The sequence below is a fragment of the Jannaschia sp. L-14R genome (assembly GCF_056857695.1).
This window is the reverse complement of record NZ_JBSXNP010000010.1, coordinates 398701-511900: the sequence shown is the minus strand read 5'-3', so window position 1 is coordinate 511900 and position 113200 is coordinate 398701. Positions and strand designations below refer to the sequence as shown.

Genomic DNA, 113200 nt, shown 5'->3' with positions numbered 1-113200 from the left:
CGGCACGAAGGCCGACGATGCAGAACGCGTTGCGCTTGCCGGGGATCGGCCCGACCAGCGGCGCGCCGTCGATCGTGTAGGTGATCGGGCCGTTGACCACCTCGCGGATCCCCGTCTCCATTAGCGCGGGCATCCGCGCGAAGGCACCTTCCAACACGTCGGTCACACGGTCGAGGTCGTCGGGGCAGAGCGCGTTCGAGAAATGCGGGTCGATCCCGTCCATGCCCCAGGTCCGGCACTCCTGCTCGTAGAAGCCGATGAGCAGGCCGCTCTTCTCTTGGCGGCAATAATAGTCGCTGATCGGGCAGCGCAGCAGCGGCATCCGATGGCGGGCGTCGGTGATGGCCGGGATGTCCTCGGTCAGGAAGTACTGGTGCTCCATCGAGGCGACCGGGTGGCTCACGCCCATCATCGCGCCAATCTCGTTGCAGCGATAGCCGCCGGCGTTCACCACGATTTCCGCCCGGACATCGCCCTTGGCGGTATGGACTGTCCAGCTGTGGTCGGGATGCTGCGTCAGGCCGGTGACGGGCGTATGGCGGTTGACCTCGGCACCGGCCAGACGCGCGCGACGGGCCAGTGCCTGGCAGAGTTGCGCCGGGTCGATATGGCCGTCGGTCGGATCCCAGAGGCCGCCCAGCAGGTTGTCGGTCGAGATCAGCGGGTGGCGGCGACCGCACTCGATGGCGTCGATGACCTCGAGTTCCACACCCATCCCGGCGGCCATCGACGCGAAATGCCGATAACCGTCCATCTGCGCCTGCGTGTTTGCAAGCCGGATACCGCCATCGCCGTGATTATAGCCGACGGGGTAATCCGGATCGTCGCGCAACTCCTTGTAGAGTGCGATGGAATGACTCTTCAGCCCCACCATCGTCTGCGTCATGCCAAAGTTCGTGACCTGCGCCGCCGAGTGCCAGGTTGTCCCGGAGGTCAGCTCGTCGCGCTCGATCAGCATGACGTCCGTCCAGCCTTCCTGAGTGAGGTGGTAGAGCGTCGAACACCCCGCGATCCCGCCGCCGATGACCACAACCCTAGCTTGATCCCGCATCCGTACCTTGCTCCTCGATTGGCCGCGACCCCGTCTCTGAACCATCAAGGACCGGAATCCAATCGAGGCAAGTCCCAAAGGACAGTTTCGAAATGATGCGAACTCTGTTCCGAGACCGACTGCCTGCCTGAGCGGTGCTGTCTCAGTCCGACGGGTCGAGTGTTGCGAACACGCCAGCGAGCCAGGGATACGCGGCGATGATGGGGCCGACCTCGCTCTGGGCGACGATGCTGCGTAGAAGTGCGGCGATCGCATGTGCGACGGGCCGATCGGAATCGCTCCGCGACATCAGCGAGATCCGCCGCGCGAAGACGGGGAGCGGAAGCGGATGCAGGGCAACGCGCTCGGCGAAGCGCTGCGCGCGCGCGAATCCGAGGGGTGTGATGATGGACCAACCGTTCCCGTCCGCGACGATCGCCAGGATCGACTGCACGCTGTCGAAGGCATAGCGGTCGGGCAACGTGATCCGGTTGCGGGCGAGATGGGCCTCGACCTGCATCCCGATCAGGTGTTCGCGATTGAACCGCAGGAACGGTAGCGCATCGCTGCCATCGAGCAGGGCGACCGGATCGAAACCGGCGTTCTTTTGCATAACCAGAACGAACGGATCGCGCAGCAGCGGATCGCAGATAAGACTCTCGGCCCGGCTCTCCGGTTCGGATGCGATGGCAACGTCCAGTTCGTCTTGGTTCAGAAGGCCAGGCACCTCATGGCTCAGGATGCTGCGGATCGAGAGCTTCGCGTTCGGCATTTGGCCCGCGAGCGCCGTGGCCAGTCCGGGGGTCACGCGGGCCTCGAAATCCTCGATAATGCCGATGCGAAGGGCGCGCGCGCCCAGCAATCCACCGATGGCCGTGGCACTCGTCGCCCGCCGAAGATGGTCCAGGCCCTGGGACAGGTGATGGAGGACTTCCCGGCCTTCGCGGGTTAGGACGAGCGGCCGCGAAGAGCGATCGAGCAGAGCCGTGCCGAGCTGCTCCTCCAGCCGCGCGACGTGATGCGATACCGAGGATATCGACAGCTTCATTTCAAGCGCCGCCTGTCGCATCGACCCTGACAGGGCGACTTTCTCGAAGGCCTCCAGCGCTTGCAGGGGAGTTCGGGGGAGCGGCATGGCGACGATCCATGGTTCCATCAATATCGGAACCATCGCGGCGCAATCGGGAGCTGTCAATCGATGCCGTCGGCGATAGAGGAAACCTCGAGCCCGAACCGCCACACTCTATCTGATCGCGTCATGTGGAAGAGGCCGGTTCAAATCTCGGGCACCTGCGAGCGCATCCACGACAAGATCGTCGCATCTCGCAAGAAGGGGATCTGGACCTGTCGCGGTTTGATGCCGCTCCTTGCCGTGTGACTTCGGAAAGAAGGTCTCAAGCCGCTCCATCTGCGCGTCGGTAAGCCAATAGAGATCACTCATGTCACCACTCCTTTTTCGGAGCAGTGAGTCAGAAGTTCGAACCAGTATCAATGGGTTCTGACCCTAGACTCAAAATCCGAAATGGATGGGCCTGAAGGTCAGGCTGACCCGCTCAGACGCGTCGATCGCCTGCGCAGGGCCTCAAGCGTGAAAAGCAATGTAGCGGACAGGACGACAAGCAGGGTCGCCACGGCAAGAATTGTCGGATTGATCTGTTCGCGCAGTCCCGAAAACATCTGCCTTGGAATTGTGCGCTGTTCTGGTCCTGCCAGAAACAGCACCAGTACGACCTCATCGAATGACGTCACAAAGGCAAACAGTCCGCCCGCGATGACGCCGGGCCGGATCAACGGGATGACGATGTCCCAGAATACCTTGACCGGTTGTGCACCAAGGCTCAGGCCCGCACTGAACAGGGACCTGTCAAACCCGCTCAGCGTGGCCGTGACAGTGATGATGACAAAAGGGACCCCCAGGGCGGCATGGGCGATGATCAAGCCCGTAAAGGTGCCGACCAGATTGAACCTGGTATAGAAAAAGAACATGCCCGCTGCGATGATGATCAGAGGCACGATCATAGGGGACAGCAAAAGCGCTGTGATCAAGCGCTTGTATGGCATCCAGGGCGAGGACAAGCCGACTGCGGCCAGTGTTCCAAGGGTCGTGGCGATCAACGCCGCCGCGATCCCGACCGCAAAGCTGTTCCGGATCGCCAACTGCCATTTCTGATCGTCCAGGATCTCCTGATACCAGCGCAGCGAATAGGCATCGGGGTCCAGCGACAACATGCCTTCGGTGAAGGTGAAGAATGGCTCGGAGTTGAAAGACAGTGGCATGATCACGAGGATCGGCAGCATCAGGAAGACCAGCACCAGAAACGCGACCACCCGCAACGCGTAGTGGCCTGAATAATGCCAGAAAGAGTAATATTCGGGAAACCGTTTCATTATCTATCCCAGTTTGATGTTATCGGCACCGACAAGGCGATCAAACAACCAGTAGAGCAACAAGATGAGCACCAGCAGGAGCGACCCCAGTGCGGCGGCCAGCTCCCAATTGTTGGATTGCTGCATATGGAATGCAATAATGTTGGAAATCATCTGCCCGTCGGTCCCGCCAACCAAAGCAGGCGTGATGTAGTAGCCCACCGATATGATGAACACCAAAAGCGCCCCTGCCGATAAGCCTGGCAGGCTCATGGGCAGAAAGATCCGATACCAGGCTCCAAGCGGTCGGCTTCCCATCGAAATGGCAGCCCGCATGAAACTCTGATCAATCCCGCGCATGACCGCATAAAGCGGGAGGACCATGAACGGCAGAAGGATATGCGTCATTGCAATGATGGTCGAAAATTCGGTGTAAAGTAATTCGAGCGGTTGATCGATGACCCCTATAGCCATCAATGTGGAGTTCACGACGCCGTTTGTTTGCAGCAGTGCGATCCATGCCGTGGTCCGTACCAATAGCGAGGTCCAGAATGGAAGAAGTACAAAGACCATCAGGAAATTAGCCAGCCCGTCCGACGCCTGCGCCATGAAGAAGGCAAGCGGATAGCCCAGCACAATTGTCAGGACCGTGATGATGAGGGCCATACGCAAAGTCTTGATATAGAGTTTCACGTAAATCTGCGTATCGCGTTGGGCGATGCTGCCGTCAGCCTTTCGTTCAAGGTCGACAGATGTCAGGTAATAGCTTGAGGAATAGACCTGCCCTGCGGATCTCAAGGCATGCCATGTGGCCGGATCTGCCCAGCGGTCGTTGGCCTCCAGCAGAAGGGATGCACCGTTTGCGGCGATCTCGGTATCCTCCACCCGGCGCAGACTTCGCGCTGTGGATTTGACGACGCTCGACATACCAGGCAGCGCCCGGTTGATTTCATCTGCAAGCTGACCGGACGTGCGATCGTTCGCCATCCGTTTCATGTCTGACGCGAACTGGATCAGAACAGTCTCGTCCGGTGTGGTTTCGCCAGACCAGTCGTCAAGTGCGGCCAATGTGTCGGGCACGAGATTTGCGACGGTCGGATTGTGCACACTGCGGAACAGCATCGTCGTGATCGGGGCTACAAAGGCAAAGACGATAAAAATCAGCAAAGGCACCACGAACAGGAACGCCTGTAGCCTGCGCTTGCGCACTTCGCGCGCCGCATTGCGGGCGTCGGCGGGATCCAATCGGTGTGGTGCTGTGGTCATGATATAATTTCTGACGCCCCCCGCACCTCAGGACGGCGCAGGGGGCAGCGGCTCATTGCAGCAGCCATTCGTTGAACTTCTCGCCAAGGCTTTCGCCGAAGTCGGCCCAGAAGATACCGTCGGCTTTCAGACCTTCCTCAAGGTGGGCCGTCGGCAAATCCTGCTTTACGCTTTCGGGCAGGAGCGCCTGGGCCGAGCGACGTGTGGGGCCATAGGCAACATCCTGCATCCCCGACAGCGGCACAGTCCGGGTGGCGAACTGGATGAACTCCATCGCCTTGTCCTTGTTGGGTGTGCCCTTCATGATCGCCCAGACGTCAAGGTCGTAGACGTGGCTGTCCCAGACGATGCTGAACGGCGCGCCGTCGTCCTGAATGGCCGCGAAGATGCGACCGTTGGCGGATTGCACCATCTGCGCACCGCCATCGTTCAGCAGAACGGGAGCCTGCGACCAGCTATCGTACCAGACGATGTCTTCCTTGATCGTATCCAGCTTTTCGAAGGCCCGAGCCTGCCCTTCTTCGGTCGACAGCAGATCATAGACATCTTCGCGAGCGACGCCATCGGCGATCAGGGCCCATTCCATGTTGACCTGCGGACGCTTGCGCAGGCCTCGCTTGCCGGGGAAGGCTTCGGTGTCAAAGAACTCTGCAATGGTTTGCGGACCGGGACCGTTTTCGGTGTTCACCGCAAAGACGACCGACCAGACGATATTACCGACGCCGCATTCATTGGCCAAAGCGTCTTCAATGAAATCGTCCGCCGCAGGGGTGCCGTCGTCACCGTCGGGCAGGGTGCTTTGATCGATGACCTCGAGATATCCCTCGGCGCACGCACGTTCGAGGTCGATCACCTCGATATCAACGACGTCCCATTGGATATTGCCGGCTTCGACCTGCGCCTTCATCTCGGCGATGCCGCCGCCATAATCTTCAAACAGGATATTCGTGCCGGTCTCGGCCACGAAAGGATCGATCATATGCTCCTTCTGTGCGGCGCCATAGGCCCCGCCGAAGGAGGTCACTGTCAGATCCTGTGCCACGACGGGGCTGGCAGTCAGCGCCAAGGTGGCAAGTAACGTCAGATGTTTTTTCATCGGTTTCTCCTTGTCAGTCCGGGCGTTTTGCAGGACCCCGGTTTGTCCTGTGTCACCTACCCGGCAGGGAAGGCGATGCAATCGGATGCCAGCCAAAGCAGCTGGGCCTCTGCGCCATTGTCGAAATCTGGCGCGGATAAGTCATTCAAAACCTTGACGATAATATCTGTGCCGTCAGTCAGCTTGAAGTAATAACGTATGAAATCGCCGACGTAGATGCGGGTATTGAACCGTACAGTCAGGGCGTTGTCATAGTCGTGGTTTGTGGGCGGGATGAACAGCTTTTCAGGCCGGATCGACACCCGGCATGCGCTGCCCTCGGTCAAGCCTTCCGCTGCCTGCGCGACAATCGTGCCGCCGTCAGTCTGGACCTTCGCGCTCGTTGCATCGCGCGTAATGACCGTGCCGGGGATAAAATTGTTCTCACCGATAAATTCCGCAACAAAAGCGTTCGCCGGATGCTCGTAAAGCTCGGCCGGTGGGGCGCATTGTTGTACAATCCCATCGTTGAAGACAGCGATCCGACTGGACATCGACAGAGCCTCGGTCTGATCGTGGGTCACGTAGATTACAGTGAATCCCATTTGTTTGTGCAGACGGGTAATCTCGAACTGCATCTGTTCACGCAGGTTCTTGTCCAGCGCGCCAAGCGGTTCGTCCATCAGGATCAAAGTCGGCTCGAATATCATCGCCCGCGCCAGGGCCACGCGCTGCCGTTGCCCCCCCGACAGTTGCCCCGGACGCCGGTCTCCGAACTCCGACAACTCAACCAGATCGAGGTATTCCGCCACCCTGTCCCTAACCTGGGCCTTGGGCAATTTGCGCACCTTCAGCGGATAGGCCAGGTTTTCGGCCACTGTCATATGTGGAAACAAGGCATAGTTCTGAAAGACCATGCCGATGTTGCGCTTGTTCGGCGCTGTCTTGTTGATCGACTTGCCGGCAATGGCGATATCGCCCGAAGTGACGCTTTCGAACCCGGCAAGCATCATCAATACGGTGGTTTTGCCTGACCCCGACGGCCCGAGAAGCGTGATAAACTCACCATCTCGTACGTCCATGTCAAAGCCCTTAACCACGAGGTTTTTCTGGTCATAGCTTTTCTTGACGTTGTCGAAACGCAGGAAGGTTTCCGGTCCAGTGTCTTTCATATCTTTGCGAGCACCCCCCAGTGACTGCATCGACTTAAACAGGTGTCGTGCGACCTGACAACAACAAGCCACCGCAGTCACGACCTGATATCAAAGAGATTTTTTAAATAATTTTTTATTTCAATTGCTTGTATGAGGCGGGCTCGGCAAGGAGACATCATCACGCCAACCTGTTCTGTGGTGCAGCCTTCCAGTCGAAGCGATCTGCCACAAGAAAGTACAGGATAGCACTTTGAGCGATAGGCGGACCTGAAGGGACAGTATCCGAGAGGACTGGCGGAGGTCGGGCGGCCTTCATGCGGTGCGTGCCACGTCCTTCCATTGTCCAACCAGATGAGCCGTACGCCGCGTTAACGCGACGCGACGCGACGCTGCGCTATGGCTGGGCCGGGACGGTCCGCGCTTTCTGCGGACGAGGCTCTGGTCATAATTGTTCATGCACGCGCATGAATTCACGACATGAAGCGTCCACAGTCAAGGTTGGGAAAAAACGCCGATCCGAAGTAAAATCAATTACCTGTAAGAATAAGTGGCAGCCCGTAGGGGAATCGAACCCCTCTTTCCAGGTTGAAAACCTGGCGTCCTAACCGATAGACGAACGGGCCATTCTCTGGCGTGAGGGGTTCTTAGGCGAGGGGTCCTGAGCCTGCAAGCGGTTTTTGGCAGTCTGGTCGACGGAATTTCCCGTCGTGATCCGGTTGTCTTCAGCGCTCTGTTTCCGCGACCAGCACTACATCCTCCAGCTTCAGCTGCACATCTTCGCGGCCCTGCCAACGGTTCATTTCCAATCGACCGGCGACATGAAGCGGCGCACCGGCGGCGCGGTCGATTGCGGCGGCGATTCCACTGGCACTGGCACGGAAGGCGATGGCGTCCAGACGGCCCGGTCCGCCACCTGTGAAGGTAACCTTCAGATGCCCGTCACCCACAGGTCGGGCGTGGGCCACGCGCAGATCCGGGAAGGCGAAACGTGGCGCCGATGCGCCCTGGCCGAATGGCCCGGCCTGTTCCAGTTTCGCGATCAGATCGCGGGTCGCCGCAGCGGGCATCAGGGTCGCGTCGATAATCAGGTCACGGGGGCCGGTGCGGTCGGCCCCCTGACGCGCCAGCAGGTCCGACAGGCGGGCCATCGCTGCGTCGATCTTGTCGCCAGCCACCGTCAACCCGGCCGCCATCCGGTGGCCCCCGCCTTTCACCAGCAGGCCCTCGGCGGCCAGTCGCTGCACGGCCGCACCAATGTCGACGCCCGCGATGGACCGGGCCGAACCTTGACCGAAGCCGTCCTCGCGGATGCCGATCACGACAGAGGGACGGTTGCTTGCCTCCTTCAGACGAGACGCCACAATACCCACAACGCCAGGGTGCCAGCCGTCGCCAGAGGCCCAGGCCAGCGCGCCGCCGTCGGCCAGTCTGTCCATTGCCTGTTCCAGCGCGATCTCGGTTACACGCGCTTCGATCGCGCGGCGTTCGCCATTCAATGCGTCCAGCCGTTCGGCCAGAGCTGCCGCTTCGGCGTCGTCGTCGGTCGACAGAAGGCGCGCGCCCAGATCCGACGCGCCGACACGCCCGCCCGCGTTGATACGCGGCCCCAGCAGATAGCCAAGGTGGTAGGACGTCGGCGGGCCGTCCATGCGGGCGACGTCGGCCAAGGCGCGCAGGCCGGGTCGACGGCGGTCGCGCAGCACCTTCAGTCCCTGCTGCACCAAGGCGCGATTCACCCCGACCAGAGGCGCGACATCGGCCACGGTGGCAAGGCCCACGAGATCGAGCATAGCCATCAGGTCCGGCCCGGTCGTGCCGTCGGCTTTCAGGCGTCGGTTCGCCTCGACCAGACACAGAAAAACGACGGCGGCAGCACAGAGATGGGCAAGCGTGCCATCCTCGTCCTGCCGGTTCGGGTTCACCACGGCCACTGCGGGGGGCAGGGTCTCGCCGCCCAGATGGTGGTCCAGGACGATGACGTCGGCCAGGCCGTCGGCGGCGGCCAGCGCCTCGTGGGACAGGGTGCCGCAATCGACGCATATGATCAGATCGTGGTTGCGGGCCAAGGCGGCGATAGCGGGTGCGTTGGGGCCATATCCTTCGTCGATGCGGTCTGGGACATAGGTTGTGGCCACCCGCCCCAGACCGCGTAACCACCAGACCAGAAGGGCCGCAGATGTCCCACCGTCTACATCGTAGTCGGCGAAAATCGCGATCCGCTGACGATTTTCAACTGCAACCAGTATGCGATCGGCAGCGGTTCCCATATCGCGGAGTGTCAAAGGATCGGGCAGCAGGTTGCGCAGCCGTGGTTCAAGAAAGCTGGCGACCTCATCGGGCGGTACACTGCGCCGCGCAAGATGGCGTGACAGGGCGAGGGGCTGGCCGGTCTGGGCTATAGCTTCGGCAAAACGCTCCTGTTCGGGCGTCAGGCCGACCCAGCGACGGCCTGTGGCAGAGGAGGTGACGCCAAGCCAGCCCACGTCAGAACTGGCCGGTCAGACCGGGTTCCGATAGATCATGCGCCGGACCGAGCCGGTTTTGGACCGCATCAGGATCGTCTCGGCGGTAAGATACCCAACCTCCCGCTTGATGCCTGCGACGATCGACCCGTCGGTGACCCCGGTCGCGGCGAAGATGACGTCCTTGGTCACCAGGTCGTCGCGTGTATAGACCCGGTCGAGGTTGGTGATGCCAGCCTTCGCCGCGCGCGCCCGTTCGTCGTCGTTGCGGAAGGTTAGGCGGCCGAACATCTGTCCGCCCATGCATTTCAGGGCGGCTGCCGCCAGCACGCCCTCGGGTGCTCCCCCTGATCCCATGTACATGTCGATGCCGGTCTTGTCGGCTTCGGCGCAGTGGATGATGCCAGCAACGTCGCCATCGGTGATCAGACTGATGGCGCAACCGGTCGAACGCAGTTCCGCGATCATATCTTCATGCCGGGGGCGTTCCAGAACGCAGACGGTGATATCCTCGGTCGAACAGCCCTTGGCGGCGGCCAGCGCATTGACGCGTTCGGCAGGTGACATATCCATCGTGACGACACCGGTGCGGTAACCTGGACCGATCGCCAGCTTGTCCATATAAACGTCGGGTGCATGCAGCATCGAACCACGTGGGCCCATCGCAATGACTGTCAGGGCGTTGGGCATGTCCTTGGCGGTCAGCGTGGTGCCTTCCAACGGATCCAGGGCGATATCCACTTCGGGCCCTTTGCCGGTACCAACCTCTTCCCCGATATAGAGCATGGGTGCTTCATCCCGCTCACCTTCGCCGATGACGACGGTGCCAGCGATATCAAGCAGGTTCAGCTGATCGCGCATGGCATTGACGGCGGCCTGATCGGCGGCCTTTTCATCGCCGCGCCCGATCAGGCGCGCCGAAGCAAGAGCTGCCGCCTCGGACACACGGGCAAGCCCGAGGGAGAGCATCCGGTCGTTGAAATCGGGCTGGGCCATGGGAAATATCCTGAATTTGATGTCGCGACCGGCTTAGGTCGCCTTGTTCACCGGGGCAAGGCAGGCGGACCGGACTGTGGGCGCTAACATGCGGAAACGCGCGTCAGACACCCTCGGAAGACGCGGCCCAGAGGTTCAGCCCCTTTTCGCCTGACAGCTCATCGATGCGCGAGAGTTCGTCGTCGGTGAACGCCAGATTGTCCACGGCACCTGCGCAGTCGACCACCTGCTCCGGCTTTGACGCGCCAATCAGGGCCGTCGTCACGCCACCGCGCAGCACCCAGGCGATGGCCATTTGCGCCAGGGTCTGACCGCGTGATTGCGCGATGTCGTTCAGACCGTTCAGCGCCTTCACCATTTCGGGTGTAACGGCATCGGGGTTCAGCGATTTGCCTTGTGTCGCACGGCTGCCTTCGGGGACGCCGGACAGGTACTTGCGCGTCAGCAGGCCCTGCGCCAGCGGCGTGAAGGCAATAGAACCGATGCCTTCCTCGTCCAGCGTCTCAAGCAACCCGTCGCGTTCGACCCAGCGGTTCAACATGTTATAGCTGGGCTGGTGAATCAGGCAGGGTGTGCCGAGGTCGCGCAGGATCGCTGCCGCCTCGCGCGTGCGCTCTGAGTTATAACTGCTGATCCCGGCATAAAGCGCACGGCCCGAGCGGACGATGTGATCCAGTGCGCCCATGGTTTCTTCCAGCGGAGTGTCGGGATCGAAACGATGCGAATAGAAAATATCGACGTAATCCAAGCCCAGCCGCTTCAGCGATTGGTCGCAGGAGGCAATCAGGTACTTGCGGCTACCCCACTGTCCATAGGGGCCAGGCCACATCAGGTATCCGGCCTTGGAGGAAATAATCAACTCGTCCCGATAGCCCGTGAAATCTTCCCGTAGGATCTGACCGAAGGCCAGTTCCGCGCTGCCGGGCATCGGGCCGTAGTTATTTGCAAGATCGAAGTGCGTGATGCCCTGGTCGAAGGCCGTACGGCAGATGTCGCGCTTGACCTGATGCGGTGTGTCGTCGCCGAAGTTGTGCCACAGGCCCAGCGATACGGCAGGCAGCTTCAGCCCGGACTTGCCGCAGCGGCGATAGGACATCGTATCGTAACGTGTGTCGGAGGGTGTATAAGTCATGTCGGATACCTCAGGGGGTCTGGATTTGCAGGGCGATGGGGTCGCCATTCACGACGCCCGTGGCCACGACGCCTTGCAACGCCGCACTCAGGTCCGACGGCGCGCAGGGATGCGTGACGATCAGGACAGGGGCGTCGTCGCCGGGATGATCGTATTGGCGCATCCGGTCGATGGAAATGCCGGATTGGCCCAACACTGTCGCAACACGGGCGAGTGCTCCGGGCTCGTCCCGCAGCGACATGCGCAGGTAATGCGCACATTCGGTTGCGGCATTGGCACGGACGGGCTTGGTCAGCGTGGCGGCGGGCTGCCCGAAAGGGGGCAGGGTGAATCCACGCGCAATGTCGCAGACGTCGCCCATCACCGCGCTTGCCGTTGGGCCCTCGCCCGCGCCCGCGCCACGCAGGACAATCTGCCCCACGGCGTCGCCTTCGATGACGACCATGTTTGTACCGCCCTCCAACTGACCTAATGGACTATCGGCGGGCACCAGTGTCGGTCGCATCGACTGTTCGACCCCGGCGGCGGTGATCCTCGCCTCGCCCAGCAGCTTGATGCGATAACCCATGTCGCGGGCACGGTGGATGTCGTCGATGCTGACCCGTTCGATCCCCTGCAACTGCACGCCGTCGAAATCGACCTGTGTGCCGAAGGCAATGGCCGACAGGATCGCCAGCTTGTGCCCGGCGTCGATACCGCCGACATCGAGGTTCGGGTCGGCTTCCAGATAGCCCAGGGCGTCCGCTTCCTTGAACACGTCGGCATAGGGAAGGCCGGACGATTCCATGCGCGTCAGGATATAATTGCAGGTGCCGTTCATCACGCCCGACACGCGGGTGATTGCATTGCCCGCCAGTCCTTCGACAAGCGTCTTTACGACCGGAATGCCGCCTGCGACCGCGGCTTCGAACCGCAGGGCGGCGTCATTCGCCTCGGCCAGTTCAGCCAGCGCCTGACCGTGCAGTGCCAGCATCGCCTTGTTGGCCGTGACGACCGGTTTACCTGCCGCCAGCGCCGCCTCGGTCGCGGCTTTCGCCGGACCATCCGATCCGCCCATCAATTCGACAAACAGGTCCACATCTTCGCGCCGAGCCAACGTCACGGGGTCGTCTTCCCAGCCATATCCCGACAGATCGACGCCACGATCCCTGTTGCGTGACCGGGCCGATACCGCGGTGATCGAAACAGCGCGTCCTGTGCGTGCGGTCAGCAAAGCTGCATGTTCCTGTACGATCCGTACGACGCCCACGCCTACGGTGCCGAGCCCTGCTATGCCGAGGCGAAGGGGTTGGATCGTCATGCGCATTGCTCCGGGAAAATGTGTAGAATTCGCTTTGGGTAGCGGCTGAGGGCAGGGGGTGCAACGGTCCGGCGACCGGAGGAGGTCTGACCGGATCGGCTCCGAGGTCAGAGGGGAATTGCGCGCAACCTCTCGGCCCGTTCCCGCAGGCGCCTGCCGCGGGCGGCCAGATCTCCGGTGCCGGGCGATGCAATCGTGGTACGCGACAGAGCGGCAGCGCGGCCCTGCAATTCAGACTGTGCCGCGGCGGCTCGCGAAGCGCGGCTGCCCTCGGCCAGAATCGCGTCCAGCGGCACGAGAACCGGAAAGGTCTGCGCCCGCGCCTTGGCCGAGATGGAGGCGTCAACGGGCGGCAGGTTCGGGTCGCAGGCCGCCAGCAGCAGCATCAGGGGCAGGGCGCGTATCATCGCCGCGACCCTAGGACGGTCGAGTGGAAGCGACAAGATGGCTTGGAATTGAACACCCGTTCGGTTTATTCCTTGGCATGGCCAGACCCAGCGGATCAGATGCAGGCGTGACCGGACCCCGCGTGCGCGCGGCGGCGGAACGATTGTTCGCAAAGTTCGGATATGCCGCCGTGTCTATGCGCCAGATCGCCGCCGACGTCGGGATCGGGGCTGGCGCGCTGTATCACTATACGCCCGACAAGCAGAGCTTGCTGAGCCGCCTGATGCGCGATCACCTGGAGGAGCTTTTAGATGCATGGGACGCGGTGGACCCCGGCGGTGATACGGTCGCGCGGTTGGAGGCCTTCGCGCGGTTTCATATCCGATTTCACCTGGACCGCCCGGATGCCGTTTTCATCGCCTATATGGAGTTGCGGTCGCTGGAGCCCGGATCTTTCGCCGCAGTGGAAACTCTGCGTCGCAGGTATGAAGCCGTTCCCGAAGGGATCCTGCGCGACGGTGTTGCGGCAGGCAGGATGAAGGTCGGTGACGTCAAGCTGGGCGCAATGGCGTTGATCGCGATGCTGACCGGCGTGAACACATGGTATCGCGACGGCGGGCGTTTGGACCGCACCGCCGTCGAGGAAATCTATGCCAATATGGCGCGCGGCATGGTCGGCGTTGGCTGATCGCCTCAGGCGCGTTCCGAATATTCCATCGTCTCTGTGTTCACGATGATGTCCTCGTCCTGGCCGACGAAGGGCGGGACCATGACGCGAACGCCATTGTCCAGAAGCGCGGGCTTGAAGCTATTGGCGGCGGTCTGACCTTTGACCACAGGCTCGGTCTCGACGATCTTGCATGTCACTTTTTGCGGCACTTCGGCGGACAGCGGCTCATCGTCGTAGTATTCGACCTTCACCATCATGCCATCCTGCAGGAACGGGCGGCGTTCGCCCAGAATATCGGCATCGATTTCGACCTGATCGTAGGTCGTGGTATCCATGAAGACGAGGCGACCATCGGTCTCGTACAGAAACTGCTGGTCCTTCTGCTCCAGCCGCACCCGCTCCACCTTGTCGGCGCTGCGAAACCGTTCATTCAGCTTGGACCCGTTGCGCAAATTGCGCATCTCGACCTGCGCGAAGGCGCCGCCCTTGCCGGGCTTTACATGATCGACCTTGACCGCCGACCACAGGTGTCCGTCATGTTCGAGAATGTTGCCGGGACGGATTTCGTTGCCGTTGATCTTGGGCATGGGACGCGCTTTCGGTTGGACCTTGTGTCACCGGCGTCCTTATCCGCCGGAGCGGGTGCAGACAAGCGACGGCGTGGGCCTGCAGTGCCGGTCACACGGTAGTTTCGAAATGTCGAGAGGGGCGAATCCCGATGCCTCAGTCGAATGCGTCAGAAAAGTGACAAAACCTTGATTGATTAACGGCAAGGGCCATATATTGTTCGAATACACCCTGTGCAGGACCAAAACTTGGTATCGGGCCGCGATTGCCATGAGTATTTCGCATGCGAGGTATTCTGATATCGCATAGCTCGAATCAAGTTGCTGTGCTAGGACGACGCACCGGGGAAGATGCAAGAACAATATGGAGAGAGCGGGATGACTGACTTTGTCGACGCGACAGCGTTCAATTTCGAACAGGGACAACGGGCACGCAAGTTGTTTGCCGCAGTGGTGCTGGCCGCGCTGGATGACGCCATCTCCGACGACAAGAAATTCGGCAACGGCCCGGAGCAGATTGCTCGCTGGGCCCGCTCCCGCGATGGTCGCGAAGTGCTGTCCTGCGCTGGCATAGACCCGAACGAGCGTGTGGTGTCGGGTCTGATGGAATTTGTCAGCCGGGGTGTTCGTACTTCCGTCGCCCTCTCGCGCGAAGAAAGCGAACGTCGTCAGGCCGCCGAACTGGCCGAAGCCGCCGAAGCCGCCTGAGAATCATTGTCTGGAATTGGAAAGGGCGTCGGATATATCCGACGTCTTTTTGTTGTTTGCCAGCTAGTTACGAGACGACATTCAGTCGAATTCTTCGGACGCCAGCAACTGTCGTATTTCGCGACGGACCAGCTTGCGAACGTTGCGGGTGATGCGCTCGCCCAGTTCGCCGGATAATTCCTGCCGGACGATCTCGGAAATCAGGTCACGCAGGGCATCGTCCCCGTTCAACGCCGATGACAGATCGGCCAGCGCGTCCCGATCAGGGGCGGTATTCGCCTCCGTCTCGGGGGATGCGATGTCCATGTCCCGCTCGACCGGGATCGCATCGGTCGGCATTTCGGCCTCGTAATCCGTGTCTTCGGCATAGTCATCAGACAGATCCACTGTTGCGGAACCATCCTCGACCTGCGCTTCGACGGCGGATTTGGTGTGAACAAATGCAATGGGGTCCACCGCTTCCGGCGGGGTTTCGTCGTCGGCCCAGATCACGGTCCGACCCGCGTCGGGCGTCTGGACATCGTCGTCGGACAAATTCACCAGATCGCCGGTGATCGCCGCCACATCATCCGGCAGCGCGTCCGTCAGATGTTCCGCGTCTCGCCCGTCCCGTTCTTCCTGTGCGAGTGTGCGGATCATCTGAAACGGGTCTTCGGGTTCCGTTACACGTTGCGAGGCGTCCAGGACGAGGGTCGGGCCATCGGGCGGCGGTGTTCGCGCAGTGCCCGGTTCATTCGCGACCAGTCGCCGAATGGACGACAACACGTCTTCGATATCATGTGTCTGTGCCATTGCCCTCGTCCCGTTCTGCTGGTCCGGCAATCGTAGCACGCGCCGCAGGGGGGCCGTCCACGAACAACTGCCTTAAAGTGTTAATTGCGCCGTCAGTTGCGACCGAAACGCCGCAACACCGAATCCAGTCGATTGCCTTGTGTCGATGGGCGCGCGCCCGGGACCGCGCGCGGCGCGTTGGACACTGTGTTGTAATAATCCGTCGGGTCATAGCGTTCGACAGACAGGCCCAGATGCTCGGTCGTCAAAAGACCGATCGCGGCCAGCACGTTGTAGACGGCGAATTGCGCATCCGTCTCTGCCGTGATCAGCGAGGTGCGGGCGTCGAGGAGTTCCTGCTCGGAGTTCAGAACATCCAGCGTCGTTCGCGCACCCAGTTGAGCCTCCTCGCGGAAGCCGTCGAAGGCCAGTTGCGCCGATCGTACGCCTTGCCGGCTTGCCGTGATCTGCGCCCGTGCGACCTCTAGTCCGGCCCATGCCTGACCCACCCCGTCGACGATCGTGCGGCTGATCTGACCCAGATTGGATCGCGAGGCTTGCGCCTGTGCTATAGCCTGCCGTTGCAGCGCGGGCAGGCGACCACCGGTATAGATCGGGATACTGCCTGTCACACCTATGCTTACACTGTCAGTGTTCAGACGTGTCCGCCCGGCGCTGGCCTGAAGGCCGACGGACGGACGACGGTCCGCTGCCCGTGCGTCCGCCAGGAGAGTCAGGGCCGTGATGTCATACTGAGCGGCGGCGATCAGAGGATGGACCTGCAGCGCCAGAGCCTGCGCACGCTCGACCGAGGGGGGCAGGGTCGGGGGCGTCGGCGGGGATTGCAGGGCACCGACAGGCAGGCGCCCGACCGTCAGGCGATATTGTTCCCGCGCAACGTCGACCTGACCCCGGGATGCAGCCAGCTGAGATTGCGATGCCGCGAGGCGCGATTGCGCGATGGCCACGTCAGTCCGTGTCACTTCACCGACCTCGAACCGGTCCTGTGCTGCGCGCAACTGCTGCGTGATCAAGCCGACGTTGCTTTCACGAACGTCGACGATCCGCGCAGCCAGTCGAAGGTTCAGATAGGCATTGATGGCATCCAGCAAAACGCCCTGTTCTGTCTGGATCAGACCATAGCGCGCACTCAGAACAGCTTCCTTGGCCGCCCCGATCCGCAGGTTCCGCTGCCCGCCATCGGCGAGCGTATATTCAAGGACCAGCGACAACGATCCGCTCGTCGACGTCAGTTGACCACCGAAATCAGAAAATGTCGCAGTTTTCCCGTAACTTGCCTGAAAATTCACAACCGGGCGAAGGGCCGAAACGGCAATTGCAACATCCTCGTCGGTGGCGCGCAACAGGTAGCGCTGCTGCTCCAGCAGGGGCGAGTTGCGATAGGCTTCAATCAGGGCATCGCTCAACGTATCGGCAGCGGCAGGAAGCGTCAGAAGAATCGCCAGCGCCGTGGCTACCGCCCCGCGAAACGCCCGATCCGGGCGTCGCAGCATCACAGAACGAACTCCGCGGCTTCTGCGAAGCCAGGCAGGATCGGGCCCCCCGCATTAAAGGCGAACCGCCACCCCAGATGACCGTCCACCAAGCGTCCGACGCGGACTTCGCCATTGGCCCCGTCCATGAAGATGGCAGCAATCCGTCCGCCTTCGCCCAATTGCCCCAGTATGGCGTCGGGGATTTTCTGAACTGCGCCTTCGATCAGAATGACGTCGAAAGGACCGGGTTTTGCGGCCCCTTCGGACAGCGCGCCCTGGAGCACGACAGCGTTGTCGACTTCGGCCTGGGCCAATGCGGCTTCGGCATCCGTCGCAAGCTGGACATCCTCTTCGACCATGACAACCGACTCGGCCATCCGGGCCAGAACGGCGGCGGAATAACCCAGGCCTCCGCCAATGATCAGAACCTGATCGGACGCCTGAATGTCCAGCGCATCCAGCATCTTGGCAAAGACGCGGGCTTCCGGCATCTCGCGCCCGTCGGCCAGCTGCACGGGGCCGTCCATATAGGCGACGGGCTGCGCAGCTTGTGGAACGAAGGCCTCGCGTTCGACGTCGAGCATGGCGGAGATGATCGGAAACTTGGTCACATCCGACGGGCGAACCTGCGTATCAACCATGATCGTTCGGAGTGTCTGCGTTGCGGCAATCATAATCTAAGCCCACGGGTATGATTTCGTCTCACGCCCAAAAAGCATGTCTTCCAGTTCGCTGCAACGTGAAAGCCCCTTTGGGTTCGCCACAGGCGCTTGCAGGCCGGGATCAGGAGCGCTAATGCAGGCGCACCCTGCGGCGAGTTGGCGGAGTGGTTACGCAGCGGATTGCAAATCCGTGTACACCGGTTCGATTCCGGTACTCGCCTCCAAGATCTAGCGCAGGCTCAGCAAGGCCAGACCGACGACCAGCAGCATGGATGCTGCCATCGCAATGTTGATGGCGCGTTGGGCCGGGCCGCTCAGATCCAGACGTCGCAGCCAGACCCCCAGACCCAGCCAGGCGAAATGCAGCGGCAGCCAGATGGCGTTCATTATCAGCAGTTTTGCCGTGACCTCGACCAGCGGCGAGTCAGGCAGGAAAGCGAAACCTGAAAACAGCGCCGTGTTGACCGCGTATGCCTTGGGATTGATGGCTTGCAGGGCGAGGCCGTCGCGGATGCCCGGTTGGCGTATTGCAGGGATGATGGCGATTTTCGAGCCGGCGGTGGCGATGCGGAACGCCAGATACAGAAGATATCCTGTTGACGCCAGAAACAGCATGACACGCAACGGCGGCCACGCCAGCAGCGTCGCCGCAACGCCCGAAATCACTGCGAACGACACGAGGTTGGTTCCGATAAAAAGGCCCGTCACGTAGCGCAGGCCCGCGCGCGCGCCGAAAGCCGATCCGACACCGGCCGTCGACAGAACGCCAGGTCCAGGCGTTACGATCAGGAAGAAGACGGCCAGGGCGAAGGTCAGCAAGTCATTCACCCCGCGCCACGCGTTCGCGCCACCAGATGACCAATCCGGCAACGGCGATGACCGCTGCCCCCGACATGGTCATCACGTCGGGCACCGTGCCGAAGACGATATATCCGCTGATCGCGAGGTAGATCAGAAAGGAATAGCTGAACGGCATCAATACGCTGGCTGGGGCGTAACCGTGCGCCTGACTGAAAAAATGGTGCCCGGTCCAGGCAAAACCGCCAATGGCGAACAGCAGTATCCAGTCAAGCGGGGTTGTCGGGCTGCTCCAGACCCAGATCGCGACCGGCAGCAGGACGACCGTGCCGACCAGTCCGGCATACAGCTGCATCGTTCGGGGCGCTGCAACGCCCGCCAGCCTGCGGGTCAGGATCGAGAACAACGCCAGCGACGTCGCCGAGATCAGGCTGAATATGACGGCCCAGTGAAACTCCGCAGACCAGGGGCGCACCACGATCAGCACGCCCACAAACCCCAGCAGGATCGCAGCCCACCGCCATGGCCCGACCCTTTCACCCAGAAGCGGTACCGACAATGCCGATACCAGTATAGGGGAGGAGAACATGATTGCCGCCGACACCGTCAGATCCAGATAACGGAGTGCAACGAAGTTCGTTGTCGTCGATATCAGCAACAGCCCGCCACGCGCCAGCATGGCCAGGGCCTGTGCGCGCGGCGCGGTCCAGCCGGAATGATCCGCCCCCAGCATCGGACCAGTCGACAAGGCCAGATGCACCCCGAACCGCATGAATGCCAATTGCATCGCCGGGATACTCGCCAGCGACAGCCATTTGACCGAAGTGTCGGTGAAGGCGAACAAAACATACGCCAGCAACATCAATGCGATGCCACGACCCGGATCGTCTTGCCGGGCGCGGGCCAGATGCGAGACCGGGGCGGGCGAAGCCACGCAGGTCTAGCCCCTGAACCGGTCAACGTAGAAATCGACCATCTGCGGCACCAGGTCTTCGCCGCGCCCCTGCTCGACCGCCATGGTCAGCGCTTCGCGGGCGCAGTTCGACATCACTGTGGCCGCACCCAGATCGTCCGCCATCTGCTTGTAGTATCCGACGTCCTTGGCCGCATTGCGCACCGAAAAGGCCAGCATTTCAGCATTGTCGTCCACTGCGTAAGCCTTGATGAAATCCATCATTCCCGACCGTAACGGGCCTGCCGCCATGACGTCGTAGACATCCTTGCGCGCTACCCCGGCGCGATCGGCCATGGCAAAGGCTTCGGCCATTGCGTTGGCGGTGGTCATGGCGAAGAAGTTGTTGATCAGCTTGATCGTATGTCCGTTGCCCAGATCGCCCAGGTGAAAGACATTCTCGCCCAGATCGTCCAGCACCGGGCGCACTTTGTCGAAGGCTGCCTTGTCGCCCGAACACATCAGGTTCAGTTTGCCGTCGCGGCCGTGGCTGGGGGTCCGCCCGATGGGGGCATCCAGATAGGTTCCGCCCGCCGCCGCGACCTCCGCGCCCAGCGTCTTGGTTGAGCCGGGCAGCGATGTGCCGAAATCGATAACCACCGCGCCCTTGGTCAACCCGGCGATCACACCGTCGTCGCCGCGCATCCGGCCTTCGACGTGATCCGACGTGCCCATGCAGAGCATCACGATATCGGATTCTTCGGCCACATCGCGGGCCGTTCTGGCCTCCTGAGCGCCGCGAGAAGTCGCCGCATCAAGGCCTGTGCGGTCTCGGTTTCCCAGCACAATCAGGTCGTGACCCTGGTCCAAAAGCCGCTGCACCATTGCGGAGCCCATGAGGCCAAGCCCGATAAATCCGATTTTTGCCATGTCAGTCAGTCCCTTGCTGTCTCGAAGGATCGCGTCTGCAATCCCTTTTGAATCTCGTAGATCGTTTTGCCGATAGGCGGAGCGGGCAGGGGGATGCGGACGGGTGTGTCGGCCAATCTGGGCTGCCGCGATGTGCCACACAGCATCCGAGCGTCATAATCCGCGAGGTCCGAGAACTTCGTCATCGACCCCATGATCGGCCAGGCGTCCGCCGCCATCATTTCGTAGAACAGAATGCGCCGCGATCTGGTCGATGTGTTCAGCGCCGATCCATGCACGATCCGCCCGTGATGCAGCGATATCGAACCGGCCGGTCCCATCAACGGCACCGCATCGGCCATGTCGAATCCGTCGCGTTCCAGATCCATTGCACCGACGAAATATCCGCCCGCATGGTGGTCGTTGATCGGGCCCCTGTGGCTGCCGGGAAAGACCATCAGCGGCCCGTTTTCCGGCCCCATGTCGTCCAGAATGACGCCAACGGCCAGCACGGCATCGTTGGTATGCGGGTAGAAGGCGAAGTCCTGATGCCATTCGACGGCAGCGCCGTATCCGGCCTCCTTCATGTTCAGCTTGGTTGTGTGCAACCGCAGGTCCGGGCCGATCAGGTCGCGGGCCGGGGCCAGAATCGTGTCCGATAACATCAGGTCGCGGAATACGTCGGAATGCCTGTGCGGCAGCTTGATCCGCCGCAGGCGGGGCGCGTCCGGCGTATGGCTGTCCTCCAGGTCCAGTTCCTCTGTGCCTTCGGTCAGGCCCCGCGCCTTGGCGGTGTAGCGGTCGATCTCGGCATGCAGAATGGACAGCTGATCCGTGGTCAGCCGACGTTCCAGCACAAGGTATCCGTCCCGGTCATAGGCGGCTTTCTGGTCTTGGGTCAGGACTTCCATCGCATCACTCCCGTGGTCTCAGCGCGGCCAGTTTCGGCAGGGTCATGACCGGGTCGGGCGTGATCCCGGTATAGGCTTCGAAGCTCTGCATGGCCATGAAGCGGAACAGGTCGAACCCGGTCAGAACATCCAGCCCGGCCGATTTCGCCGCCAATGCGAACGGTGTGTCGGTCGGGGTATAGACTGCGTCAAATGCCCATTTCTGGTGGCCCAGAAGTAACGGATCGAAGGCCGTGCCGCCATAGGGGGCCATGCCCAAGGGCGTGCAATTCGCCAGTCCGTCTGCATCGCGAATGGCATCCGTAGAGTCCGCGATGTCGACAGCAATGGCCCCGGTGCGCGCCGCCAGTTCGTGGGCCATGTCGGCGTCCAGGTCCCAGATATGCACCGGCCCCGCGCCCAAAGCGATCAGCGCCGGAACCACGGCCCGCGCGACGCCGCCCGCCCCGGCGACTGCAACGCTTCCGGGGGAACGGTTCAGGACATTGGGAAAGGCTGACAGAAAGCCGGTATAATCGGTATTGTGCCCTGTCACCGGGTCGAAAATCAGCGTGTTTGCCGCGCCGAGGTGCGCAGTGCCGGGCACCATCGCGCCGTCCGCCCACGTCGCGGCATGGGTTTTCCACGGGTGGGTCACGGTTACGCCGGTCCAGCCATCCGAACGCAACAGATCGATCTGGTCATCGAAATCGAAACCCTCGATCTCCAGGGTGTCTATCGAGGTGAAGGCGACCTCGATCCCGACGTCCGCAGCCATGATGTCCAGGGCTTTAGACAGACGCGAGTTGCCGATATTCTCACCGATCAGGCCACAGAGCAGGGTCATGTCACGCTCGCTGTCCGTTCGATCCGCAAGATGACATCCAGGGTGGCACGGGCCGAGGCGGCATCGACCAAAGGTTTGACCCGACCGGCGATCACCTTTGCGAAATGCTCCAACTGACGGATCAGGGGAACGCCTTCGTCCACCGGGGTTTCGGACGGGCGCGGCTTCTCATTCCAATGCGTGGACCCGGACCAGACGCGTAGGGAGGGGAACTCCACTCCACCGCCGGTGCAGGCGATCCGCAAACTGTCTTGAGCGGTACAGGGAATGTGGGGGTTTTCGCCGGTTCCGGCCTCGAAGCCCCAGGGCGTCGGCGTAGTGTCGGAATAGGTCAATGTCGCGATCACGCCGCTGTTGAACCGCAAGACCGCGCCACCGGATTCGGGCCGCTTGGCACCCCGGATCGCATTTGATGCAAGTCCCAAGACATCCGTGACCTCACCGAAGAGCCACCGCAAGATGTCGACGTCGTGGATCAGGTTCTGCTTGATCGGCGCACCGTCGATTCCTGCGCGCCAGTCTGCGTCGAAGTATTCGTCCGGCTTGCGCATCAGCCACATCATGTTCGCCGCGACCGGATGGCCCAGCCTGCCTGACGTGATGATCTCGTGCAGCTTGGCAACGCGAGGATGGTGCCGCCGGTGATGCCCGACCAGTATCTTGACACCTGCGGCATCGGCCGCCGCGATCATGGCGTCGGCGTTTCCAAGCGTGTCCGCCACCGGCTTTTCGACCAGTACGTGCCAGCCTCGTTTGACGGCAGCGATCGTCAGTGGCGCATGGCTGCAGGTCGGGGTCGCAATGACGATGCCGTCGGCGGCGACATCTACGGCGTCGATGTTTGCGAAACCGGGGGCAGTGGCATGCGCCCGCCGTGCCACGTCAGGGTCGATGATGCCTGCTAATATCAGATCGGGATGCGCTTCGATATGCGCCAGATGCCGTGCGCCTATCAGCCCCGTTCCGGCCAGCAGAAGTCGGGTCACATCACCGCCCCGATCTGCCATGGCACGAATTCATAATCGCCCAAACCCTGCGTCTCGGATTTGCTGGCCTCTCCGCTGGCCACGCGCAGGAACATCTCATAGATCTCGCGCCCCTTGGCTTCGACCGACGACCGCCCGTCCAGAATGTCGCCCGCGTTGATGTCCATGTCCTCGGGCATCCGGTCGAACAGCGACTGGTTCGTCGCCACCTTGATCGTCGGCGCTGGTTTCGACCCGAAGGCCGATCCGCGTCCGGTGGTAAAGCATACCAACTGGCATCCACCCGCGATCTGGCCGGTGACCGACGCAGGGTCGTATCCAGGGCTGTCCATGAAGGTGAACCCCTTGGCCGTTACCTGCTCCGCATATTTGTAGACACCCGTCAGCGGCGTCGTCCCGCCCTTGGCCGCCGCGCCCAGTGATTTTTCGAGAATTGTCGTCAAGCCGCCCTTCTTGTTGCCGGGGCTGGGGTTGTTGTCCATCGAACCCTTGTTGCGGGCGGTATAATCTTCCCACCAGTCGATCAGGCCGACCAGCCGGTCACCCACCGCCCGTGTCACGGCCCGGCGGGTCAGAAGGTGTTCGGCACCATAGATTTCCGGCGTCTCGGCCAGCACGCCAGTGCCGCCCTGCGCCACCAGCAAGTCACAGGCATGTCCCAAGGCGGGGTTCGCCGTGATCCCCGACCATGCGTCCGATCCGCCGCATTGCAGTGCCACCTTCAATTCGGACGCAGGGCAGGGCGTGCGCCGCGCCTGGTTCGCGATGGGCAGCATCGCACGCACCTTTGCGACCCCAAGTTCGACCGTCCGACGCAGGCCCGCGACATTCTGAATGTTCATCGTCTGGAATGTCGGTGTGTGCTTCAGCCCCCAGGCTTCCAACAGCCAGTCGATCTGGTTCATCTCGCACCCCAGGCCCACCATTACGACGCCCGCATGGTTCGGATGCTTGGCGTATCCCCACATTACGCGCTGCAACGCTTCGAACCCGTCGCCGTCTGACGCCATGCCGCAGCCTGTGCCGTGGACGAAGGCGCAGACACCGTCGACGTTCGGATAGTCGGCCAGTTCCTCCGGCCCGAAAGAATCGGCGATCCGCCGTGCCGCCGTGGCCGAGCAATTCACCGAGGTGACGATGGCAATGTAATTCCGGGTGCCAATGCCACCATTTTCGCGTCGATAGCCCATGAATGTATCGCCGGTGGCAGGCGCGACCGGTTGCAGGTCAGTCCCGAATTCATAGGCGTGATCGGTCGCGGCGAAGGCGCAGTTATGGGTATGGACGTGATCGCCCGGTGCGATGGCTTGGCTGGCATAACCGATAATCTGGCCATATTTGCGAATCGGCTCGCCGACGTCCATCGCGGCGGTGGCAATCTTGTGACCCGACGGGATCAGGTCTGCGGTCACTGTCTCCTCGACCGGGGCGCCGACCTCCAGCGCGCGGGTTGCGGTGACGACGGTGTCGCTGGTGTGCAGGCGGATGGTAGTATGCATGGGACTCACGAAAAGGCTGGGCCGCGCCATGCGACCAGATGGAAGACCTGTCGACCCTGATAGGGTCGAAGTCGGGCGATCACTCCAACAGGATCTCGACGATCGGAGGATAGATCAAAAGGACCGACAGCGCCGCAAGCTGAATGCAGATGAACGGCAGGAAGCCCTTGAAGATGTCGGTCAGGCTGATGTGCGGAGGCGCGACCGATTTCAGATAGAACGCGGCGGGACCGAACGGTGGCGACAGGAAACTGACCTGCATGTTCATGGTAAACAATACACCGAACCAGACCGACAGATATTTCGGCTGCAGCGTGCCGAACAGGCCGATCTCTTCGATCGGCAGACGCTGAACGATGGGCAGGAACACCGGAATGATCAGCAGGACGATGCCGACCCAATCCATGAAAGCGCCCATGAACAAAAGGATCAGCATCATTACCAGCAAGATGCCCATTGTCGGCAGGTCTGCGGACACGATCAGGTTAGCCACATAGGTCGGGCCGCCCGCGATGGTGTATGCACCGGCCAGCGTTGCCGCGCCGATGGTGACCCAGATGATCGTGCCCGTCGATTTCAGGGTGCGCATCAGGCTGTCCCAGACCAGCTCGACCGAGGCCTCACCCCGGAACAGCGAGATCAGGAACACCGCGATGACGCCCATTGCCGCCGCCTCGGTAATGCCCGAAATGCCACCGTAGATCGACCCCAGCACCACGCCGATGACCACGATGGGCGCGACCAGTCCCTTGCCCATCGCCCAGCCTCGCTTGGCCCGGTGGGTCTTGAAAACGAAGAAGATCAGCGCCAGCGATATGGCGACCGCGATGGCCGTGATCCAGACGTGTTGCGGCTGTCCCATGGTGATCGGATCGACGTTTGCGATGACCGCATTCTGGCCGGTAACGGTGAAGAACAGCGCCCGCAAGAACAACGCGGTCGAGAACCCGGCCGCCAGAATGGCAAGGAATGCGCCGAAGAGCTTGGCTTTTTCGGCGCCTCTCGGATCGTTCGGGTCATCGGCGGGCAGGGGGGCCAGCGCCGGGTTCATCTGCGTGCGGATGATGATGTAGATGATAATGAACGACGCCAGCATGAAACCGGGCAGGAAGGCCGCGGTGAACAGCGCCTTGATGGACGTTTCCGTGATCAGGCCGAAAATGATCAGCACGATCGACGGCGGGATCATCGTGCCCAGGCTGCCGGACGCGCAGATCGTACCGATGGCAAGGTTCTGGTCATAGCCCAGCCGCAACATCTGCGGCAGCGCGATCAGGCCCAGCAACACGACTTCTCCGCCGATGATGCCCGACATCGCCGCCATGATAACCGCCATGATCGACGTGACGATGGCAATGCCGCCGCGTGTGCGCGACAGCCAGACATTGAGCGAGGAATACATCGACTTGGCGATGCCGGAGCGTTCCAGCAGCGAGGCCATGAAAATGAACAGCGGGATCGAGATAAGCACGTAATCCGTCAGCAATCCGAAGATCTTCTGACTGAGAATGTTCAACGGCCCCGATCCGAACCGGCCCGTCAGCAGGCCTTCGCCGAAGTCCCACGGCGCGGTCAGCAGCGCAGGCTCGAACTTCATGACAAGCACCAAAACCGCAAGCACCGCCGACGCGAGGCCCAGTGGCATCCCTATAGCCAGCAACAGCATCAGGCCGATCAACAGAACCAGAGAAATCGTTCCGACGTCCATGTCTTCCCCCTTGTGGCCCCGTTTTCGGGTGCCGTATTTACCAGCCCCCTGTGGGCGTCAGTCGTCGGAAACCGCGCGGCGCAACCGCTCCAGCTCGTCTTCGTCGATGTCATCGGCGGCGGTATGGATCACCGGCACCATGTTCCAGTCCCGGAACAGATTGGCGATGGCCTGAGCCGCGACCAGAATGACCACCACGATGATCATCGGCTTGATCGTCGCCGGGATCGGTGGATTGAAGGCCGTGCCATAGAGCTCCCACCGCAGGAATTTCTGCGTGGCTTCGCCGTATGCGCCGTAGAACAGAAAGAATGCGAAGGTTACGATCAGCACAGTCGAGATAACGTCACAGACCCGCTGCAACCAGCGCGGGAACAGGTCATACAGGATGTAGATGCGGATATGGCTGCGCTGCTGCATCGCGTAGAGGCCCGACAGCAGGAACGTGAATCCCGCCAGCCAGAGCGACACTTCGTTGGCCCAGAGCGTCGGTTTCTCGAACACGTATCGCGCCAGAACCTCGAATAGCATCACACAGACCAGGATCGCGATCAGCGCCATCGTTGCGCGGCCCAGGAAACAGGAAATTCGGTCGAACAGGCCCCAGTCCTGCCATTCCATCGGAGCGCGGCGCACCGTCATGACGCCGATGACGAACAACACGATCACGGCCAGTGCCATGCCCCAGTCTATCGGCCCAAGCACGGACCACTCGCGTGCCAAACGGTCCACTTCAGGACCGGGTTCACGCAGGAGTATAATGAAGCCGGGGAAATTCCAGATCGTCCAGGCCATGCTGCCTACAAACAACAGCGGCACGAACACCTCGATGGCGCGGGGCTTGTAGATCACGCTTCCGGCGTCCGCGCTGGTTTCGATCGGTGTGATGTTGCGTGGTGTGGCCATGAGAGTCGGTCCTCGGGCACGGCGCGCCGGGCGCGGGCCTTGGGCTGTCGAAAAGGGATTGCACCGTTCTTTCGGGAATGGTGCATGGTCAAGGGTGGGATGCGGCCCTGCAAGCGGGCCGCATCCGGGTCGGGTCAGGTGCGGATCACTCCTGCACGAGGCCCAGCTGCTTCAGATACGCCAGGTGCGATTCCACCAGCGCCTCGGCTTCCGGCGTCGTTGCGAACTCGGGCCAGGTGGACTGCGCGGCGTTGCGGAATTCCTGCAGGTCCGCCGCAGACCATTCCGACAGGGTGACACCTTCTTCGCGCAGTTGCGCTGCGGCCTCGGCGTTTTTCTTCTCGAACGTCAGGGCCGTCCGAAGCGCAAGGCTTTCCATCGACACGGACATGATCCGCTGATGGGCTTCGGGCATGCCGTCCCAGACCGACTTGTTGCACGCCAGGTGATCCGACGGCATCGAGTGGAAGCCGGGGTAGTTTGCGAATTTGGCGATATCATACAGACCCAGACCGACATTGTTGGCCAAACCGGATGCGTCGGCCCCGTCGATGATGCCGGTTTCCAGCGCGGTGAAGATCTCGGTGAAATCCATCACAATCGGTGTCGCACCAAGCTTTTCGAAAATCTTGGTTTCCATCCCCGGAGGCGAGCGGAACTTCCAGTTCTGCAAGTCGCTGATCTGGGCGATCGGCTTGGTCGAGGCAAAGCTCTCCTGACCGTAGATCCACCAGCCGACCAGCTGCATGTCATAGGCATTGTAAAGCTTCTGCGCAGCTTCAAGCCCCCCCCCGTAATACAGCCAGGACAGCTGCTGGTACGGGGTCGCATAGCCCCCCATGATGTCGCCAACGAACTGGAACGCAGGGTTCTTGCCGGTCTGATAGGCTCCGCCCGTCATGTCGCAGTCAAGGATGCCGGACGCGGCGGCGTCGAAAGTTTCCGTCGGCTTCACCACGGATGCCGAATAAAACATCTCGATCGCGATTTCGCCGTTGGACATGGTCTGAACGTTGTCGACGAACGCTGCTGCAAGGCGTCCCGATTCGGTCTCTGGTGCATAGTGCGTCTGGATACGAAGCGTCGTGGTGGCATGGGCGTCGGCCAGTGCGGCGGTACCTGTCAGAGCAGTGGTGGCAGCAGCGAGCGCGGCCAGCGTGAACGTTTTCATTTTTATCCTCCCGGTTTTCGATGGCTATCCCCGTGCCCGCAGCGGGCCTCCCTCGGGGCGCCGCCAAAGCCTAGCGGGGATTTTGCGTGGCGCAACAAGGAAAATGAAAATATATGGACATTGCATTATTTTCTGGAATATCAAAATTCCATGCAATCGAGTTCGGGAGGGACACGAATGCCTGCCGAACGAACCGGAACGCCCGATATCTATGCCGATCTGGAGCGTCGTCTGATGACGGCGGGCTTTGCGTCAGGGGCCAAGCTGATGCCATCGGCGCTGCAGCATGAGTATGGCTGTTCAGCCAATACCGTGCGCGACGTGCTGTTGCAGCTGTCCAAGGTCGGGCTGGTCGATTTCGAGATGCAGCGCGGCTTTCGTGCGCGCCGGATTTCGGCTGCGCGGCGCAGCGATATCGCCCGTTTTCGCATCCTGCTGGAACAGGAGGGGGCGGTCGGGTCAATGCGCCAGGGGGGACTTGCATGGGAAGCGCGCCTGACAGCCGCGCATCATTCCCTGAGCCATATCGAGCGTGAGATCGAGCGGCAGGGCAAGATGGGATCGCTTCTGGGCCTGTGGTCGGATGCCGAACTGACGTTCCATGAAACGCTGATCTCGGCGTGTGAAATGCCTGTACTGATCGAGACGTTCGCGTCAATCTACAAACAGTTCCGCCAGCAGATCACCGGGCTGGAAGAGGCTTATTCGCCCGAATTCCTTCATCACATCGTCGCTGAACACCAGGCGATTCTCGACGCCGCACTGTCGCGCGACGAAGATGCCCTGCGTGCCGCAATTCGCCATCATCAACGGCGGCACTTTGGATGATGCACCATTCCACTCAATCAGAGTCCGTTGCGCGCCCTCAGTTCCAGATACAGGGCGGAATGATCCATTTCGCCGCCGTCCATCGCGTCGCGCAAGTGCTTGAACCGGTCGTTGACGGCGCTCACCGTGGGCAGCGTCAGGTTGAGCGAATCAGCCTCGCTCAGCACGTTGTCCAGATCCTTGATCTGGAACTTGGTCAGCCCGCCCGGAACGAAATCGCGATTTGTCATTCGTGCACCATGCTGCTGCAGGATCACACTGTCTGCGAACCCGCCCTTCAGCGCGTCGCGCACGGCGGCGGGGTCGGCGCCCCCCTGTTCCAGCAGAAGCATCGCCTCGGCCACGGCACCGATAGTGCAGGCGACAATGGCCTGGTTGGCCAGTTTCGCCAGTTGTCCCGCACCCACCGGCCCGACATGCACCGGGCGGCCCATTGCGGACAGGACCGGCTGGATTTTCGCGAAAGTATCGGCGTCGCCGCCTGCCATGATTGCCAGGGTCGCGCCCTGCGCCCCCTTGGTGCCGCCGGACACCGGCGCGTCGATGTATCCCATTCCAATGCCTGCAAACCGCGCGGCGTGGGCGCGGGCTTCCTCGGGTCTGATCGACGCCATTTCGACCCAGGTCGTGCCTATGGCAAAGCTGTCCCAGACAGCCTGCTGCACGGCGTTCGAGGCCGGTCCGTCGGACAGCATCGAGATTACGATACCGGCGCCCGCAACCGCGTCTTCGGGCGTTTCGGCCACCGTTGCACCCAGACCGGCCAGCGGCGCAGCCTTGTCGGCGGATCGGTTCCAAACCGTAAGATCGTGCTTTTTCGCCAAGAGGTTACGGGCCATCGGGCCGCCCATCAGGCCGGTTCCCAGAAGGGTGAGCTTGGTCATATCAGGTCCCCTGTTTGCGCTTACACTAGAAACTCACTAGCCCAATTTACAATCAGGAGATTCACATGACGGACCGTCTCAAGGGCAAACGCGCCCTGATCACCGCGGCCGGACAAGGCATTGGCCGCGCCACCGCCGAGATGTTCATTGCGGAAGGGGCAGAGGTCTTCGCCTCGGACGTGAATACCGATCTTCTGGCAGGCCTCGATTGCGAAACCCTGATGATCGACGCCCGCAATGATTCAAGTGTCCAGGCTGGGGTCGCGACAGCGAAACCGGACGTATTGTTCAACTGCGCGGGCTTCGTGCATCACGGCAATGCCCTCGACGCGACAGACGCGGACTGGGACTTTGGCTTCGATCTGAACGTCCGCAGCATGTTCCGCACCATACGGGCCGCCTTGCCGGGCATGATCGAACGGGGCGGCGGGTCGATCGTCAACATGTCATCGGCCTGTTCATCGGTCATCGGCGCGCCGAACCGCTTCATCTACGGCACCACAAAGGCCGCCGTGATCGGCCTGACGAAATCGGTCGCGGTCGATTACATCAAGCAGGGCATCCGCTGTAACGCGATCTGCCCCGGCACCGTGGAATCGCCATCCTGGCACGACCGGGTGAAAGCCTTGGGCGAAGAACTGGGCAGCTATGACACGGCGCTGGAACAATTCGTCTCTCGCCAGCCGATGGGGCGTGTCGCGACCGCCAGGGAAATCGCTTCGCTTGTAACTTATCTGGCGTCCGACGAATCCGGGTTCACGACGGGCCATCCGCATGTCATCGACGGCGGCTGGTCCGGACAATAACAATATCTTACGAGGCGACCTTCATGTCGAAACTTCGCTCACGCCTGTGGTTCAACAACCCCGACAACCGCGAGATGACCGCCCTCTATCTTGAGCGCTATCTCAACTACGGTCTGACGCGGGAAGAGTTGCAGGGCAACAAACCGATCATCGCCATCGCCCAGACCGGCAGTGATCTCAGCCCCTGCAATCGCCACCATATCGAACTGGCCAAACGGGTCCGCGACGGCATCATCTCTGCCGGGGGGGTGCCGCTGGAGGTGCCGGTCCATCCCATTCAGGAAACCGGCAAACGCCCTACCGCGTCGCTGGACCGCAACCTCGCCTATCTGTCGCTGTCCGAGACGCTGAACGGCTACCCCCTCGACGGCGTGGTCCTGATGATCGGCTGCGACAAGACGACGCCCGCGCTTCTGATGGCGGCCGCGACGGTCAACATTCCCGCCATCGCCCTGTCCGTCGGCCCCATGCTGAACGGCTGGTTCAAGGGCGCTCGCACAGGGTCCGGCACCATTGTCTGGAAGGCGCGGGAGATGCATGCCGCGGGCGAGATCGACGACGCCGGGTTCATGGAGATTGTCGCTTCGTCAACGCCGTCCGTCGGGTACTGCAACACGATGGGCACCGCCACGACGATGAATTCGCTGGCCGAAGCCCTTGGAATGCAGCTGCCCGGAGCCGCGGCGATTCCAGCGCCCTATCGTCAGCGGGGCCAAATCAGCTATGAAACTGGCCAGCGCATCGTGCAGATGGTCCATGACGATCTGAAACCGTCAGACATCATGACGCGCGAAGCCTTTGAAAACGCTGTCGTCGTCAACTCCGCCATCGGTGGGTCGACCAATGCGCCGATCCATCTGAATGCCATCGCGCGACATCTTGGTGTGCCGCTGGACAACGACGACTGGCAAGACATCGGGCACAAGGTTCCCCTGCTGGTAAATCTCCAGCCTGCCGGGAAATATCTTGGCGAGGATTACTATCATGCAGGCGGCGTCCCAGCCGTGATCGGACAGCTTCTGGCCGCAGGAATGTTGCCCTATCCGGATGCGCTTACCGCGAACGGCAAGACGATGCAGGATAATTGCGGAGGGCATACCTCTGAACTGCCGGACGTGATTCTGCCTATCGACGCGCCGATGCTGAAGGATGCAGGGTTTCTCAATCTGAAGGGCAATCTGTTCGACAGTGCAATCATGAAAACCTCGGTCATTTCTCCGGAGTTCCGTAAACGCTACTTGTCCAATCCCGATGATCCGGAGGCCTTCGAGGGTCGGGCCATCGTATTCGACGGACCTGAAGACTATCACTTGAAGATTGACGACGAAGCCCTTGAAATAGATGAAGACTGCATCCTCATCATGCGTGGAGTTGGGCCTATCGGTTACCCCGGAGCGGCCGAGGTCGTGAACATGCGTCCCCCTTCGTATCTGCTGAAACGCGACATTCATACGCTGCCCTGCATCGGGGACGGCCGGCAATCCGGCACGTCGGGAAGTCCCTCGATTCTGAACGCCAGTCCCGAAGCGGCAGTCGGCGGAGGCCTTGCTCTGGTCGCGACGGGTGATCGCCTGCGCATCGATCTTGGAAAAGGCACCGCAGACATGCTGGTGGACGAGGAAACGCTGGCCGAACGTCGTACCGCCTTGCCGCCGCATCCCTTCACACCCGACAGCGAGACGCCGTGGCAGGAGATATTCCGCGACCGCGTCGGCCCGCTGTCCGAAGGCATGACCCTGCGCGGAGCAGATGCCTATCGTGGAACGGCGCAAAAGGGTGTCGCTCGCGACAACCACTGAGTCATAAAATATTAATACTTTTCTAGGAGATACAACATGAAACTCTGCCGCTTTGGAGAACCGGGTGCCGAAAAGCCCGGTCTGATCGACCACAATGGCGATCTGCGCGATCTGTCGAACGAAGTCGCCGATATCGGGAACGAAGCCCTGTCGGACATGTCGCTCGACATCCTGTCCAAGGTCGATGCGATGCAACTGCCGCTGGTCGAAGGCCCGGTCCGATACGGCCCCTGTGTCGCCAACGTGGGCAAGTTCCTCTGCATCGGCCTCAACTTTTCCGATCATGCCGCCGAAACCGGCGCGGCAATTCCCGAACATCCGATTGTGTTCCACAAGGCCACCAGCTCGATCATTGGCGCGAACGACGATGTCGTCATGCCGCGTGGGTCGACCCGTTCCGACTGGGAGGTGGAGCTGGGTGTGGTGATTGGCACGACCGCCAAATACGTCAGCGAAGATGACGCGCTGAACCACGTTGCGGGCTATTGCATCGTCAACGACGTGTCCGAACGGCATTTCCAGACGCAGCTGTCCGGGCAGTGGACCAAGGGTAAATCCTGCGACACCTTCGGGCCGATCGGCCCATGGCTGGTCACACGCGACGAGGTGGGCGACCCGCAGAATCTGGCCATGTCCTGTGAAGTGAATGGCAAGCGGATGCAGACCGGCAACACAAACACCATGATCTTCACGGTCGCGCAATGTATCAGCCATCTGAGCGGGCTGATGACCCTGCATCCGGGCGACGTCATCACCACAGGCACCCCTCCGGGCGTCGGAATGGGGATCAAGCCGAACCCGGTCTATCTGAAAGTCGGCGATGTGATGGAGCTTTCGATCGACAAGCTGGGATCGCAGCGTCAGGAGGTAAAGATCGATGACTAAGACGCGCCTCCTCCAGATCGGGGACATTACCGACCGGATGCGCGATGCCCTGTCGGAGCATTTCGACATTGATGTGCTGTTCGATCAGGACGACCGCGCAGTATTCCTGGCGAAAAACGGCGCTGAATACCCGGCGATTCTGACCAACGGGCACTGGGGGGTGCCCGACGACGTCGCCGCTGCGACCCCGAACCTCAAGGTCGTCAGCAGCTATGGCGTGGGCTATGATGCCATCGACGCCGACGCCTATGCGCGCCGTGGCGTGAAGGTCGCGCACACACCCGACGTTTTGAACGACGAGGTAGCGGATACTTTCGTCATGCTCTGGCTGGCGGTCTCGCGGTCGCTGATCCCGTCGGATCGTCATGCGCGTTCGGGCAAATGGGAGACGGAGGGGAATTATCCATTGACCCGCACCGTGCAGAACCGGCGTGTGGGTATTCTCGGACTGGGTCGCATCGGCCAAACCATCGCCGACCGGTGCGAAGCCTTCGGGGCCGAGATCCACTATCATTCCCGGTCGAAAAAGGACGTGGCCTACACGTACCATGATACGGCGAAATCCTGCGCCGAAGCGGTCGAGGTTCTGGTCGCCATCACACCCGGCGGCCCGTCGACGCAGCATATGGTCAATGCTGAAGTATTACAGGCGCTTGGCTCCGACGGTCTGTTCTTCAACGTCGCGCGCGGGTCCGTCGTGGATGAGCGGGCCTTGGTGAAGGCCTTGCAGGATGGCGTGATCGCAGGCGCGGGCCTAGACGTGTTCGAGGAGGAGCCGAAGATTCCCGATGCGCTCAAGTCGATGGACAACGTCGTGCTGACCCCTCATGTCGCGTCCGGCACGCACGAGACGCGGCAGGCGATGGGCGATCTTGCAGTGGGAAATCTGACGCAATGGCTCAAGGACGGCACGGTCAAGACCCCGGTGCCGGAGTGCCGTCACCTTTGACGAAGATCTGGGCGGCTTCATGCAGGGCCGCTCTTTCTTTGCTCTGTAAATACTCCGGGGGCGCGAAGGGAAGTCCCTCGCTCCGCCCTCAGACGCTAAGGCCCGGCATGTCAACGATCCGCCCCGCCAGATAGGTCACCCGGTCCGACACTTCGGTCCGCACCGGGCCGATATGCGGCGCATCGCGCAGGGTGGTAAACCAGTGCTCCGGCGGGTTGCGCCCGCGCGAATTACCGTCAAAACGCAGGTCCCGCAGCACGGCTTCGGCTTCGGGGGGCAGGCGGTCCGGAATGTCCTGACCCGACAGCACCGCCCAGTTCCCCGACCAGAGCCGCCCGACCGACCAGGGATTATACCCTCCGCCCCCCAGCAGCAGGAATCGCGGGGCCAGTTGCATCAGTGCCGCCAGCAGATCCCAATGCGCGTTGTTTGACAGGGCAAGCCGGGACAGCGGATCTTCGTCGACCGCATCGGCCCCGCATTGCAAGACGATGGCGTCGGGCGCGAAATGTTCGACTGCCGGCAGCATCAGGCGATCTCGGGCCAGCGCCATCTCGCTGTCGTTCAGACCGCGCGGCAGGGGCAGGTTGAAGGTCTGGCCGACGCCCGCATCCCCGATCAGCCCGGTAAACGGCCAGCGTTTTTCCTCGTGCGTCGAAATCAGCAGCGTATCGGGGTCATCGGCGAAGGCGTATTCGACCCCATCCATGTGATGCGCGTCGATATCGACATAGGCCACGCGGACAGCACCCGCGCGTTTCAGCGACAGGATGCCCAGCACGGCATCATTCAGATAGCAGAATCCGTTCGCCCGATCCGGCATCCCATGGTGCGTCCCACCGCCGGGGTTATGGATGCGGCCGCCGTCGCGCAGCAGTTCTCCGGCCAGCAAAGATGCGCCCGCTCCGGTTGCGGGACGGCGAAACATCTCGGGGAAGACCGGGTTCGAAACTGTGCCGAGGCCATGTCGCGCGCGGGCATCTTCGTCCACTGCGCCGGAGACCTCGGCATGTTGCAAGGCAGCAAGATAAGCAGGCGTATGCCAGACGGACAGGGCGGCGGGTTTGGCGCGGGGCGAGGTTCGGAATTGCGATGCAGGCAGCCATCCCATTGCGCGCGTCAGGTCCAGCACCGTCGAAACGCGGGGGACGCGCAGAGGGTGCCACGTGCCATAACTCGACCCGCGATAGATGTCCGACCCGAGCAGAAGCGGTGTCACGGGATTGGGCTCTTTTTCGGTAGGATGGCTTCGATGGCGCGCGTCATCTGCGGCGACATCGATCGGGTGCCCACCCGCCCGGCAGCGTCAATCCCGCCCGATGGATTCAGCCGCATCTTGTTGAAGTTCCAGTCAGGCCTTTCGCCATATATCTTCTGCAAGATCCGCCGATCCGCGTATTGATCGGTGAACCCGCACAGCGATGTGGTGCGCACCATCAAAACCATGCAATCCTTCTGGGTGTCGAGGCCGATGGTTCCGCCTTCGCGCGCGCCGAACACGAACCCGATGTCGGTATGGGTCAGCATGGGGGGGCGTTGTCATGGTACATCCCCCGAGGCTAGCCGGACCGCGCCTGCAATCAAGGGGCTACGGCTTGCGCGAGACGCAAAACCTCCTAGATTGAAAGGGGTAACGACATCGGGGATCCTATGATCCGCTATTCGCTGAAATGCACGGATGGCCATGCCTTCGACAGCTGGTTCCAGTCCGCCGACGCCTTCGACGCTTTGGCGGCCAAGGGGCTGGTGACCTGTGCCGCATGCGGTAGTGATCGCGTGGAAAAGGCGCTCATGGCGCCCAAGGTCGGAAGCCTTGCCGTACCCGCGTCTGACATCGAGAAGAAAATCGCGGCCCTGCGTCGCAAGGTTGAATCCGAAGCCACCTATGTCGGCGGTCGCTTCGCCGAAGAAGCGCGGGCGATCCATGGCACACAAGGCGACAAGGCGATCTACGGCGAAGCGAATGCGGCAGAAGTGAAGTCGCTGCTGGAAGATGGCGTGCCCATCGCGCCGTTGCCGTTTTTGCCGAAATCGAAGGCGAACTGACATGCGTGCCCTGATTACCGGCACGTCGCGCGGCATAGGCGCTGCATTGGTCGACGAGGGCCGCGCGCGCGGGCACGAAGTGATCGGTACGACCCGTTCGGGCGATGCGCCGACCCTTGACGTAACTGATACGAGTGCGCAGGCCCGTGTCGCGGCAGAAATCGGCGCGATTGACCTGCTTGTCTGCAATGCAGGCGTCTTCCTCGATCGAGGCGCGACGCTGGAGACCCTGACCGCCGAGGCGCTGAACGACAGTTTCGCGACCAATGCGACCGGCGTGTTCCTGACCGTGCAGGCGCAGCTTGAAAATCTGTCCGAAGGGGGCCGGATTGCCATTATCTCATCGCAGATGGGGTCTTCGTCACAGGCCAGCGGCAACAGTTTCGCCTATCGCGCGTCCAAGGCGGCGGCGATCAATCTGGGACTCGGTCTGGCGGACGCCCTGCGGGAGCGGGGCATCGCGGTCGGTATCTATCATCCGGGTTGGGTCCGAACCGATATGGGTGGCAACTCGGCTGCGATCTCGGTCGAGACCTCGGCCAATGGATTATGGGATCGATTCGAGGCGTTGACCCTTGCACAGACCGGTGCATTCGAAACCTATGATGGGACGCCTCATCCTGTCTGATATCACCAGACGGGCCGCTCTGGCCTCGGGTGCGGCGCTGGCTTTTACAGGGCCGGTGTTGGCCAATGCACAGGTGTCCGTCTTCGCAGCCGCCAGTCTCAAGCCCGCTCTGGATGAAATCGCTGCGGGGTGGGACGTGACGCTATCATATGCGGGAAGCGGCACCCTTGCACGTCAGGTCGCTGCCGGCGCGCCAGCCGATGTCGTGTTGCTTGCGGCGACGGACTGGATGAACTGGCTGGCCGGACAGAATGTGCTGGTCGGCGATCCTGTCCCGGTGGCGGGCAACCGGCTTGTTCTGGTGGGACCTGCCGGTCTCGGTCGCGTCATGCTTTCTGGAAGGGGCATATCGGCGGCGCTCGGGCCAGGACGGCTGGCAATGGGCGATCCGATGTCGGTGCCCGCAGGGCGCTATGCCCAACAGGCGCTGGAGACGCTGGGCCTGTGGACCGGTCTCTCGGATCGTCTGCTGCTGACCACCGATGTGCGCGCCGCGCTGGCCTATGTTGCGCGCGGCGATGTGCCTTTGGGTGTGGTCTACAAGTCCGATGCTGTCGGCACCGGAGTAGAGGTCGCGGCAACCTTTCCTGCGGACAGCCATGCGCCGATCCTCTATCTGGCCGCCTGCGTGACGGCCCGGCCCGAGGCGGCGGAGTTCCTGTCGCATCTCCGCGCCTCCGGTGACATCCTCGCGGCTTACGGCTTCACCGCCGCACCGACCGAATGATTGAGCTGCCGCCCGAGGCATGGGAGGCGCTGCGCCTGTCTCTGAAGGTATCCATCGTGGCGACCGTCCTGTCGCTGCCCGTGGCGATCTGGGTGGCGCACATTCTGGCGCGGGGCCGATTTCGCGGTCGGGGTTTGCTGGATGCCCTTGTCCACCTGCCACTGGTGCTGCCGCCGGTCGTAACCGGATACGCCCTGCTTTTGCTGTTCTCGCGCTCCGGGCCTCTGGGCGCGGTGCTGGAGCCGTTAGGCCTCGGCCTTGCCTTCCGCTGGACGGGGGCTGCGCTGGCAGCGGCGATTATGGGATTCCCCTTGATCGTACGCGCGATCCGGCTGGCGTTCGAAGCGGTCGATCCCAAACTGGAGGAGGCGGCGGCAACACTTGGTGCATCGCCCTGGCGGGTCTGGCGGACGGTCACGTTGCCGCTGGCCGCACCGGGCGTTTTGGCGGGGGCGACGCTGGGCTTCGCCAAGGCCTTCGGCGAATTCGGCGCGACGATCACCTTCGTCGCCTCCATCCCCGGCGAGACGCGGACCTTGCCCTCGGCGATCTATGCCTTTTTGCAAGTGCCGGATGGCGGAGCGGGCCTGCGCGGACTGGTGGCGATTGCGGTTGTGGTCGCAGTGGGAGCAGTCCTGGTTTCGAACTGGCTGGCGCCGCGCATCGCTGCCCGCGTGGCGGGTCGCTGATGTTGGACGTGTCGGTTCAGCACCGGGTCGGGGCGTTCACGCTGGACGTCGATTTGCAGACCGCATCCGGCGTCACGGCGGTCTTCGGTCCGTCGGGTGCGGGCAAGACCACGCTGGCACGTTGCGTCGCCGGTTTGACGCGACCGGATACCGGGCGGATCGCAGTGGACGAGCGGGTCGTGTTCGATGGCGATACGGACCTGCCGCCGCATCGGCGCGACATCGGATATGTATTTCAGGAGGCCCGGTTGTTCCCGCATCTGAGCGTCCGGGGCAACCTGATGTATGGCGCGGGGCGCGGGACGGACCCCACCGATGTGGCAAATATGCTGGGGATTGCCGATCTGATGGATCGGCGCCCCGGCGCTCTGTCTGGCGGCGAAGCGGCGCGGGTCGCTATCGGACGCGCCCTGCTGCGGCAGCCGAAACTGTTGATCATGGACGAGCCGTTGGCGGCGCTGGATGCCCGGCGGCGCGAGACGATCCTTCCATGGCTGGAGCGGTTGAGGGGGGCTGGCGTGCCGATCCTCTATATTTCGCACGCCATCGAGGAGGTCGCGCGATTGGCGGACACCCTGGTTCTGCTGCGGGAGGGGCGCGTGGTGCGGGCCGGGCCGTTGACCGAAATCCTCTCCGACCCCGAGGCTGCCGCGCTGATGGGACCGAGCCAGGCGGGCGCGGTGCTGGAGGGTGATGTGATCGAGGTCGCCGATGGCTTGGCCGCAATCCGGACCCCGGCGGGCGTCTTGCACGTCGCGGGCGTGACCGGGGGCCGCGTGCGCATCCGCATCCGGGCCGAAGACGTTATCGTCGCTACCCAGAAGCCGCAGGGCTTGTCCGCGCTCAATACCCTGCCTGCCGTGATCGAAGCAGTGCAGGCCGGGCAGGGGCCGGGCGTCATGCTGCGGTTACAGGCCGGAGATGGGGTATTGCTGGCAAGGCTGACCCGACGGTCGTTCGACAGGCTGGGGTTGGGCGTGGGGCAGAAGGTCTGGGCCGTCCTCAAGACCAGCGGCGTGGCGCGATCGGACGTGGGGGGCGGAAGTTAGCGCGCGCGATGCAACGCGGCTTCGAGGCCCGGCAGCAACGCGCGTCTTTCGCCCGGTGTCAGGAACGATCCGATCTCGACCGCGCGCGGACCGCCTTCCAGTGTCAGGTAATCCTCGACCCGGCCCACTTTCGCGTGCCATTTCACGCGCGCCCAATGCGAATTCGCCAGCCAGTCGCGGGTGGAACCATCGGGGTCTGTCCGGGTCAGGGTAGCGGTATCTGCCGTCACGGAAAACACTTCCAGAATATCGCGGTCTTTCCAGCTGCGATTTAGCGACCACCACAGAGCGACGACCGATAACATCGCAAAGGGCAGGATACCCCAGAGGGCGACTGTTCCCAGAAGCGCGACCAGCGGCAACATCGCCATGACGGAGGTGCCGCCCATGATCCAGACAAAGCCGGTCCCGGTTAGTGACTGATGCGGCCAGAGCCGCACTTCATACAACAAGGCCCCGGACGATGCCGGGGCCTGCTGTCGGTCTACGGTGACCTCGTAGGGCATCAGTGTCCCGGTTGCTTGTCCCACATGTCGCGCGTGGGAAGCTGTTCGAACGTGTGCGCCGGCGGCGGGTTTGACAGGGTCCATTCCAGCGTGTCCGCATGCTCGCCCCAATAGGCCGGTTCGGTGACCTTGCGACCCGCGAGGATGGTGTAGAACACCACACCGATGAAGAACAGGAACGAGGCGAAGGACAGGAAGGCACCCCAGCTCGACACATAGTTCCAGAGCGCGAAGGCATCCGGATAGTCGATGTAGCGGCGTGGCATGCCCTGGCGGCCCAGGAAGTGCTGCGGGAAGAACGTCAGGTTCGCGCCGATGAAGAAGGTCCAGAAGTGCAGCTTTCCGGCCCATTCGGGATATTGGCGACCGGACATCTTGCCGATCCAGTAATATATGCCCGCAAAGATGCCGAATACCGCACCCAGAGACATCACATAGTGGAAGTGCGCGACCACGTAATAGGTATCGTGATAGACCCGGTCGATCCCGGCCTGGCTTAGCACGATGCCGGTCACGCCGCCGACGGTGAAGAGGAAGATAAACCCGACCGCGAACAGCATCGGGGTCTCGAAGCTGACCGAGCCGCCCCACATCGTCGCGATCCAGGAGAAGATCTTCACCCCCGTCGGAACCGCGATGATCATCGTCGCGACCATGAAGTAGGACTGCTGTGTCAGCGACATGCCGACCGTGTACATGTGGTGCGCCCAGACGACGAAGCCCAGACCGCCGATTGCGACCATCGCATAGACCATGGGCAGGTAACCGAAGATCGGTTTTTTTGAAAAGGTGCTGATGACATGAGACACGATGCCGAATGCGGGCAGAATCACGATGTAGACCTCGGGGTGACCGAAGAACCACAGGATGTTCTGATAGAGCACCGGGTCACCGCCTCCTGCCGGATCGAAGAACGTCGTTCCGAAGTTCCGGTCCGTCAGCAACATGGTGATCGCTCCGGCCAGAACCGGCAGTGCCAGCAGGATCAGCCAGGCCGTCACGAAGATCGACCACGCGAACAGCGGCACCTTGTGCAGCGTCATGCCCGGTGCGCGCATGTTCAGAAAGGTCGTGATGATGTTGATCGCGCCCAGAATGGACGACGCGCCCGATACGTGGACGGCGAAGATGGCGATATCGGTCGACATGCCCGCTTCGGTCGTGGACAGCGGCGGATACAGCACCCACCCGATGCCGGACCCGTTCTGACCGTTGCCACCGGGCACCAGCACCGACAGGATGGCCAGCGAAGTGCCTGCCACGAACAGCCAGAAAGACAGGTTGTTGAGGCGCGGAAAGGCCATGTCCGGCGCACCGATGTGCAGGGGCATGAAATAATTGCCGAAACCGCCGAACAGGGCCGGGATCACCACGAAGAACATCATAAGGATGCCGTGGCCGGTAATCAGCACGTTCCACAGGTGACCGTTCGGCGTGCAGGTTTCCGCGGCGTTCGCAAACAGCCGCGCCCCTTCGATGCACATGAACTGAACACCCGGCTCCATAAGTTCGAGCCGCATGTAGATGGTGAACGACACCGAGATGAAACCCGCAAGTCCGGAAACGAACAGGTAAAGGATCCCGATATCCTTGTGATTTGTAGACATGAACCAGCGCGTGAAGAAGCCCGGCTTCTCGTGCGTGTCGTGTCCGGTCTGTGCGGCGTCGGCCATGCGGTCGCTCCCGTGACGTGAAAATCGATTCTGCGGCGGGATGCGGACACCCTTCCGTGATACAGGGCGTTCTAGCCCTCGTATCCCGCTGGGGCAACGGCACAAGAGGTCGCGGAGGGCGGGAAAATTGCCGCAGGGGTTGTTTTATCGGTCCTGTCTCAGGTTCGGTACTGCGCCAGAGCCCGGTTTTCCGCAGGAATGCGAACGCCGAACAGCAATGCGGCGTTCAGGGCCGTGAAAAGGAGCGCAACCCAGGTCAGTCCCAGAACCATGGGCGTCACGGCGATTTCTGCAATGACGACCGCATAATTCGGATGGGGGATTATGCGGAACGGCCCGCGTGACTCCAGCGGTTCGTTCAGGACGATGATGCGGGTGGTCCATCGCTCGCCCAGCGTGACCAGAACCCAGACCCGCAGGACTTGCAAGATGACGAAGGCCGCTAACCAGGGCAGGCGAAGCGGCTCATCCCAGCCCCAGACGACCATCGCCCCGATCCACGCAATGTGCAGGACGACGATGGCCGGATAGTGCGCCGCGCCATGTTCCACTGCCCCGCGTGCGAGCAAGCGGGCGGTATTGTGCCGCGCGATCGCCAGTTCGACCAATCGCTGCACGATCACGAAGGTCAGGAACAGGACCGGGCCGATCATGCGGAAATCTCCAGCGGAACGAAGGACGCGGTGAAGCCCGGGCCGAGCGCCATCATCAGGAACCGGCCCGTGCGCCCGGCTTTTCGGGCGGCATCCAGCACGAACAGGACGGTCGGCGCGCTCATGTTGCCATGGTCGCGGAGCACTTCGCGCTCCAGGTCGAGCGTGCCGTCGGGCAGGTCCAGCGCGGTTTCCAGCGCGGTGATGACCTTTGCTCCTCCGGGGTGACAGATCATGCCATCGAATTCGGCCCGCGTCCGACCCATGGCGGTCAGGGCCGCGTCGACCGCCCCTGCCATATGCGCCATGGCAAAGGCGGGAATGGACCTGTCGAAGATCACGCCAAGGCCGGAATCGTCCACGTCCCAGCCCATGATCTCCAATGTGTCGGGCCAGATGTGCTGAACGCCCGCGTCCAGCGTGATGGCAGCCGCGCCATCGGTCGACAGACAGGCCGCCGCAGCGCCGTCACCGAACAGAACGGTGGCGATGATATCTGACTTTTGCAGCCGATCCGTGCGGAACGATGGGGTGCAGGCCTCGACTACGATCAGCAGGACACGCGCGCCGGGACGCCCCTTGGCAAGCTGTGCGGCGATCGACAGACCGGAGGCGCCGCCCGCACACCCCAGCCCGAAAACCGGCACTCGCATCACATCCTGGCGGAATCCCATATCGCTCCAGACCACTGCCTCCAGCGTCGGTGTGGCGATGCCTGTTGACGTGACGGTCACGACCACGTCGACCGTTTTCGCGGTCCAACCCGCGTCATCCAATGCGGCCGAAGCGGCATCGCGGACCATCGCGGCACAGCCATTGTGCCAGATGCGGTTGCGCTCTTCCCACCCATGGGCGGCATCGTCGAACCATTCCAGCGGTGCGACAGAACGTCTCCGTTCGATGCCGGACTGCGAAAAGGTCGTCAGGAGACGGGCGAATTGAGGATACCGCGGACCAAGGATCTTTTCGGCACGCGCCTGAACCAGATCTTGTGGCAGGTCGTGTGGCGGCAATACGGTCGCCAGCCCGTGAAGCATAACAGTCATGGGCCAATTATCCCGAGAGCGGATCAAGACCGCCGTTCGCGACAACATGGATCGCCGCAGAGTCGCGTCAAACGCTCATCGAACACAAAATCGGCATTCGACCGTTTACGCGACGTCACGACAGCCTGTAGATTCGCCTGAGCGGTGGGACGACGTATCTGCCGAATATCAGGAGGCCAAGCGTTATGGCGGCTTACGTAATCTTCGACGTCGATATCCGCGATGCGGATGAGTATCAGATCTTCATGACGCGCGTGAAGCCAGCCCTGGCCGAGGCAGGGGCGAAATATCTGGCGCGCGGCGGCCCGCACAGGGTGCATGAGGGCGATTGGGAACCGCGACGGATCGTCTTGATCGAGTTCCCATCCGTCGCCGCGTGGGAGGAGTTCTATAACGGACCAACCTACCAAGGACTCAAAACAATCAGGGATGCCTGCAGTTCTGCTCGACTGGTCTGTGTAGAAGGGCTGGATGCGTCAGTTTGACGAACCCGGTTTGATGCCGCCTATGCGTCGCTGACATTCGGAAAAGCATGCCCGAACGTCCGCTTCAAAGCCGCGTCCAGATCGTCCATCGTCACCGGCAGCCCCAGGTCGACCAGCGACGTGATTCCATGCCCGGTGATGCCACAGGGCACGATACCATCGAAATGCGACAGATTTGGCTCAACGTTGATCGACAGGCCATGAAAGCTGACCCATTTCGACAGGCGGATGCCGATGGCGGCGATCTTGTCTTCGCGCGGGGTGCCGTCGGGCAGGGGCGGTTTATCGGGCCGTTCGATCCAGACGCCGACCCGACCTTCGCGGATATGCCCGGTCAGTCCGAATTCGGCCAGTGCGGCGATGACCCAGGTTTCCAGCGTCTGCACGAAGGCGCGCACGTCGCGACCCCGCGCCCCGACGTCCAGCATCGTATAGACGACCCGCTGCCCCGGCCCGTGGTAGGTATATTGTCCGCCGCGCCGGGCCTCGTAGACGGGAAACCGGGCCGGGTCGGTCAGGTCCGCCGGTCTGGCCGAGGTTCCTGCCGTGTACAGCGCTGGATGTTCCAGCAACCAGATCGCCTCGTTCGCCGTGCCGTTGCGGATCGACGCGACCCGGTCCTGCATCGCGGTCAGGGCGTCGGGATAAGGGACGGGCGCGTCCGAAGTGATCCAGTCGGGTTGCATGATCGGTGACTAGGTCGGAGACCGCCGCGCCGCAAGTCGCGCCCACGGTCTGGGGTCCGACCCAAAGGCCATTCGCGACACGGCGCTTTTCGCGCTATCGCCCGACAAACCCTCTTTCCTTTCCCGTACGGCGCGGCTATCCCCGCGCCACGCTGAACTGGCTTTGCGGTCGTGGCGGAATTGGTAGACGCGCAGCGTTGAGGTCGCTGTGAGGTAACACTCGTGGGGGTTCGAGTCCCCCCGACCGCACCAGCCAGAAATGCCAAAACGCCGTCCCTTCATCGGGTCGGCGTTTTTGCATTTCGAAACGCACGTGAACCGGGGCAGGTCAGGCCGTCCGTGTGCCCCAGCCGCGCCATGCCGGGCGGGTGTCGGTCAAACTGATCTCGCCGTGACGCTCGGACCCCAGGCGCAGCGTCGCTTCGCGCAGAATTTCGATACCGACATTCGCATCCTTTGGCAGCAATGCACCGTCCAGTGGCCGTCCGAACGTCAGGTGATACGGCTGCACGTCCTTGTTAAGCGTTTCATGAAACAAGGTTATATCGCGCAATGTCGGGTGGATTGCATCGAAGGCATAGAACATCGCCGAATTGCGCGCCCGGATGTGCAGAGGAATGACCGGCAATTCGAACTTGCGCGCGATCATGGCGGCCGAGGCCATCCACGGACGTTCGTGCAGGCGAAGGCCGCGCCGCTTGGCCAGTCGTCCGCTGGGAAAGATAACGCCCAGACGCCCGGCTTCCAGCGCCTTACGCGTCAGTTGCATCGTTTCACGTGTCTTGCTGACAGTGCGCTTGTCCTCGCGCCATTCGACGGGAACGATGATGTCCGAAAACTGCGGTAAGACGCGAAGGATATCGCTGTTGGCATAGTAGAATGCATCGGACCGCCGCTGCATCAGCTGATCGTGCAGGATGATGCCGTCGGCGATGCCGGTGGGATGGTTCGTCACGACAAGGGCGGGACCGGTCGTCGGGACGTTTTCAATGCCCGTTGCTGTGACGCGACGGGCGATGCGGCGGGCAAGGTCCGCCATGATGTCGGGGACGGGCAAATCGATATAATGTGTGCCGATTTCGACCGAGCGTTCATAGGCCAGAAGACGGTCAAGGATGCCGCGCGCGGCTCGGGAGGAAACACCCGGTTCGAACAACCATGGGGCCCGTTCAGCAATCATTGGATCTAGACGGTCGCGCATGGCGCTTCCTCAGCATTCTAAGTGTCAGGTCCATGATAGCCCTGTCAGATTATGAGACAAATAGTCCTGCGTGGCCAGCAATTCCACTGCGTATTGGTGGTGAACGCAAAAACCCGCTGTCGTGGGGTTTCACGCATCGCTCCTGCGGCACGCTAATCATTATATCGGTGAAATAAGAAGCCTGCCCGCTCTGCACCCGAATGATGGCTTGCGTGACCTCATGAGCCGCGCCGTAACACCCACCTAAATCAATCAGCCGCGTCGGCATGATCCCCATTGCCCGACGATACCCGATAATCCGGACGTGTCATGCTTTCAGCATCCGGATCACCATCTCCGACAGGTCACGGCTGAGACCTGTTGTTCCCGAAATTCGCTCCAGTTGTGCCTTCATCATGGCTTGACGGTCGGCATCGTAGCGGGTCCAGCCGTCGAATGCCGTCGACAGGCGAGCCGAAGTCTGGGGGTTCGATTTATCAAGGTGCAACAGCCATGACGCCAGGAATTCATAGCCTGTACCATCGGGATTATGAAATCCTGCCGGATTGCCGCCCGTCAGCCCCGCGATCAGGGACCGGAATCTGTTGGGGTTCGACGCGTCGAAATCCCTGTGTCGGGTCAAGCGATCGGCCACACCCACCGCATCGCGCGGCGCGGCATGGGCGACCTGCGCCATGAACCACTTGTCCATCACCAGGCGATCATCCTGCCAATCCTGTTCGAAGCGGTGGGCGACCGTCTCGTCGCCTGCATCCAGAAGGCAGGCGAAGGCCGCCATGCGATCGGTCATGTTGTTGGCCGCGTCATAAGCCGCACGCGCCGCCTTGCCGCCATCGAGCATCGTCTGCAACCGCAGCAGGGTAGCGGAAAGCGCCCGTTTGCCGGCGTCCTCGGCTTTCGGGTCGTAACTGCCGGGGGTGGCATTGCTCTCACGAAGGTCGGACAGGTCGTCTCGGAGATGCTCGGCCATCGCAAGCTGTGCGGCGCGGCGGACGGCATAGATCCGATCCGGGTCGGGGACGACATCGGCATTGTGCAGCGACTGTGCCAGATCGTCTTCGGACGGAAGCGCAAGCGCCAGTGCCCGGAACGCCGGATCGGCATCGGTATCAGTCGCAAGGGTCGTCATCGCGTCCAGCCATGGCGTGTCGAAGTCAGCATCGTCCGTTACCGCACGCATCAGCCGGTCCTTGGCCAGCGCCCGACCGGCCTCCCATCGGTTGAACGGATCGGTATCATGCGCAAGCAGGGTAAGCCGCTCCGCGTCTGGTTGGACGAAGTCGAGGATGACTGGCGCGGAGAAGCCCCGCAGAATTGACAGAACCGGCTTTGCGTCCAAATCGAACGACAGGTGGTCGGTCTCGGACGTCAGCTCGTGGATCTGCGTTCCGACAACTTCCGACCCGTCCTGAGCCAGTAGTCCGAAGGCCAGTGGAATCGGCATCGGTTTCTTGTTTGCCTGACCCGGCGTGTCGGGGATGACCTGTTCCAGGTCAATACGATACGAGCCGTCGTTAAAGTATTCTGTCACTTTCACGACTGGTGTTCCAGCCTGCGTGTACCACAGCTTGAACTGTGTCAGATCACGACCCGTCGCCGCCTCGAAACAGGCCAGCCAGTCTTCGATGGTGCAAGCCTGCCCGTCGTGCCGTTCGAAATAAAGCGCGCATCCGGCGGCATATCCTTCGGCCTCCACCAGCGTGCGCAGCATGCCGATAAGCTCGGCACCTTTCTCATAGATGGTGGCGGTGTAGAAATTATTGATCTCGACAAAGCTTTCAGGCCGGACAGGATGGGCCAGCGGTCCGGCATCTTCGCGAAACTGGCGTGCGCGCAGGTTCAGCACGTCGCCGATATGCTGCGTCGCAAAACCGCGCGCGTCCTGACTGAACTGTTGATCGCGAAACACCGTCAGCCCTTCCTTGAGACACAGCTGAAACCAGTCGCGGCAAGTGATGCGGTTGCCGGTCCAGTTGTGAAAATACTCATGCGCGACGATGCGTTCGATATTGGCGAAATCCGCATCGGTCGCGGTTTCAGGCGAGGCCAGGACATATTTGGAGTTAAAGATGTTCAACCCCTTGTTTTCCATCGCGCCCATGTTGAAATCATCGACCGCCACGATGTTGAACACCGACAGGTCATAGACGCGGCCATAGACTTTTTCATCCCAGGCCATCGAACGTTTCAGACTGTCCATTGCATATGCGGTCCGCCCCTCGTCGCCGGGCCGGACCCAGACATTCAGCGCAACGTCGCGTCCGTCCATCGTGGTGAAACTGTCGTTTGTCGCGATCAGGTCGCCCGCGACAAGCGCGAACAGATAGGTCGGTTTGGGCCATGGATCGCGCCAGTGTCCATGACCGGTTTCGTCGCCGTTCGACAGCATTACGGGAAGGTCTGCGTCGATCTGCACGTCATAGGTCGCCATCACGTCGGGCCGGTCCAGCATGTACGTGATCCGGCGGAACCCCTCGGCCTCGCATTGTGTGCAATACATGCCGTTGGACATGTACAGCCCGGACAGGGCCTTGTTGGTCTGCGGCGCGATCTCGACCTCGGTTTCCAAAAGGAAGCTGTCGGGGGCGTTCAGAATCGTCAGCGTCGTCTCGGTCAGACTGTAGGCGTCTGGAGATAACTCCTCTCCGTCCAGCCGGACGGCCAGCAGCTTCAGCAGTTCGCCATTCAGAACCATGTCGCCCGGCCCCTGACGGATACAGGTCAGGCGGGAAGAAACGCGCGTTGCCAACGGGTCCAGACGGACCTGCAGATCGACGTGGGTCACCGTCACGGGAACGGGGGCATAATCGGCCAGATAGATGGTTTGATCCTGTTCGGGGGTCGCATCGCGCATGGAAGGCTCCTTTTGCGGGCAAGCTAGGGCTGGCGGAATGGGGGCGCCAGTCTATTTCCGCTGAGGCGGGGAACACAGCGAAACCAGGGCGGTTTCGCCATGGCCAGGATGATGCGGAAGGCGAATATGCCGACGAAAACCTGTGCGACCTGCGGGCGGCCGTTCACATAGCGTCGAAAGTGGGCAAAGGATTGGGACCAGGTGCGATATTGTTCAGACAAATGCCGTTTGAGGCGAAGCGGTAAGAAAACTTGACCAATCCTTGTTGCCGATAGGAAACCTGCGCGTTACATCCCTGTCAACGCTCAAGGAAGGATCGACATGACCCGTATCAATAAATCCGGCCTTCAGGTCTCGACCGATCTGGCCAGCTTCATAGACGACAAGGCACTTGTCGGCACCGGCGTCGAGAGCGCCGCCTTCTGGGACGGCTTTTCGAAGCTCGTCCACGATCTGGCACCGAAGAACGCGGCCTTGCTTGCCAAACGCGCTTCGATCCAGACCCGGATCGACGATTGGCACAGGGCCCGCGCCGGTCAACCGCACGATGCCACAGCCTATAAGTCTTTCCTGACTGACATCGGTTATCTGGTTCCCGAAGGCCCCGATTTCACGCTGGAAACGCAAGGCGTTGACCCGGAAATCGCAGAGGTTCCCGGACCGCAGCTGGTCGTGCCGATCACCAATGCACGGTATGCCCTGAACGCTGCGAATGCGCGCTGGGGGAACCTGTATGACGCGCTCTACGGCACGGATGCGATCGGCGATTTGCCGTCTGGTAAGGGGTATGACGCGGCGCGCGGTCAGCGGGTGATCGATTGGGGCAAGGGATTTCTGGATCAGGTGCTGCCGCTGACTCAGGGGTCGTGGAAGCACGTGACCGATCTGAAGATCGAGGACGACCGACCCGTACTGCGCAAGGGTGCCGACGTCGTGGAGATCGCCGATCCACACGCTTATCAAGGATGGGTCGAGACTGATGGCACGATCCGCGTTCTTTTGCGCAATAACGGGCTGGGGATCGTTCTGGTGATCGCGCGGGACGGCACGATCGGCCGTGACGATCCGATGGGTCTGGACGCGATTCATCTGGAATCGGCGCTCTCCGCGATCATGGACTGCGAAGATTCGGTTGCCTGCGTTGATGCGGAAGACAAGATCGGTGCCTATGCGAACTGGCTGGGGCTGATGCGTGGCGACCTCTCGGAGCAGGTGACCAAGGGCGGCGAAACCTTCACCCGCGCGCTGAATCCCGACATGGAATTCAACGGTCCGGGTGGCGTCATCACTGCTAAGGGACGCGCCCTGATGTTAATTCGCAATGTCGGGCACCTGATGTCGAACCCGGCCATCCTGCTGCGCGACGGCAGCGAGATTCCCGAAGGACTGATGGATGCGGCGATCACGACGCTGATCGCGATGCACGATCTGAAAAAGACCTATGGGCCACGCAATTCGGTGACAGGGTCGGTCTACGTCGTGAAACCCAAGATGCACGGCCCCGAAGAGGTCGCCTTCGCGGACGAGATATTCTCCCGCGTCGAAGCGCTGCTGGGTCTGCCCGCGAATACCGTGAAACTGGGCATCATGGACGAGGAGCGCCGGACGTCGGTCAATCTGAAGGAGTGCATACGGGCCGCCAAGACGCGCGTGGCCTTCATCAATACCGGCTTCCTGGACCGGACCGGCGACGAGATACATACCAGTATGGAAGCCGGACCGATGCTGCCCAAGGGCGAGATGAAATCAACTCCCTGGATCAAGGCTTATGAAGACCGGAACGTTGATATCGGGTTGGCTTGCGGCTTGAAGGGCAGGGCGCAGATCGGCAAGGGGATGTGGGCCATGCCCGACCTGATGGCCGATATGCTGGAACAGAAGATCGGTCATCCGCAGGCTGGCGCGACCTGTGCCTGGGTTCCGTCGCCGACCGCCGCGACGCTGCACGCGACGCATTATCATCATGTCGACGTTCTGGCCCGTCAGGACGAACTGGCCGCCGGTGGCGCGCGGGGCACGCTGGAGGATCTGCTGACCATACCGGTGATGGAGGGGCGCAACCTGTCCGACGCGGAGGTCACGGCGGAAATCGAGAATAATGCGCAAGGCATCCTGGGGTATGTTGTCCGTTGGGTCGATGCCGGTATCGGATGTTCCAAGGTGCCGGATATCAACGACGTCGGCCTGATGGAAGATCGCGCGACCTGCCGGATTTCGTCACAGGCGCTGGCGAATTGGCTGCACCACGGTGTGATCTCGGCCGATCAGGTCGAGGCCGGGATGCAGAAGATGGCCGCCAAGGTCGACGCCCAGAATGCGGGCGATCCAAGCTATGTGCCGATGGCGCCCGGCTTCGACGGTATCGCCTACAAGGCTGCGCAGGACCTTGTATTTAAGGGTCGGGTGCAGCCATCCGGCTATACCGAACCGGTGCTGCACCGGCGCCGGCTAGAGCTGAAGGCCAGCTGACGCTACCCACCGAAAACTTATCGAAAGGACCATATCAATGGCCGAAATCAACCTGCGCCGCGCCCGCCAGATCATCAAAGGCATCATGGCGCGTGGCAAGGAGATGGATCTGAAACCACTGTCCGTCATCGTGCTGGATTCTGGTGGTAACGTGAAGGCGTTCGAACGGGACGATGCCGCCGCACCGGGCCGTTTCGCCATCGCACACGGCAAGGCCTATGGCTCGATCATGCTGGGCATGGCAGGCAAGGCCCAGATGGCGCGCGCCGAACAGCAGGCCTATTTCATGGCCGCCGTGAACGGTGTGTTCGGCGGGCAGGTCGTTCCGGTGCCGGGGGGCATACTGGTGCGTGATGCCAAGGATAATATTATCGGCGCGGTCGGGGTCACCGGCGACACATCGGACAACGACGCGGTTGCGGGCCTTGCCGGGATCGAAGCGGCGGGCCTTAAGGGCGAGGCCTGACCGCCACCGCTCGGGTTGCGGGAGTTTTGCGCCACGGACCGCGGCAAGCGCCCATCTTCGGTTCGGGATCAATCTGGATAGCGGCATAGTGCAGGCCGCTCCTGCCGTCATCCACGGGCCAGACGGGCCTTGTGCGCCAGCGCATCCCCGCATCTGCCGATGCCGGACTATCGCGAGCGCATCCGGGTCGCTATCTTCCCCTGTAACCGGAGGACTGACATGCGCCCGATCGTCGGCATCATCTCGAACCACTATCTTATCAACGACCAATATCCTGCCCATGCCAACGGCTCTATGAACACTGATGCCGTATCCAAGGTCGCGGGTGCGATGCCGCTGACCTTTCCCGGCGATCCCTCGGTGGTCGGGATCGACGAGTTGCTCGAAACCTTCGACGGCTTTCTGCTGACCGGCGGGCGGCCCAACGTCCATCCCGAGGAATACGGCGAGGCCGAAACCGATGCGCATGGCACCTTCGACCGCAACCGCGACCGCGTGGCCCTGCCGCTGATCCGCGCGGCGGTCGAGCGGGGTCAGCCCGTTCTGGGTATCTGCCGTGGTTTTCAGGAGATCGCGGTCGCCTTCGGGTCAACGCTGCATCCCGAAATCCGCGACCTGCCGGGGCGCACCAATCATCGCATGCCCCCCGACGGCACGCTGGAGGAGAAATTCGCCCTGCGCCACGACGTGCATTTCACGCCGGGCGGGCCGTTTGCCCGGCTGATGCGGTCCGAGACAGTCCTGACAAACACGCTGCACGGGCAGGGGATCAAGCAACCGGGGCCGCGCGTCCGGATTGATGGCTGGGCCCCCGATGAAACGCCCGAAGCCATCTTCATCGACGGCGCACCGGGCTTTGCGCTGGCCGTGCAATGGCACCCGGAGTGGAATGCGGACGACGACCCGGTGTCGCGCCCGCTGTTCGAGGCTTTCGGCGATGCCTGTCGGGCATGGCGCGCGGAACGGTCGACACCTTTGCAACGCGCGGGCTGATCAGAACCCGTAAAGACGGGCCGGATTGTCCACCAGAACGGCCTGCCTCACCTCGTCGTCCGGGCAAACCCGGTCAAACGCATCCAGCAGCGCGCCTGCCGCGCCGCGCTTTGCCCCGCCCAGCATGATCTGTGGCCAATCCGACCCCCACAGACAGCGCAGCGGATTGGCCGCCAGCATCGCCGCAACATGCGCATCCGCCGCCTCGAACGGTGTCGCGCAAAAGCGATAGGGCGCAGACAGTTTCACCCAGACATGACCATGTTCCATCAGGTCGAGCAGGGCGCGAAACCCCGGTTCGTCGACTCCTTTCGACAGGTCCGGCCAGCCCATGTGGTCCAGAACGACCGGCACAGGCATCGCGGCGATCCGGGGGGCAAGTTCGGCCATATGGCGGTCGGCCTGCAACAGCATCTGCACGTGCAGTCCCCTGTCGGCCAGACGCGGGGCCATCGCCTCGACGCCATCCCACGACAGGACGCCGCCATGAACATAGTTCAGGCGCACGCCCTCGAACCCTTCGGACTGCAGATCATCCAGTTGATCCTCGGTCGCCGTATCGGTCACCAGGCCGATCCCGCGGGTCGTCTCCCGGCCCAGGGTATCTATGGTCCGGGCGGCCAGGCCGTTGTCGGTTCCATAAAGAATGGACTGGACGATGACCGTATGCGTTGTGCCGAGGGTCGTCATCTGCGCGCGGTAGGCGGCAATGTAATCGCGGAAGTTCCAGCCCTCGGCCGGATCCTCGACCCGCCCGTCCCACAGCCGGGCATCCGATGGCGCGCCGAGCATGTGAACATGCGTATCACATGCCCCCTCCGGCGCACGGCGGGCGGGCGCGGTCGCGGGCAGCGGCGGATCGGAGCGCGGCAGTGTCATGTTGCAAGTGTATCGACCGGACTACCCCGCGACAATGTCATCAACGGCTGTCAGCCATATTGCTCCAGCATTTGCAGCAAATCATCATGAGAGTTCGCTTCCTGCACCGGCTTGTCCCTGCGCCAGCGCAACATCCTGGGAAATCGCAACGCCACGCCTGACTTGTGGCGCGTGGATTTCTGGATGCCCTCGAACCCGATCTCGAACACATGCTCGGGCGGGACCTGCCGCACCGGACCGAAGCGCGCCAGCGTGTTGCGCCGCACCCAGTGGGTGATCTTGCGAAACTCCTCGTCGGTCAGGCCTGAATAGGCCTTGGTGAACGGCACCAGCTCGTTTCCCTTCCAGACCGCGAAGGTAAAATCGGTGTACAGGTTCGCCCGTCGCCCGTGCCCGGCCTGCGCATAGATCATCACCGCATCCAGCGAGAGCGGGTCCAGCTTCCACTTCCACCAGTCGCCCTTCTTGCGGCCGACGTGATAAACGCTGTCGCGGCGTTTCAGCATCAGACCCTCGGCATCCGCATCGCGGGCGGTGGCGCGGACCTTCGCCAGATCGTCCCAAGTTTCGAACGGAATCAATGGCGACATGGCGACCGGGGCGTCCGACGGCAGGTCGGCCAGCAACGTCGCCAGACGCGCGCGTCGTTCGACAAAGGGCAGGGCGCGCAGGTCTTTCCCGCCCTGTTCCAGAAGGTCATAGGCACGCAGGATCACAGGCGCTTCGGCCAGCAATTTCTTCGGCACCGTCTTGCGCCCGATGCGCGGTTGCAGTGCCGAAAACCGCAGGGGGCGATGTGCTTCGGCGTCCCAGACCAGAATTTCGCCGTCCAGAACCGTGCCATCGGGAATGAAATCGGCGGCGCGGGCGAATTCGGGGAAACGGTCGGTCATCAACTCCTCTCCGCGCGACCACAGGTGATGCTGTCCGCCGCGCAGGATCAGCTGTCCGCGAATGCCGTCCCATTTCCATTCCGCCAGCCAATCCGCAGGCGGACCCAGGTTGGCCACATCTCCCTCGACGCCATAGGCCAGACAGAAGGGATAGGGTCGGCTCAGGTCAGCGTCAGGGTCCGGGTCCGTAATCAGCGCGGCATAGCCTGTGCTGTCCGGCGTCCAGTTGCCCATCAGGCGATGCGCCAGTTCCACCTCTGCAATGCCGGTGGCACGGGCCAGCGCGCGGGTCATCAGCTTTTGACTCACGCCGACACGAAACCCGCCTGTGATCAGCTTGTTGAAGACGAAGCGCTCCGTGCCTGCCAGCCGATCCCACGCCTGCAGGATCGCGGCCTTGCGCGTGGGTTCATCGACGGCTGACAAGGCGCGTATATCGGTGATCCAGTCGGTCAGGCTGCGGTCCGAGGTCGCGCCCGGTTCGGGCAGGACCAGATGGATGGTCTCGGCCAGGTCACCCACCACATCATAGCTCGCCTTGAACAGCCACATCGGCAGGTCCGCCAGTTCGGCAGCCCATTCCGACAAGCGGCTGGCGTTGACCGTGCGCTTGGGTCTGCGTCCCGACAGCAGGGCAATCGTCCAGAGGCGGTCCTGTTCCGGCGCATCGGCGAAATACGCAGCCAGCGCAGCAGTCTTGAGCGTGGTCTTTGTGGTCTGATCCAACGCGGTGAACAGGGTGGCGAAACGTTTCATGCCGTGCCTCCCCGCAAAAAGGCCGCCATCGCGTCGACGGCGTGGTCGGCCTTGGGCGTGCGGCCGACGAATAATTGCCAGACATGCGGCACACCGTCCGTTTTTTGCACTTCTACGGAGACGCCCGCGCGGACCAGGTGCTCCGCGATGGCGTCCGTATCCGCCTCGAGCACCTCGCCCGTGGCACATTGGATCAGCACCGGCGGAGAATTGTCGAAGACCGCGTGGATCGGGGAAACGCGCGGATTTCTGGGGTCGGCGCATCCGACGTAATCGCGGGCGACACGGTGAAGCAGTGCCAAGGGGAAGATCATCTCGCCACGTATGTCCGGCGTCGGTCGGGATGGATCAAGGTCGACTGCAGGCGAGACAAGAACAACCCGTTCCGGCGGTGTGCCGTCCGCCAGCAGGTCGGCCAATGTCGTCAGGGCAAGGGTTCCGCCCGCGCTGTCACCGCCCAGGGCAAGCGGGCCTGCGGCGATCAGTTCACGGGCAACGGCAATGCAATCGTCCGGCCCAGCCGGGAAAGGATGTTCCGGCGCAAGACGATACTCCGGCAGGATCACGTGTCGCCCCGATCGTTGTGCCAGGGCAAGTGCCAGGCGGGCATAGCTGCGGGCCGATCCCAGAACGAATCCGCCGCCATGCAGCCAGAGAAGGGAACCCGCCGCATCCATGGGTGCGAAAACGTGGCAGGGGACTCCCGCGATTGTTCGTCTTGTGACTGTCATCCCGTCGAGCTGCGGCGTGCGCGGAGTCAGCAGCCGGACCGCATGCCGATGCAGCGCCCAGGGCAGGGGCAGGGTCAGTGCCGGTTTGACGATGCCCCGGCAGATCACCACCAGCGCCCGGTCCCGCCAACTCATGCGATATCCTCGGCGTCGAGCAACTCGTCCCCGAACTCGGTCTGCACGATCTGCGCATCGTAGCCCTGATGCTCCAGCCAGTCGCGGAACGTCGAAGTATAGCCGTGGGTCGCGAAGATCCACGTCGCGCCGGTTTCCGCGATAGCCGCGTTCAGACCCTTCCAGTCGGCATGATCGCTGACGACAAAACCGCGCTCGGTTGCCCGCCTGCGCCGCACGCCGCGCAGCGCCATCCAGCCCGATGCAAAGGCCGTGGCGACCGGCCCGAAGCGTCGGGACCAGGTGCTGTCGAGTGCAGAGGGCGGTGCGATGAGCATGGCACCGGGAGAGGCCTTGGGATCGAGGTCGGGGGTGACGCGCACCGTGTCCGGCAGGCGCAGGCCTTGCGCGCGCAACACTTCGTTCGTGTTCTCGACCGCGCCATGGGTCAGGATCGGACCGATGTCTGGGTCCAGCATCGTAATGACGCGTTGCGCCTTGCCCAGCGAATAGGCGCCGATCGCGGACACGCGGCCCTGTTCGGCATTCGCCCGCCACCAATCGTTGATCTGCGCTGCCAGTTCAGCTTCGGGGCGCCAGTCGAACACCGGCAATCCGAAGGTACATTCGGTGATGAAAGCGTGACATTTCACCGGCTCGAACGGCTCTGACAGGCCATCGGCGGTGGTCTTGTAATCGCCCGACACGACCCAGACCTCGCCCTTGTGCTCGACGCGGATCTGCGCGCTGCCGGGGACGTGACCTGCGGGGTGAAAGCTGACGGTGACGCCATTGATATCGCGTCTTTCGCCAAAGGCGATCCCGTCGAGTGTGATCTCCCCCAGCCGGTGGCGTATGACCGGGGCGGCTGCGTGTGTTGTCAAATAGCGGCGATGCCCGGGATAGGAGTGGTCGGCGTGGCCATGGGTCACCAGCGCACGATCGACCGGCTTCCACGGATCGATGTGGAAGCCGCCGGCGGGGCAATAGATGCCTTCGTCACGAAATTCGAGAACCATGGTGATAATTTAGGGCCTGATCGTCATCAGGACCAGTCGCCAGACGCCGTAAGCTTTTCCGACATCTGTGTCGGCGTCCAGATTCAGGCGGGAATGTGGCGAATCACAAATTCCTCCGACATGGAGCACTCCTCGATAGCCCCTGAATTTTGACACTTGCGGGCCGCAATAGGGTCGAATCCGTGCCATAGTTGTGCCACGATCCACAGCGCTGCCCCCAGATTGCCTTATTGTAACGGCATAACTGCCTTATTCAAACCGGGGGGTTTATGATGAATGTCTGCTTAAATGGCCTTAAAACCGGCCCAATCTGCCTTGGCGACGTGATGAGCCAGGTTCACGGTGAAAGCATCACGATGACCCAGACGGGTCTGGGAATGTTAGCGTTCCTGGCGGTTGTGGTGGCGATCTTCGTATTCCGCAGTCCAGCCTGAACCGACCTGACATGGAACCGAGAGGCTTGGCTTAACTGGCCTTTCCCGTTTTTCAGGTTCATAGGCGCGTTGCCTGCCTGTATATGGCTGGGAACGAAGTCATGGCCGCAGGCCTATAATGTATCATCCTTCGGGTGCGTTCAGCGTCAACTCTCCGTCGTCTTCCATCTTGCGGATCATCGCGACGATCTCGCTCATCGCAAGCTCGGTCTCTTCCGGGGTCGGAGGGTCACGTTCGCCGATCTCCTCGCGGAATTGGTCGGCCATCCGCTTGGAGATAGAACCGAGGATGAAATCCACGACCTCGGCCATGTCGTCGGCCGCGCCGGCAAGGGCGGTAACGATCACAGACCCGTCCAGTCCGCGCAGAACCTTGGGCATGTCGCGCGGGGAAATGCGGTCGGCGATATTCTCGAAGCTGAACACGGCGAAGCGGACGCGGGCCGCGAAATCCGGATGGGTCGCCTCCAGACTGTCGAGGATGGCGCGACGCACGCCGGAGGTTGCCGCATTCAGTATATTGCCGACCCGCTGCACCCCGTCGGTCGCAAAGGCGACAGGCTTGCGCGATGCCCTTTCGCGGCCGAGCGCAATGCCGATCTGAGCCACGGCAGTCGGAGTGACATCTTCGGTTTTGGCAAAGGCGGCAGCGATGCGGTCCGCCCGTTCCGGCGGCAGTAACTGCATCAGTTCGGCGGCCCGCGTCGCAGGGAGCTTAGAGAGGAGAACGGCGCAGACTTCGTCGGATTCGCCGTCGATCATTGTCTTCAGGCCGGCCGCATCGAGTTCGGAAATCTTGGTCCATGGTCCGCTGCCGGGCAGGGCGGCATTCCCTAATTCATTGGTCATTGCGTCAACCACATCCAGCGAAAGCTGGCTTTCCAGAAGAGCAAGCACCTTGGCGCGGTCGCGCGGAAAGTGCAGGCCGATGCTGTCGAGTTCGGCCGAAAATTCGGCGATGATATCAGCCAGAGTGCCGCGATCGATAAAGCGCAACCGGGCCATGTCATCAACCAGTTGCCGCTGCTGATCGGGCGGCAGGTCGCGCAGGCCCGGATCTGCCCCTCCGGAAACGAGCAGGTGGATCACCACCGCCGCTTTCTGGCGCCGTGTCAGCGGGCCGCCCGAAGGTGGAAGGCCCGGAACCGGGACATTCGTCGGCTGATAGGTCAAGGCAGACTCCGTTCACCGCGCGGTCAGGTGACGGAGTCATGAACCCAAAACGTTAAGAACCCGTTGCGGTGACGAGGCCATCCACAACGGGTTCCGGATTTCGCGTTCATCAGGTGCCGGGTCTGCGATCCGGTCGATGCGTCAATCTACTGCAGTTGGGTAGCTGTTCCAGCAGTTGGCGTCGTTGTTGGCCCAGTCGGTCCCGGCATTGCATTCGCCGACTTCGAAGTTGGCCGCATCAGATGTTGCCGTGCTCTCGTCGTAGATTTCGGCGCTCGATCCGGCCGTGGCGAGCGCCAGCGTCGATTCGCCTTCGCTGTCGATCTCGACGCGGGCTATGAGGGTGTTTCCATCGATGCTTGTGCTGCCGGATACGTTCGTCTGAACGACGAAATCGGGAAGCTCCAGATCGGTTGTGGAGTTGATGACGATGCTGTCGCCATAGTCGGCGGCGGGATCCACAGGCTCTTCCAGGCTGGCGGTCTGGACGGGATCGCCTTCGGCGGTCTCAGTCGATGCGACGGTGAAGCTGTCGGCGGGCTGCTCGACGGCCGGTTCGACCACTGTCGCGTCGGTGCTATCTGTGGCACTCACAAATTTCTGGGCATGTGCGATGCCGGGCAGCAGCATCACGGACAAGGCGATGTAACGGATCATGATTAAAACCTCGGTGTTGGCAGACCCGCAATGCTTGCCTTGCCAATAAGGCGAGAATCAGAACGATTTATGTCAGCCCGGCGGTTTCTTTGGCGCCAATCATGATGTTCAGATTCTGGACCGCAGTGCCGGACGCGCCTTTGCCGAGGTTGTCGAGAACCGCCGTTACCGTCACCCGGCCTGCGCCGTCGCCCTGTACAGACAGGATCATCCGGTTGGTGTCGCGCGTGGCCTGGGGATCAATCCGATCGCCTGCCATTTCGACGCTGACGAACGGATCGCCGTGATAGAAATCGCGCAGTGCGGCCTCGATCCGGGCGTGTCCGGCAATTTCGCCGGGCAACAGATCCGCATGCAGATGCAATTGAACCATCATGCCCTGAGCGAAATTCGCCACCATCGGCTGGAACAGGGGTTTTCGGGTCAGGCCGCCGTATTTCATGATCTCGGGGATGTGCTTGTGCGACTGGGTCAGCGCATAGAGATAAAGGTCAGGCGCCGTCCCTGCCTCGTACTCCGCGATCAGCGCCTTGCCGCCGCCGGTGTATCCGGACACGCCGGTCAGAACGACACCGTGATCGTGCGGTACGAGGCCCGCATCTGTCAGGGGCCGCAGCATGGCGATTGACCCGGTGGCATAGCAACCGACGTTCGCGACACGGGTCGCGTCGCGGATGCGATCCCGCTGACCGGGCAATTCGGGCATGCCGTAGACCCAGGCCGCCGCCGTCCTGTGCGCGGTCGAGGCGTCGATGATCCGGGTGCCGCCCGCCAGTATCACCGCGTCGCGGGCTGCATCGTCGGGCAGGCACAGAATGGAGACGTCTGCCTCGGCGAAGGCATCCTTTCGGGCGGCTGCATCCTTGCGGTGTTCGGTCGGCACCGACACCAGACGGATGTCGTCCCGCGCCTCCAGCCGGTCACGGATTTGCAGGCCGGTGGTCCCGGACTCGCCGTCGATGAACACTGCGGTCGTCATGCTGTCGTCTCCGTTTGTCGGAGGATGGATACGACGGTGGCGGGTTACGTGCAACGGCACCGGACCCCGGCCGCCGGAGGGGCGAGGGGCTGCCGGATGTGGTGAAAAACCGAAAATCCCGTGTTTCTATCGCTGCGAAAATCAGTCTTTGAACCCATGGAAGATTCATCTTGCGCGCGCGGCACTTGCCCGGCTAGCGTTCTTGCAAGCGTATGCACGCCTTGATCCTAACGGCGAGGTCGGGAAAGGGAAGCACCTTCGCAGCCAAAGTCGTCTTGATGACCCGAGAGGGAGGAACAGGGCGGCCGCACCGGAAAACCGGGCACACGACACGCATAGCAAACCGATGGGGAGATACCGATGCTGATCAAGAACCTTGCCCTTGCGGGCGCCTTCGCGCTTTCGGCCACGGTGATGACAACCACCGCCGTGGCCGCCTGTTCGTTTGAGAACGATGTTGAAATCAAGACGCTGAGCGCGGGTTTCGAGGCATGGAAGGCCGTGACCGACGCCATGGCGGAGTGCGGCAACGTATCAGCCGAGCTGGATCAGGAGTTCCGCACCAAGCAGCCTGCCGCCTTTGCCGCCAACCCCTCGCTCTATGCGATCGGTGGCGTTTCGAATGGCACTGTCACGCCGCTTCTGAATGAAGGCACGATCCGACCACTGGACGATCTGGTTGCGAAATATGGTGAAAACTTAAGTCCCAACCAGCTGATCCGGGTCAACGGCGAGGTGATCGCCATCGCCATGATGGTGAATACGCAGCACCTTATGTATCGCAAGGATATCTTCGAGGATCTGGGGTTGGACGTCCCCAGAACCTATGACGAGGTGCTTGTCGCTGCACAGACCATTCAGGACGCCGGGGTCGTCGATTATCCGCTGGGGGCCACCATGGCCTCTGGCTGGAACATCGCGCAGGATTTCAACAACATGTTCCTTGGTTATGGCGGCACCTTCTATAACGAAGACAGCACGCCCGCGGTGAATTCCGAAGCCGGGATCAAGGCTGTGGAGATGATGAAAAAGCTGACTGCATACATGGACCCGGAGTATCTCGTCTCGGATTCCACCTACGTCCAGCAGCAATTCCAGCAGGGCAAGATCGCCATGGCAAACCTCTGGGGGTCGCGCGGCGGCGCCATGGACGACCCGGCAGAAAGCCAGGTCGTCGGCAAGGTCGGATCGGCTGCCGCGCCCATCGCGGTCGAGGGCGGGCCACCTGCAACGACGCTTTGGTGGGACGGCATCGTGATCGCCAAGAATATCGACGATGCGACTGCCGACGCGGCCTTCCGCGTCGCAATGGAGGGCCTCGACAGCGAGATGGTGCAGGGTGCGAACGAAGACGCGATATGGCTGATTTCAGGCTATACGCCGGGTGACATGGCGTCGGGTGCGATCGCCACGGCGACGGCCACGCCCGCGCCCATCAGCTATCCCTCGACCAGCCAGATGGGCCTGATGCACACGGCCCTCGGCAACAAGCTGGATGGCTTCTTCACCGGCAACATGACCGCCGAGGAGACGCTGGCCGCCGTCGAAGAGGATTACATCAGCCAAGCCAAAGAAGCCGGTCTGCTGGAATGATCGGACCCCGCCGGGGGCGCACAATCCGCATTGCGCCTCCGGCCGCCCCTGAGGACACGTCCACACGTCCCGTTCCACCAGCTCCGGGGACCGCGCCATGAAGTTCCGCACCTTCGCCATGTTCGTCGGACCGTCGGTCGTCATGATGCTGATGTTCATCGCGTTCCCGTTGGTGACGGTTTTGCTGAATTCCTTCCAGGTGACGCAGCCGGTGTTCCAGGTCGTCGAGACCGAAACCTGCACCCCCGGTTTCATCACCCAGACCTGCACGACCGAGATCAAGACGATCCCGGTTCTGGACGGTGACGGCAAGACGGTCACGACCACGCGGTGGGTCGGCTTTTCATCCTATGCCAATGTCCTGGGCGGCGAACGTCTGACCCGCGCCCTGTCCGACTTCGACCTTGGCGCGGTCTTGCAGATCGACTTCTGGAAGGCGCTGCGGTTCACGCTGACCTTCACGCTTGTCACGCTGCCATTGGTCCTTGGACTGGGGCTGGCCATCGCGGTCGTGGTCAACAACGCCGCCACGGCAGTGAAAGGACCGGTGATCTTCATTTCGCTGCTGCCGTTCATCATAACACCGGTCATCGGCGCGCTGTCGATCCGCTGGCTGTTCTATGGCGACGGGATCGTGACGGTGTGGCTGGAGGCGCTGTTCGACACCAACCTTTCGGTCGCCGCAAATGGCTGGGCGATCGAATTCCTGATGATGTTCTATCGCGTCTGGCACGTTGCGCCCTTCGCCTTCGTGATCTTCTACGCGGGCCTGCAAACGGTCAATCAGGACACGCTGGAATCGGCGATCATCGACGGCGCGTCTCGGTGGGAAAGACTGCGATACGTCGTGATCCCGCACCTTATGCCGCTGATCGTGTTCATCACGCTGATCCACCTGATGGACGCCTATCGCGCCTTCGAGGAGGTCATCGGGTTTTCGTCCGAATCGTACCGGATCACGCTGCAATACCTGACCTATGATTACCTGACGCCGGACGACGCGGGAAACCGTCAGATCTCGTCGGCCAGCGCATCGGCGATGCTGACGATGATCGGGGTCGTTGTATTGCTGGCCGCGCCGCTGCGCCGCACCTGGCGCGACCACAGAGGGGCATAGAAATGTCCGACGCATCCGTTCCACGCGCCCTGCGGCAGCCATTATCGCTGAAACTGGCGTCAAACCTGTTCCTGCTGGCATGGCTGTCACTGGCAGCCTTTCCGCTGTTCTGGATTGTGGCGATGTCGTTCAAATCGCCTGTCGATGCCTTCTCCTCCTCGGCAATCAACGTTCTTGTGGGCCCTCGGACGCTGGCCGATGGCAAGGGGCTGTCCATCGTCGATATCCTGCTGGGCCTTACGGTGGCATGGCTGTCGATCAGGGCAGCGACGAAATGGCTGATGCCGATGGCGGCGGGCGAGGGGACCGTGCAGCGCATCTTCAGTTGGGCGGTAATCGCACTGGGGTTCGCGGTCCTGTTCATCATCGGGTTCTTCTTCATCGTGCCCTGGATCTCTGGGCCGCTGAATGCGCTTCTCGGGCCGCTGGGCAGACCGGTGCTGGGGCTGACTGCGGAACATTACCGCGCCGTCTGGGTCGAAAACGCATTCTACGAAAACTTCCGCAACTCAATGATCGTGACATTCGGGGTGGTCACAGTGTCGCTGACGGTGGGGACATTGGCAGGGTATGGGCTGGCCCGGTCAGGGTCGACATTCGCATTCTGGATTTTGATTATCGCTTTGATTTTCAGAGCCTTGCCCCATTCGGTTCTGGTTGCCGGATACCTGCCGGTGTTTATCAACTCGGCCGAAATTCTCCGGCCCGTCCTGGGGGAGAATGCACCGACGCTCTACGGTCAGCCGCTGGCGGTGATCGCGGTGCTGGTGTCGATAAACCAACCCTTCACGATCTGGATGCTGCGCAGTTTTTTCCAGAACATCCCGGTCGATCTGGATGAAAGCGCGCGCGTCGATGGCTGCACACATTTTCAGGCCTTTCGCTGGGTCATCATGCCGGTGATGTGGCCGGGAGTGATTACGACGGGTCTGTTCAGTTTCCTGTTGGCCTACAACGATTTCCTCGTGACGTCGCTGCTGCTGGATGCGTCGAACCAGACGATGGTTCCGGCAATCGCCGGGTATTTCAACCGCGAGACGACGACCACCGATCAGGTCGAGGCGGTGGCCGCGGCGGTCAGCATCACGGCACCGCTGTTCCTGCTGGTGATGATCTTCCAGCGGCAGATCGTATCGGGCCTGACGGCGGGGGCCGTGAAGGGATGAACGCCGGTTCATCATAATCCGGACGCGACACTCCGATGAAGCGTTGCACGGCGCGAACGAGCGGGCTGCTGCGTGACTGAAGCCTTCCCGGTCCGCAAAACACTCAGCCTGGAACCCCACGTCTTCCGTCATGCGAACATACATGGGCTGTCCGATGGTTTTCCCAGGAAAAGTCGTGCCATGCCTTCTTCGACGAATTCAGCCGATGCCGACCCTTTCGCGAAGGATCGGTGCCGTCTTTAGCAAAAGCACTTTCAACTCCTTGCGCGGACGCGTAACCCGGCGCCATGCGTATTCTTTTCCTTGGCGACGTCATGGGACGTACCGGTCGCACTGCCATCACCGAACGCCTTCCCGGTTTGCGCACCGATTGGCGACTGGATGCAGTTGTTGTGAACGGCGAGAACGCCTCATCGGGGCGGGGTCTGAACGCCAGTCAGGCCAGGGGTCTGTTTGATGCGGGGGCGGATATCGTCACGCTGGGCGACCATGCCTTCGACCAGAAGGACATGATGCAGGCCGTCGAACAGGACGCCCGCATCCTGCGCCCGATCAACTTCGCCAAATCCGCACCCGGCAAGGGCTGGCGGGTGTTCGACATCGGGGGCCGCAAGCTGCTGGTCGCGCAGGTGCTGGGGCAGGTGTTCATGTCGCGGACCTATGACGATCCGTTTTCGGCGATCGAGCCTGTTTTGAAGGCGCATCCGCTGGGCCGCGCCGTCAATGCCACGCTGGTCGACGTGCATTGCGAGGCGACGTCCGAGAAGATGGCGATGGGCCATTTCTGCGACGGGCGCGCCAGCATCGTGGTGGGCACCCACACCCATATTCCCACCGCAGACGCCTGCATCCTGCCGCGCGGAACGGCGTTTCAATCGGATGCAGGGATGTGCGGCGATTATGACAGTGTGATCGGGATGGAAAAGACCGAGCCGCTGCGGCGGTTCATCACCGGCATGACCAGGGACAGGTTCGAACCTGCGAACGGCGAGGCGACGCTGTGCGGACTGTTCGTCGAAACCGATGACGCCACCGGATTGGCACGCGAGGTCGTGCAGGTGCGGCAGGGCGGGCGCCTGTCGCAGAGCGGTCCAGCCACAGGGCCCGCGGTATGAGCTGGCTCGACCTGTCGCAACCCGCCGAAGCCTGGATTACATTGGGCGTTCTCGCGGTGATGCTGGGTCTGTTCATCCGTGAGGTCTATCCGACCGAAGTGGTGGCGATGGGCGGCGCGGCAATCCTGCTGGCGACGGGGATATTGCCCTACGAGGCGGGCGTTGCGGTTTTGTCCAATCCGGCACCCTGGACTATCGCGGCGATGTTCCTGTTGATGGGCGCGCTGGTGCGGACCGGCGCGCTGGACTGGTTTACGCGCTTTGCCGAGGCGCAGGTCGGCACCCGGCCCCGGCTGGCCATCGGCATGTTGCTGGCCTTCGTTCTTGTCGCCTCGGCTTTCGTGGCGAATACGCCCGTCGTGGTCGTGATGATTCCGGTGTTCGTGCAACTGGCGGGCGCGATGAAGCTGGCACCGTCGAAGTTGCTGATCCCGCTCAGCTATGCGTCGATCCTGGGCGGCACGATCACCCTGATCGGGACGTCGACCAATCTGTTGGTAGACGGGGTGGCGCGGGCGCGGGGAATGGAGCCGTTCACCATCTTCGAAGTCTCGCCGCTGGCCATTCCTGTGGCGTTGGTGGGCATGGCATACCTGTATTTCATCGGTCGGCACCTCTTGCCCGAGCGGACGTCGATGGCGGCCATGCTGGGCGGATCGCGCAAGGCCGCGAAATTCTTTGCCGAGGCGATTATCCCGCTTGATTCGAACCTGATCGGGCGCGAGGCGACAGACGTGCAACTTTTCAAACGCGATGGTGTGCGACTGGTCGACGTGGTGAGGGGCGATGCGTCGTTGCGCCGCAACCTGAGCGCCGTGACGCTTCAGACCGGCGACCGCGTGATCCTTCGCACCGAGATCGCGGAATTGCTGACCTTGCAGCGCAATCCCGACCTGAAGCGACTGGATCAGGTGGGCGCGGTCGAGACCACGACGGTCGAGGTTCTGATTACCCCGGATGCAAGAATGGTCGGTCGACGGCTGGGTAACCTGCGGTTGCGGCGAAGGTACGGGGTCTATCCGTTGGCTCTGCACCGGCGGGACCGGAATATATCGGGGCAACTGGACGATATCGTCGTGCAGGTGGGTGACACCCTGCTTCTGGAAGGCGCGGGCGACGATATTCACAGGCTGGCTCTGGACATGCATCTTGTCGAAGTCAGCGCACCGCGAGAGCAGGCATTCCGCCGCGAGCGCAGCTGGATCCCGGTGGTCGTGGTCGCGGGCATCGTTGTGTTGTCGGCAATGGACCTTGCGCCGATCCTGGCACTTGCAGTGCTGGGTGCGGTGATCGTTCTGTTGACGCGCAGCGTAGACGCGGACGAGGCGTTCGGTTTCGTCGACGGCCGGTTGCTGGCGATGATCTTCGCAATGCTGGCCGTGGGCGCGGCGCTGGAATCTTCGGGTGCGGTCGAGATGATCGTTAACGCGGTCGCACCGTATTTGCAGGGATTGCCGGGGCCGCTTCTGGTACTGGCGGTGTTCGCGCTGACCTCGACCCTGACCGAACTGGTCAGTAACAATGCCGTGGCCGTGGTGGTCACGCCGATTGCCATAGCCTTGGGGCAGACCCTTGGCGTAGACCCGCGCGGACTGGTGGTGGCAGTGATGGTGGGGGCGAGTTGTGCCTTTTCGACACCCATTGGCTATCAGACGAACATGCTGGTCTATGGTCCGGGCGGATATAGGTTTACCGATTTCGCACGGGTGGGAATCGGCTTGAATGTCATTGTCGCTCTCGTCTCGTCTGCGCTGATCCCTCTGATCTGGCCGCTTTGAACGATCATCTGGAACTGCCTGGGAGGCCTAAATGCGCTCTATCCTGATTTTTCTGCCGCTCGTCCTCGGGGCGTGCCAAACCCTTGCTACCGCGACTGGCGGGGATGTGCCGCAATCCGATGTGATCGTGCCTCCGGGTGAGGTGCGGGTCGTCTCGGCCGCAGCAACGCCCGGCGAAGTCACGATCCGGTTGTCGGATGGAGCGCGCTGCACCGGAACCCGCCCCGAGGGGACGCCGGGCGGTTGGTCGGGCGTGACTGCCGATTGCGGTTATGCGCTGCCATATACGGTGATGTTCAAGCAAGGCAGCGTGCCGCAGCGATTCCAGATCGAGGTCCCCGCTGCGGGCACCGGGCCGCGCGCGGAAATACTGGTAGTTGACGTGGATGGTGTACGCCGTCTGTTCGCCGCGCCGCTGGGCAGCAACGTACGGTTTGAAACTCAAGGCTGACGCAAGAGGCGGGGGGCCATGTGCCCGCCCGCGCTACTCTCCCGCCAGTAAGGTCCGGGCATGATCGGGCCGGGGGGCCGGTTCCAGATTACCGGGGGCCGTGCGACCCTCGGCGGCCAGTTGCGACAGCGCCGCGTTCAGGCGGCGGCGGGCAATTCGACCCGCCCCCTTGCGAACCATGTATCCTGTGATCAGCGCCGCAAGCCACGGACGATCCAGGCGATCGATCTTGCGCATCAGACCCGTCAGCCAGACCGGGTCCTGCCGACGTCCGCGCCAGAGCTGGGCGAACCGCAGCGGGGTCAGCGTGTCGTTGACGGCCCCGGCGATCAGGCGATTGAGGATGCCGATCCCTTCGATCCGGGCCTGAATGTCCGTGCCTGCATGGGTCGCGGGCAGGCGCATGACGTGGCCGGCCTGGAACAGGCTGGCGTGCATCGCATCCGCAGACTCGGTCGGGTCCGTGATCAGATAGACCCGCGCCGCCCCGTCGATCATCCGCGCGGCATTGCCGTAGCGCGGGCCGAAAGGCAGCGACCAAGCGTTGCGGAACCGGCGTTCCCAGGGCGCGATATCGCGGGCGAGTGTGGCATAGGGCTGCATCAGAAAGACGATCGAACCGGGGGCTGCCACGCTGTGCGCCGCGGCACCGTAGGCTCCCATGCCGCCGCCCGCGAAGACTACGGTGTCGTAGTCGTCGAAGAAGCCATCGTCGGTCAGGCCGTCGAAGAAGTCGTGCAGATCGTCGTCGCGGAACCAGGTCCGCCCCTCGGCCATGATATCGAGGGTGGCCCAGCCCCGTTTGCGCGACAATCCGCTGCTGAGCGGCAGGCCGCCGTCGCGCGCCCGAGTGGAGTCCAGACATTCGAACGTCACCAAAAGAGTGTCGCCGCCGGGCCGGTGCAGCGCCAGATGCTCGTCACCGATCTGTCGCAGATACCCGACGTCTCCTGCCGCCTGCGTCAGCGCGGCGCGATGGGCGGCGCGGGTCATCAACTGGGGCATGGGTCTGGACATGAGAATCCTCGGGTCGCGGGTCAGGAGTATATCGTAACGCGAAAACCCCGCAGTTTCAGGCCAAAAAACGTCCCCTTTGCTTGATATTCCTGCCGCATTGTCGCCGTATCGGCAATGATGAAGCCGCCTGTCGCGGATTTACCCGTCAGGAGCAACATGACCGAATCCCCGATCCAACACCCCCTACCGACGATTACCGTTGTCACTTGCCTGCGCGATGAAGGACCGTTCGCGGTTGAATGGATCGCCCACCTGCGGGCTTTGGGTGTCGGGCAAATCCTCGCCTTCACAAACGATTGCCGCGACGGGACCGGCGCGTTGCTGGATGCACTGGCACCCGCAGGGGTGGTTCATATGCCGCAGGGCGACATTCTAGGGTCGAACCCTGCGCCGCAGTGGCGCGCTATGGCCGCGGCATGGGATCATCCGGCCTGCCGCGACGCGGATTGGCTGGCGCATCTGGACCCGGATGAATTCATTGCGCTGGACGGGCCCGCGACCTTGCCGGACCTTGTCGCCCGAATGCCCGACGCACAGGCCATCGTGCTGCCGTGGCGGTTATTCGGCTGTGCCGGACGGCTGGAGCCGGGGCAGGGCAGCACACCGGAGCGGTTCGACCGCGCCGCCCCCGCGGGCGTGGCCTATCCGGCGCTGGCGTCGTTCTTCAAGACGCTGTTCCGGCGTGACGGCCCGTTCACCGGTTTCGGCATCCACCGCCCGCGCCAGTCCGCGCCCCCGGTCCTGTATGACGATACCGGCGCGCGGAACGACGCACTTGCGCAGGCCGCGAAACGCATCCTGCTGTGGCGCGGCGGGCAGGTGCCGGACGGGCGTATTGCACAGCTGAACCATTATTCTACACGGTCCGTTCATGAATTTCTGGTCAAGCGGGACAGGGGCCTGCCGAACCACGTCGGCAAGCCGGTCGATCTGGAATATTGGGTGGAACGCAATTTCAACGAGACGCGCTGCAATATGATCGCTTCCCAACTGCCTGCCATGATGGCGGAGACAGCGCGCCTGCGCGACATGCCTGGCGTCGCAATGGCCGAGGCGGCGGCACGAGCATGGCATGACGCGGAGCTTTCGCGCATTCTGGCCACGCGCGACGGCGCGCGTTTGTGCGGCAGGTTGGTGCTGGCAGCGGGCAGTCGCGCCCCCGCACCCGCCCTTGGCCGCAGCCTTCTGGACCTTTATGCCCGCGCGCAGGAGGCGGGCAGATGATCGAAACGCGGGTTTTGAACGGGCAGGTGATCGAAGGCGTCACCGTGCTGGACGCGATTGGCGATGCCGAGGGCCTGCGGGTATTTTTCGCTGCCGGAACCGATCCGAACCGGATAGGGCGGCAGGGCAAGGTGGTGCCGCAACAGGCGATTTCGGTCAATTCGTCGCTGATGGTGCGCTGCGACTGGTCGGGCAAGGGCCGGGCCGCGTTGCCGGTGCGGGGGATCGCGGCCAGGATTGACGTTGCCGCACCCGAGCCTGGATTATTCACGGGCGCGCGCGTCTTGATGGGGGCCCGCAATGGCGAGACACCTGAACTGGTGCGCGACTGGCTGCGCCATCATGTCGCGACGCAGGGGGCTGATGCCGCGCTGATCCTCGACCGGGTGCGACCGGGCGAAAAAGGGCTGGCACCGGCGCTGGCCATGTTGCTGGAGGCCGCGCCCGTGGCGGGTCTGACACGGGTGGTCGTGGTCAGCAGTCCCGTGCCCCTGGGCCATGACGCGATCAGCGAACGGCATCCGCTTCAGGCCCCGGACGCGCCCGGCAAGGACCGGATGGCGGTACCCGAAACCGATCCGTGGACCGCACCGATGGCGGCGATGATCGTCTGGGAGGCGTTGCGCTGGCGGTTCCTGACCGATGCGCGCGCGGTGGCCTTTCTGGACGTGTCGGACATGTTGTCCCCCGCGCCGCCGGGGCGCCGCGCTTTCGACCTGATCGACGGGTCCGATCTGGGCGTGGTCGCGCTGATCGGGCGGCGGATATATCCGTGGCGCGTGCGCAAGGGGCAGGCTGCGACATTCGGCGATCATATCTGCGACCAGTTCGACAATCCGGGTGGCAACCGGCGCTGGGTCGCGGCACCTGCGCGCTTGCCCAGGGATGCGCCGTTTCGACTGGTGCGCATTGGCGGGCTGAAGCCGGGTGCGCGCGATGTGGCGTTTTTCTATCGTGCGATGGCGGCCAAGACCCCCGAGAATGACGCCGATACGCCACTGGCCCCCAAGGCCGGGCTGGTGGTGGACGACGATCTGCTGGCGCTGGCCCGCAATGGTTTCGGTCACGACCCGATCCTGCCGCCGGTGTCCGAAGGGTCGGGTGCCATCGGGGTCGCGGCGTCGGTACCCGGTCGGACGGCCATCGTGACCTGCATGAAGAACGAAGGGCCGTTCGTTCTGGAATGGATCGCCTATCATCGTGCGATCGGGGTCGACGATTTTCTTGTCTACACGAACGATTGCTCGGACGGGACCGACACGCTTCTGGACCTGTTACAGGATCAGGGCATCGTCGCGCACCGCGAAAATCCGTTCCGAGCAACGGATATGAAGCCCCAGCATGCCGCCTTGGAGGCCGCCGAGGCAGAGCCGATCATGGCCCGTGCCGGATGGGCGATCTGCATGGATGTGGACGAGTTCATCAACATTCATGCCGGGAACGGCCATCTGCGCGACCTCTATGCAGCGGTCGGCGACGCGAACATGATTTCGATGACATGGCGTCTGTTCGGCAACTCGGACCTGCACGATTTCGAGGATGCGCCGACGCCCGCAAGGTTCGATCGCTGTGCGCCGCAACTGATCCGCAAACCGCATCAGGCCTGGGGGTTCAAGACGTTGTTCCGCAACAACGGCATCTATCGCAAGATGGGGGTGCATCGGCCCAAGGGCCTGAAACCCGGCTTGTGGGAAGAGATTTCCTGGGTCAACGGGTCGGGACAGCCGATGCCCAAGGACATGCTGCGGACCGGATGGAGGTCGTCGCTGGATACCTATGGATACGATCTGGTGACGCTGAACCACTATGCCGTGCGGGATGCCGAAAGCTTTCTTGTCAAACGCGACCGGGGTCGCGTGAATCACGTCGAGCGCGATCAGGGACTTGGGTACTGGTTTCGAATGAACAACAATGCGGAGCAGGATCGGTCGATTCAACGGATGTTACCCGCGCTGGAGGCGGAGATGGCGGCGTTGAAAGCGCTGCCCGGCGTGGCGGCGCAGCATGAGGCCTGTGTCGCGGCACACCGCAAGCGGATCGCGGAATTGCGGGACGGCGATGCCTTCGCCGCATTCTATGCTGAGATCACCGGGCGGCGGATGCAACGGCTCAGCCGGATGCACGGACATTTCGGAGCGAACGTGTTTCTGGCGGGGCCGGATTGCGTGCCCGACCAAGTTTTGGACGCCGACGTGGCCGGGGATTTCTTCTTCACCGTGGGAGATGTGGACGAGACGGCGCATTGAACGCGTGACAGGCTAGCCATTGCAGATTTCGCGTAGCGCCTGCCAGCTTGGATCGTCCAGCGCCGGGGGCATCCGCGATGGCGGGACGTCGCCACGGGGCAGGCCCACGGCCGTGGCATAGGGTCCCCATGCCAGGCGCGCCATGTCGAAACCCGGGCGCAGTATCTCGACCGAAAGGCTGCGTTCGGGCGCGAGCAACAAGCCCTCGACATGTTCGGTGATCGCCCGGTCGGTGATCTGCCCCTTCATCAGAAGCCGCAGCAGGTCGATGAAGCCCATCTGTTTCAGGAACCGGGACAGGGGAGCCTGCTGTCGGGCCGATATGGCGGCGGCCAGAATATGCCCGGCGGCGACGTCGGGGTCGTCCTGAGTGACCAGGATACTGTCCGAGATCGCAATTGTTCCGCCGGGAAGGGCCATTGCCGGTTGCGGCAGATCTCGCAGTACTGTCAGCCGGATCGGTGTGGTCGGCAGAATACGCTGTCGCAGGATGGACAAGGCTTCGTTTCCTATCGCCGTGCCACAGGGTGCACCGGTCAGAAGGGTTAGTTCGCCCAGCATCCGGTCGCCCACTTCGGCCCGCTGTGCGACGGGCATGAAATTCTCGGCTTGACGTCGCAGCGTATCTGGCAACCAGATCAACGCGACCCCGACCAGAAAGCCCGCGACCAATCCGAGGATCAGTCGCCGCAGCGCCCCCGGTCGCTGGCGGCCTTTCTCGACGGCGGCCATGACCCGGTCGAGGGCGGCGATCATCGCAGTCTCCTCGATTTCGAGTTCCTCGTCATCGGCGGCGGCAGGCCCATAGAGGGCAGGCGTCTCGCCCGGATTGCGACGGACTAGTGCAGGCAGGGACCAATGCGACAAGGCCGCTCCGGTACTGTCCTGAATGACCAGTTCGGCGTTGCCGATGGCAACGTAGACATCGCGCCGCTGCTGCCCCGCTCCGGGGCGCCAGAGCGCGGGGGATTCCAGCCGTTCCAGTCCGTCGATTGCAGTCATCCGGGGCGACCTGCCGGGGCGGCGCGCACCTGATCGCGCAACAGGTATTTCTGGATCTTGCCGGTCGAGGTCTTCGGCAATGGCCCGAAGGTGACCGCCTTGGGCGTCTTGAAACCAGCCAGGCGTGCACGGACGTGGGCGATGATCTCCGCCTCGGTCACGTCCGCCCCGTCGCGCAGTTCGACGAAGGCGTGCGGCACTTCGCCCCAGTAATCGTCGGCCGCGGCAACCACGGCGCAAAGCGAGACGGCATCGTGGTGCATCAACACGCCTTCGACCTCGACCGAACTGACGTTTTCGCCGCCTGAAATGATGATGTCCTTGGCGCGGTCGCGGATCTGCACATAGCCGTCGGGGTGTTTGACGCCCAGATCGCCGGAATGGAACCAGCCGTCCGCAAACGCTTCGGCCGTGGCATCGGCGTTCTTGAGATAGCCTTTCATCACGGCGTTGCCGCGGATCACGATTTCACCCTGAGTCGTGCCATCGGCTGGCACAGGCCGGCCGGAGTCGTCCAGCACATCGACATGTTCCATCATCGGATAAGCGACCCCCTGTCGCGATTTGAGCGCGGCCTTCGCGGCAGGGTCCAGTGCGTCCCACTCGCCAGGCTGCCAGACGTTCTCGACGACGTGGCCGTAGGTTTCGGTCAGGCCGTAGACATGGGTGACGTTGAAACCCAGCGACTCCATCCGCGCCAGCGTCGCGGCGGGGGGCGGGGCACCGGCGGTATAGACTTCGACATGCTGGGTAAAATCCCGGCGGTCGGGCGCATTCACCAGCGCGTTCAGTACAATGGGCGCGCCTCCGAAATGGGTCACGCCTTCGTCCGCCAATGCGTCGAAAATCGCAGGTGCGGTGACGTCACGCAGACAGACGATGGTCCCACCCAGAACCGGCACCATCCAGCTGTGACACCAGCCATTGCAATGGAACAGCGGCACGACGACCAGCAGACGGGGATAGAGGGTCAGGCGCCAACTGACCACGGTGCCCATGGTCATCAGATAGGCGCCGCGATGATGGTAGACGACGCCCTTTGGCCGCCCCGTCGTGCCCGACGTGTAGTTCAGCGCGATGCTTTCCCACTCGTTCTGCGGCAATATCCAGTCAAATGCCGGGTCAGCGCGGGCGAGTTCATCCTCGTATTCCGGATGACGACCGGATGCCGGGTGACCCGCAGCGTCGTCCGCGATCTCGATCAACAGGGGCGGCGTGTCGAGCGTGGCGCAGGCGTCTTCGGCCAGCGACAGGAATTGCGTGTCGACCAGCATCAGTTTCGCGCCACCGTGCGACAGGATGTAGGCAACGGTGTCCACATCCAGCCGCGTATTGATCGTGTTCAGGACGGCCCCGCAGGCAGGCACGCCAAAGCTGGCTTCGACCTGCGCGGGGACATTTGGCAGAAGGGTCGCCACGACGTCACCGGGGCGGATACCACGCGCGGCCAGCATCGCGGCCTGCCGGGTCACGCGGTCGCGATATTGCGCATAGGTCCAGCGGTACGCGCCGTAAACCAACGCCTCGCGCCCCGGCCAGATCTGCGCGGCCCGGTTCAGGTGCGACAGCGGCGTCAGCGCGACGTGGTTCGCCGCGCATCGCTCCAGTCCCATCTCGTCGCTGAGCCAGCCCATGCGTTTCCCCCTGCGCCGTTGCCCTTGTCCCCCGGGCTCGCGATAGTGTGCAGACAGGGCCGCCGAGGACAAGAGACGAGATGCAGAACAGACCCCTCATTGCGGCCGCACATATCATGACGGCGATGGCGATCATCGGGCTGATCGACCAGTTCATCCGTGTCATCGCCATCGACAGCAGCCTCTGGACGTTCCATCTGCTGCGGTCGGTGATGATCTGGACGATCGCGCTGGCCTGGCTGGCGATCTCTCGCAAACGGCTGGAGGTGGTCAGCTGGAGGGGCGTGTTGGCCCGGTCGGCATTCAATGCCACGGGTCTGCTCATCTATTTCGGTGCCCTTGGGTTCCTGCCCGTGGCGCAGGCGGCGGCGGGCCTGTTCTCCGCACCGATCTTCGTGCTGATCCTGTCGGTCGCGCTGTTCCGGTTGCGGATTGGGCCGGTGCGGATCGTCGCGGCCTTCACGGGGTTCGCTGGTGTTCTTATGGTTCTTTCGCCGGATGTATCGACCCTTTCACCTGCCGCATTCGTGCCGCTGGCCGCGGGGCTGTTCTATGCCATGGCGGCCATTGCCACGCGCGAATGGTGCCCGGACGAACACGCACTTACCCTGACACTGGGTGGGTTTGCTTTCTTGGGGCTTTGGGGTCTTTTGGGTATCGTCAGCATTGCGGTCGCGGGGGGCGAGGGGGCCGATTTCCTGACGCGCGGATGGGTCTGGCCGACGCCCGAGGTCCTGTGGTGGTGCATCGTGCAGGCGCTCGGCAGCCTGATCGCCGTGGTCCTGCTGACACGGGGCTATCAACTGGCCGAGGCGTCCCTGGTGTCGGTGTTCGAATATTCCGTTCTGGGGTTTTCTGCGCTGTTCGGCCTGTTGGTCTGGGGCGATGTGTTGTCGGTGCCGGCGATGCTCGGACTTCTATTTATCGCAGCCGCGGGCAGTCTGATCGCCTTGCGCGGGCGGGGTGTTCCTGCATGATCCTGTCACCGGGCCGTGGATATGCCTTCGTCCATGCCCCCAAGACCGGCGGCACCGCCATGGCACTTGCGCTGGAGGCGCGGGCGATGGCCGACGACATCCTGATCGGGGACACACCCAAAGCGCGGCGTCGCCGGGGCAGGTTGAAGGGTGCGCAAACGGCGGGGCGGCTCTGGAAACATTCCACGTTGCGGGACGTGCGCGGTTTGATCCCCGATAGCGTTCTGGACGCCCTGGTGCCAGTGACGCTGGTGCGCAATCCATGGGATCGTATGGTCAGCTACTATCACTGGCTCAAGGAACAAAGCTTTGATCATCCGGCGGTCGGGCGGGCAAAAACGTCCGGCTTTGCGGACTTCGTGATGGATGCGGAGGTCGGCGAGGGATTCCGGCGCAATCCCTATGCCAGCTACGTCGCCGGGGGGCGCGATCCGATCTTTCTTCGGCTGGAGCATCTGGACACCGACCTTGCCCCGTTCAGCGCATTGCTTGGCTTCGACCTGATGCTGCCGATGGCCAACCGTTCGGTGCGGATACGCGATTGGCGCGGCTATTACGACGATGCCACACAGAACCGGGTGGCGGATATCTGCGCGCAGGATATCTCGGCCTTTTCCTACTCATTCGATCCGGGTGAACCGGCGTAAACTCGCCGTGGCATCAAGGCGACGCTAGGTTTCGCCACGGCGGCGGCCAAAGCGCGGCAGGGTCGCATCGGTGTCTGCCAGTACATCTTCTGCCGTAACACCCAAGGGACGAAAGAAACCCGCATGTCAGACGTCAAATTATTCAGTCACGACGCTTTTCCGATTGCCGGGTCGCCCGAAACCATCCCACGGTTCGTGCCGGGCACCCGGCTGTCCACGCCGGACGGGCCGTGCGGCATCGAGATGCTGGCTGTCGGCGATACCGTCATCACACGTGCCGGACCGATGCGGATCGCGCGTCTGGGCGAGATGCGGAAATCCCGCGCAGACTGGACGTTCGACAGGTCGGCCTGGCCCGTCCGCATTCCGGTCGGCAGCCTGGGGAACAGTCGGCCCATGCGCCTGTCGCCCGATCAGCGCATTCTGCTGTCGGGTGAGACTCTGGCGCGGATCTGCGGCGTCGCGGAAGTGTCTGTACCGGTCCGCTACCTGATCGGCCTGCGCGGTCTGATCGTCGAACGGCCCCTTGCCGACCTGCGCTACCATGGCCTGTCCTTTGGCCTCCCGGCGGTGGTCGAGGCCGAAGGCGTGCCCTGCGAAGTCGACACGGGAGAGGCCGCGACACTGGACCGCGACCTGGTGCGGGCAGCCTTTCAGGCGATGCACGCAGTGGGTGAACCGGTCATGAAGCGCTAGGTCTGCGTCCGTTCCGGCGTCCGTGGTGCCCGGAAGAGAACGTCAGACCCGGGGAACCCTACGGAAGGTCCAGCGCCTGCGCCGTAACGGCGCAGGCGAGCAAGGCGTTGATCGCGGGTGTTGCTTTTCAGGTGTCGGTTTCGGTTCCCATATCCCAGTCAGTTGGGGGGCTTAGGGGTTAACCATACAGGCGAAATACGGCGGGACCGTGGACGGACACATGGGTCGTTGGGAAACAATCGAGGCCTGACCGCGCGGCCTGTTCGCCTTCGCAAGATGCCTCCGGCGGGGATATTTTGACCAAGAGGAAGACCCCCGATGAGCAGTAGACTTGACTGGCTGCCCATGGGGATCGAAGAAGCCGGGGCTTCCCCTTGGACGGTCATCGGCGTCCCCGCCTGTACCGCCCGATTATCAAAGCACACAAGTCTTAACAGCCACCTAAAACCGGCATCCTTTTGGTGAAAATATCCCGCGGGGGTCCGGGGGTGTGAAACCCCCGGCACGTTCGGAATGCACGCGTTCAGGCCGCCTGCTGCGCGGTGTCGCCATAGAACGCCGTTCCGTCTTCGGCCATCCGCCGCAGCATCGAAGGCGTCTTGAAACGGTCGCCGTACTTGACCGTCAGTGCATCGCAGGTATCCGCAGCCCAGGCCGCGCCAACAATGTCGAGCCAGCTGAACGGTCCGCCGGACCACGGCGCAAAGCCCCACCCCAAAATCGCACCGACGTCGCCTTCGCGAATGTCCTCCAGTACGCCTTCTTCCAGAGCGCGAACCGCCTCCAGTACCTGCGCGAACATCAGGCGGTTCTGAACCTCATGCAGGTCGGGCTGCTCCCCGGCCTCCGGATAGCGCGTGCCCAACTCCTGCCACAGGCCTTGCCGCTTGCCCTTGTCGTCGTAGTCGTAGAAGCCCGCATTCGACTTTTTACCCAGACGGCCCGCGTCCTTGAACGCAAACAGAACCTCGTCCACCGCGCCATCGGGATAGGCGTCGCCCATTGCCGCCCGCGTCGCGACCGCGATCTTGACGCCCAGATCGATGGAGGTCTCGTCCACCAGTTGCAGCGGCCCCAGCGGGAAGCCCAGCATCTTGGCCGCGTTTTCGATCAGCGACGGGGAAACCCCTTCGGCGACCATGCGGATTCCTTCGTTGATATAAGGGATGATGCAGCGGTTGGCATAGAAGAACCGTGCATCGTTCACCACGATCGGGGTCTTGCGGATCTGGCGCACGAAATCGAGCGCCTTGGCCACGGCGATGTCACCCGTCTGCTTGCCCTTGATGATCTCGACCAGCAGCATCTTGTCGACGGGCGAAAAGAAGTGAATGCCGATGAACTGATCGGGCCGGGCGCTGGCCTTGGCCAGTTCGGTAATCGGCAGGGTGGAGGTGTTGGTGGCGAAGATGCAATCCTTGCCCACGATTGCTTCGACCGCCTTTGTCATATCGGCTTTGACGTCAACGTCTTCGAAGACGGCTTCCACGATCAGGTCGCACCCTTCGAGTGCCTTCAGGTCCGTGGTGGCAGTGATGCGGCCCAGAACCTCGGCCTTTTTGTCTTCGGTCACCTTCTTACGAGAGATGCCCTTATCGAGGATGCCTTCGGAATAGGACTTTCCCTTGTCGGCGGCGGCCTGTTCGCGGTCGATCAATACGACTTCGATACCGGCGTTCGCCGAAACATAGGCGATGCCCGCGCCCATCATGCCCGCGCCGATGACGCCCAGCTTGGAGACCTTCTGATCGGGCGCATCGGGCCGGTTCGCGCCTTTCTCCAGTGCTTCCTTGTTGATGAACAGGCTGCGGATCATCGCCTCGGACGAGGGGTTCATCAGAACGTGGGTGAACCAGCGTGCTTCGATCTTCAGCGCTGTGTCGAAGGGCACCAGCGCACCTTCGTACACCGCCGACAGAAGAGCCTTGGCGGCAGGAAAGGCACCTTGGGTCTTGCCATTCACCATCGCGCTGGCTCCGACGAAGGTCATGAAGCCTGCCGGGTGATAGGGCGTGCCGCCGGGCATCTTGTAACCCTTGGCATCCCACGGTTTGACGATATCGGCATCGGTCGCCGACAGGACCCAGGCGCGGGCGTCGGCCATCGGATCGGAGGAAACTTCGTCGATCAGACCGGCCGATTTGGCCTTCTTCGGGTCGGAGAGCTTGCCTTCCAGCAGGAATGGCGAAGCGGCCATCGCGCCCATCTTGCGCGCCAGACGGGTCGTGCCGCCCATGCCGGGGAAGATCCCGACCATGATTTCCGGCAGGCCGATCTTGGCCTTGGGGTTGTCGGCGGCGAAGATGCGGTGGCAGGCAAGGGGGATCTCGAACCCGATACCGAGCGCTGTGCCCGGAAGGACGCAGGCAACCGGCTTGCCCCCCTTATTGGTCTTGGGGTCCAGATTGGCCCGCTCGATCTTGCGCAGGATCGCGTGGGATTTCATCAAGCCGTCCATCAGGCCCGCCGCCGGATCGTCGCCGGACATTGCCTTCATCTTGGCGATGACGTTCAGATCCATGCCACCGGCGAACGTGTCCTTGCCGGAAGTGATGACGATGCCCTTCACCGCGTCGTCGCCCAGCGCGTCGGTGACACAGCCATCCAGATCGTCCCAGCCTTCGAGGCTGAGGACGTTCATCGATTTGCCCACCACGTCCCATGTGATGGTAGCGATGCCGTCGGCGTCCTTGGTCAGGGTGAAATCGGTCATGGCGGTCTCTTTTCGGTAAAGGGGAAAGGTGGGGATGAACGTCAGGCTTCGTCGTCCACCGGATATCGGGTGCTGCGCAGGACGGCGCGCACACCACTGCCCAGCCAGACCCCGTCGCAGAGTTTCAGGGTGGCTTCACTGATGTAGGGGTCGATCAGATGGGTCGCACCAGACAGGACATAGACGCGGTGAAAGCCACTGATCTCGCTTTCGTCCTCGCCGCTGATGGCGGCGGCGACGGCGACCCGGTGATACGAAGTCGCGCCCAGTTGATCGAGGTGGGCGCGAAACTCGCGCGCCCAGTCGACCATCGTCTCGGGGCGATCGACGACCGTGACACCGCGCGCGGTCGCCAGTTCATGCGGATAGGTCATGAGTGCCGTAACGCCTTCGAAATCGCGGTCCCAGATAAGCTGAGATACGGAGTCGAGGTGATATTGATAGATGGTCAGGGCGTCTTTCATCGGGATCTCTTCCAGTTCGGGTCCAGAGCGGCAGCGGTGCTGGTAATCATTTCGGGCGCCCGGTGCGAGCGCGGATGTTGTCGGGATGATAGTAGGCCATGCCGCTTTTACGAACAGAAACATTGATGGCGTCCGCAAGCCAGCGTCCATCGGGCTGACGCATTAGCGACATCCGGCATTCATAGGGATCGGTCAGATAACTGCCGCCGCGCATGATGTAGGTTGTATGCGCGCCCGTAATCCGATCCGGCCCGTCAGGGTCGAATTGCGCGTCACGGCACAGCCTGTGGTAGGCCGTCGCGCCCAGACCCTTGAGGCTTTCCCGGAACGCCTGCGCGTCCAGCTGTTGTTCGGCGGCGTTCTGGATGATGCGGTCCGTCTCGGGCAGGCGGATCAGGTGGGGATAAGACAACATTGCGGCGACAGTAATGTAGTCACGATTCCACAGAGCGACCGAGGCCGTGTCGAGGAAATCCTGATAGATATCGTGCGCCTGCGTCATCCTCCGTCCTCCTTGCCGAACGTTTTGTGACGTTCGGGGCTGATGACAGAACAGGCAACCTTCCGTTGGCTGGATAGGATGGACGAACTGCACCACCTGTCACCGGCAAGCACCAGATCCATCTGCGCCGCATAGGGATCAACGGCGTATTGCACACTCCTCATGTTACAGGTGCGATGCCGTCCGACAATGCGTTGGGGGCGGGGCGGGCCGACCGCCGCCGACAAGCAGACGCGGTGACAGGCCTGCGCGGCCAGACGCACCAGCGACGCATGGAACGCCTCCAGCGATTTTCGCATTTTCTGAGCCGTCTGAATGATAGCCACAGCATCCGCCGTCTCGATCCGCAGGGAAAAATGCAAATACGCGCAGACACTATCGAAGACCCGCTGCCATTGCGGCATCAACACCATGTAGAGGTGGTCCTGATAGATGGCTTGCGCGTCCTGCATCAGACCCGCTCAATGATCGTGGCTGCCCCCATGCCGGACGCCACGCACAGGGTGGCAAGGCCAACTTCCTTGTCCGCGCGCTCCAACTCATCCAGCAGGGTGCCGATGATGATCGCGCCGGACGCCCCCAGCGGGTGGCCCATGGCGATAGCGCCGCCATTCACGTTCAGCTTGTCATGGTCGACATCGAAAGCCTGCATGAAGCGCAGCACGACGGAGGAGAACGCCTCGTTGACTTCGAACAGGTCGATGTCGCCGATGGTCATGCCATTCTCCGACAGGATCTTTTCAGTCACTGGCATCGGACCGGTCAGCATGATGGTCGGATCGGTGCCGATCTTGGCTGTGGCGCGGATGCGGGCGCGGGGTTTCAGGCCCCATTTTTCGCCGAATTCCTTATTGCCGATCAAAACGCCTGCCGCGCCATCGACGATGCCCGACGAATTGCCCGCCGTGTGGATGTGATTGATCCGCTCCAGATGCGGGTATTTCATCAGGGCGATCTTGTCGAAGCCGGGCATGACCTCGCCCATCGCCTGAAACGCAGCGTTGAGCGCGCCCAGCGACTGCATGTCGGTGCCTTCGCGGATGTATTCGTCGTGGTCCAGAATGGGCAGGCCGTTCACATCACGCACGGTAACGATCGACTTCTTGAAGCGGTCATTCTTCCACGCGGCGGCGGCGCGCTTCTGGCTCTCGACGGCGAAGGCATCGGCCTGATCGCGGGTAAAGCCATATTCGGTGGCTATGATGTCAGCCGAAATTCCCTGCGGGACGAAATAGGTGCTCATCGCGATAGATGGATCGACGGCGATGGCAGCCCCGTCGCTGCCCATCGGGACGCGGCTCATGCATTCCACACCGCCCGCGATATAGCCGTCACCGGCCCCGCCGCGGATCTGGTTGGCGGCCAGGTTCACGGCCTCCATGCCAGATGCACAGAAGCGATTGATCGACAGGCCGGGAATACGCTGGTCCAGATCGGAGGCCAGAACGGCGGTCCGGGCAAGACATCCGCCCTGTTCGGCGACCTGGGTGGCGTTGCCCCAGATCACGTCCTCGACCGCATGGCCTTCGAACCCGTTACGGTCCTTCAGTGCGTTCAGCACGTCGGCGGACAGGCGCGCTGCGGTGACCTCATGCAGCGATCCGTCCTTTCGGCCCTTGCCACGGGGGGTGCGGATGGCATCGTAGATATAGGCTTCTTCGGTCATGGGAGACTCCTTACTGGCGGTCCGAGGGACGGCCGGGCATCAGGTCGTAGGGGGATTTCCAGCCGGGCAGGGCGGCGATGCGGTCCAGCCAGGCGTCGATATGAGGCCAGTCGGCGCGATCAAAACCGAACGGCTCGGGATAGTAGAGGTAGCCGCAGCACGACAGGTCGGCGTTGGTGACACCCTTGCCGACGATCCAGTCGCGCCCCGAAAGATGGCGGTTCAGCACATCATAGGCGGCCTTCAGGCGACCTTGGCTGAAGGCGATCACTTCGGCGGGGCGTTTGTCTTCGGGCAGGAAGTTCATCAGGAACCGGGTCATGCCCGCCTGGCTCGACAGTTTGTGGTTGTCCCACAAGATCCACCTCAGAACCTCGTAACGGTCCTCGGGTGTGCCGCCGAACTTGCCGGTCTTGTCCGTAATCCACTGCTGGATTGCCCCCGACTGGCTGAGGCGCATGTCGTCATCGACCAGCACGGGCGCTTCGCCCATGCCGTTCTCGGCCCGCCATTCGGGTGTGCGGGCCTGACCGCCGAAGAAATCGACGAACACCGGCTCCCAATCCAGCCCGGACAGTTCCAGCGCCAGCGCGGCCTTGTAGGAATTCCCCGACTCGCCGAAGCAGTGCAGCTTTATGGTCATATGCGCTTCCCTCCCGAAATACGGTCGTTGTCTGTGTCTACGCGCCGGTGTCGCCGCGTTTCGCGAGCATCGCCAGATGCAGGTCCAGCCGGTGCATCAGATTGTCCCGATGCGTCACGCTGTCGAAGTTCTCGAACAGGAACGACAGCGCTTCACCTTCGTCCAGTCCAGCCTCCTCCGCGAATTTGCGGAGACGACGATATCCCGCCTCGGTCATACGGGCGGGAAAGCGTCGGGTCAGGCGTTGCGGGCGGGGCATGTATCCTCCGGTCGGGGTCGGCCCGGCGTGCGGGCCGACCGTGGTTTTGCCTTAAAAAGCCGTGGGTTCAAGCGCCATTACCGTCTCCGACCCGGTCTGGATGCGCGCAAGGTGCATCCCCGTCGCCGGAAGCTGACGCGCCATGTAGTAGCGCCCCGTGGCGATTTTTGCGTCAAGGAAATCGCGGTCCGCACCTGCTTCGCCCAGCTTTGAACCGGCAGCCTGCGCCATGCGGGCCCACATAAGGCCAAGGCAGACGTGGCCGAAAAGGTGCATGAAATCATAGCTGCCCGAGAGCGCGGCGTTCGGGTTCTTCATGCCCTGCTGCATAAAGTACATGCCCGCCGCCTGAAGGTCCTTGGATGCGGCCTTGAGCGGTTCCAGGAAGCCCGCTTTGAGAGTCTCGTCCTCGGCGTTGTCCTTGCAGAACGTCTTGACCATGTCGAAGAAAGCCATGACGTGCTTGCCGCCATCGACGGCCAGCTTGCGACCGACCAGATCCAGCGCCTGCACACCGTTCGCACCCTCGTAGATCTGGGCGATGCGGGCGTCGCGCACAAACTGCGACATGCCCCATTCCTCGATATATCCGTGACCGCCATAGACCTGCTGCGCATTGGTGGCCATCTCATAGCCCTTGTCGGTCAGGAAACCCTTGATGACCGGCGTCAGCAGAGAGATCAGGCCATCGGCGTCCTTGTCTTCGTTGCGGTGCGCGCGGTCGATCATCATCGCGCCCCAGAATACGAAGGCCCGCGCACCTTCGACGAAGGATTTCTGGTCCATCAGGTTGCGGCGGATGTCGGGGTGAACGATCAGCGGGTCGGCCGGGCCGTCGGGGTTCTTGACGCCGGTCACGTCGCGGCCCTGGAGGCGGTCCAGCGCGTAGGCCAGCGCATTCTGATAGGCGATTTCGGCCTGGGCATAGCCTTGCAGGCCGACACCGAGGCGCGCCTCGTTCATCATCGTGAACATGGCGCGCATGCCTTTATGCGCCTCACCCAACAGATAGCCTGTCGCTCCATCGTAGTTCATTACGCAGGTCGAATTGCCGTGAATGCCCATCTTTTCCTCGATCTTGCCGACCGAGACGGCGTTTCGCGCGCCCAGATTGCCATCGTCGTCGACCATGATCTTGGGGACAATGAACAGCGACACCCCTTTGATGCCCTCGGGTCCGCCGGCGATCTTGGCCAGCACGAGGTGGACGATGTTGTCCGCCATGTCGTGATCGCCCGCCGAGATGAATATCTTCTGGCCGGTAATCTTGTAAGAACCATCGTCCTGCGGTTCGGCCTTGGTGCGCATCAGTCCCAGGTCGGTGCCGCAATGCGGCTCCGTCAGGTTCATGGTGCCGGTCCATTCGCAGGTGGTCAGCTTGGGCAGCCATTTCTGCTTCTGCGCGTCTGTGCCGTGGGCGTGGATCGCGGAATAGGCACCGTGGGTCAGGCCCTGGTACATGTTGAAGGCCATGTTGGACGAGGACAGGATCTCGCCCACCGCGGTGTGCATAAGGTAGGGCAGGCCCTGGCCACCGTATTCTGTATCGCAATCCAATGCCGTCCAGCCGCCATCGCGGACCTGATCGAAAGCCGCCTTGAACCCAGTGGGCGTGCGGACGACGCCATTCTCGAGAACGCAGCCTTCGCGGTCGCCGACAACGTTGAGAGGGTGCAGAACTTCGGACGCCATACGCCCGGCTTCTTCCAGCACGGCACCGGTAAAATCGCGGTCGATCTCGTCATAGCCTGAAATGTCTTGCGTCGAAGCCTTCAGAACATCGTGCAGCACGAACTGCATGTCCTTGGTGGGTGCGATATAGCTGGGCATGTTCGATCCTCCTCAAATCGTCGGGGGCGTCTTTGCGCCCCCGTTGGTCGCGGTCAGCCAAACTTTCGGGGCTGCGCCTGATTCATTATTTTCTCCCCCCAGCGCAGCTGTTCCGACAGCTCCGCGATGGCGGTGTTCAGTTCATCGCGCTGGGCGGTCATCGCTGCCAGACGCTCGTGACCGATCTCGTAGGTGCGGGAAACCTGTGTCAGCTGGCCGTCGTCCAGATCGTAAAGATCCAGCAACTGGCGGATATCCTCGAGGGAGAATCCGAACCGCTTGCCGCGCAGGATCAATTTCAAGCGCGCCCGGTCGCGGCGGGTGAACCAGCGTTTCTGGCCTTCGCGTTGTGGACTGATCAGTTCTTTCGCCTCGTAAAAGCGAAGTGTCCTGGGCGTAACGTCGAACGCGTCACACATCTGTCGGATCGTCATCAGTTCGTCAGACATTACTTTCCATCCTTGTCTCGGTGCCACTTGTGGCGATGCAGTCGAGATGCGGGGCCGACCATAGCGATACAACCCAGGCTGACGCTTACGTAACCCGAACGTAACGTCACTTACCGGGTTGACGTAAGGATCGCTTACGTCAATCGCCACATGGATAGCTTACAAGACTGAAGATGGAGCGAACCTGACCGCGGGAGTTGTGCCGGTCTGGAAGTGAATCACTTTGGGGTTGTGTTCAGCCCCTGGCTTTCAGATCGGCGTACACGCCGTCCCGCAGAGCCTGCAATTCGGCGATGGCCTCATCGAGATGACGCTTGCGGTCGGCCAGTTCGGCCAATTGGCCATCGGCAAGATTGATCCAGGCCTGCATCTGTGTGCGTCCCTCGGGATCCGCGTCATACAGTTCCAGCCATTGGCGGATTTCTTCGAGGGAAAAGCCGAATTTGCGACCTCGAAGGATCAGCGTCATTCGCGCGATTTCCCGTGCGCCATAATATCGCGCGCGGCCTTCACGCTCGGGGAACAGAAGTTCGATGTATTCGTAGTGACGCAAAGTCCGGGGCGTCACGTCGAAACGGGCGCACATCTGTTTGAAATCCAGCCGTTCCGTCATCGATTCCTCCCTGCGTCAGTCTGGCACGGTCAGGACCGTTCTGTCCATCCGGGCGCAGCAGCCGGATCACTCAGCCGAACGCCAAACGGGCTTGCAGGTCGATACGCTTCGCGGCAAGGCTGCGGCATGACCGACGACACCTCAGAAGCCGCCGCCAAACGCATCAGGGCCGCACATCAGTTCATCGCCGCCTTGCCGCATTGTCGCGCCCTGTCGATGACCGTCGAGTCAGTGGGCGAGGGGGAGGCAGCGATCTCCATGCCCTGGGCCGCCGATCTTGTCGGCGATCCGCTGACCGGCGTGATCCATGGCGGTGCGGTCTCCGCACTGATGGACACGACCGGGGGTGCTGCTGTCCTCAGCCATCCGACCGCTCCCATTGCCACGGCTACCATGGACCTGCGGATCGACTATATGCGCGCGGCCACGCCGCACCAGACGATCACGGCGCGGGCCGTTTGTCATCATGTCACGCGGTCTGTCGCCTTCGTTCGGGCCGAAGCCTTTGACGAAGATACCGACAAGGGCCCCGTCGCCGTCGCCAACGGAGCATTCACACTGGAACGGGCGCGCGCGAAATGAAGACGCCGGAACCTGTTCAGGTCATCAAGCAACGCCGCGATGCCGCCCTGCGCGGACTGATCGACGGCGTGCCCTATATCCAGTTTCTGAACATCACATTCGACCGGCGCGGCGACGAATTGACCGGCATATTGCATTACGATCCCAAGCTGATCGGCAACCCGGCGCTGCCAGCGCTTCATGGCGGTGTGACGGCGGCATTCCTCGAGGTCACGGCTATCGTCACCCTGTCGTGGTCGATGCTCTGGGACGATCTGGAGGCCGGACGGCTGGAACCGGAGGGCCTGACCCATGACGCTCTGCCGCGTCTGCCCAAGACCATCGACTTTTCTGTTGACTACCTGCGCGCCGGGCTGCCCCGTGACGCCTATGCCCGCGCCCGCCTGAACCGGTCCGGTCGTCGATATGCCAGCGTCCATGTCGAGGGCTGGCAGGACAATCGCGCGCGTCTGTTTGCGCAGGCCACCGGCCATTTTCTCATGCCGCAGAGGACGGACCCGGACGGGTGAGTGACCCTGTGCCCCTGACGAAAGGGCGGCCCGAGGCGGCGCTGTCGAGCCGTCGCATCCTGAAGGTCGCCATACCCGTCGTCCTGTCGAACGCCACTGTGCCGATTCTGGGCGCGGTGGATACCGGCGTCGTGGGTCAACTGGGGCAGGCCGCGCCGATTGCCGCTGTGGGCGCGGGCGCGATCATCCTGTCGTCGGTCTATTGGATTTTCGGGTTCCTGCGGATGGGCACCACAGGTCTGGCGGCGCAGGCCCTGGGTGCGGGCGACCGTCCCGAATTGGTCGCGCTGCTGTCACGGGCACTGCTGATTGCCGCCGTGGCGGGGGCGGGACTGATCGCACTTCAATGGGCAATTTTCACAGGCGCTTTCTGGCTGGCACCCACATCAGCGGAGGTCGAGGGACTGGCGCGATCCTATATGCAGGTCCGCATCTGGTCGGCCCCTGCGGCGATCGCGATCTATGGCCTGACCGGCTGGTTGATCGCGCAGGAACGTACCGCAGCCGTTCTGGTGATCCAACTGGCGATGAACGGGGCGAATATCGGGTTGGATGTCTGGTTCGTGCTGGGTCTGGGATTCGGTGTCGAGGGGGTCGCCTGGGCCACTTTCATCGCGGAATGGTCGGGCGTGGTGCTGGCGGTGTGGTTCTGCCGGGATGCCTTCGTCGGGTCGGATTGGCGCGACAGGGTGCAGGTATTCGAACCGGCGCGTCTGAAGCGAATGCTGGCGGTCAACACCGATATCCTGATCCGGTCGGTTCTGTTGCAGATCACCTTCGCGTCGTTTCTGTTGATGGGTGGCCTGTTCGGGACGGTCACGCTGGCGGCCAATCAGGTGCTGCTGCAATTCCTGTACATCACGGCCTATGCGCTGGACGGGTTCGCCTTTGCGGTCGAGGCGCTGGTCGGGCGTTTCTTCGGCGCGGGCGACCGGGGGCGCTTGCGGCGATCGGTGGTCCTGTGCGGTGCATGGGGCTTGGGGACGGTGGCAATTCTGGCGCTGGCGTTCGCGGTGTTCGGCGGACTTCTGGTCGACGTGATGGCCAAGGCAACCGAAGTCCGGGAGGTCGCGCGCGACTATCTGCCGTGGATGGTCGCGGCACCCTTGATCGGGTTCGCATCATGGATGCTGGACGGCGTGTTTATCGGCGCGACCCGCACGCGCGACATGCGCAATATGATGGTGCTGAGTTTCGGGTTCTATCTGGCGGCGCTGGCAGTGCTGGTGCCGTGGCTGGACAACCACGGGCTATGGGCGGCGCTGATGGTCTCGTTCGCAGTGCGCGGCGTGACGCTGGGGTTGAAATATCCGGGGCTGGAGCGGGCGACGACGAATGAGGCGGCTTAAAGCCAGCGGTCGCGGTCGGTACCCACGGCGTCGGCGACATTGGCGAAACCGTCGCGGACCAACAGATCGTCGAGACCTTTTGCGATACGCGCGGGCAGACTGATGCCGTGATAAACCAGTGCGGTATAAAGCTGCACGGCAGACGCGCCCGCGCGGATCTTGGCATAGGCTTGGTCGGCGCTGGCAATGCCGCCAACGCCAACCAGCGGCAGTTTACCGTTCGTCAACACCGACAGGCGGGCCAGGATTCGGGTGGAGGCATCGAACAGCGGCGCACCGGACAGGCCCCCGGTTTGCGAAGCGTGGACGCTGTGCAGGCCGTCGCGGGCCAGCGTTGTGTTGGTCGCGATGATGCCGTTCACGCCGGAGCTCAGCGCGACCTCTGCGATATCCTCCAACGCGGCGGCGTCCAGATCGGGCGCGATCTTGAGGAAGATCGCCGTATCCAGCCCCCGGTCGTCGCGATGTGCACAAACCCGGTCCAGAATGCCCGCCAGTGCGGCCTTGCCCTGAAGGTCGCGCAGCCGTTCGGTGTTAGGGCTGCTGACATTAACGGTCGCGAAATCGATGTGCCTGTCGCAATGCGCAAGGACCTTTACGAAATCATCTGCGCGGTCGTTACTGTCCTTGTTCGCACCAAGGTTCAGGCCGACGACCGCGCCCTCAGGTCGTTTCGCCAGCCGGTCGGCGATGATCGCTGCACCGTCATTGTTAAAGCCAAAGCGGTTGATTGCCGCCCCGTCCTCGGTCAGGCGGAACAGGCGCGGCCGGGGGTTGCCGGGTTGCGGGTGGGGCGTGGCGGCCCCGACCTCCAGCCAGCCGAAGGCGCAGCGCGACAGGGCATGCAGGGCAGTGGCATTCTTGTCGAACCCGGCAGCCAGCCCGATAGGGTTCGGCAGATCCATCCCCGCCAGTGTTGTCGCTAGGCGGGGGGACGTGACCGGCCCGCCGCGCGGCCCCAGCCCGGCGTTCAGTGCCGACAGGGCCAACCCGTGCGCACGTTCCGGGTCGAAACGGTGCATCAGGGCAAGGCCCGCCGCTTCGATCACATCAGGCCTGCAGGGAAGACGTGAACGCCGCCGACCATCGGCAGCGGCTGCGCCCAGGCCACCTGATCCAGGCGCAACGGCGCATAGAGGTGCGGAAATTTCGCGCCGCCGCGCGAGATCTCCCAGTGCAGGTTATCGGCGACGACGGCATCCTCGACGCCGATCAGCCACAGACCTTCGACCCCGGCAAAGTGTTTGACGGCGGTTTCGGCGACTTGCTCCGCTGTCGAGAAATGGATGAAGCCATCGGAGAGATCAATCGGCGCGCCCGTGGACGACCCCTCCGCGCGGAGGGCCTGCCATTCGGGCGTTCGGAACAATTTGTAGATCATTGCGCCGGGATGCCCGTGCGGTTCTGTCACGTCAAGTCGCGCCGCGTTCATATCGCTTTGACAATGGCCCGCAAGCTGCCCAACATCGACGATATCCAACCTAGGGGGTTAGACCGATGAGACGTATTCTGACAGCAACGGCGGCGCTCGCGTTGACCACTGGCATGGCCAGCGCCGAGTATTCGCTGACAATTCTTCACACCAACGACGTTCACGCTCGCTTTGAGCCGATCAGCAAATACGACGGTCCCTGTGCTGCGGAAGACAACGCTGCGGGCGAATGCTTCGGCGGCACGGCCCGTATGGTAAACGCCGTCGAGGCAGCACGCGCCAGGTCAGACAATACGATTCTGGTGGATGCCGGTGATCAGTTTCAGGGCACGCTGTTCTATACCTATTACAAAGGTAAACTTGCGGCCGAGATGATGAACATGCTGGGCTATGACGGCATGACGGTCGGCAACCACGAGTTCGACGATGGCCCCGAAGTGCTGGCGTCCTTCATGGCGGCCATCGATTTTCCGATCCTGATGTCGAATGCCGATGTTTCGAGCGAACCGCTGTTGGCCGACAAACTGGCCAAATCGACAGTGATCGAACGGAGCGGCGAGAAGATCGGTCTGATCGGCCTGACACCGCAGGATACCGACGAGCTGGCATCGCCCGGTGATAATGTCACATTCAGCGACCCGATTGCGGCAGTTCAGGAAGAGGTCGACAGGCTGACCGCCGAGGGCGTGAACAAGATCATCGTCCTGAGCCATTCGGGCTATGGCGTAGACCAGGCTGTTGCAGAAGGCACGACCGGCGTCGACGTCATCGTCGGCGGCCATTCGAATACCCTGCTGGGAAGCATGGAGCGTGCCGAAGGTCCGTATCCCACAATGGTGGGCCAGACGGCCATCGTTTCGGCCTATGCCTACGGCAAGTATCTGGGCGAGTTGAACGTAACGTTCGACGATGACGGCAATGTCACCGCAGCCGAGGGCGTGCCCGTCCTGATCGACGCGTCTGTTGAAGAAGATGCGGCAACCGTGGCGCGCATCGCCGAAATGGCAGCCCCGCTGGAGGAGATCCGGTCCAAGGTGGTTGCCCAGATCGATCAGGCGATTGAAGGCGACCGCACATTCTGTCGCGCGGAGGTTTGCGAAATGGGCGTTCTGATCGCCGACGCGATGCTGGACCGTGTCAAGGACCAGGGCATCGACGTCGCGATCCAGAACGGGGGCGGAATCCGCGCCTCGATTGAGGCGGGCGACGTAACCATGGGTGAAGTCCTGACGGTGCTGCCGTTCCAGAACACACTGTCGACGTTCCGAGTGGACGGCGCGACGCTTCTGGCTGCGCTGGAAAACGGTGTCAGCCAGGTCGAGGAGGGCGGAGGCAGATTCCCGCAGGTGTCGGGAATGTCGTTCGCCTTCGACGCGAGTGCCGACCCCGGCAGCCGTGTCAGCGATGTCTTGATCGGCGGAGTACCGCTCGACCCCGCCAAGACCTATGGCGTCGTGTCAAATAACTACGTCAGAAATGGCGGCGATGGATATGAGATGTTCAAATCTGCAGCAGACGCTTACGATTTCGGCCCAGATCTTGCTGAGGTCACGGCGGAATACCTGATCCAAAATGGCCCGTATACGCCGTTCACCGATGATCGCATCGTAGCGAAATGACATAGCGATTTTCAGGTACTTCTGATCGTATGCGTAGAAGTTATTATCGGGGCGAGGAAAACTCCTCGCCCCTTTCGATTGTGATGCCGACAGGATGCTTCGATTGCAGACATCGGAAGAATAACATTACATATTAGAAACGTAATTTTTGATATTTGTTCGATAATGATCACGATCAGGCCGATCGCGATTTTTAAGGAAGTTGCCAATGCTTGCCCCAATTCATCCCCATCAGAAAGAGCGGCTTGCTGCGATTCGCCGTTATGATCTGGGCACCCAAGCCCATGGGGGGGCCTTCGATGGCATCGTCGAGCTGGCGGCGCAGATGTCGAATTGCCCGATTGCCCTTGTCTCTATCGTGCATGCCGACGATCAGAAATTTGAAGCTGTTTGTGGGTTGGATTTCCATGGAACCAATTTGGAATCTTCGATGTGCAGTCATGCCATCCTTCAGGAAGAAATTCTTGAGATTCCGGATACGAGGGTAGATATTCGGACGCGGGATAATCCGCTGGTCACCGGTCCCGATCCGATTTTGTTTTACGCAGGTGCTCAGATCACCACAAAGACGGGTATCCCGCTGGGTTCGTTGTGCGTTCTGGATCGGCGTCCCCGTCGTTTGGGCGATGCCGAACGCCGCGCGCTGAGGATCCTGGCCGATCAGGTCATGCAGCGTCTGGAATTGCATGAGGCGCTGCGACAGCAGGATGCAATGCGCCGGGAAGTTGACCACCGCGTCAAGAACAGTCTGGCCAATGTCGCGGCAATGACGCGCATGGCTGCCCGCAGCGCCACGCCCGAAGTGCGCGAGGCGATGCTGTCCGTTGAAAAGCGGATCAGCGTGATGGTGGAACTTCACAATGACCTGTACAGGTCCGACAACCCGGACGAGCCGATCGAGGTTACGAACTATCTGGAGCGGGTGGCCAGCCATCTGCGCGACATGTCCCCTCCGGGTGTGGAAATCGAAGTACATTTCGATGCCGTGGCCCTAATCGCGCGACGCGCGTCCGCACTGGGCGTTCTGATCAACGAGATGATTTCTAATGCCTGCAAGCACGCCTTTCCCGATGGACGGACCGGGCGGATTGTCCTGAGTGGCCAGAAAACCAGTGCGGGGCGATATGCCATCGCATGTGCGGATGACGGAGTCGGATCCGTCGATGCATCGGAGCCCGGCCTCGGCCAACGCATCATGGAAGCCTCGGCCGCGCAGCTTGAAGGCTTGCTGCGGACTTTCCCGTCACCCGATGGCTACCGCGCCGAAATCGAGTTTCCGGTCACAGTTGACTGATGAACCGAGCCGGAATGCCGATGCATGGCAGTCATGCAGTGAAATAGGCCTGAGAAAGGCGGATTTTCTGCATGGAGCGACCCGCGAAACACGCGGGCCGACCAATCTTCAGGGAGAGAGATAAGACAATCGACCCGACCGGGGGACCGCAAGGGGGGAGGATTTGATCAACCCCAACCGGATCGTCGCCTTGATCTCATTTATGCAGGTGAAATGTGGCGTGATTGGGGCAATGATGGGGTGAAGTCAGGACAATTCCTTGTGGTCATGGAATTGTCCCGACTTCGGAAACGATCACTTCTGTCGCAGGTCCGGAGGCGTCGCCTCCGCCGACAAGGCAGCCGTTACTTCGTCCAATGAAATCACCTGCGTGGCCTTTTCGCCCAGGCGGCGCAGGGTAACAGTGCGATCCTCGACCTCTTGCCGTCCTATGGCGAGAATCGCGGGAACCTTGCCCAACGAATGTTCGCGGACCTTGTAGTTGATTTTCTCGTTGCGGATGTCGGCTTCGGCCCGAACACCAGCCTTGGTCAATGCCTCCACGACTTCCGCCACGTAATCGTCCGCTTCCGAGACGATGGAAGCGACGACGACCTGCCGTGGTGCCAGCCAGAACGGCAGCTTGCCCGCGGAGTTTTCAATCAGGATACCTATGAACCGTTCGAACGACCCCAGCACTGCACGATGCAGCATATAGGGTCGGTGCTTGTTGCCGTCTTCGCCGATATAGCTGGCCCCCAGACGCTCAGGCAGGTTCGGATCGACCTGGAAGGTGCCGCATTGCCAGACACGTCCGATGGCATCGGTCAGATAGAAATCCAGTTTCGGGCCATAGAACGCCCCATCGCCTTCCTCCACGCGGTAGGGGTTGCCAGTCGACTTGATCGCCGCCTCCAGTGCGCCTTCGACGTGATCCCAGCTCTCGTCGCTGCCGACGCGTTTTTCAGGACGGGTGGCGAAAGCGATGTCGAATGTCTCGAACCCCAGATCGCGATAGGTTTCGGACAGGAAATTGATGAAGGCGGCGCACTCCGCCTGAATCTGATCCTCGGTGCAGAAGATGTGACCATCGTCCTGCGTGAAGCCGCGTACCCGCATGATGCCGTGCAGCGCGCCCGACGGCTCGTACCGCGCACAAGACCCGAATTCCGCCATCCTGAGCGGCAGGTCACGATACGATTTCAGGCCTTGGTTGAAGACCTGCACATGGCAGGGGCAGTTCATCGGCTTGAGCGCGTTGATCGCCTTTTCGCGGGCATGTTCTTCGTCTACCTCGACGATGAACATGTGGTCCTGATACTTGTCCCAGTGGCCCGAGGCTTCCCACAATTTGCGGTCGACGACCTGCGGTGTGTTCACTTCGACATAGCCACCGCGGCGCTGCCGCCGCCGCATGTAGTCCTGCAACGTGGTGTAAATTGTCCAGCCGTTGGGGTGCCAGAATACCTGGCCCGGCGCTTCTTCCTGCATGTGATACAGGTCCATTTCGCGGCCCAGGCGGCGGTGGTCGCGGGCCTCGGCCTCCTCCAGGAACTTGAGGTGCATTTTCAGATCGTCGCGGTTGCGGAACGCGATGCCATAGATCCGCTGCAACTGCGGGCGGGTGTTGTCGCCCAGCCAGTAGGCCGAGGACACGCGCGTCAATTTGAAAGCATCCGCAGGGATCTGGCCGGTATGCTGCAGGTGCGGGCCGCGGCAAAGGTCCTGCCATTCGCCATGCCAGTACATCCGGATCGGCTCATCGCCCGGAATTCGGTCCAGAAGCTCCACCTTGAAGGACTCGCCGGAATCGGCATAGTGCTTGCGCGCCCGCTCGCGGTCCCAGACTTCTGTGCGGACCGTCTCGCGCGCGGCGATGATACGTTTCATTTCGGCTTCTATCGAACCCAGATCTTCGGGTGTGAAAGGTTCCGCTCGGTCGAAATCGTAGAACCAGCCGAAATCGCGGACCGGGCCTATGGTGACCTTTACGTCAGGCCAGATCGTTTGCACGGCGCGCGCCATGATATGCGCCAGATCGTGGCGGATCAGCTCCAGCGCAGCGTCGTCGTCCTGCATTGTGTTGATAGAGATTTTCGCATCCGCTTCGATCGGCCAGGCCAGATCCCAGTGCGCGCCGTCGACCTGGGCGCTGATGGCCTTTTTCGACAGGGACTTGCTGATGCTTTCGGCCACCTGTGCGGGTGTCGTCCCGATGGGGACGTCGCGTGTGTTACCATCGGGGAAGGTAAGGGTGATCTGGGACATCTTATCTGAGTCCTCCGTCGTTTTGGCGCCCACGGAACGCCCGATTGCGGGTATGATGGGGCGCTTTTGGCGGCGGGTTTGTTCCACGTCAAGGCGTCCGGCGAGTCGAAAGCCGCAGGGTGTAGCCATCCCATCGAACAGGAGGTTCCGATGAAAACAATTCTTGCCGCTACCGATCTAAGCGCGCGGTCTGACCGCGCCGTGCTGCGCGCCGCACATCTGGCCCGCGACACGGGGGCCGCGCTGCACATTATTCACGTCATAGATGAAGACTTGCCCGGTGCGATGTTGCTTGCCCAGACCACGGAGGTGGAGGCGACGCTGTCGGCCATGGTGGCCGAAAATCCCGCGCTCGCCGACCTGTCACCGTCCCTGGACGTAGAGGCCGGCCATCTCGATAGCCTTTTGCCCAAATTGATGCGCGAACGGGATATCGACCTTTTGGTTGTCGGCAGCCATCGGCGTCGGGGCCTGGCGGATGTCTTCGGCGCACCAACGCTGTCGCGGCTGTTGCGCAGTGTCGATGTGCCGGTTCTCGTCGCCGTTGGCCGACCGGAGGGTACATATGAAGCCGTTACGATCGGCTGGGATTTTTCCCCGGCCGGCGAGGCTGCAGCGAAAGCAGTGCAGGATTTCGCGCCATCGGCCGCGATGACGCTGATCCATGCGTGGCAGGACCCGGTTGCTGGCACGCCCTATGGGTTCGAGACGGGCGGGACGATTCCGCCGGAAGCCCTCGATCGTCTGCGGTCGAAACTGCAGCGCGCGGCAATGGAGATGGTGCAGGACGGCACGCCGCCCGCGACGGATGTGATCATAGGGCCGGCGGGGCATGTTCTGCGCCGATACGCGGCGGAGCATGGCGCCGACCTTCTGGCGATGGGGCGACACGCGCGCACCGGGCTGGCCCGTATCCTTCTTGGGTCGACGGCCGAGGACGTGGCGCTGAATGCGCCCTGCGACGTGCTGATCGCGCCGCCGCTTTGATTTTTGACGAATGGCAGCCTCTCGCAGAACAGCGAAAGGCTGCCGCATCACTACGAGGGGCCGTTTGTCATCAGAAGAAGTTGTGCCCTCCCGACTTCAGAGTGACGTCGGATGTCAAACTTAATTCACAACTGGAAAGATAGACCGGGGTCATCTTCTTAAGATCGAGTATGAGGTGTTGGCCGTCGGCTTCGACCTCAAGGCTATGCCTGACGCAATGACACTGACGGCCCGTTTGGGGTTGATGGGTATTGGTTTCAGTGGGATGACCCTCTTGATGCGTCCCGATTTTCTGAAGCGCGTGTTCGTGCCGAAGATCAAGAAGCGAATGGGTCACCGTCACGACTGACGGACTTGCCCTCGGCCCCCGCCCGTGAAACAGGAAAGCGCCAACCGATACCCGCCAACGGAGACCCCCGATGGAGATTCGCGAGGCCCTGACCTTCGATGACGTTCTGCTTGTTCCCGGTGCCAGCAAGGTGCTGCCCGGCACTGCGGATACACGCACGTTCGTCACTAAATCTATTGCCCTGAACATCCCGCTACTGTCGTCCGCAATGGATACCGTGACAGAGGCGCGCATGGCCATCGCCATGGCGCAGGCGGGCGGCATGGGCGTGATTCATCGCAATCTGGACCTCGACGACCAGCAGCAGGAAGTGCGCAGGGTCAAGCGGTTCGAAAGTGGCGTCGTCTACAACCCCATTACCTTGCGTCCCGATCAGACACTGGCCGATGCCAAGGCCTTACAGGAAAAATATCGCGTCACCGGTTTTCCCGTCGTCGATGACAAGGGCCGCGTGCTGGGTATTGTGACCAACCGTGACATGCGGTTTGCTGTCGATGACTCGACACCGGTGTCGACGATGATGACCGCCGACAATCTGGCAATCCTGCGCGAACCCGCCGACCTGAATGCGGCGCGTTCGATGATGCAGGCCCGCCGTATCGAGAAGCTGCTCGTAGTTAACGAGAAGGGCCATTTGACTGGCCTTTTGACGATCAAGGATATCGAACAGGCGGTGCTGAACCCGCAGGCGTGCAAGGATTCTCTGGGCCGTTTGCGCGTTGCTGCCGCGACAACTGTCGGCGATGCCGGGTTCGAACGGTCCGAGGCGTTGATAGATGCCGGCTGCGACCTGATCGTGGTCGACACCGCGCACGGTCATTCCGAAGGCGTCGGCATCGCCGTCGACCGTATCAAGCGACTGTCCAACAAGGTGCAGGTCGTCGCGGGCAATGTTGCTACGGCTGACGGCACGCGCGCCCTGATCGACGCGGGCGCGGATGCGGTCAAGGTCGGCATCGGGCCGGGATCGATCTGCACCACCCGCATTGTCGCGGGTGTCGGCGTGCCGCAACTGACCGCCATCATGGATGCCGCCGCGGTCGCAGGCGACGTGCCGGTGATCGCGGATGGCGGTATCAAGTTTTCCGGCGATTTCGCCAAGGCCATAGCCGCCGGCGCATCCTGCGCCATGGTTGGCAGCATGATCGCGGGCACGGATGAATCGCCCGGCGAAGTAGTTTTGTATCAGGGTCGGACGTTCAAATCATATCGTGGAATGGGGTCGCTGGGTGCGATGGCGCGCGGCTCGGCGGATCGGTATTTTCAGAAAGACGCGGCGTCGGACAAACTGGTGCCCGAAGGGATCGAGGGGCAGGTGCCCTACAAGGGCAGTGCCGGAGCGGTGGTGCATCAGTTGGTCGGCGGTTTGCGTGCGGCCATGGGCTACACCGGATGTGCTACGGTGGCCGAGATGCGGGGCGGTTGTACCTTCGTCAAGATTACCGGCGCCGGGCTGAAGGAAAGCCATGTCCATGATGTCCAGATCACCCGGGAAAGCCCGAACTATCGCTCCTGAGAGGCGGCCTGACATGACTGACCCAAGGTATAGCGCGTGACCCCCGGCGCGCGCGTTCAGGCCGCAATCGAGATATTGGACCGTATCCTCGACGGTGGCGCGGCCGAGCGGGAGCTGACGGTCTGGGCGCGCGGCAGTCGCTACGCCGGGTCGAAGGACCGCGCGGCGGTTCGGGACCACGTATTCGACGCGCTTCGCACATTGCGGTCATCGGCCTGGATTGGCGGAGAGGCGGAGATTGCGCCAGGTATCGCGCGCGCGATCATGGCAGGGCGTTTGATCGGTGAAGACGTTGACGTTAAGTCCATTTTCAATGGACAAGGCCATGCGCCGGAGCCGATATCTCCGCCTGTCGATCTTGGCCCCGCACCCGATGCCGTCCGCCTCGATATGCCCGATTGGCTTTTGCCGATCCTGCGCGCCGATCTGGGCAGTGCCGCCGAGCATGTGGCCCTTGCCCTGCGTACCCGCGCGCCAGTCTTTCTGCGCGCCAACATTGCCCGTATCACGCGGCAGGACCTGCTCGCGAAATTATCCGAGGAAGGCGTGGCAGCCGAACCGGACGCGGCGTCGCCCACGGCTATCCGCCTTACCGGCACACCGCGTGGTCTGACCGCTCTGCCGTCGTTCAGGGACGGTTTATGGGAGTTACAGGACGCCGGGTCTCAGGCCCTTGTTGACCGCATCCCGGTATCGCCTGATGCGCGGATACTGGATCTCTGTGCCGGCGGCGGAGGTAAGGCACTTGCCCTTGCAGCAAGGGGTCCGGAACAGGTTTTCACCCATGACGCGGATCCGGCCCGGATGCGCGATCTGCCCGCCCGCACCGCACGTGCCGGTGCGCGGATCAGTCAGATCACGGCCCCGGAAGGTGCAGCGCCCTTCGATGGTGTGGTCGCGGATGTTCCCTGTTCCGGTAGCGGCAGCTGGCGCCGTGCACCCGACGCCAAATGGCGACTGACCGAGGCCCGCCTGACCGAGCTGACGCAAACGCAGGACGCCATCCTGGACCGGGCGATCGCCCTGACGCGCCCGGGAGGATGGATCGCCTACATGACCTGTTCCATTCTGGCGCGCGAAAATGCCGATCGTGCGGTGTCAGCGCTGAACCGCCATCGTGATGTCGCCATTGGTGACCAATGGTCCAGCCTGCCAGTCGACGGTGGTCACGACGGCTTTCACGTTTGTCTTCTCAAGCGTGAAAGCTAGGGGTCGGATCACGATCATGCTATGGATCGGGCGGTGTCGTTAAGAGCGTCTTAATACTTTTGCGGCCATAAAAAGCGTGAGAACGATTCTAGGGTGACCGCTCCTTGCGGGGATCGGTCCGGAGGCGAGGGCTTGGGCGAGACGACAATACTCCTACGAAGGCTTCGCACCGGATCGATTGTCCTTCTCGTTGTTGCAGTGGGCGCAGTTGCGATGGCATTCGTTTCAGCTGGCGCGATGCCGAATGCGCTGTTTCTCACGGCAGCGATGGCATTGACTACAATCGTCGCCGCACTGCATGTCGCGACATGGATCATGGCATGGATATCGCATCGCCGACTTCGGATCGTGATGGAATTTCTCGAATATGACAGCGCGCCCGGCTTCTGCACGGACGAGATCGGGGCAATTTTCGCGCAGAACCGCGCTGCGACGGAGCGGTTCGGCGTTCAGGACGGCGGCACAATGACTCGCGCGCTCGAACCGCTCTTCGCCAATCCCGATGCTGTGGTGCACCGGCTGCGCAGTGCCGCCATAGACGAGAAAGCTGCGCGCGAAGATGTCGTGACCCGAAGAGGTCATGTTCGCGTTGCAGTCCACCGGATTCCGGGCGGGCATCTCTGGCGACTGGAGGATCTGGTCGATCGGCCACCCCGGTCTGCGGACGGTATCGGCCTTCCGATGCTGACATTCGGACCCTCCGGCACGATTCTTTATATGAACGAAGTTCTCCGCACTGCCGCTGGCCGTCGGGTCAAACGTTTGCGCGACCTGTTCGAAGAAGTTCCGTTGGTCAACGGCGGACTGAACCGCCTTGTTGCCAAGAATGGCGCTGAAAGCGTGCGGGTCGTTTTGTCCGCGCCTGTGAACGGTCGGCAAGAGGTTTTCGTTCTGCCCTCCGGCGATAGTACGGATGGTCAGGTCGCGCTCGATGCTCTGCCGGTCGCGCTGTTGCGGTTGGACAGCAGCGGGCGGGTGGCCTTTGCGAACCGGCAGGCCCGTGAACTCCTGCCTGCGACGAACACGGGGACCGAAAGCAGGCTTGCAGCGTTGGTCGAGGGATTGGGCCGCAGTGTCCGCGAATGGGTCAGCGAAGCGGCGGCCGGTCGCGGTCTTTACCGCGCCGAGGTCGTCCGCGTGACCGGTGCCGAGGTCGAGACCTATCTTCAGATCACGCTCGGTCGTCCGCTTGGCGATGGCGAAGGTGGGCTTCTGGCGGTTCTCAACGATGCGACCGAACTCAAGACTCTGGAAGCGCAATTCGTCCAAAGCCAGAAAATGCAGGCGATCGGTCAGCTGGCCGGCGGCGTCGCTCATGATTTCAACAATCTGCTGACCGCCATATCGGGTCATTGCGACCTTCTCATGTTGCGGCATGGCGAAGGCGATGAGGATCACGCAGATCTGACTCAGATCACGCAAAACGCCAATCGCGCAGCCGCTCTGGTCGGTCAGCTGCTGGCATTTTCCCGCAAGCAGACGCTGGAGATGCGTCCTATCGACCTTCGGGATACGCTGGGAGATCTTGCGCATTTGCTGAACCGCTTGGTCGGCGATCGCGTAATTCTGCGGCTTGAGCACGATCCTGCGCTGATTCCGATCCGGGGAGACAGGCGGCAACTTGAACAGGTTCTGATGAACCTCGTGGTCAATGCGCGTGATGCGATGCCAGACGGCGGCGAGATCCTGATCGAGACGGAGTGCAGATATCTTCCTGCTCCGCTGTTAAGGGATCGAGTCTCCGTTCCATCGGGTCAATATGTAATCGTCAGCGTGACGGATGAGGGAACCGGTATAACAATCGATAACCTTTCCCGCATTTTCGAGCCGTTTTTCACGACCAAACGTCCCGGCGAAGGAACAGGCCTGGGGCTGAGCATGGCCTACGGGATCGTCAAGCAATCGGGCGGTTACATTTTTGCCGACAGCACGCCGGGGCAGGGCACCCGTTTCAGCCTGTATTTTCCGGCGCTGACCGATGCCGCCGAAGCGGAACTTGTCGAAGCGCCAGACCTCCCTGACGCGACCGCCGCACCGGTTGACCGCGCACTCGACCAACTGCCTGTCCCCGAGCCTGTTTCCGATCTTACTCAAACCATTAAGACATCCACCCACCATAGCTCGGATGGGGCGAGGGACGATGGCGAAGTTGGAAACGACCCTGATGGTTCCATATCCACCATAAGCGATAGCGCATTCGATGGGGAAGTCGTCGATGCCCCGAAACCGGCGGAGGGGGAAGGCGAAATGTCGGCCATGCTGCGCGGCGTTCTGGAAACTTCACGATCTGATCCGTTGTCGCACCCGACACCACCTGATGCTGTCGACGAGCCGAAGACGTTGCCATTTGCTGGCAAACAGGCAGAGTCCAAGGTCTCATCCGATGTCGACAAGTGCGATCTTCAGCCCACCAAGCCGGTTGTTCTCCTTGTCGAGGATGAGGCCCCCGTTCGCGCCTTTGCGTCCCGGGCGTTACGATTGCGCGGATATGAGGTGATGGAGGCGGAAGACGCCGAATCCGCACTAGCACAATTGTCAGATCGCAACCTTCTGGTCGATCTCTTCGTCACGGACGTAATGATGCCCGGACTGGATGGACCCAGCTGGGTACGCGAGGCGATGAAGATGAGGCCGGATGTGCGAACTGTTTTCATGTCCGGATATACTCAGGATGCACTGTCCGAAACCAGCGTCCCAGTCCCCAATTCCGTATTTTTGCCCAAACCCTTCTCGCTCTCGGATCTGACGCGGACGGTCGAACGCGCGCTTTTGTAATAGCTTTTGGGTCGGGTTTTTTCCATCGCGTATCCTAGCCGATTCCATCCCAGATATCGAAGTCTTTGATGCGTTCGTTCTTCAATCTTGAATGCATTTCGTCAGACAGATCGAGATCTCCTCCGGGCGAGACATTCGTTTTTTCGAGGTCGATTTTCATCCCGATGCGGCCTTCTAGAAAGCGTAGCAGCTCATCGGTGTCGCCGTGACGAAACAGATGGTCCACGCCACCGTCCAGAAACTGTGCTTGCGATCCGACGCGAGCGAAAGGTGGCTGCGGATCGGCTAGATAGGAGGCGACGAAACTGTCGAAACTTATTCCTGCCGTCGAGTTGGGTTGTCCGGACAGGCCCGGCCGCGACCGATAGCGATACCAGCTACCGAGCCAAGACACGGGTTCGCGCATCACTGCCAGCAACTCGAGCGGACGCTTCCCCTTTTGTTCGAAGAAACCGGCCAATTCCCGGCGATACTTTTTTACAGTGCAATGCTTCAGACCCGGTGGATTGAGTATTGCTGCGTCAGCATGCGGAGCAAGTGCTAACTCCAACGCCGTCGTCCCGGTTTTGGGCACCGCAAGAATTGCCAGCCTGGCCTTCCAGAATATGAGCATCTCGTCCTCCGGGTTGGCAAAATTGCCGGTAACGCTTCTTTAACCCTGTGTCGCCACGATGGGGCAAGTCCAAAGGGCTTGTAACTGTTCCGTATATGTTCCATATCATTCAGGGAACAAGACGTGAACGATAACCAGATTGCCGCGCCTGCGGCAGCATGCAACAAGGGCCGAAATCATGGCAACGGCGAACCTACTCGACATGGCTGACAAACGTAGCGCGGACAAGCAGAAGGCGCTCGACAGCGCCTTGGCCCAAATCGAACGTCAGTTCGGTAAGGGGTCCATTATGAAATTGGGCGGGCAGAACCAGATGCCCGACATCGAAGCGACGTCGACGGGGTCGCTCGGCCTCGATATCGCGCTTGGTATCGGCGGTCTGCCGAAGGGCCGGATCATCGAAATCTATGGCCCGGAAAGCTCCGGCAAGACGACGCTGACCCTGCACGCAGTCGCGGAAGAGCAAAAGAACGGCGGTGTCTGTGCATTCGTCGATGCGGAACATGCGCTTGACCCACAATATGCCAAGAAGCTTGGCGTCGATCTGAACGAATTGTTGATTTCGCAGCCTGACACGGGCGAACAAGCACTAGAGATTGTCGATACCTTGGTCCGTTCGGGCGCGGTGAGTATGGTGGTGGTCGACTCGGTGGCCGCTTTAATACCGAAATCCGAACTCGAGGGCGACATGGGCGACAGCTCGGTCGGCGTACATGCGCGCTTGATGAGTCAGGCGATGCGGAAACTGACCGGATCGATTAACCGATCCAAATGCATGGTCATCTTCATCAACCAGATCCGGATGAAGATCGGTGTCATGTTCGGCTCACCGGAGACGACAACGGGTGGCAACGCATTGAAATTCTATGCATCTGTCCGCCTGGATATCCGCCGGATCGGTGCTGTAAAGGACCGGGACGAAATTGTTGGCAACACCACCAAGGTAAAGGTGGTCAAGAACAAGGTCGCGCCACCATTCAAGGTCGTCGAATTCGACATCATGTATGGCGAGGGAATATCCAAGACCGGCGAGTTGATCGATCTGGGCGTCAAGGCCGGTGTGGTTGAGAAATCCGGTGCCTGGTACAGTTACGGCGATGACCGGATCGGGCAGGGACGTGAGAATTCCAAGCAGTTTCTCAAAGACAATCCGTCGATTGCTACCGAAATCGAAGACAAGATCCGCGCGGCGCACGGACTGGATTTTCAAATGGGCGAAGCGGACAAGACCGAGATCCGGGACGAGATCCTCGACGATTGATGGTACTGGAATGTCCCGCCGGGTGGTGTGATCAGGGAAGGGCCGTCCGAAAGGGCGGCCCTTTCCACACGCGGGATTGGGATTGGCTTGTCGACAGGATGGGCCAAGGCTAGGACGGACACGCAAGGTACCAGAGGGAAGATCATGGCCAGCTTGAATGACATCCGCACGACATTCCTGGATTATTTCGCCAAGAACGGTCATGAAAAGGTTGCCAGTTCGCCGCTTGTGCCGCGCAACGATCCTACGCTGATGTTCGTCAATTCAGGGATGGTCCAGTTTAAGAACGTCTTCACCGGCGTCGAAAGCCGCAGTTACGATCGCGCGACGAGCAGCCAGAAATGCGTTCGCGCTGGTGGCAAACACAACGATCTGGATAACGTCGGCTATACCGCGCGCCATCATACGTTCTTCGAAATGCTGGGCAATTTCAGTTTTGGAGATTACTTCAAATCCGATGCGATCCATTTCGCGTGGGAGTTGTTGACCAGGGAGTTCGGCATAGATCCGAACCGCCTGCTGGTCACGGTCTATCATACGGATGACGAAGCCGCGGCGATCTGGAAGAAGGTCGCGGGCCTGCCGGATGAGCGGATCATCCGCATTGCTACCGACGACAACTTCTGGCGTATGGGGCCGACGGGGCCTTGCGGACCCTGCACCGAGATTTTCTACGATCACGGCGAGCATATTCCGGGTGGTCCGCCGGGCAGTCCGGACGAAGACGGCGATCGTTTCATCGAGATATGGAACCTCGTCTTCATGCAGAACGAGCAGTTTGAGGATGGCACGATGCGCCCCCTCGACATGCAGTCGATCGACACCGGAATGGGGTTGGAGCGGATAGGCGCGCTGCTGCAGGGCAAGCATGACAACTACGACACCGACCTGATGCGCGCCCTGATCGAAGCGTCGGCCCAGGCCACGTCGACCGATCCCGATGGCCCTGAAAATGTGCATCACAGGGTTATTGCCGACCACCTGCGGTCAACGTCGTTCCTGATCGCCGATGGCGTGATGCCGTCGAACGAGGGGCGCGGCTATGTTCTTCGCAGGATCATGCGGCGCGCCATGCGGCATGCGCATCAGGCAGGCGCGAAGGATCCGTTGATGCATCGTCTGGTGCCCGCGCTGGTCACGCAGATGGGACAGCATTATTCTGAATTGACGCGCGCGCAGTCAATGATCGAGGAGACATTGCGCGGCGAGGAGGAGCGGTTTCGCACAACGCTGGATCGGGGGTTGCGGCTTCTTGAGGATCAGGTCCAGGCGCTGCCCGAAGGAGGCGTCCTGGACGGTGCGTCGGCATTCAAACTCTACGACACATACGGGTTTCCTCTGGACCTGACGCAGGATGCCCTGCGCGAAAAGGGTCTGTCTGTCGACAGCGATGGATTCGACTTGGCTATGGCCGAGCAAAAGACGCGGGCGCGGGCTGCTTGGTCCGGCTCGGGCGAACAGGCGGATGCGGCGATCTGGTTCGACCTGGCGGACAGGTACGGAACGACGGAGTTCCTGGGCTACGACACAGAAGTCGCCGAAGGTCAGGTGCTTGCCCTCGTCTCGGATGGGGCGGCGGTTGATGTGGCGCGCGCCGGTGATGCGGTCAGCATCGTGGTCAATCAGACGCCGTTTTACGCTGAATCAGGTGGTCAGATCGGCGATGCAGGCGTCCTGAAAACGGAAACCGGGCGCGCAACCATTACTGACACGCGGAAATCCGCAGGCGTTTTCATGCATATCGCGCAGGTCGACGAAGGCGAGATCAGGCCGGGTCAATCTGCGGAACTGACGGTCGACAATGCCCGTCGAAGTTCGATCCGGGCGAACCATTCGGCGACGCACCTGCTGCACGAGGCATTGCGCAGAGCCCTTGGCGATCATGTCGCTCAGCGTGGATCGCTGAATGATTCAGATCGTCTGCGCTTTGATTTCAGTCACGGGCACGCCGTCACAGCGGAGCAACTTGCTCAGATCGAAGCCGAGGTGAATTCGTTCATCCGCCAGAACTCCGAAGTTTCGACCCGGATCATGGAGCCGGATGCCGCCCGCGATCTGGGTGCGCAGGCCTTGTTCGGTGAGAAATACGGCGACGAAGTCCGCGTTGTTTCGATGGGGTCGAGGGATGACACCGGCAAAGGCAGCGATAAGCGGACCTACTCGATCGAACTGTGCGGGGGCACACATGTTCGCAATACCGGCGAAATCGGGGCGTTTGTTACGCTGGGCGATCAGGCTGTCAGCGCGGGCGTGCGCCGTATCGAGGCGCTGACCGGACAGGCGGCAATGGACCACCTGCAGGCGCAGGACCGCCGTATGTCGGAACTGGCCAATCTGTTGAAGGCGCAGCCCGATGAGGTTGGCACAAGGGTCAAGGCTTTGATGGACGAACGCAAGGCATTGCAAAATGAAGTCGCACAGCTACGACGAGAGCTGTCGATGGGCGAGGGTGCAGAGGCAATTGAAATCAATGGCATGAAGGCCGTTCTTCAAGTTGTTTCCGGCGTCTCGGGCAAGGATCTCGGACCGATGATCGATGCGCAGAAGGCGGCGCTCGGGTCCGGTGTGATCGCTTATATTGCGGATACGGGGGCCAAGCCTGCGGTGGGAGTGGGCGTCACCAGGGACCTGACGGAGCGGGTGTCCGCGGTCGATCTGGTAAAAACCGCGGTCGAGGCGCTTGGCGGTCGCGGTGGTGGCGGACGTCCTGAGATGGCACAGGGCGGGGGCTCGAATATCGCTCAGGCCGATGCTGCATTGTCGGCGGTTCGGGAGGCGTTATCGAAGGTATGATGCGGGGATGACGTTGGTATTATCTGCGTATCACCCGCTATGCCTCAGTGCCCGGTGGTCGATGAGAACAATTGCATGATGACGATGCCGGCAACGATCAGACCCATGCCGATGATCGCAGGGGCATCCAACCGCTGGCCGAAAACGATCCAGCCGATCATGGCGATCATAACGATCCCGACGCCGGACCAGATCGCATAGGTCACCCCGACCGGAAGCGTCCTGAGAACCAGCGACAGGAGAAACAGCGCCGTCACGAAACAGGTCAACGTCACGACCGACGGCCAGAGGCGGGTGAACCCGTCGGACGCTTTGAGCGCGGTCGTGCCCACCGTCTCGAATGCGATAGCCAGGATGAGCCAGAGCCAGTGCATCAGCGCCCCACGTAGCGGTCGCGACGATGATTGGTGGCGATGATCAGGTTCACGACGACGGCTCCTGAAAGGGATGCGGCAACCAACCACGGGTCAAGCAGGGCGAAGGCCAGCGCGAACAGCAAGGCGTCGAACCCGAGTTGGACCCAGCCGGCCTGTATGCCGAACCGCTCCTGCACCCAAAGGGCAAGGATGCCAATCCCCCCCAGCGATGCACCATGTCGGAAGATCACAATCAATCCCATGCCGATCACCGCGCCCGACAGGGCCGATGCGGCCCAGGGGTTCAATGCCTCGAAGGTGACGACAAGGGGCATCAGGCGCGTCAGGACAGAAACCATAGTCACGGCAATCACCGTCTTGACGACGAAGCGCGGGCCCATGCGGACCCAACCCAGACCGTAGAATGGCAAGTTGAGCAGGAAGAACCAGACGCCGAAGCTCCAGCCGCCCATATAGGACAACAGCACCGCCGCGCCCGCCGTCTGTCCAGTGACCAGACCGGCGGCAGTCAGGAACTGCACACCCAGCGCGCAGAGCGTCGTGCCCAGAACGAAGGCCTGCGCGTCCTCCAGCATCGTGTGCCGGAGGGGGGACGGGCGATGGGGTTCGCGGCTGTCGGGAGGTGGAGAAGAGCGGGCCATTCCACGGACCTATTTGTCACGGATCGGGCTGTCCAGCAGCGGTCTCAACGGTCTGACGAAAAAGGGCGCACGGCGTTGGGCAAGCCCCTTACCAGAAGTGTTGCGCCGCGTGCACGGAATGCACGTAGAGCAGGGGCAGTATCAGCTCCCTCACCCGCATAATTCTGCGAGAGCGTAGCTTGCGCCGAGGTCAGCTGTGCGGGGCGGAGTGCCGCTTCCCCTTGACGGCTTGTCGGCGCGGAAGCAAGCTGACCGCGTCTAGAACAGGTTAGGTCGGGAAGGTTAGCCCGGCCCCCGCATCCGCGGGTCCTTCCGTTATGACCGTAGCGGCCCGCGACTATTCAGTCCCATGTGCAGTGCATGGGACGATAGAAAGGGCACCACCATGTGGCAGCAGACACCCGCGACTCCCGAAGGCTCCCGATCCCGGTGCAAGATCATTCTTGTCGAGATTCAGGCGACAGCCGATAAAGTCTACGACTTCGCCTCTGACCCACGGAACCTCCCCGCTTGGGCGCCAAATTTTGCCAAGGCGGTATCGGCGAACGAAAAAGGATGGGTCGCCGAGACCGAGGAAGGCCCTGTTGCGATCGAGTTCGCACCGCGCAACGACTTGGGAGTTCTCGACCATTGGGGCCGCCTTCCCGACGGAGCGAAGTTCTTCAACCCGATACGGGTTGTTCCCGACGGGGACGCGAGCATCTTGAGCTTCATCCTCTTCCGACAGGACGGATGGGACGACGACCGCCTCGCAGGTGACGCCGCTTTGGTGCAAGCGGACCTGGATCGGTTGAAGGCGCATCTGAGCGCGTAGCAAAACACGAACCAAATGGTCGCGACGTATCGCGGCGCGACCAACAACACATCCGGTAAGGGGCTTGGACGTTGGGCGCGTCCCGTCTTTGTTCTGCAAATACTCTGAGGAGCGCGAGGAGAAACTCCTCGCTTCGCCACTCAGGTCAAAGCCGCGTCGAGATTTTCAGCGATTTTTTCAAGGAAACCAATCGTAGTCAGCCATTTTTGATCGGGGCCAACCAGCAGGGCCAGGTCCTTGGTCATATAACCGGATTCAACGGTCCCGACGACGACTTTCTCAAGAGTTTCGGCGAAGGCCGTCAACTGCGCATTGTCGTCCAGCTTGGCGCGATGCCTGAGGCCGCCGGTCCAGGCGAAGATCGACGCGATGGAGTTGGTCGAGGTTTCCTTGCCGGCCTGGTGCTGACGGTAGTGCCGGGTGACGGTGCCATGCGCGGCCTCGGCCTCGACGATCTTGCCATCGGGGGTCATCAGCTGCGACGTCATGAGACCCAATGAGCCGAAGCCCTGGGCCACAGTGTCGGACTGCACGTCGCCGTCGTAGTTCTTGCAGGCCCAGACATAGCCGCCCGACCATTTCATTGCAGCGGCGACCATGTCGTCGATCAGGCGGTGTTCATAGGTGATGCCGGCCTTCTTGAAACCGGCTTCGAACTCTTCCTCAAAAATCTGCTGAAAGATATCCTTGAAGCGCCCGTCATAGGCCTTGAGGATCGTGTTCTTGGTCGAAAGATAGACCGGAAACTTGCGGCCCAGACCATAGTTCAGCGAGGCGCGGGCGAAATCGCGGATCGACTCGTCGAGGTTGTACATCGCCATGGCGACGCCGGAGGATGGTGCGTCGAACACCTCGCGTTCGATGACCTCGCCGTCCTCGCCTTCGAATTTCATGGTCAGCTTCCCCTTGCCGGGGAACAGGAAGTCTGTGGCGCGATACTGGTCGCCGAAGGCATGGCGACCGACAACGATCGGCTGGGTCCAGCCCGGCACCAGACGCGGCACGTTCGAGCAGATGATCGGCTCGCGGAATATGACGCCGCCGAGGATGTTGCGGATCGTGCCGTTGGGGCTGCGATACATGCGCTTGAGGCCGAATTCCTCGACCCGGCCTTCGTCCGGTGTGATCGTGGCGCATTTCACGCCGACGCCGATTTCCTTGATCTTCTCGGCGGCATCGATGGTGATCTGGTCGTCCGTCTCGTCCCGCGCCTCGATGCCCAGATCGTAATACAGCAGGTCGATGTCGAGATACGGCAGGATCAGCTTGTCCTTGATGAACTGCCAGATGATGCGCGTCATTTCGTCCCCGTCGAGCTCGACGACGGGATTATCTACCTTGATCCTGGACATGGGGGCCTCCGGCTGGAACATGTTTCGCGCGTCCCATAGCAGGGTCCGCCACCGACGGCCAGATTGTATGCCGTGGCATACAGGTCGAGATTATCCAGAGAAGACAAAGCGGCCCGGCGTCAGTTGCGCCGGGCCTGCCGCCAGTTCGGTCGTGGAACCAAAAACAAGGCGACGACGGGTCCATGCCGGAGGAAAAACAGCATGGACCAGGGGACCGCAGTCCGATGTGTCCGAACTGTCGCGGTCGATCCGGTCCCCGCAGCGCTCTTGGACCGCTACGGGGGAAGACATGGTTATTCCGCGGTTACGACCGCCATCACGAGTGCGCCTTCGGGCTTGACAGGGCCGTCTTCGGTGGCGCCCAGCGTATATTCGAACACGCCGGTCTGAGTGCCCCCGGTTTCGCCATGGACCATCAGCATCAGCATCTGGCCGGAGGCAACGTCTTCCTGAAGGATGGCGGCGACATCGGTGGTCTTGCCTGCACGGATCGGGGCATAGCCGACCACGAGGCCAGGTTTCATGTCGGCATCAGTGCTGTGAACGACCAGCCAGCCGTTTTCCGACGCGGTAATGCTTTCGGCGGACACAACGCCGTTGGCGACGGATTGGTCCGATGCGGTGATCGAAGGGGCCATCGCATGCGCATCGGCAAGTGCGACCGAGGCGGAGGCCAGAAGGGCGAGGGCGGCAATATTGATAGTCGAAGTCATAGTCGATCTCCCGTTGTTATGCCCCCCAGACACGCGACGGTTCGACAGGAGTTTCACGGGTCCGTGAAAAATTTCGCGATCTTCGGGCCAAGCCAGGCCCAGAGCGTCGGTGCGCCGCGCTCGATCTTGCTGCCAATCCGGTTGCGGACCTGATCTTCGGTAACGTTGTAGGCAGTCCAGCTACCGCCGCCATTGGCCAGATTAAGGTTCGGCGGCTGGAACCGGTCGAGGGCTTTGGCGAACGTCGCATCCGGGGTGGCGGCGGCTTCGAACTCGTCCCAGAGGGCGCGAAATTCGCGGGCCTGCGTATCCGGCAACAGGGCAAAGATGCGGTCGGCGGCGGCCAGTTCGTCCGCCACCTGCGTGGAGGTGTCGCCATAGATCGGCGCGTCACCGGCGTCGATTTCGACGATATCGTGCAGGATCAGCATGCGGATGACCCGGTCGATCGACACGCCGGGCGGTGCTTGCGGCGCGAGGGTCAGAGCAAAGAGGGTCAGGTGCCAAGAGTGTTCGGCACTATTCTCATCGCGCGAGCCATCGGCCAATTGGGTGGCGCGGGTGATGGATTTCAGGCGGTCGGCTTCCATGAGGAACGCCATCTGCCGGTCCAGATCGGACGGAGGCGACACCGGATCAGCCATCGCCTTCCGGTGCCGCCGACTTATTCTCCATCTCGGCAATGCGCGCCTTAAGCTGGCGGTCGGCCCGGATCGCGGCGCGCTGGACCCGGACCGAGGTGATGAAAGCCTCCTGCAGCGTCTGCGAGCTGTCGCCCAGCGACTGGGACATGATCTTGATAATGTCTTCGTCGCCGGTCTTTTCGACATGCGCGATGACCTTGGCGGCCAGTTTGTTGGCAAGATCATCGGCGAGGGACATCTGCGAGGCCTCCGGGCGCTCAGCGCGTCGTTTCAGTCAGGCGACGCGCGACGTAGCCCTTCACGCTGTCGATCATCGGGTCCATGTGCGGGTCTTCGAAGAAATGGCCCGCGCCCTCCATCTCCTGATGGGTGATGGTGATGCCCTTCTGTTCGTGCAGTTTGCCCACAAGCGTGCGCGTGTCGGCGGGCGGGGCAACCCGGTCGTTCGCACCGTTGATGACCAGACCCGATGCCGGGCAGGGGGCGAGGAAGCTGAAGTCATAGCGGTCTGCGGGGGGCGAGACCGAGATGAAGCCGGTGATTTCCGGGCGACGCATCAGAAGCTGCATCCCGATCCACGCGCCGAAGCTGAAGCCCGCGACCCAGCAGTGCTTGGCGTTGGGGTTCATCGCTTGCAGATAGTCGAGCGCCGAGGCGGCATCGGACAATTCGCCGATGCCCTGATCGTATTCACCCTGGCTGCGGCCGACGCCGCGGAAGTTGAACCGCAGCACCGTGAAACCCAGATCGAGGAAAGAATAATGCAGGTTATACACGACGCGGTTGTTCATTGTCCCGCCGAACTGCGGGTGCGGATGCAGAATGATCGCGATCGGCGCATCCTTGAGTTTCTGCGGGTGATAGCGGCCTTCGAGGCGGCCTTCGGGGCCGGGGAAGATCACTTCGGGCATTGGCGTTCCATTCGGTCTGTTCTGGGGCCGGTTGGCCGGTCGTTGTTGACGCAGGGTTGGGGCGAGGGGTAAGCCCCATGAACTGCCATCCCCGCCGGGTTCTCACGCAGGTATGCGACCGGGGCGGGGTCGTCAACTTTTGGCGACTGCATCGGTCCCCTGAGGTCGGAGAAGTCATGAAGTTAAGCACCAAGGGCCGCTATGCAATGGTCGCACTGGTCGATCTTGCGCAACAGGTCACCGCGTCGGACGGGGAGGCGACCACCTCGCTGGCCGAGATTTCCAGGCGGCAGGATATTTCGCTGCCCTATCTGGAGCAATTGTTCGTCAAATTGCGCCGCGCCGGGCTGGTCGCATCGGTGCGCGGACCCGGTGGCGGCTATCGCCTGTCGCGGAGCGCATCCGAGATCCGGGTGTCGGACGTGCTGGAGGCGGTCGACGAGACGGTCAGCGCCATGCACACCGGCGCGGGCGCGTCGGGCGGGTCGTCCGGGTCGCGGGCGCAGTCGATGACAAACCGTCTGTGGGAGTCGATGTCGGCACATGTCTATGTGTTCCTGCATCAGACGCGTCTGTCGGACGTAGTCGGAAACGAGCTGACGCCGTGCCCTGCCGTGCCGATCCTGTTCGAGATCGTGGACGAGTAGGTCGGGGCCAGCCCCGAACCCCGGAATATTTGAAAGCAAAGACGAGGGCACGATGGCCGAGCGGCTCTATCTGGATTGGAATGCGACGGCACCGCTGCGACCCGAGGCACGGGCGGCAATGCTGGCGGCGATGGATGCCGTCGGCAATCCATCGTCCGT

108 protein-coding genes, 3 tRNA genes and 4 pseudogenes (2 of these 115 running past the window's edge) are annotated in these 113200 nt (G+C 62.0%); 46 read left to right on the top strand and 69 right to left on the bottom strand.

Going from position 1 to position 113200, the window contains the following annotated elements; all coding sequences use genetic code 11:
* The 14 genes and pseudogenes from AC13C2_RS10865 to AC13C2_RS10800 form a co-directional block, all read right to left on the bottom strand.
* A protein-coding gene (locus AC13C2_RS10865; protein WP_482886807.1) for a GcvT family protein crosses the window boundary here: on the bottom strand, positions 1-1051 show its 5' portion. It extends 1385 nt beyond the left edge of the window; only the first 1051 of its 2436 coding nucleotides appear in the window; its start codon is at positions 1049-1051; its stop codon lies off the left edge, out of view.
* Positions 1052-1193: 142 nt separating this feature from the next.
* Complete coding sequence (locus tag AC13C2_RS10860) at positions 1194-2165, bottom strand: LysR family transcriptional regulator (protein WP_424337774.1); 972 nt, start codon at positions 2163-2165, stop codon at positions 1194-1196.
* Positions 2166-2390: 225 nt separating this feature from the next.
* Positions 2391-2471, bottom strand: a pseudogene (locus tag AC13C2_RS10855) (IS5/IS1182 family transposase); the annotation flags it as partial.
* Positions 2472-2569: 98 nt separating this feature from the next.
* A complete protein-coding gene (locus tag AC13C2_RS10850; protein ID WP_482886806.1) occupies positions 2570-3418 on the bottom strand; it encodes an ABC transporter permease in 849 nt (282 codons plus the stop codon).
* Between the two features lie 3 nt (positions 3419-3421).
* Positions 3422-4663 carry an ABC transporter permease gene (locus AC13C2_RS10845; RefSeq protein WP_092761770.1) on the bottom strand — a complete coding sequence of 414 codons (1242 nt, stop codon included), beginning with the start codon at positions 4661-4663 and terminating at the stop codon, positions 3422-3424.
* A gap of 52 nt (positions 4664-4715) precedes the next feature.
* The gene (locus AC13C2_RS10840; protein ID WP_092761768.1) at positions 4716-5759 is read right to left on the bottom strand and encodes an ABC transporter substrate-binding protein; all 1044 of its coding nucleotides are present in this window, start codon (positions 5757-5759) and stop codon (positions 4716-4718) included.
* A gap of 56 nt (positions 5760-5815) precedes the next feature.
* A complete protein-coding gene (locus AC13C2_RS10835) occupies positions 5816-6910 on the bottom strand; it encodes an ABC transporter ATP-binding protein (protein ID WP_092761766.1) in 1095 nt (364 codons plus the stop codon).
* A 225-nt stretch (positions 6911-7135) separates the two neighbouring features.
* Positions 7136-7260: pseudogene (locus AC13C2_RS10830) on the bottom strand (IS5/IS1182 family transposase); the annotation flags it as partial.
* Positions 7261-7440: 180 nt separating this feature from the next.
* A tRNA-Glu gene (locus tag AC13C2_RS10825) sits at positions 7441-7515 on the bottom strand.
* Between the two features lie 99 nt (positions 7516-7614).
* The gene (gene recJ / locus AC13C2_RS10820; RefSeq protein WP_482886805.1) at positions 7615-9375 is read right to left on the bottom strand and encodes a single-stranded-DNA-specific exonuclease RecJ; all 1761 of its coding nucleotides are present in this window, start codon (positions 9373-9375) and stop codon (positions 7615-7617) included.
* Positions 9376-9390: 15 nt separating this feature from the next.
* On the bottom strand, positions 9391-10350 hold the full coding sequence (glpX, locus tag AC13C2_RS10815; protein WP_092761762.1) for a class II fructose-bisphosphatase: 960 nt from the start codon (positions 10348-10350) through the stop codon (positions 9391-9393).
* 103 nt (positions 10351-10453) lie between these two features.
* Entirely contained in the window at positions 10454-11482 is a 1029-nt protein-coding gene (mgrA, locus tag AC13C2_RS10810; RefSeq protein WP_482886804.1) for an L-glyceraldehyde 3-phosphate reductase, read from the bottom strand.
* A gap of 10 nt (positions 11483-11492) precedes the next feature.
* Complete coding sequence (locus AC13C2_RS10805) at positions 11493-12782, bottom strand: homoserine dehydrogenase (protein ID WP_474521830.1); 1290 nt, start codon at positions 12780-12782, stop codon at positions 11493-11495.
* 107 nt (positions 12783-12889) lie between these two features.
* Positions 12890-13189: a hypothetical protein gene (locus AC13C2_RS10800; RefSeq protein ID WP_339640900.1), complete on the bottom strand. Its 300-nt coding sequence runs from the start codon at positions 13187-13189 to the stop codon at positions 12890-12892.
* 77 nt (positions 13190-13266) lie between these two features.
* Between AC13C2_RS10800 and AC13C2_RS10795 the strand changes: the two genes are divergently transcribed.
* Entirely contained in the window at positions 13267-13857 is a 591-nt protein-coding gene (locus AC13C2_RS10795) for a TetR/AcrR family transcriptional regulator (RefSeq protein WP_482886803.1), read from the top strand.
* Between the two features lie 5 nt (positions 13858-13862).
* Here the strand turns inward: AC13C2_RS10795 and efp are convergent, their stop codons facing one another.
* A complete protein-coding gene (gene efp / locus AC13C2_RS10790) occupies positions 13863-14426 on the bottom strand; it encodes an elongation factor P (protein ID WP_092761754.1) in 564 nt (187 codons plus the stop codon).
* 357 nt (positions 14427-14783) lie between these two features.
* Here efp and AC13C2_RS10785 point away from each other — a divergent pair, with 357 nt between their 5' ends.
* Positions 14784-15113 carry a DUF6280 family protein gene (locus tag AC13C2_RS10785; RefSeq protein ID WP_092761752.1) on the top strand — a complete coding sequence of 110 codons (330 nt, stop codon included), beginning with the start codon at positions 14784-14786 and terminating at the stop codon, positions 15111-15113.
* An 81-nt stretch (positions 15114-15194) separates the two neighbouring features.
* Here AC13C2_RS10785 and AC13C2_RS10780 read toward each other — a convergent pair whose 3' ends face one another.
* From AC13C2_RS10780 to AC13C2_RS10770, 3 genes are all read right to left on the bottom strand, one after another.
* Positions 15195-15905, bottom strand: coding sequence for a hypothetical protein (locus tag AC13C2_RS10780; protein WP_339640896.1), 711 nt, complete (start codon positions 15903-15905; stop codon positions 15195-15197).
* Between the two features lie 92 nt (positions 15906-15997).
* Positions 15998-17398 carry a TolC family outer membrane protein gene (locus AC13C2_RS10775; protein ID WP_482886802.1) on the bottom strand — a complete coding sequence of 467 codons (1401 nt, stop codon included), beginning with the start codon at positions 17396-17398 and terminating at the stop codon, positions 15998-16000.
* On the bottom strand, positions 17398-18021 hold the full coding sequence (locus AC13C2_RS10770) for a protein-L-isoaspartate O-methyltransferase family protein (protein WP_245737549.1): 624 nt from the start codon (positions 18019-18021) through the stop codon (positions 17398-17400). The genes AC13C2_RS10775 and AC13C2_RS10770 overlap by 1 nt, the downstream gene beginning before the upstream one ends.
* A 171-nt stretch (positions 18022-18192) precedes the next feature.
* Here AC13C2_RS10770 and AC13C2_RS10765 point away from each other — a divergent pair.
* Positions 18193-18266, top strand: a tRNA-Cys gene (locus AC13C2_RS10765).
* A gap of 4 nt (positions 18267-18270) precedes the next feature.
* Here AC13C2_RS10765 and AC13C2_RS10760 read toward each other — a convergent pair.
* The 10 genes from AC13C2_RS10760 to AC13C2_RS10715 form a co-directional block, all read right to left on the bottom strand.
* Entirely contained in the window at positions 18271-18861 is a 591-nt protein-coding gene (locus AC13C2_RS10760) for a LysE family translocator (RefSeq protein WP_482886801.1), read from the bottom strand.
* Between the two features lies 1 nt (position 18862).
* Positions 18863-19774, bottom strand: coding sequence for a DMT family transporter (locus tag AC13C2_RS10755; protein ID WP_482886800.1), 912 nt, complete (start codon positions 19772-19774; stop codon positions 18863-18865).
* A gap of 6 nt (positions 19775-19780) precedes the next feature.
* Positions 19781-20662 (bottom strand): NAD(P)-dependent oxidoreductase, encoded by an 882-nt coding sequence (locus tag AC13C2_RS10750; protein WP_482886799.1) that lies wholly within the window; start codon positions 20660-20662, stop codon positions 19781-19783.
* A gap of 5 nt (positions 20663-20667) precedes the next feature.
* Positions 20668-21552 (bottom strand): phytanoyl-CoA dioxygenase family protein, encoded by an 885-nt coding sequence (locus AC13C2_RS10745; protein ID WP_482886798.1) that lies wholly within the window; start codon positions 21550-21552, stop codon positions 20668-20670.
* Positions 21553-21556: 4 nt separating this feature from the next.
* A complete protein-coding gene (locus AC13C2_RS10740) occupies positions 21557-22378 on the bottom strand; it encodes a shikimate dehydrogenase family protein (RefSeq protein WP_092761725.1) in 822 nt (273 codons plus the stop codon).
* Positions 22375-23364, bottom strand: a complete 990-nt coding sequence (locus AC13C2_RS10735) for a Gfo/Idh/MocA family protein (protein WP_175495810.1) — start codon at positions 23362-23364, stop codon at positions 22375-22377. The genes AC13C2_RS10740 and AC13C2_RS10735 overlap by 4 nt, the downstream gene beginning before the upstream one ends.
* A complete protein-coding gene (locus tag AC13C2_RS10730; RefSeq protein ID WP_092762019.1) occupies positions 23361-24863 on the bottom strand; it encodes a UxaA family hydrolase in 1503 nt (500 codons plus the stop codon). Before AC13C2_RS10730 ends, AC13C2_RS10735 begins: the two co-directional genes overlap by 4 nt.
* Positions 24864-24942: 79 nt before the next feature.
* Complete coding sequence (locus AC13C2_RS10725) at positions 24943-26571, bottom strand: TRAP transporter large permease (protein ID WP_092761721.1); 1629 nt, start codon at positions 26569-26571, stop codon at positions 24943-24945.
* Positions 26572-26628: 57 nt separating this feature from the next.
* Positions 26629-27477 (bottom strand): TRAP transporter small permease subunit, encoded by an 849-nt coding sequence (locus AC13C2_RS10720; RefSeq protein ID WP_245737546.1) that lies wholly within the window; start codon positions 27475-27477, stop codon positions 26629-26631.
* 145 nt (positions 27478-27622) lie between these two features.
* Positions 27623-28648, bottom strand: coding sequence for a TRAP transporter substrate-binding protein (locus tag AC13C2_RS10715; RefSeq protein ID WP_092761719.1), 1026 nt, complete (start codon positions 28646-28648; stop codon positions 27623-27625).
* 177 nt (positions 28649-28825) lie between these two features.
* On the opposite strand from AC13C2_RS10715, the gene AC13C2_RS10710 reads away from it, so the two are divergent.
* Complete coding sequence (locus AC13C2_RS10710) at positions 28826-29476, top strand: GntR family transcriptional regulator (RefSeq protein ID WP_175495809.1); 651 nt, start codon at positions 28826-28828, stop codon at positions 29474-29476.
* A 17-nt stretch (positions 29477-29493) separates the two neighbouring features.
* Here the strand turns inward: AC13C2_RS10710 and AC13C2_RS10705 are convergent, their stop codons facing one another.
* Positions 29494-30360, bottom strand: coding sequence for an NAD(P)-dependent oxidoreductase (locus AC13C2_RS10705; RefSeq protein WP_092761717.1), 867 nt, complete (start codon positions 30358-30360; stop codon positions 29494-29496).
* Positions 30361-30425: 65 nt separating this feature from the next.
* On the opposite strand from AC13C2_RS10705, the gene AC13C2_RS10700 reads away from it, so the two are divergent.
* Genes AC13C2_RS10700 through AC13C2_RS10685 form a run of 4 tightly spaced genes read left to right on the top strand, consistent with a single transcriptional unit; the run spans position 30426 to position 34799 of the window.
* Positions 30426-31166, top strand: coding sequence for an SDR family oxidoreductase (locus AC13C2_RS10700; RefSeq protein WP_482886797.1), 741 nt, complete (start codon positions 30426-30428; stop codon positions 31164-31166).
* Positions 31167-31189: 23 nt separating this feature from the next.
* Positions 31190-32965 carry an IlvD/Edd family dehydratase gene (locus AC13C2_RS10695; protein ID WP_482886796.1) on the top strand — a complete coding sequence of 592 codons (1776 nt, stop codon included), beginning with the start codon at positions 31190-31192 and terminating at the stop codon, positions 32963-32965.
* A gap of 36 nt (positions 32966-33001) precedes the next feature.
* The gene (locus AC13C2_RS10690) at positions 33002-33850 is read left to right on the top strand and encodes a fumarylacetoacetate hydrolase family protein (protein ID WP_339640863.1); all 849 of its coding nucleotides are present in this window, start codon (positions 33002-33004) and stop codon (positions 33848-33850) included.
* Positions 33843-34799 carry a 2-hydroxyacid dehydrogenase gene (locus AC13C2_RS10685; protein WP_482886795.1) on the top strand — a complete coding sequence of 319 codons (957 nt, stop codon included), beginning with the start codon at positions 33843-33845 and terminating at the stop codon, positions 34797-34799. The genes AC13C2_RS10690 and AC13C2_RS10685 overlap by 8 nt, the downstream gene beginning before the upstream one ends.
* 88 nt (positions 34800-34887) lie before the next feature.
* Here AC13C2_RS10685 and AC13C2_RS10680 read toward each other — a convergent pair whose 3' ends face one another.
* Both AC13C2_RS10680 and AC13C2_RS10675 read right to left on the bottom strand, forming a co-directional pair.
* Positions 34888-36018, bottom strand: coding sequence for an acetoin utilization protein AcuC (locus AC13C2_RS10680; protein WP_474521847.1), 1131 nt, complete (start codon positions 36016-36018; stop codon positions 34888-34890).
* A complete protein-coding gene (locus AC13C2_RS10675; RefSeq protein WP_482886794.1) occupies positions 36015-36326 on the bottom strand; it encodes a hypothetical protein in 312 nt (103 codons plus the stop codon). Before AC13C2_RS10675 ends, AC13C2_RS10680 begins: the two co-directional genes overlap by 4 nt.
* A gap of 123 nt (positions 36327-36449) precedes the next feature.
* Between AC13C2_RS10675 and AC13C2_RS10670 the strand changes: the two genes are divergently transcribed.
* Genes AC13C2_RS10670 through modC form a run of 5 tightly spaced genes read left to right on the top strand, consistent with a single transcriptional unit; the run spans position 36450 to position 39938 of the window.
* Positions 36450-36845 (top strand): DUF1178 family protein, encoded by a 396-nt coding sequence (locus tag AC13C2_RS10670; protein ID WP_092761703.1) that lies wholly within the window; start codon positions 36450-36452, stop codon positions 36843-36845.
* A 1-nt stretch (position 36846) separates the two neighbouring features.
* The gene (locus tag AC13C2_RS10665) at positions 36847-37473 is read left to right on the top strand and encodes an SDR family NAD(P)-dependent oxidoreductase (protein ID WP_092761701.1); all 627 of its coding nucleotides are present in this window, start codon (positions 36847-36849) and stop codon (positions 37471-37473) included.
* Positions 37451-38200 carry a molybdate ABC transporter substrate-binding protein gene (gene modA / locus AC13C2_RS10660; RefSeq protein ID WP_482886793.1) on the top strand — a complete coding sequence of 250 codons (750 nt, stop codon included), beginning with the start codon at positions 37451-37453 and terminating at the stop codon, positions 38198-38200. Before AC13C2_RS10665 ends, modA begins: the two co-directional genes overlap by 23 nt.
* The gene (gene modB, locus AC13C2_RS10655) at positions 38197-38889 is read left to right on the top strand and encodes a molybdate ABC transporter permease subunit (protein WP_092761699.1); all 693 of its coding nucleotides are present in this window, start codon (positions 38197-38199) and stop codon (positions 38887-38889) included. The genes modA and modB overlap by 4 nt, the downstream gene beginning before the upstream one ends.
* On the top strand, positions 38889-39938 hold the full coding sequence (modC, locus tag AC13C2_RS10650) for a molybdenum ABC transporter ATP-binding protein (protein ID WP_482886792.1): 1050 nt from the start codon (positions 38889-38891) through the stop codon (positions 39936-39938). Before modB ends, modC begins: the two co-directional genes overlap by 1 nt.
* Here the strand turns inward: modC and AC13C2_RS10645 are convergent.
* The 4 genes from AC13C2_RS10645 to AC13C2_RS10630 all read right to left on the bottom strand — a co-directional run bounded on the left by AC13C2_RS10645 (position 39935) and on the right by AC13C2_RS10630 (position 43816).
* A complete protein-coding gene (locus AC13C2_RS10645) occupies positions 39935-40444 on the bottom strand; it encodes a DUF2244 domain-containing protein (RefSeq protein ID WP_092761697.1) in 510 nt (169 codons plus the stop codon). The two genes, modC and AC13C2_RS10645, sit on opposite strands and share 4 nt — an antisense overlap.
* Complete coding sequence (locus AC13C2_RS10640) at positions 40444-42117, bottom strand: cytochrome c oxidase subunit I (RefSeq protein WP_482886791.1); 1674 nt, start codon at positions 42115-42117, stop codon at positions 40444-40446. Before AC13C2_RS10640 ends, AC13C2_RS10645 begins: the two co-directional genes overlap by 1 nt.
* Positions 42118-42275: 158 nt before the next feature.
* The gene (locus AC13C2_RS10635; RefSeq protein ID WP_092761693.1) at positions 42276-42770 is read right to left on the bottom strand and encodes an isoprenylcysteine carboxyl methyltransferase family protein; all 495 of its coding nucleotides are present in this window, start codon (positions 42768-42770) and stop codon (positions 42276-42278) included.
* Positions 42767-43816 (bottom strand): type III polyketide synthase, encoded by a 1050-nt coding sequence (locus tag AC13C2_RS10630; protein WP_482886790.1) that lies wholly within the window; start codon positions 43814-43816, stop codon positions 42767-42769. Before AC13C2_RS10630 ends, AC13C2_RS10635 begins: the two co-directional genes overlap by 4 nt.
* 185 nt (positions 43817-44001) lie before the next feature.
* On the opposite strand from AC13C2_RS10630, the gene AC13C2_RS10625 reads away from it, so the two are divergent.
* Positions 44002-44301 carry a DUF1330 domain-containing protein gene (locus AC13C2_RS10625; RefSeq protein WP_482886789.1) on the top strand — a complete coding sequence of 100 codons (300 nt, stop codon included), beginning with the start codon at positions 44002-44004 and terminating at the stop codon, positions 44299-44301.
* Between the two features lie 20 nt (positions 44302-44321).
* Here AC13C2_RS10625 and lipB read toward each other — a convergent pair whose 3' ends face one another.
* Positions 44322-44987, bottom strand: a complete 666-nt coding sequence (gene lipB / locus AC13C2_RS10620; protein WP_482886788.1) for a lipoyl(octanoyl) transferase LipB — start codon at positions 44985-44987, stop codon at positions 44322-44324.
* 165 nt (positions 44988-45152) lie between these two features.
* Between lipB and AC13C2_RS10615 the strand changes: the two genes are divergently transcribed.
* Positions 45153-45239: transfer RNA gene (locus AC13C2_RS10615), tRNA-Leu, on the top strand.
* Positions 45240-45315: 76 nt separating this feature from the next.
* Here the strand turns inward: AC13C2_RS10615 and AC13C2_RS10610 are convergent.
* Complete coding sequence (locus tag AC13C2_RS10610) at positions 45316-46188, bottom strand: 1-acyl-sn-glycerol-3-phosphate acyltransferase (protein WP_092761685.1); 873 nt, start codon at positions 46186-46188, stop codon at positions 45316-45318.
* A 307-nt stretch (positions 46189-46495) separates the two neighbouring features.
* Positions 46496-49042, bottom strand: coding sequence for an aminopeptidase N (pepN, locus tag AC13C2_RS10605; RefSeq protein WP_482886787.1), 2547 nt, complete (start codon positions 49040-49042; stop codon positions 46496-46498).
* A 99-nt stretch (positions 49043-49141) separates the two neighbouring features.
* On the opposite strand from pepN, the pseudogene AC13C2_RS10600 reads away from it, so the two are divergent.
* From AC13C2_RS10600 to AC13C2_RS10585, 4 genes and pseudogenes are all read left to right on the top strand, one after another.
* Positions 49142-49297: pseudogene (locus AC13C2_RS10600) on the top strand (DUF2256 domain-containing protein).
* A gap of 66 nt (positions 49298-49363) precedes the next feature.
* On the top strand, positions 49364-51511 hold the full coding sequence (locus AC13C2_RS10595; protein WP_482886786.1) for a malate synthase G: 2148 nt from the start codon (positions 49364-49366) through the stop codon (positions 51509-51511).
* A 37-nt stretch (positions 51512-51548) separates the two neighbouring features.
* Positions 51549-51977, top strand: coding sequence for a GlcG/HbpS family heme-binding protein (locus tag AC13C2_RS10590; RefSeq protein WP_424337890.1), 429 nt, complete (start codon positions 51549-51551; stop codon positions 51975-51977).
* Between the two features lie 219 nt (positions 51978-52196).
* Positions 52197-52970 carry a gamma-glutamyl-gamma-aminobutyrate hydrolase family protein gene (locus AC13C2_RS10585; RefSeq protein WP_482886785.1) on the top strand — a complete coding sequence of 258 codons (774 nt, stop codon included), beginning with the start codon at positions 52197-52199 and terminating at the stop codon, positions 52968-52970.
* Here AC13C2_RS10585 and AC13C2_RS10580 read toward each other — a convergent pair whose 3' ends face one another.
* The 7 genes from AC13C2_RS10580 to argC form a co-directional block, all read right to left on the bottom strand.
* Entirely contained in the window at positions 52971-53849 is an 879-nt protein-coding gene (locus AC13C2_RS10580) for an amidohydrolase family protein (protein WP_092761676.1), read from the bottom strand.
* A gap of 50 nt (positions 53850-53899) precedes the next feature.
* Complete coding sequence (locus AC13C2_RS10575) at positions 53900-55498, bottom strand: ATP-dependent DNA ligase (RefSeq protein WP_482886784.1); 1599 nt, start codon at positions 55496-55498, stop codon at positions 53900-53902.
* Positions 55495-56364, bottom strand: a complete 870-nt coding sequence (locus tag AC13C2_RS10570) for an alpha/beta hydrolase (RefSeq protein WP_482886783.1) — start codon at positions 56362-56364, stop codon at positions 55495-55497. Before AC13C2_RS10570 ends, AC13C2_RS10575 begins: the two co-directional genes overlap by 4 nt.
* On the bottom strand, positions 56361-57362 hold the full coding sequence (locus tag AC13C2_RS10565; protein ID WP_482886782.1) for a ligase-associated DNA damage response exonuclease: 1002 nt from the start codon (positions 57360-57362) through the stop codon (positions 56361-56363). The genes AC13C2_RS10570 and AC13C2_RS10565 overlap by 4 nt, the downstream gene beginning before the upstream one ends.
* Positions 57363-57919: 557 nt before the next feature.
* Positions 57920-58969 carry a FliG C-terminal domain-containing protein gene (locus AC13C2_RS10560; RefSeq protein ID WP_092761669.1) on the bottom strand — a complete coding sequence of 350 codons (1050 nt, stop codon included), beginning with the start codon at positions 58967-58969 and terminating at the stop codon, positions 57920-57922.
* Positions 58970-59110: 141 nt separating this feature from the next.
* Positions 59111-59626 carry a hypothetical protein gene (locus AC13C2_RS10555; protein ID WP_482886781.1) on the bottom strand — a complete coding sequence of 172 codons (516 nt, stop codon included), beginning with the start codon at positions 59624-59626 and terminating at the stop codon, positions 59111-59113.
* Between the two features lie 67 nt (positions 59627-59693).
* Complete coding sequence (gene argC / locus AC13C2_RS10550; protein ID WP_092761665.1) at positions 59694-60605, bottom strand: N-acetyl-gamma-glutamyl-phosphate reductase; 912 nt, start codon at positions 60603-60605, stop codon at positions 59694-59696.
* A 360-nt stretch (positions 60606-60965) separates the two neighbouring features.
* Here argC and AC13C2_RS10545 point away from each other — a divergent pair, with 360 nt between their 5' ends.
* The 6 genes from AC13C2_RS10545 to AC13C2_RS10520 all read left to right on the top strand — a co-directional run bounded on the left by AC13C2_RS10545 (position 60966) and on the right by AC13C2_RS10520 (position 67825).
* Entirely contained in the window at positions 60966-62198 is a 1233-nt protein-coding gene (locus AC13C2_RS10545; protein WP_482886780.1) for an ABC transporter substrate-binding protein, read from the top strand.
* A gap of 97 nt (positions 62199-62295) precedes the next feature.
* Entirely contained in the window at positions 62296-63315 is a 1020-nt protein-coding gene (locus AC13C2_RS10540; RefSeq protein ID WP_424337895.1) for a carbohydrate ABC transporter permease, read from the top strand.
* Positions 63316-63317: 2 nt separating this feature from the next.
* Entirely contained in the window at positions 63318-64481 is a 1164-nt protein-coding gene (locus AC13C2_RS10535; RefSeq protein ID WP_092761660.1) for a carbohydrate ABC transporter permease, read from the top strand.
* 287 nt (positions 64482-64768) lie between these two features.
* Positions 64769-65596: a TIGR00282 family metallophosphoesterase gene (locus tag AC13C2_RS10530; protein ID WP_092761658.1), complete on the top strand. Its 828-nt coding sequence runs from the start codon at positions 64769-64771 to the stop codon at positions 65594-65596.
* Positions 65593-67374, top strand: a complete 1782-nt coding sequence (locus AC13C2_RS10525; RefSeq protein ID WP_092761657.1) for an SLC13 family permease — start codon at positions 65593-65595, stop codon at positions 67372-67374. The genes AC13C2_RS10530 and AC13C2_RS10525 overlap by 4 nt, the downstream gene beginning before the upstream one ends.
* A gap of 31 nt (positions 67375-67405) precedes the next feature.
* On the top strand, positions 67406-67825 hold the full coding sequence (locus tag AC13C2_RS10520; RefSeq protein ID WP_092761655.1) for a hypothetical protein: 420 nt from the start codon (positions 67406-67408) through the stop codon (positions 67823-67825).
* A gap of 33 nt (positions 67826-67858) precedes the next feature.
* On the opposite strand, the gene AC13C2_RS10515 is transcribed toward AC13C2_RS10520, so the two are convergent.
* The gene (locus tag AC13C2_RS10515) at positions 67859-68830 is read right to left on the bottom strand and encodes a phosphoadenosine phosphosulfate reductase (protein WP_482886779.1); all 972 of its coding nucleotides are present in this window, start codon (positions 68828-68830) and stop codon (positions 67859-67861) included.
* Between the two features lie 168 nt (positions 68831-68998).
* Here AC13C2_RS10515 and AC13C2_RS10510 point away from each other — a divergent pair, with 168 nt between their 5' ends.
* Positions 68999-70066 carry a glycosyltransferase family 2 protein gene (locus tag AC13C2_RS10510; RefSeq protein ID WP_482886778.1) on the top strand — a complete coding sequence of 356 codons (1068 nt, stop codon included), beginning with the start codon at positions 68999-69001 and terminating at the stop codon, positions 70064-70066.
* Positions 70063-72312 (top strand): glycosyltransferase family 2 protein, encoded by a 2250-nt coding sequence (locus AC13C2_RS10505; protein WP_482886777.1) that lies wholly within the window; start codon positions 70063-70065, stop codon positions 72310-72312. The genes AC13C2_RS10510 and AC13C2_RS10505 overlap by 4 nt, the downstream gene beginning before the upstream one ends.
* A gap of 12 nt (positions 72313-72324) precedes the next feature.
* On the opposite strand, the gene AC13C2_RS10500 is transcribed toward AC13C2_RS10505, so the two are convergent.
* Positions 72325-73314, bottom strand: a complete 990-nt coding sequence (locus tag AC13C2_RS10500) for a M48 family metalloprotease (RefSeq protein ID WP_092761647.1) — start codon at positions 73312-73314, stop codon at positions 72325-72327.
* Positions 73311-74948 (bottom strand): AMP-binding protein, encoded by a 1638-nt coding sequence (locus tag AC13C2_RS10495; RefSeq protein WP_482886775.1) that lies wholly within the window; start codon positions 74946-74948, stop codon positions 73311-73313. The genes AC13C2_RS10500 and AC13C2_RS10495 overlap by 4 nt, the downstream gene beginning before the upstream one ends.
* 80 nt (positions 74949-75028) lie before the next feature.
* On the opposite strand from AC13C2_RS10495, the gene AC13C2_RS10490 reads away from it, so the two are divergent.
* The 3 genes from AC13C2_RS10490 to AC13C2_RS10480 all read left to right on the top strand — a co-directional run bounded on the left by AC13C2_RS10490 (position 75029) and on the right by AC13C2_RS10480 (position 77268).
* Positions 75029-75925, top strand: coding sequence for a DMT family transporter (locus AC13C2_RS10490; protein ID WP_482886774.1), 897 nt, complete (start codon positions 75029-75031; stop codon positions 75923-75925).
* Positions 75922-76572 (top strand): sulfotransferase family 2 domain-containing protein, encoded by a 651-nt coding sequence (locus AC13C2_RS10485; protein WP_482886773.1) that lies wholly within the window; start codon positions 75922-75924, stop codon positions 76570-76572. The genes AC13C2_RS10490 and AC13C2_RS10485 overlap by 4 nt, the downstream gene beginning before the upstream one ends.
* A 123-nt stretch (positions 76573-76695) precedes the next feature.
* Entirely contained in the window at positions 76696-77268 is a 573-nt protein-coding gene (locus AC13C2_RS10480; RefSeq protein ID WP_482886772.1) for a Hint domain-containing protein, read from the top strand.
* Positions 77269-77791: 523 nt separating this feature from the next.
* Here AC13C2_RS10480 and AC13C2_RS10475 read toward each other — a convergent pair.
* The 10 genes from AC13C2_RS10475 to AC13C2_RS10430 all read right to left on the bottom strand — a co-directional run bounded on the left by AC13C2_RS10475 (position 77792) and on the right by AC13C2_RS10430 (position 86407).
* Positions 77792-79981 carry a 3-hydroxyacyl-CoA dehydrogenase NAD-binding domain-containing protein gene (locus AC13C2_RS10475; protein ID WP_482886771.1) on the bottom strand — a complete coding sequence of 730 codons (2190 nt, stop codon included), beginning with the start codon at positions 79979-79981 and terminating at the stop codon, positions 77792-77794.
* A 41-nt stretch (positions 79982-80022) separates the two neighbouring features.
* Positions 80023-80445, bottom strand: coding sequence for a hypothetical protein (locus AC13C2_RS10470; protein WP_092761635.1), 423 nt, complete (start codon positions 80443-80445; stop codon positions 80023-80025).
* 46 nt (positions 80446-80491) lie between these two features.
* On the bottom strand, positions 80492-80947 hold the full coding sequence (locus AC13C2_RS10465; protein ID WP_482886770.1) for a hypothetical protein: 456 nt from the start codon (positions 80945-80947) through the stop codon (positions 80492-80494).
* Complete coding sequence (locus tag AC13C2_RS10460; RefSeq protein WP_482886769.1) at positions 80944-81399, bottom strand: hypothetical protein; 456 nt, start codon at positions 81397-81399, stop codon at positions 80944-80946. Before AC13C2_RS10460 ends, AC13C2_RS10465 begins: the two co-directional genes overlap by 4 nt.
* A complete protein-coding gene (locus tag AC13C2_RS10455) occupies positions 81399-82613 on the bottom strand; it encodes an acetyl-CoA C-acetyltransferase (RefSeq protein WP_482886768.1) in 1215 nt (404 codons plus the stop codon). Before AC13C2_RS10455 ends, AC13C2_RS10460 begins: the two co-directional genes overlap by 1 nt.
* Positions 82614-82623: 10 nt before the next feature.
* Positions 82624-83256: a glutathione S-transferase family protein gene (locus AC13C2_RS10450; protein ID WP_482886767.1), complete on the bottom strand. Its 633-nt coding sequence runs from the start codon at positions 83254-83256 to the stop codon at positions 82624-82626.
* A 37-nt stretch (positions 83257-83293) separates the two neighbouring features.
* Entirely contained in the window at positions 83294-83515 is a 222-nt protein-coding gene (locus AC13C2_RS10445; RefSeq protein ID WP_092761625.1) for a hypothetical protein, read from the bottom strand.
* Positions 83516-83566: 51 nt separating this feature from the next.
* Entirely contained in the window at positions 83567-85345 is a 1779-nt protein-coding gene (locus AC13C2_RS10440) for an acyl-CoA dehydrogenase C-terminal domain-containing protein (RefSeq protein ID WP_482886766.1), read from the bottom strand.
* A gap of 53 nt (positions 85346-85398) precedes the next feature.
* Positions 85399-85794: a MerR family transcriptional regulator gene (locus AC13C2_RS10435; RefSeq protein ID WP_092761621.1), complete on the bottom strand. Its 396-nt coding sequence runs from the start codon at positions 85792-85794 to the stop codon at positions 85399-85401.
* A 235-nt stretch (positions 85795-86029) separates the two neighbouring features.
* Positions 86030-86407, bottom strand: a complete 378-nt coding sequence (locus AC13C2_RS10430; RefSeq protein ID WP_339640981.1) for a MerR family transcriptional regulator — start codon at positions 86405-86407, stop codon at positions 86030-86032.
* Positions 86408-86533: 126 nt separating this feature from the next.
* Between AC13C2_RS10430 and AC13C2_RS10425 the strand changes: the two genes are divergently transcribed.
* Genes AC13C2_RS10425 through AC13C2_RS10415 form a run of 3 tightly spaced genes read left to right on the top strand, consistent with a single transcriptional unit; the run spans position 86534 to position 88847 of the window.
* A complete protein-coding gene (locus AC13C2_RS10425; RefSeq protein ID WP_339640983.1) occupies positions 86534-86989 on the top strand; it encodes a PaaI family thioesterase in 456 nt (151 codons plus the stop codon).
* Positions 86986-87498, top strand: coding sequence for a PaaI family thioesterase (locus AC13C2_RS10420; protein ID WP_482886765.1), 513 nt, complete (start codon positions 86986-86988; stop codon positions 87496-87498). Before AC13C2_RS10425 ends, AC13C2_RS10420 begins: the two co-directional genes overlap by 4 nt.
* Positions 87495-88847, top strand: coding sequence for an MATE family efflux transporter (locus AC13C2_RS10415; protein WP_482886764.1), 1353 nt, complete (start codon positions 87495-87497; stop codon positions 88845-88847). Before AC13C2_RS10420 ends, AC13C2_RS10415 begins: the two co-directional genes overlap by 4 nt.
* Here the strand turns inward: AC13C2_RS10415 and AC13C2_RS10410 are convergent.
* Both AC13C2_RS10410 and AC13C2_RS10405 read right to left on the bottom strand, forming a co-directional pair.
* Complete coding sequence (locus tag AC13C2_RS10410; RefSeq protein WP_482886763.1) at positions 88844-89896, bottom strand: quinone-dependent dihydroorotate dehydrogenase; 1053 nt, start codon at positions 89894-89896, stop codon at positions 88844-88846. The genes AC13C2_RS10415 and AC13C2_RS10410 overlap by 4 nt on opposite strands.
* Positions 89893-90228, bottom strand: coding sequence for a DUF952 domain-containing protein (locus AC13C2_RS10405; protein WP_092762007.1), 336 nt, complete (start codon positions 90226-90228; stop codon positions 89893-89895). The genes AC13C2_RS10410 and AC13C2_RS10405 overlap by 4 nt, the downstream gene beginning before the upstream one ends.
* Positions 90229-90344: 116 nt before the next feature.
* Here AC13C2_RS10405 and AC13C2_RS10400 point away from each other — a divergent pair, with 116 nt between their 5' ends.
* From AC13C2_RS10400 to AC13C2_RS10390, 3 genes and pseudogenes are all read left to right on the top strand, one after another.
* A complete protein-coding gene (locus AC13C2_RS10400) occupies positions 90345-91898 on the top strand; it encodes a bifunctional metallophosphatase/5'-nucleotidase (RefSeq protein ID WP_482886762.1) in 1554 nt (517 codons plus the stop codon).
* Positions 91899-92106: 208 nt separating this feature from the next.
* A pseudogene (locus AC13C2_RS10395) lies at positions 92107-92517 on the top strand (histidine kinase); the annotation flags it as partial.
* Between the two features lie 93 nt (positions 92518-92610).
* The gene (locus AC13C2_RS10390) at positions 92611-93192 is read left to right on the top strand and encodes a sensor histidine kinase (RefSeq protein ID WP_482887011.1); all 582 of its coding nucleotides are present in this window, start codon (positions 92611-92613) and stop codon (positions 93190-93192) included.
* A gap of 294 nt (positions 93193-93486) precedes the next feature.
* On the opposite strand, the gene thrS is transcribed toward AC13C2_RS10390, so the two are convergent.
* Entirely contained in the window at positions 93487-95439 is a 1953-nt protein-coding gene (gene thrS, locus AC13C2_RS10385) for a threonine--tRNA ligase (RefSeq protein WP_482886761.1), read from the bottom strand.
* Between the two features lie 150 nt (positions 95440-95589).
* On the opposite strand from thrS, the gene AC13C2_RS10380 reads away from it, so the two are divergent.
* The 5 genes from AC13C2_RS10380 (at position 95590) to AC13C2_RS10360 (ending at position 102275) form a co-directional block, all read left to right on the top strand.
* Positions 95590-96426 (top strand): universal stress protein, encoded by an 837-nt coding sequence (locus AC13C2_RS10380; RefSeq protein ID WP_339640997.1) that lies wholly within the window; start codon positions 95590-95592, stop codon positions 96424-96426.
* Positions 96427-96601: 175 nt separating this feature from the next.
* The gene (locus AC13C2_RS10375) at positions 96602-96775 is read left to right on the top strand and encodes a hypothetical protein (RefSeq protein WP_474521881.1); all 174 of its coding nucleotides are present in this window, start codon (positions 96602-96604) and stop codon (positions 96773-96775) included.
* A 70-nt stretch (positions 96776-96845) separates the two neighbouring features.
* Positions 96846-98291 carry an IMP dehydrogenase gene (guaB, locus tag AC13C2_RS10370; protein ID WP_339640999.1) on the top strand — a complete coding sequence of 482 codons (1446 nt, stop codon included), beginning with the start codon at positions 96846-96848 and terminating at the stop codon, positions 98289-98291.
* Positions 98292-98327: 36 nt separating this feature from the next.
* Positions 98328-99500, top strand: a complete 1173-nt coding sequence (locus tag AC13C2_RS10365; protein WP_482886759.1) for an RsmB/NOP family class I SAM-dependent RNA methyltransferase — start codon at positions 98328-98330, stop codon at positions 99498-99500.
* A 213-nt stretch (positions 99501-99713) separates the two neighbouring features.
* Positions 99714-102275 carry an ATP-binding protein gene (locus AC13C2_RS10360; RefSeq protein WP_175495805.1) on the top strand — a complete coding sequence of 854 codons (2562 nt, stop codon included), beginning with the start codon at positions 99714-99716 and terminating at the stop codon, positions 102273-102275.
* 34 nt (positions 102276-102309) lie between these two features.
* Here the strand turns inward: AC13C2_RS10360 and AC13C2_RS10355 are convergent, their stop codons facing one another.
* A complete protein-coding gene (locus tag AC13C2_RS10355; protein WP_482886758.1) occupies positions 102310-102888 on the bottom strand; it encodes a gamma-glutamyl kinase in 579 nt (192 codons plus the stop codon).
* Positions 102889-103066: 178 nt separating this feature from the next.
* Here AC13C2_RS10355 and recA point away from each other — a divergent pair, with 178 nt between their 5' ends.
* Positions 103067-104149 (top strand): recombinase RecA, encoded by a 1083-nt coding sequence (gene recA / locus AC13C2_RS10350; RefSeq protein ID WP_092762005.1) that lies wholly within the window; start codon positions 103067-103069, stop codon positions 104147-104149.
* A 144-nt stretch (positions 104150-104293) separates the two neighbouring features.
* Positions 104294-106942 carry an alanine--tRNA ligase gene (alaS, locus tag AC13C2_RS10345; protein ID WP_482886757.1) on the top strand — a complete coding sequence of 883 codons (2649 nt, stop codon included), beginning with the start codon at positions 104294-104296 and terminating at the stop codon, positions 106940-106942.
* A gap of 44 nt (positions 106943-106986) precedes the next feature.
* On the opposite strand, the gene AC13C2_RS10340 is transcribed toward alaS, so the two are convergent.
* Positions 106987-107316: a DMT family transporter gene (locus AC13C2_RS10340; RefSeq protein ID WP_092761595.1), complete on the bottom strand. Its 330-nt coding sequence runs from the start codon at positions 107314-107316 to the stop codon at positions 106987-106989.
* Positions 107316-107960, bottom strand: a complete 645-nt coding sequence (locus tag AC13C2_RS10335; RefSeq protein WP_092761593.1) for a YitT family protein — start codon at positions 107958-107960, stop codon at positions 107316-107318. The genes AC13C2_RS10340 and AC13C2_RS10335 overlap by 1 nt, the downstream gene beginning before the upstream one ends.
* A 385-nt stretch (positions 107961-108345) precedes the next feature.
* Between AC13C2_RS10335 and AC13C2_RS10330 the strand changes: the two genes are divergently transcribed.
* Positions 108346-108774, top strand: a complete 429-nt coding sequence (locus AC13C2_RS10330) for an SRPBCC family protein (protein WP_482886756.1) — start codon at positions 108346-108348, stop codon at positions 108772-108774.
* Between the two features lie 140 nt (positions 108775-108914).
* On the opposite strand, the gene AC13C2_RS10325 is transcribed toward AC13C2_RS10330, so the two are convergent.
* The 5 genes from AC13C2_RS10325 to AC13C2_RS10305 all read right to left on the bottom strand — a co-directional run bounded on the left by AC13C2_RS10325 (position 108915) and on the right by AC13C2_RS10305 (position 112394).
* Positions 108915-110126 (bottom strand): NADP-dependent isocitrate dehydrogenase, encoded by a 1212-nt coding sequence (locus tag AC13C2_RS10325; RefSeq protein ID WP_092761589.1) that lies wholly within the window; start codon positions 110124-110126, stop codon positions 108915-108917.
* 293 nt (positions 110127-110419) lie between these two features.
* Positions 110420-110839: a DUF7282 domain-containing protein gene (locus AC13C2_RS10320; RefSeq protein WP_482886755.1), complete on the bottom strand. Its 420-nt coding sequence runs from the start codon at positions 110837-110839 to the stop codon at positions 110420-110422.
* 53 nt (positions 110840-110892) lie between these two features.
* Entirely contained in the window at positions 110893-111483 is a 591-nt protein-coding gene (locus AC13C2_RS10315) for an HD domain-containing protein (protein WP_092761585.1), read from the bottom strand.
* Complete coding sequence (locus AC13C2_RS10310; protein WP_092761584.1) at positions 111476-111721, bottom strand: hypothetical protein; 246 nt, start codon at positions 111719-111721, stop codon at positions 111476-111478. The genes AC13C2_RS10315 and AC13C2_RS10310 overlap by 8 nt, the downstream gene beginning before the upstream one ends.
* Positions 111722-111740: 19 nt before the next feature.
* Positions 111741-112394, bottom strand: coding sequence for an alpha/beta hydrolase (locus tag AC13C2_RS10305; RefSeq protein ID WP_092761582.1), 654 nt, complete (start codon positions 112392-112394; stop codon positions 111741-111743).
* Positions 112395-112570: 176 nt separating this feature from the next.
* On the opposite strand from AC13C2_RS10305, the gene iscR reads away from it, so the two are divergent.
* Complete coding sequence (iscR, locus tag AC13C2_RS10300) at positions 112571-113041, top strand: Fe-S cluster assembly transcriptional regulator IscR (RefSeq protein ID WP_092761580.1); 471 nt, start codon at positions 112571-112573, stop codon at positions 113039-113041.
* Between the two features lie 52 nt (positions 113042-113093).
* A protein-coding gene (locus AC13C2_RS10295) for a cysteine desulfurase family protein (protein WP_339641918.1) crosses the window boundary here: on the top strand, positions 113094-113200 show its beginning. Its footprint extends 931 nt past the window's final position; the window shows 107 of its 1038 coding nt (coding positions 1-107); its start codon is at positions 113094-113096; its stop codon lies beyond the right edge, outside the window.

Excerpts from the sequence above, each read along its gene's own strand:
- AC13C2_RS10540 (WP_424337895.1), top strand. The coding sequence starts at position 62,296 with ATGAAGTTCCGCACCTTCGCCATGTTCGTCGGACCGTCGGTCGTCATG.
- AC13C2_RS10675 (WP_482886794.1), bottom strand. The coding sequence starts at position 36,326 with ATGCTGACCCATACCGACATCGGGTTCGTGTTCGGCGCGCGCGAAGGC.
- AC13C2_RS10785 (WP_092761752.1), top strand. The coding sequence starts at position 14,784 with ATGACTGACTTTGTCGACGCGACAGCGTTCAATTTCGAACAGGGACAA.
- AC13C2_RS10780 (WP_339640896.1), bottom strand. The coding sequence starts at position 15,905 with ATGGCACAGACACATGATATCGAAGACGTGTTGTCGTCCATTCGGCGA.
- AC13C2_RS10545 (WP_482886780.1), top strand. The coding sequence starts at position 60,966 with ATGCTGATCAAGAACCTTGCCCTTGCGGGCGCCTTCGCGCTTTCGGCC.
- AC13C2_RS10595 (WP_482886786.1), top strand. The coding sequence starts at position 49,364 with ATGACCCGTATCAATAAATCCGGCCTTCAGGTCTCGACCGATCTGGCC.
- AC13C2_RS10310 (WP_092761584.1), bottom strand. The coding sequence starts at position 111,721 with ATGTCCCTCGCCGATGATCTTGCCAACAAACTGGCCGCCAAGGTCATC.
- AC13C2_RS10555 (WP_482886781.1), bottom strand. The coding sequence starts at position 59,626 with ATGATCCGTTACATCGCCTTGTCCGTGATGCTGCTGCCCGGCATCGCA.
- iscR (WP_092761580.1), top strand. The coding sequence starts at position 112,571 with ATGAAGTTAAGCACCAAGGGCCGCTATGCAATGGTCGCACTGGTCGAT.
- AC13C2_RS10525 (WP_092761657.1), top strand. The coding sequence starts at position 65,593 with ATGAGCTGGCTCGACCTGTCGCAACCCGCCGAAGCCTGGATTACATTG.
- AC13C2_RS10570 (WP_482886783.1), bottom strand. The coding sequence starts at position 56,364 with ATGAGTTGGCGGGACCGGGCGCTGGTGGTGATCTGCCGGGGCATCGTC.
- AC13C2_RS10470 (WP_092761635.1), bottom strand. The coding sequence starts at position 80,445 with ATGAAAGACGCCCTGACCATCTATCAATATCACCTCGACTCCGTATCT.
- AC13C2_RS10805 (WP_474521830.1), bottom strand. The coding sequence starts at position 12,782 with ATGACGATCCAACCCCTTCGCCTCGGCATAGCAGGGCTCGGCACCGTA.
- AC13C2_RS10480 (WP_482886772.1), top strand. The coding sequence starts at position 76,696 with ATGTCAGACGTCAAATTATTCAGTCACGACGCTTTTCCGATTGCCGGG.
- AC13C2_RS10685 (WP_482886795.1), top strand. The coding sequence starts at position 33,843 with ATGACTAAGACGCGCCTCCTCCAGATCGGGGACATTACCGACCGGATG.
- modA (WP_482886793.1), top strand. The coding sequence starts at position 37,451 with ATGGGACGCCTCATCCTGTCTGATATCACCAGACGGGCCGCTCTGGCC.
- AC13C2_RS10715 (WP_092761719.1), bottom strand. The coding sequence starts at position 28,648 with ATGAAAACGTTCACGCTGGCCGCGCTCGCTGCTGCCACCACTGCTCTG.
- AC13C2_RS10535 (WP_092761660.1), top strand. The coding sequence starts at position 63,318 with ATGTCCGACGCATCCGTTCCACGCGCCCTGCGGCAGCCATTATCGCTG.
- AC13C2_RS10315 (WP_092761585.1), bottom strand. The coding sequence starts at position 111,483 with ATGGCTGATCCGGTGTCGCCTCCGTCCGATCTGGACCGGCAGATGGCG.
- AC13C2_RS10355 (WP_482886758.1), bottom strand. The coding sequence starts at position 102,888 with ATGCTCATATTCTGGAAGGCCAGGCTGGCAATTCTTGCGGTGCCCAAA.
- AC13C2_RS10380 (WP_339640997.1), top strand. The coding sequence starts at position 95,590 with ATGAAAACAATTCTTGCCGCTACCGATCTAAGCGCGCGGTCTGACCGC.
- AC13C2_RS10625 (WP_482886789.1), top strand. The coding sequence starts at position 44,002 with ATGGCGGCTTACGTAATCTTCGACGTCGATATCCGCGATGCGGATGAG.
- AC13C2_RS10465 (WP_482886770.1), bottom strand. The coding sequence starts at position 80,947 with ATGACGCAGGCGCACGATATCTATCAGGATTTCCTCGACACGGCCTCG.
- AC13C2_RS10745 (WP_482886798.1), bottom strand. The coding sequence starts at position 21,552 with ATGGAAGTCCTGACCCAAGACCAGAAAGCCGCCTATGACCGGGACGGA.
- AC13C2_RS10335 (WP_092761593.1), bottom strand. The coding sequence starts at position 107,960 with ATGGCCCGCTCTTCTCCACCTCCCGACAGCCGCGAACCCCATCGCCCG.
- AC13C2_RS10630 (WP_482886790.1), bottom strand. The coding sequence starts at position 43,816 with ATGACTGTTATGCTTCACGGGCTGGCGACCGTATTGCCGCCACACGAC.
- AC13C2_RS10455 (WP_482886768.1), bottom strand. The coding sequence starts at position 82,613 with ATGACCGAAGAAGCCTATATCTACGATGCCATCCGCACCCCCCGTGGC.
- AC13C2_RS10460 (WP_482886769.1), bottom strand. The coding sequence starts at position 81,399 with ATGCAGGACGCGCAAGCCATCTATCAGGACCACCTCTACATGGTGTTG.
- AC13C2_RS10450 (WP_482886767.1), bottom strand. The coding sequence starts at position 83,256 with ATGACCATAAAGCTGCACTGCTTCGGCGAGTCGGGGAATTCCTACAAG.
- AC13C2_RS10740 (WP_092761725.1), bottom strand. The coding sequence starts at position 22,378 with ATGACCCTGCTCTGTGGCCTGATCGGTGAGAATATCGGCAACTCGCGT.
- AC13C2_RS10670 (WP_092761703.1), top strand. The coding sequence starts at position 36,450 with ATGATCCGCTATTCGCTGAAATGCACGGATGGCCATGCCTTCGACAGC.
- AC13C2_RS10690 (WP_339640863.1), top strand. The coding sequence starts at position 33,002 with ATGAAACTCTGCCGCTTTGGAGAACCGGGTGCCGAAAAGCCCGGTCTG.
- AC13C2_RS10845 (WP_092761770.1), bottom strand. The coding sequence starts at position 4,663 with ATGACCACAGCACCACACCGATTGGATCCCGCCGACGCCCGCAATGCG.
- AC13C2_RS10340 (WP_092761595.1), bottom strand. The coding sequence starts at position 107,316 with ATGCACTGGCTCTGGCTCATCCTGGCTATCGCATTCGAGACGGTGGGC.
- AC13C2_RS10750 (WP_482886799.1), bottom strand. The coding sequence starts at position 20,662 with ATGGCAAAAATCGGATTTATCGGGCTTGGCCTCATGGGCTCCGCAATG.
- modC (WP_482886792.1), top strand. The coding sequence starts at position 38,889 with ATGTTGGACGTGTCGGTTCAGCACCGGGTCGGGGCGTTCACGCTGGAC.
- AC13C2_RS10610 (WP_092761685.1), bottom strand. The coding sequence starts at position 46,188 with ATGCGCGACCGTCTAGATCCAATGATTGCTGAACGGGCCCCATGGTTG.
- argC (WP_092761665.1), bottom strand. The coding sequence starts at position 60,605 with ATGACGACCGCAGTGTTCATCGACGGCGAGTCCGGGACCACCGGCCTG.
- AC13C2_RS10325 (WP_092761589.1), bottom strand. The coding sequence starts at position 110,126 with ATGTCCAGGATCAAGGTAGATAATCCCGTCGTCGAGCTCGACGGGGAC.
- AC13C2_RS10775 (WP_482886802.1), bottom strand. The coding sequence starts at position 17,398 with ATGCTGCGACGCCCGGATCGGGCGTTTCGCGGGGCGGTAGCCACGGCG.
- AC13C2_RS10440 (WP_482886766.1), bottom strand. The coding sequence starts at position 85,345 with ATGCCCAGCTATATCGCACCCACCAAGGACATGCAGTTCGTGCTGCAC.
- modB (WP_092761699.1), top strand. The coding sequence starts at position 38,197 with ATGATTGAGCTGCCGCCCGAGGCATGGGAGGCGCTGCGCCTGTCTCTG.
- AC13C2_RS10710 (WP_175495809.1), top strand. The coding sequence starts at position 28,826 with ATGCCTGCCGAACGAACCGGAACGCCCGATATCTATGCCGATCTGGAG.
- AC13C2_RS10565 (WP_482886782.1), bottom strand. The coding sequence starts at position 57,362 with ATGGTTCTCGAATTTCGTGACGAAGGCATCTATTGCCCCGCCGGCGGC.
- AC13C2_RS10430 (WP_339640981.1), bottom strand. The coding sequence starts at position 86,407 with ATGACGGAACGGCTGGATTTCAAACAGATGTGCGCCCGTTTCGACGTG.
- efp (WP_092761754.1), bottom strand. The coding sequence starts at position 14,426 with ATGCCCAAGATCAACGGCAACGAAATCCGTCCCGGCAACATTCTCGAA.
- AC13C2_RS10505 (WP_482886777.1), top strand. The coding sequence starts at position 70,063 with ATGATCGAAACGCGGGTTTTGAACGGGCAGGTGATCGAAGGCGTCACC.
- AC13C2_RS10800 (WP_339640900.1), bottom strand. The coding sequence starts at position 13,189 with ATGATACGCGCCCTGCCCCTGATGCTGCTGCTGGCGGCCTGCGACCCG.
- AC13C2_RS10720 (WP_245737546.1), bottom strand. The coding sequence starts at position 27,477 with ATGGCCACACCACGCAACATCACACCGATCGAAACCAGCGCGGACGCC.
- AC13C2_RS10400 (WP_482886762.1), top strand. The coding sequence starts at position 90,345 with ATGAGACGTATTCTGACAGCAACGGCGGCGCTCGCGTTGACCACTGGC.
- AC13C2_RS10835 (WP_092761766.1), bottom strand. The coding sequence starts at position 6,910 with ATGAAAGACACTGGACCGGAAACCTTCCTGCGTTTCGACAACGTCAAG.
- AC13C2_RS10510 (WP_482886778.1), top strand. The coding sequence starts at position 68,999 with ATGACCGAATCCCCGATCCAACACCCCCTACCGACGATTACCGTTGTC.
- pepN (WP_482886787.1), bottom strand. The coding sequence starts at position 49,042 with ATGCGCGATGCGACCCCCGAACAGGATCAAACCATCTATCTGGCCGAT.
- AC13C2_RS10405 (WP_092762007.1), bottom strand. The coding sequence starts at position 90,228 with ATGATCTACAAATTGTTCCGAACGCCCGAATGGCAGGCCCTCCGCGCG.
- AC13C2_RS10360 (WP_175495805.1), top strand. The coding sequence starts at position 99,714 with ATGGCATTCGTTTCAGCTGGCGCGATGCCGAATGCGCTGTTTCTCACG.
- AC13C2_RS10530 (WP_092761658.1), top strand. The coding sequence starts at position 64,769 with ATGCGTATTCTTTTCCTTGGCGACGTCATGGGACGTACCGGTCGCACT.
- AC13C2_RS10435 (WP_092761621.1), bottom strand. The coding sequence starts at position 85,794 with ATGTCTGACGAACTGATGACGATCCGACAGATGTGTGACGCGTTCGAC.
- AC13C2_RS10640 (WP_482886791.1), bottom strand. The coding sequence starts at position 42,117 with ATGGCCGACGCCGCACAGACCGGACACGACACGCACGAGAAGCCGGGC.
- AC13C2_RS10590 (WP_424337890.1), top strand. The coding sequence starts at position 51,549 with ATGGCCGAAATCAACCTGCGCCGCGCCCGCCAGATCATCAAAGGCATC.
- lipB (WP_482886788.1), bottom strand. The coding sequence starts at position 44,987 with ATGCAACCCGACTGGATCACTTCGGACGCGCCCGTCCCTTATCCCGAC.
- AC13C2_RS10580 (WP_092761676.1), bottom strand. The coding sequence starts at position 53,849 with ATGACACTGCCGCGCTCCGATCCGCCGCTGCCCGCGACCGCGCCCGCC.
- AC13C2_RS10850 (WP_482886806.1), bottom strand. The coding sequence starts at position 3,418 with ATGAAACGGTTTCCCGAATATTACTCTTTCTGGCATTATTCAGGCCAC.
- AC13C2_RS10770 (WP_245737549.1), bottom strand. The coding sequence starts at position 18,021 with ATGGTTGATACGCAGGTTCGCCCGTCGGATGTGACCAAGTTTCCGATC.
- AC13C2_RS10635 (WP_092761693.1), bottom strand. The coding sequence starts at position 42,770 with ATGATCGGCCCGGTCCTGTTCCTGACCTTCGTGATCGTGCAGCGATTG.
- AC13C2_RS10575 (WP_482886784.1), bottom strand. The coding sequence starts at position 55,498 with ATGAAACGTTTCGCCACCCTGTTCACCGCGTTGGATCAGACCACAAAG.
- AC13C2_RS10500 (WP_092761647.1), bottom strand. The coding sequence starts at position 73,314 with ATGACTGCAATCGACGGACTGGAACGGCTGGAATCCCCCGCGCTCTGG.
- AC13C2_RS10840 (WP_092761768.1), bottom strand. The coding sequence starts at position 5,759 with ATGAAAAAACATCTGACGTTACTTGCCACCTTGGCGCTGACTGCCAGC.
- AC13C2_RS10490 (WP_482886774.1), top strand. The coding sequence starts at position 75,029 with ATGCAGAACAGACCCCTCATTGCGGCCGCACATATCATGACGGCGATG.
- AC13C2_RS10495 (WP_482886775.1), bottom strand. The coding sequence starts at position 74,948 with ATGGGCTGGCTCAGCGACGAGATGGGACTGGAGCGATGCGCGGCGAAC.
- AC13C2_RS10665 (WP_092761701.1), top strand. The coding sequence starts at position 36,847 with ATGCGTGCCCTGATTACCGGCACGTCGCGCGGCATAGGCGCTGCATTG.
- AC13C2_RS10730 (WP_092762019.1), bottom strand. The coding sequence starts at position 24,863 with ATGCATACTACCATCCGCCTGCACACCAGCGACACCGTCGTCACCGCA.
- AC13C2_RS10585 (WP_482886785.1), top strand. The coding sequence starts at position 52,197 with ATGCGCCCGATCGTCGGCATCATCTCGAACCACTATCTTATCAACGAC.
- AC13C2_RS10320 (WP_482886755.1), bottom strand. The coding sequence starts at position 110,839 with ATGACTTCGACTATCAATATTGCCGCCCTCGCCCTTCTGGCCTCCGCC.
- AC13C2_RS10475 (WP_482886771.1), bottom strand. The coding sequence starts at position 79,981 with ATGACCGATTTCACCCTGACCAAGGACGCCGACGGCATCGCTACCATC.
- AC13C2_RS10330 (WP_482886756.1), top strand. The coding sequence starts at position 108,346 with ATGTGGCAGCAGACACCCGCGACTCCCGAAGGCTCCCGATCCCGGTGC.
- guaB (WP_339640999.1), top strand. The coding sequence starts at position 96,846 with ATGGAGATTCGCGAGGCCCTGACCTTCGATGACGTTCTGCTTGTTCCC.
- glpX (WP_092761762.1), bottom strand. The coding sequence starts at position 10,350 with ATGGCCCAGCCCGATTTCAACGACCGGATGCTCTCCCTCGGGCTTGCC.
- AC13C2_RS10515 (WP_482886779.1), bottom strand. The coding sequence starts at position 68,830 with ATGCCCCAGTTGATGACCCGCGCCGCCCATCGCGCCGCGCTGACGCAG.
- thrS (WP_482886761.1), bottom strand. The coding sequence starts at position 95,439 with ATGTCCCAGATCACCCTTACCTTCCCCGATGGTAACACACGCGACGTC.
- AC13C2_RS10860 (WP_424337774.1), bottom strand. The coding sequence starts at position 2,165 with ATGCCGCTCCCCCGAACTCCCCTGCAAGCGCTGGAGGCCTTCGAGAAA.
- AC13C2_RS10725 (WP_092761721.1), bottom strand. The coding sequence starts at position 26,571 with ATGGACGTCGGAACGATTTCTCTGGTTCTGTTGATCGGCCTGATGCTG.
- AC13C2_RS10645 (WP_092761697.1), bottom strand. The coding sequence starts at position 40,444 with ATGCCCTACGAGGTCACCGTAGACCGACAGCAGGCCCCGGCATCGTCC.
- AC13C2_RS10425 (WP_339640983.1), top strand. The coding sequence starts at position 86,534 with ATGACCGACGACACCTCAGAAGCCGCCGCCAAACGCATCAGGGCCGCA.
- recA (WP_092762005.1), top strand. The coding sequence starts at position 103,067 with ATGGCAACGGCGAACCTACTCGACATGGCTGACAAACGTAGCGCGGAC.
- AC13C2_RS10390 (WP_482887011.1), top strand. The coding sequence starts at position 92,611 with ATGCGCCGGGAAGTTGACCACCGCGTCAAGAACAGTCTGGCCAATGTC.
- AC13C2_RS10520 (WP_092761655.1), top strand. The coding sequence starts at position 67,406 with ATGCGCTCTATCCTGATTTTTCTGCCGCTCGTCCTCGGGGCGTGCCAA.
- AC13C2_RS10695 (WP_482886796.1), top strand. The coding sequence starts at position 31,190 with ATGTCGAAACTTCGCTCACGCCTGTGGTTCAACAACCCCGACAACCGC.
- AC13C2_RS10700 (WP_482886797.1), top strand. The coding sequence starts at position 30,426 with ATGACGGACCGTCTCAAGGGCAAACGCGCCCTGATCACCGCGGCCGGA.
- AC13C2_RS10305 (WP_092761582.1), bottom strand. The coding sequence starts at position 112,394 with ATGCCCGAAGTGATCTTCCCCGGCCCCGAAGGCCGCCTCGAAGGCCGC.
- AC13C2_RS10795 (WP_482886803.1), top strand. The coding sequence starts at position 13,267 with ATGGCCAGACCCAGCGGATCAGATGCAGGCGTGACCGGACCCCGCGTG.
- AC13C2_RS10485 (WP_482886773.1), top strand. The coding sequence starts at position 75,922 with ATGATCCTGTCACCGGGCCGTGGATATGCCTTCGTCCATGCCCCCAAG.
- AC13C2_RS10445 (WP_092761625.1), bottom strand. The coding sequence starts at position 83,515 with ATGCCCCGCCCGCAACGCCTGACCCGACGCTTTCCCGCCCGTATGACC.
- mgrA (WP_482886804.1), bottom strand. The coding sequence starts at position 11,482 with ATGACTTATACACCCTCCGACACACGTTACGATACGATGTCCTATCGC.
- AC13C2_RS10420 (WP_482886765.1), top strand. The coding sequence starts at position 86,986 with ATGAAGACGCCGGAACCTGTTCAGGTCATCAAGCAACGCCGCGATGCC.
- AC13C2_RS10705 (WP_092761717.1), bottom strand. The coding sequence starts at position 30,360 with ATGACCAAGCTCACCCTTCTGGGAACCGGCCTGATGGGCGGCCCGATG.
- alaS (WP_482886757.1), top strand. The coding sequence starts at position 104,294 with ATGGCCAGCTTGAATGACATCCGCACGACATTCCTGGATTATTTCGCC.